At 68.8% G+C, this 111,682-nt stretch carries 100 protein-coding genes and 17 pseudogenes (2 of these 117 running past the window's edge); 60 read left to right on the top strand and 57 right to left on the bottom strand.

The features are described 5' to 3' along the window. Both ACZ7M2_RS41790 and ACZ7M2_RS41785 read left to right on the top strand, forming a co-directional pair. Positions 1 to 421 carry the 3' portion of a TetR/AcrR family transcriptional regulator gene (locus ACZ7M2_RS41790; protein WP_471599776.1) on the top strand. The gene continues 215 nt to the left of window position 1, outside the view, so 421 of the gene's 636 nt are visible here — the last part of the coding sequence; its start codon lies beyond the left edge, outside the window; it ends in the stop codon at positions 419 to 421. Positions 422 to 813: 392 nt separating this feature from the next. Further along, positions 814 to 1,464 (top strand): TetR/AcrR family transcriptional regulator, encoded by a 651-nt coding sequence (locus ACZ7M2_RS41785; RefSeq protein WP_471599775.1) that lies wholly within the window; start codon positions 814 to 816, stop codon positions 1,462 to 1,464. A gap of 66 nt (positions 1,465 to 1,530) precedes the next feature. Here the strand turns inward: ACZ7M2_RS41785 and ACZ7M2_RS41780 are convergent, their stop codons facing one another. From ACZ7M2_RS41780 to ACZ7M2_RS41770, 3 genes are all read right to left on the bottom strand, one after another. Next, complete coding sequence (locus tag ACZ7M2_RS41780; RefSeq protein ID WP_471599774.1) at positions 1,531 to 2,229, bottom strand: TetR/AcrR family transcriptional regulator; 699 nt, start codon at positions 2,227 to 2,229, stop codon at positions 1,531 to 1,533. A gap of 288 nt (positions 2,230 to 2,517) precedes the next feature. Next, the gene (locus tag ACZ7M2_RS41775) at positions 2,518 to 3,564 is read right to left on the bottom strand and encodes a zinc-binding dehydrogenase (RefSeq protein WP_471599773.1); all 1,047 of its coding nucleotides are present in this window, start codon (positions 3,562 to 3,564) and stop codon (positions 2,518 to 2,520) included. Between the two features lie 133 nt (positions 3,565 to 3,697). Continuing rightward, positions 3,698 to 6,913, bottom strand: a complete 3,216-nt coding sequence (locus tag ACZ7M2_RS41770) for a bifunctional cytochrome P450/NADPH--P450 reductase (RefSeq protein ID WP_471599772.1) — start codon at positions 6,911 to 6,913, stop codon at positions 3,698 to 3,700. 244 nt (positions 6,914 to 7,157) lie between these two features. Between ACZ7M2_RS41770 and ACZ7M2_RS41765 the strand changes: the two genes are divergently transcribed. Then, the gene (locus ACZ7M2_RS41765; protein WP_352052819.1) at positions 7,158 to 7,838 is read left to right on the top strand and encodes a TetR/AcrR family transcriptional regulator; all 681 of its coding nucleotides are present in this window, start codon (positions 7,158 to 7,160) and stop codon (positions 7,836 to 7,838) included. 453 nt (positions 7,839 to 8,291) lie between these two features. On the opposite strand, the pseudogene ACZ7M2_RS41760 reads toward ACZ7M2_RS41765, so the two are convergent. Continuing rightward, positions 8,292 to 8,534 (bottom strand): annotated as a pseudogene (locus ACZ7M2_RS41760) (ATP-binding protein); the annotation flags it as partial. A gap of 116 nt (positions 8,535 to 8,650) precedes the next feature. Between ACZ7M2_RS41760 and ACZ7M2_RS41755 the strand changes: the two are divergent. Further along, a complete protein-coding gene (locus ACZ7M2_RS41755; protein WP_471599771.1) occupies positions 8,651 to 9,886 on the top strand; it encodes an IS256 family transposase in 1,236 nt (411 codons plus the stop codon). A gap of 56 nt (positions 9,887 to 9,942) precedes the next feature. Here ACZ7M2_RS41755 and ACZ7M2_RS41750 read toward each other — a convergent pair whose 3' ends face one another. The 3 genes from ACZ7M2_RS41750 to ACZ7M2_RS41740 all read right to left on the bottom strand — a co-directional run bounded on the left by ACZ7M2_RS41750 (position 9,943) and on the right by ACZ7M2_RS41740 (position 11,153). Continuing rightward, positions 9,943 to 10,272, bottom strand: coding sequence for an NIPSNAP family protein (locus ACZ7M2_RS41750; RefSeq protein ID WP_471599770.1), 330 nt, complete (start codon positions 10,270 to 10,272; stop codon positions 9,943 to 9,945). Positions 10,273 to 10,342: 70 nt separating this feature from the next. Next, entirely contained in the window at positions 10,343 to 10,762 is a 420-nt protein-coding gene (locus ACZ7M2_RS41745; protein ID WP_471599769.1) for an SsgA family sporulation/cell division regulator, read from the bottom strand. 136 nt (positions 10,763 to 10,898) lie between these two features. After that, complete coding sequence (locus ACZ7M2_RS41740) at positions 10,899 to 11,153, bottom strand: hypothetical protein (RefSeq protein WP_471599768.1); 255 nt, start codon at positions 11,151 to 11,153, stop codon at positions 10,899 to 10,901. 524 nt (positions 11,154 to 11,677) lie between these two features. Between ACZ7M2_RS41740 and ACZ7M2_RS41735 the strand changes: the two genes are divergently transcribed. Then, complete coding sequence (locus ACZ7M2_RS41735; RefSeq protein WP_471599767.1) at positions 11,678 to 12,097, top strand: ATP-binding protein; 420 nt, start codon at positions 11,678 to 11,680, stop codon at positions 12,095 to 12,097. A gap of 119 nt (positions 12,098 to 12,216) precedes the next feature. Then, the gene (locus tag ACZ7M2_RS41730; RefSeq protein WP_471599766.1) at positions 12,217 to 14,649 is read left to right on the top strand and encodes an ATP-binding SpoIIE family protein phosphatase; all 2,433 of its coding nucleotides are present in this window, start codon (positions 12,217 to 12,219) and stop codon (positions 14,647 to 14,649) included. A 546-nt stretch (positions 14,650 to 15,195) separates the two neighbouring features. On the opposite strand, the gene ACZ7M2_RS41725 is transcribed toward ACZ7M2_RS41730, so the two are convergent. From ACZ7M2_RS41725 to ACZ7M2_RS41715, 3 genes are all read right to left on the bottom strand, one after another. After that, positions 15,196 to 15,555, bottom strand: a complete 360-nt coding sequence (locus tag ACZ7M2_RS41725; protein ID WP_471599765.1) for a DUF6417 family protein — start codon at positions 15,553 to 15,555, stop codon at positions 15,196 to 15,198. After that, complete coding sequence (locus ACZ7M2_RS41720; RefSeq protein ID WP_471599764.1) at positions 15,455 to 15,676, bottom strand: SDR family NAD(P)-dependent oxidoreductase; 222 nt, start codon at positions 15,674 to 15,676, stop codon at positions 15,455 to 15,457. The genes ACZ7M2_RS41725 and ACZ7M2_RS41720 overlap by 101 nt, the downstream gene beginning before the upstream one ends. A gap of 640 nt (positions 15,677 to 16,316) precedes the next feature. After that, a complete protein-coding gene (locus tag ACZ7M2_RS41715) occupies positions 16,317 to 16,655 on the bottom strand; it encodes a hypothetical protein (protein ID WP_471599763.1) in 339 nt (112 codons plus the stop codon). Positions 16,656 to 17,361: 706 nt separating this feature from the next. On the opposite strand from ACZ7M2_RS41715, the gene ACZ7M2_RS41710 reads away from it, so the two are divergent. Then, the gene (locus ACZ7M2_RS41710; protein ID WP_471599762.1) at positions 17,362 to 17,601 is read left to right on the top strand and encodes a hypothetical protein; all 240 of its coding nucleotides are present in this window, start codon (positions 17,362 to 17,364) and stop codon (positions 17,599 to 17,601) included. Here the strand turns inward: ACZ7M2_RS41710 and ACZ7M2_RS41705 are convergent. Further along, a pseudogene (locus tag ACZ7M2_RS41705) lies at positions 17,602 to 18,716 on the bottom strand (IS630 family transposase). An 84-nt stretch (positions 18,717 to 18,800) separates the two neighbouring features. Beyond that, a complete protein-coding gene (locus tag ACZ7M2_RS41700) occupies positions 18,801 to 19,016 on the bottom strand; it encodes a hypothetical protein (protein WP_471599761.1) in 216 nt (71 codons plus the stop codon). Between the two features lie 158 nt (positions 19,017 to 19,174). Between ACZ7M2_RS41700 and ACZ7M2_RS41695 the strand changes: the two genes are divergently transcribed. Together ACZ7M2_RS41695 and ACZ7M2_RS41690 are read left to right on the top strand one after the other, a co-directional pair. After that, complete coding sequence (locus ACZ7M2_RS41695; RefSeq protein WP_471599760.1) at positions 19,175 to 19,498, top strand: hypothetical protein; 324 nt, start codon at positions 19,175 to 19,177, stop codon at positions 19,496 to 19,498. Between the two features lie 363 nt (positions 19,499 to 19,861). Further along, positions 19,862 to 20,761, top strand: coding sequence for an NAD-dependent protein deacetylase (locus ACZ7M2_RS41690; RefSeq protein WP_471599759.1), 900 nt, complete (start codon positions 19,862 to 19,864; stop codon positions 20,759 to 20,761). Positions 20,762 to 20,888: 127 nt separating this feature from the next. On the opposite strand, the gene ACZ7M2_RS41685 is transcribed toward ACZ7M2_RS41690, so the two are convergent. Continuing rightward, the gene (locus ACZ7M2_RS41685; RefSeq protein ID WP_471599758.1) at positions 20,889 to 21,722 is read right to left on the bottom strand and encodes a methyltransferase domain-containing protein; all 834 of its coding nucleotides are present in this window, start codon (positions 21,720 to 21,722) and stop codon (positions 20,889 to 20,891) included. A 219-nt stretch (positions 21,723 to 21,941) separates the two neighbouring features. Between ACZ7M2_RS41685 and ACZ7M2_RS41680 the strand changes: the two genes are divergently transcribed. The 3 genes from ACZ7M2_RS41680 to ACZ7M2_RS41670 all read left to right on the top strand — a co-directional run bounded on the left by ACZ7M2_RS41680 (position 21,942) and on the right by ACZ7M2_RS41670 (position 26,129). Further along, on the top strand, positions 21,942 to 22,094 hold the full coding sequence (locus ACZ7M2_RS41680; protein WP_471599757.1) for a hypothetical protein: 153 nt from the start codon (positions 21,942 to 21,944) through the stop codon (positions 22,092 to 22,094). Between the two features lie 766 nt (positions 22,095 to 22,860). Continuing rightward, positions 22,861 to 25,296: an aminopeptidase N gene (gene pepN / locus ACZ7M2_RS41675; protein WP_471599756.1), complete on the top strand. Its 2,436-nt coding sequence runs from the start codon at positions 22,861 to 22,863 to the stop codon at positions 25,294 to 25,296. A gap of 557 nt (positions 25,297 to 25,853) precedes the next feature. Beyond that, complete coding sequence (locus ACZ7M2_RS41670) at positions 25,854 to 26,129, top strand: DUF5995 family protein (protein WP_471599755.1); 276 nt, start codon at positions 25,854 to 25,856, stop codon at positions 26,127 to 26,129. Positions 26,130 to 26,287: 158 nt separating this feature from the next. Here the strand turns inward: ACZ7M2_RS41670 and ACZ7M2_RS41665 are convergent, their stop codons facing one another. Both ACZ7M2_RS41665 and ACZ7M2_RS41660 read right to left on the bottom strand, forming a co-directional pair. Next, entirely contained in the window at positions 26,288 to 27,499 is a 1,212-nt protein-coding gene (locus ACZ7M2_RS41665) for an acyl-CoA dehydrogenase family protein (RefSeq protein WP_471599754.1), read from the bottom strand. 337 nt (positions 27,500 to 27,836) lie between these two features. After that, positions 27,837 to 28,106 (bottom strand): annotated as a pseudogene (locus ACZ7M2_RS41660) (LysR substrate-binding domain-containing protein); the annotation flags it as partial. Between the two features lie 23 nt (positions 28,107 to 28,129). Between ACZ7M2_RS41660 and ACZ7M2_RS41655 the strand changes: the two are divergent. Further along, a pseudogene (locus ACZ7M2_RS41655) lies at positions 28,130 to 28,246 on the top strand (dihydrofolate reductase family protein); the annotation flags it as partial. A gap of 41 nt (positions 28,247 to 28,287) precedes the next feature. Here the strand turns inward: ACZ7M2_RS41655 and ACZ7M2_RS41650 are convergent. Beyond that, a pseudogene (locus ACZ7M2_RS41650) lies at positions 28,288 to 30,675 on the bottom strand (SpoIIE family protein phosphatase); the annotation flags it as partial. Between the two features lie 112 nt (positions 30,676 to 30,787). Between ACZ7M2_RS41650 and ACZ7M2_RS41645 the strand changes: the two are divergent. Together ACZ7M2_RS41645 and ACZ7M2_RS41640 are read left to right on the top strand one after the other, a co-directional pair. After that, positions 30,788 to 31,282, top strand: coding sequence for an ATP-dependent DNA ligase (locus tag ACZ7M2_RS41645; protein ID WP_471599753.1), 495 nt, complete (start codon positions 30,788 to 30,790; stop codon positions 31,280 to 31,282). Positions 31,283 to 32,027: 745 nt separating this feature from the next. Then, positions 32,028 to 32,402: a protein kinase family protein gene (locus tag ACZ7M2_RS41640; protein WP_471599752.1), complete on the top strand. Its 375-nt coding sequence runs from the start codon at positions 32,028 to 32,030 to the stop codon at positions 32,400 to 32,402. A 24-nt stretch (positions 32,403 to 32,426) separates the two neighbouring features. On the opposite strand, the gene ACZ7M2_RS41635 is transcribed toward ACZ7M2_RS41640, so the two are convergent. The 3 genes and pseudogenes from ACZ7M2_RS41635 to ACZ7M2_RS41625 form a co-directional block, all read right to left on the bottom strand. Beyond that, positions 32,427 to 33,410, bottom strand: a complete 984-nt coding sequence (locus ACZ7M2_RS41635) for a GNAT family N-acetyltransferase (RefSeq protein ID WP_471599751.1) — start codon at positions 33,408 to 33,410, stop codon at positions 32,427 to 32,429. Positions 33,411 to 33,452: 42 nt separating this feature from the next. Then, positions 33,453 to 34,046: pseudogene (locus tag ACZ7M2_RS41630) on the bottom strand (IS256 family transposase); the annotation flags it as partial. A gap of 72 nt (positions 34,047 to 34,118) precedes the next feature. Continuing rightward, positions 34,119 to 34,375, bottom strand: a pseudogene (locus tag ACZ7M2_RS41625) (VOC family protein); the annotation flags it as partial. Between the two features lie 112 nt (positions 34,376 to 34,487). Here ACZ7M2_RS41625 and ACZ7M2_RS41620 point away from each other — a divergent pair. Then, a complete protein-coding gene (locus ACZ7M2_RS41620) occupies positions 34,488 to 34,853 on the top strand; it encodes a hypothetical protein (RefSeq protein WP_471599750.1) in 366 nt (121 codons plus the stop codon). Between the two features lie 29 nt (positions 34,854 to 34,882). Here the strand turns inward: ACZ7M2_RS41620 and ACZ7M2_RS41615 are convergent. Continuing rightward, positions 34,883 to 35,095: pseudogene (locus tag ACZ7M2_RS41615) on the bottom strand (hypothetical protein); the annotation flags it as partial. Between the two features lie 110 nt (positions 35,096 to 35,205). Here ACZ7M2_RS41615 and ACZ7M2_RS41610 point away from each other — a divergent pair. Both ACZ7M2_RS41610 and ACZ7M2_RS41605 read left to right on the top strand, forming a co-directional pair. Beyond that, positions 35,206 to 35,487 (top strand): transposase family protein, encoded by a 282-nt coding sequence (locus ACZ7M2_RS41610; protein ID WP_471599749.1) that lies wholly within the window; start codon positions 35,206 to 35,208, stop codon positions 35,485 to 35,487. After that, positions 35,484 to 35,702 carry a transposase family protein gene (locus ACZ7M2_RS41605; RefSeq protein ID WP_471599748.1) on the top strand — a complete coding sequence of 73 codons (219 nt, stop codon included), beginning with the start codon at positions 35,484 to 35,486 and terminating at the stop codon, positions 35,700 to 35,702. Before ACZ7M2_RS41610 ends, ACZ7M2_RS41605 begins: the two co-directional genes overlap by 4 nt. A 34-nt stretch (positions 35,703 to 35,736) precedes the next feature. Here the strand turns inward: ACZ7M2_RS41605 and ACZ7M2_RS41600 are convergent, their stop codons facing one another. Continuing rightward, positions 35,737 to 36,285: a putative immunity protein gene (locus ACZ7M2_RS41600; RefSeq protein WP_471599747.1), complete on the bottom strand. Its 549-nt coding sequence runs from the start codon at positions 36,283 to 36,285 to the stop codon at positions 35,737 to 35,739. Positions 36,286 to 36,803: 518 nt separating this feature from the next. Between ACZ7M2_RS41600 and ACZ7M2_RS41595 the strand changes: the two genes are divergently transcribed. Beyond that, complete coding sequence (locus tag ACZ7M2_RS41595; RefSeq protein WP_471599746.1) at positions 36,804 to 37,055, top strand: hypothetical protein; 252 nt, start codon at positions 36,804 to 36,806, stop codon at positions 37,053 to 37,055. Between the two features lie 237 nt (positions 37,056 to 37,292). Further along, positions 37,293 to 37,640, top strand: a pseudogene (locus tag ACZ7M2_RS41590) (transposase); the annotation flags it as partial. Between the two features lie 167 nt (positions 37,641 to 37,807). Here the strand turns inward: ACZ7M2_RS41590 and ACZ7M2_RS41585 are convergent. Continuing rightward, the gene (locus ACZ7M2_RS41585; protein ID WP_471599745.1) at positions 37,808 to 38,233 is read right to left on the bottom strand and encodes a hypothetical protein; all 426 of its coding nucleotides are present in this window, start codon (positions 38,231 to 38,233) and stop codon (positions 37,808 to 37,810) included. A 215-nt stretch (positions 38,234 to 38,448) separates the two neighbouring features. Between ACZ7M2_RS41585 and ACZ7M2_RS41580 the strand changes: the two are divergent. Next, positions 38,449 to 38,541, top strand: a pseudogene (locus tag ACZ7M2_RS41580) (transposase); the annotation flags it as partial. A gap of 77 nt (positions 38,542 to 38,618) precedes the next feature. Here ACZ7M2_RS41580 and ACZ7M2_RS41575 read toward each other — a convergent pair. Then, entirely contained in the window at positions 38,619 to 39,554 is a 936-nt protein-coding gene (locus tag ACZ7M2_RS41575) for an alpha/beta hydrolase (RefSeq protein WP_471599744.1), read from the bottom strand. A gap of 322 nt (positions 39,555 to 39,876) precedes the next feature. Here ACZ7M2_RS41575 and ACZ7M2_RS41570 point away from each other — a divergent pair, with 322 nt between their 5' ends. After that, on the top strand, positions 39,877 to 40,938 hold the full coding sequence (locus tag ACZ7M2_RS41570) for an Lrp/AsnC family transcriptional regulator (protein WP_471599743.1): 1,062 nt from the start codon (positions 39,877 to 39,879) through the stop codon (positions 40,936 to 40,938). A gap of 266 nt (positions 40,939 to 41,204) precedes the next feature. Here ACZ7M2_RS41570 and ACZ7M2_RS41565 read toward each other — a convergent pair whose 3' ends face one another. The 8 genes from ACZ7M2_RS41565 to ACZ7M2_RS41530 all read right to left on the bottom strand — a co-directional run bounded on the left by ACZ7M2_RS41565 (position 41,205) and on the right by ACZ7M2_RS41530 (position 46,876). After that, positions 41,205 to 41,930, bottom strand: coding sequence for a DUF2071 domain-containing protein (locus ACZ7M2_RS41565; protein WP_471599742.1), 726 nt, complete (start codon positions 41,928 to 41,930; stop codon positions 41,205 to 41,207). Next, complete coding sequence (locus ACZ7M2_RS41560; RefSeq protein WP_168500502.1) at positions 41,927 to 42,259, bottom strand: metalloregulator ArsR/SmtB family transcription factor; 333 nt, start codon at positions 42,257 to 42,259, stop codon at positions 41,927 to 41,929. The genes ACZ7M2_RS41565 and ACZ7M2_RS41560 overlap by 4 nt, the downstream gene beginning before the upstream one ends. A 175-nt stretch (positions 42,260 to 42,434) precedes the next feature. Continuing rightward, positions 42,435 to 42,749 carry a hypothetical protein gene (locus tag ACZ7M2_RS41555; protein WP_471599741.1) on the bottom strand — a complete coding sequence of 105 codons (315 nt, stop codon included), beginning with the start codon at positions 42,747 to 42,749 and terminating at the stop codon, positions 42,435 to 42,437. 215 nt (positions 42,750 to 42,964) lie between these two features. Continuing rightward, complete coding sequence (locus ACZ7M2_RS41550) at positions 42,965 to 43,222, bottom strand: Z1 domain-containing protein (protein ID WP_471599740.1); 258 nt, start codon at positions 43,220 to 43,222, stop codon at positions 42,965 to 42,967. A 307-nt stretch (positions 43,223 to 43,529) separates the two neighbouring features. Next, a complete protein-coding gene (gene rox, locus ACZ7M2_RS41545; RefSeq protein ID WP_471599739.1) occupies positions 43,530 to 45,074 on the bottom strand; it encodes a rifampin monooxygenase in 1,545 nt (514 codons plus the stop codon). A gap of 431 nt (positions 45,075 to 45,505) precedes the next feature. Continuing rightward, complete coding sequence (locus ACZ7M2_RS41540; protein ID WP_471599738.1) at positions 45,506 to 45,712, bottom strand: alcohol dehydrogenase catalytic domain-containing protein; 207 nt, start codon at positions 45,710 to 45,712, stop codon at positions 45,506 to 45,508. A gap of 120 nt (positions 45,713 to 45,832) precedes the next feature. Then, positions 45,833 to 46,084 (bottom strand): hypothetical protein, encoded by a 252-nt coding sequence (locus tag ACZ7M2_RS41535; protein WP_471599737.1) that lies wholly within the window; start codon positions 46,082 to 46,084, stop codon positions 45,833 to 45,835. Between the two features lie 336 nt (positions 46,085 to 46,420). Beyond that, positions 46,421 to 46,876: a winged helix-turn-helix transcriptional regulator gene (locus tag ACZ7M2_RS41530; RefSeq protein ID WP_471599736.1), complete on the bottom strand. Its 456-nt coding sequence runs from the start codon at positions 46,874 to 46,876 to the stop codon at positions 46,421 to 46,423. Between the two features lie 181 nt (positions 46,877 to 47,057). Here ACZ7M2_RS41530 and ACZ7M2_RS41525 point away from each other — a divergent pair, with 181 nt between their 5' ends. Then, positions 47,058 to 48,560: an MFS transporter gene (locus tag ACZ7M2_RS41525; protein ID WP_471599735.1), complete on the top strand. Its 1,503-nt coding sequence runs from the start codon at positions 47,058 to 47,060 to the stop codon at positions 48,558 to 48,560. Positions 48,561 to 49,457: 897 nt separating this feature from the next. Here the strand turns inward: ACZ7M2_RS41525 and ACZ7M2_RS41520 are convergent. Both ACZ7M2_RS41520 and ACZ7M2_RS41515 read right to left on the bottom strand, forming a co-directional pair. Beyond that, entirely contained in the window at positions 49,458 to 50,108 is a 651-nt protein-coding gene (locus tag ACZ7M2_RS41520; RefSeq protein WP_471599734.1) for a response regulator, read from the bottom strand. Then, entirely contained in the window at positions 50,105 to 51,262 is a 1,158-nt protein-coding gene (locus tag ACZ7M2_RS41515) for a sensor histidine kinase (protein WP_471599733.1), read from the bottom strand. The genes ACZ7M2_RS41520 and ACZ7M2_RS41515 overlap by 4 nt, the downstream gene beginning before the upstream one ends. A 123-nt stretch (positions 51,263 to 51,385) precedes the next feature. Between ACZ7M2_RS41515 and ACZ7M2_RS41510 the strand changes: the two genes are divergently transcribed. After that, positions 51,386 to 52,111, top strand: coding sequence for a class I SAM-dependent methyltransferase (locus tag ACZ7M2_RS41510; protein ID WP_471599732.1), 726 nt, complete (start codon positions 51,386 to 51,388; stop codon positions 52,109 to 52,111). Then, positions 52,108 to 52,749, top strand: a complete 642-nt coding sequence (locus tag ACZ7M2_RS41505) for a DedA family protein (RefSeq protein ID WP_471599731.1) — start codon at positions 52,108 to 52,110, stop codon at positions 52,747 to 52,749. The genes ACZ7M2_RS41510 and ACZ7M2_RS41505 overlap by 4 nt, the downstream gene beginning before the upstream one ends. Positions 52,750 to 52,889: 140 nt before the next feature. On the opposite strand, the gene gap is transcribed toward ACZ7M2_RS41505, so the two are convergent. Both gap and ACZ7M2_RS41495 read right to left on the bottom strand, forming a co-directional pair. Continuing rightward, a complete protein-coding gene (gap, locus tag ACZ7M2_RS41500) occupies positions 52,890 to 53,888 on the bottom strand; it encodes a type I glyceraldehyde-3-phosphate dehydrogenase (RefSeq protein WP_471599730.1) in 999 nt (332 codons plus the stop codon). Between the two features lie 111 nt (positions 53,889 to 53,999). Beyond that, positions 54,000 to 54,956 (bottom strand): GlxA family transcriptional regulator, encoded by a 957-nt coding sequence (locus ACZ7M2_RS41495; RefSeq protein ID WP_471599729.1) that lies wholly within the window; start codon positions 54,954 to 54,956, stop codon positions 54,000 to 54,002. Between the two features lie 241 nt (positions 54,957 to 55,197). Between ACZ7M2_RS41495 and ACZ7M2_RS41490 the strand changes: the two genes are divergently transcribed. Continuing rightward, positions 55,198 to 56,124, top strand: a complete 927-nt coding sequence (locus tag ACZ7M2_RS41490; protein WP_471599728.1) for a hypothetical protein — start codon at positions 55,198 to 55,200, stop codon at positions 56,122 to 56,124. Between the two features lie 81 nt (positions 56,125 to 56,205). On the opposite strand, the gene ACZ7M2_RS41485 is transcribed toward ACZ7M2_RS41490, so the two are convergent. Continuing rightward, positions 56,206 to 56,823 (bottom strand): hypothetical protein, encoded by a 618-nt coding sequence (locus tag ACZ7M2_RS41485; protein ID WP_471599727.1) that lies wholly within the window; start codon positions 56,821 to 56,823, stop codon positions 56,206 to 56,208. 64 nt (positions 56,824 to 56,887) lie between these two features. Here ACZ7M2_RS41485 and ACZ7M2_RS41480 point away from each other — a divergent pair, with 64 nt between their 5' ends. Then, positions 56,888 to 57,034 carry a hypothetical protein gene (locus ACZ7M2_RS41480; protein WP_471599726.1) on the top strand — a complete coding sequence of 49 codons (147 nt, stop codon included), beginning with the start codon at positions 56,888 to 56,890 and terminating at the stop codon, positions 57,032 to 57,034. Positions 57,035 to 57,036: 2 nt separating this feature from the next. Here the strand turns inward: ACZ7M2_RS41480 and ACZ7M2_RS41475 are convergent, their stop codons facing one another. Both ACZ7M2_RS41475 and ACZ7M2_RS41470 read right to left on the bottom strand, forming a co-directional pair. Further along, positions 57,037 to 57,408: a toxin Doc gene (locus ACZ7M2_RS41475; protein ID WP_382037486.1), complete on the bottom strand. Its 372-nt coding sequence runs from the start codon at positions 57,406 to 57,408 to the stop codon at positions 57,037 to 57,039. 2 nt (positions 57,409 to 57,410) lie between these two features. Next, positions 57,411 to 57,662: a YlcI/YnfO family protein gene (locus ACZ7M2_RS41470; protein WP_060894546.1), complete on the bottom strand. Its 252-nt coding sequence runs from the start codon at positions 57,660 to 57,662 to the stop codon at positions 57,411 to 57,413. 772 nt (positions 57,663 to 58,434) lie between these two features. Here ACZ7M2_RS41470 and ACZ7M2_RS41465 point away from each other — a divergent pair. Further along, positions 58,435 to 58,983 carry a DUF1062 domain-containing protein gene (locus ACZ7M2_RS41465; RefSeq protein ID WP_471599725.1) on the top strand — a complete coding sequence of 183 codons (549 nt, stop codon included), beginning with the start codon at positions 58,435 to 58,437 and terminating at the stop codon, positions 58,981 to 58,983. Positions 58,984 to 60,012: 1,029 nt separating this feature from the next. Here the strand turns inward: ACZ7M2_RS41465 and ACZ7M2_RS41460 are convergent. Together ACZ7M2_RS41460 and ACZ7M2_RS41455 are read right to left on the bottom strand one after the other, a co-directional pair. After that, positions 60,013 to 61,614, bottom strand: a complete 1,602-nt coding sequence (locus ACZ7M2_RS41460) for a GMC family oxidoreductase (protein ID WP_471599724.1) — start codon at positions 61,612 to 61,614, stop codon at positions 60,013 to 60,015. Positions 61,615 to 61,723: 109 nt separating this feature from the next. Then, positions 61,724 to 63,160 carry an aldehyde dehydrogenase gene (locus tag ACZ7M2_RS41455; protein ID WP_471599723.1) on the bottom strand — a complete coding sequence of 479 codons (1,437 nt, stop codon included), beginning with the start codon at positions 63,158 to 63,160 and terminating at the stop codon, positions 61,724 to 61,726. A gap of 436 nt (positions 63,161 to 63,596) precedes the next feature. Here ACZ7M2_RS41455 and ACZ7M2_RS41450 point away from each other — a divergent pair, with 436 nt between their 5' ends. The 6 genes from ACZ7M2_RS41450 (at position 63,597) to ACZ7M2_RS41425 (ending at position 68,349) form a co-directional block, all read left to right on the top strand. Further along, positions 63,597 to 64,217, top strand: a complete 621-nt coding sequence (locus ACZ7M2_RS41450; protein ID WP_471599722.1) for a TetR/AcrR family transcriptional regulator — start codon at positions 63,597 to 63,599, stop codon at positions 64,215 to 64,217. Positions 64,218 to 64,789: 572 nt separating this feature from the next. Continuing rightward, positions 64,790 to 65,020, top strand: a complete 231-nt coding sequence (locus ACZ7M2_RS41445) for a hypothetical protein (protein ID WP_471599721.1) — start codon at positions 64,790 to 64,792, stop codon at positions 65,018 to 65,020. A gap of 366 nt (positions 65,021 to 65,386) precedes the next feature. After that, entirely contained in the window at positions 65,387 to 66,169 is a 783-nt protein-coding gene (locus ACZ7M2_RS41440; protein ID WP_471599720.1) for a hypothetical protein, read from the top strand. Between the two features lie 363 nt (positions 66,170 to 66,532). Beyond that, the gene (locus ACZ7M2_RS41435) at positions 66,533 to 66,997 is read left to right on the top strand and encodes a MarR family winged helix-turn-helix transcriptional regulator (protein WP_471599719.1); all 465 of its coding nucleotides are present in this window, start codon (positions 66,533 to 66,535) and stop codon (positions 66,995 to 66,997) included. 457 nt (positions 66,998 to 67,454) lie between these two features. After that, positions 67,455 to 68,174, top strand: coding sequence for a cation:proton antiporter domain-containing protein (locus ACZ7M2_RS41430; RefSeq protein ID WP_471599718.1), 720 nt, complete (start codon positions 67,455 to 67,457; stop codon positions 68,172 to 68,174). Next, entirely contained in the window at positions 68,131 to 68,349 is a 219-nt protein-coding gene (locus ACZ7M2_RS41425) for a hypothetical protein (protein ID WP_471599843.1), read from the top strand. Before ACZ7M2_RS41430 ends, ACZ7M2_RS41425 begins: the two co-directional genes overlap by 44 nt. A gap of 53 nt (positions 68,350 to 68,402) precedes the next feature. Here the strand turns inward: ACZ7M2_RS41425 and ACZ7M2_RS41420 are convergent, their stop codons facing one another. Beyond that, a complete protein-coding gene (locus ACZ7M2_RS41420; RefSeq protein WP_352050611.1) occupies positions 68,403 to 68,552 on the bottom strand; it encodes a twin-arginine translocase TatA/TatE family subunit in 150 nt (49 codons plus the stop codon). A gap of 165 nt (positions 68,553 to 68,717) precedes the next feature. Between ACZ7M2_RS41420 and ACZ7M2_RS41415 the strand changes: the two genes are divergently transcribed. The 3 genes from ACZ7M2_RS41415 (at position 68,718) to ACZ7M2_RS41405 (ending at position 71,554) form a co-directional block, all read left to right on the top strand. Beyond that, on the top strand, positions 68,718 to 69,641 hold the full coding sequence (locus ACZ7M2_RS41415; RefSeq protein ID WP_471599717.1) for an ion transporter: 924 nt from the start codon (positions 68,718 to 68,720) through the stop codon (positions 69,639 to 69,641). 368 nt (positions 69,642 to 70,009) lie between these two features. After that, complete coding sequence (locus ACZ7M2_RS41410) at positions 70,010 to 70,780, top strand: aldolase/citrate lyase family protein (RefSeq protein WP_471599835.1); 771 nt, start codon at positions 70,010 to 70,012, stop codon at positions 70,778 to 70,780. Positions 70,781 to 71,023: 243 nt separating this feature from the next. Next, positions 71,024 to 71,554, top strand: coding sequence for an SDR family NAD(P)-dependent oxidoreductase (locus ACZ7M2_RS41405; RefSeq protein WP_471599716.1), 531 nt, complete (start codon positions 71,024 to 71,026; stop codon positions 71,552 to 71,554). Here the strand turns inward: ACZ7M2_RS41405 and ACZ7M2_RS41400 are convergent. Next, a complete protein-coding gene (locus ACZ7M2_RS41400) occupies positions 71,546 to 72,244 on the bottom strand; it encodes a TetR/AcrR family transcriptional regulator (RefSeq protein ID WP_471599715.1) in 699 nt (232 codons plus the stop codon). The genes ACZ7M2_RS41405 and ACZ7M2_RS41400 overlap by 9 nt on opposite strands. Before the next feature lie 225 nt (positions 72,245 to 72,469). On the opposite strand from ACZ7M2_RS41400, the gene ACZ7M2_RS41395 reads away from it, so the two are divergent. Genes ACZ7M2_RS41395 through ACZ7M2_RS41370 form a run of 6 tightly spaced genes read left to right on the top strand, consistent with a single transcriptional unit; the run spans position 72,470 to position 79,376 of the window. Next, entirely contained in the window at positions 72,470 to 74,116 is a 1,647-nt protein-coding gene (locus tag ACZ7M2_RS41395) for a CocE/NonD family hydrolase (protein WP_471599714.1), read from the top strand. Next, positions 74,113 to 75,735 carry an ABC transporter substrate-binding protein gene (locus tag ACZ7M2_RS41390; RefSeq protein ID WP_471599713.1) on the top strand — a complete coding sequence of 541 codons (1,623 nt, stop codon included), beginning with the start codon at positions 74,113 to 74,115 and terminating at the stop codon, positions 75,733 to 75,735. The genes ACZ7M2_RS41395 and ACZ7M2_RS41390 overlap by 4 nt, the downstream gene beginning before the upstream one ends. A 5-nt stretch (positions 75,736 to 75,740) precedes the next feature. Further along, positions 75,741 to 76,700 (top strand): ABC transporter permease, encoded by a 960-nt coding sequence (locus ACZ7M2_RS41385; RefSeq protein WP_471599712.1) that lies wholly within the window; start codon positions 75,741 to 75,743, stop codon positions 76,698 to 76,700. After that, positions 76,697 to 77,569 carry an ABC transporter permease gene (locus ACZ7M2_RS41380; protein ID WP_471599711.1) on the top strand — a complete coding sequence of 291 codons (873 nt, stop codon included), beginning with the start codon at positions 76,697 to 76,699 and terminating at the stop codon, positions 77,567 to 77,569. The genes ACZ7M2_RS41385 and ACZ7M2_RS41380 overlap by 4 nt, the downstream gene beginning before the upstream one ends. Then, positions 77,566 to 78,573, top strand: coding sequence for an ABC transporter ATP-binding protein (locus tag ACZ7M2_RS41375; protein ID WP_471599710.1), 1,008 nt, complete (start codon positions 77,566 to 77,568; stop codon positions 78,571 to 78,573). Before ACZ7M2_RS41380 ends, ACZ7M2_RS41375 begins: the two co-directional genes overlap by 4 nt. Then, a complete protein-coding gene (locus ACZ7M2_RS41370) occupies positions 78,570 to 79,376 on the top strand; it encodes an ABC transporter ATP-binding protein (protein ID WP_471599709.1) in 807 nt (268 codons plus the stop codon). Before ACZ7M2_RS41375 ends, ACZ7M2_RS41370 begins: the two co-directional genes overlap by 4 nt. Before the next feature lie 548 nt (positions 79,377 to 79,924). On the opposite strand, the pseudogene ACZ7M2_RS41365 reads toward ACZ7M2_RS41370, so the two are convergent. Further along, positions 79,925 to 80,599: pseudogene (locus ACZ7M2_RS41365) on the bottom strand (IS701 family transposase); the annotation flags it as partial. Continuing rightward, positions 80,529 to 81,002, bottom strand: a pseudogene (locus ACZ7M2_RS41360) (dihydrofolate reductase family protein). The pseudogenes ACZ7M2_RS41360 and ACZ7M2_RS41365, both read right to left, overlap by 71 nt. 1,013 nt (positions 81,003 to 82,015) lie before the next feature. Here ACZ7M2_RS41360 and ACZ7M2_RS41355 point away from each other — a divergent pair. From ACZ7M2_RS41355 to ACZ7M2_RS41340, 4 genes are read left to right on the top strand one after another with little or no spacing between them, the layout of a single operon-like run. Further along, entirely contained in the window at positions 82,016 to 82,612 is a 597-nt protein-coding gene (locus tag ACZ7M2_RS41355; protein WP_471599834.1) for a phosphotransferase, read from the top strand. Then, on the top strand, positions 82,609 to 83,076 hold the full coding sequence (locus ACZ7M2_RS41350) for an NUDIX domain-containing protein (protein WP_471599708.1): 468 nt from the start codon (positions 82,609 to 82,611) through the stop codon (positions 83,074 to 83,076). The genes ACZ7M2_RS41355 and ACZ7M2_RS41350 overlap by 4 nt, the downstream gene beginning before the upstream one ends. Continuing rightward, positions 83,073 to 85,064, top strand: a complete 1,992-nt coding sequence (locus tag ACZ7M2_RS41345; RefSeq protein WP_471599707.1) for an ABC transporter ATP-binding protein — start codon at positions 83,073 to 83,075, stop codon at positions 85,062 to 85,064. The genes ACZ7M2_RS41350 and ACZ7M2_RS41345 overlap by 4 nt, the downstream gene beginning before the upstream one ends. Continuing rightward, positions 85,061 to 85,321 carry a hypothetical protein gene (locus tag ACZ7M2_RS41340; RefSeq protein ID WP_471599842.1) on the top strand — a complete coding sequence of 87 codons (261 nt, stop codon included), beginning with the start codon at positions 85,061 to 85,063 and terminating at the stop codon, positions 85,319 to 85,321. Before ACZ7M2_RS41345 ends, ACZ7M2_RS41340 begins: the two co-directional genes overlap by 4 nt. A 17-nt stretch (positions 85,322 to 85,338) precedes the next feature. On the opposite strand, the pseudogene ACZ7M2_RS41335 reads toward ACZ7M2_RS41340, so the two are convergent. Further along, positions 85,339 to 85,638: pseudogene (locus ACZ7M2_RS41335) on the bottom strand (TetR-like C-terminal domain-containing protein); the annotation flags it as partial. A gap of 146 nt (positions 85,639 to 85,784) precedes the next feature. Between ACZ7M2_RS41335 and ACZ7M2_RS41330 the strand changes: the two are divergent. Together ACZ7M2_RS41330 and ACZ7M2_RS41325 are read left to right on the top strand one after the other, a co-directional pair. Then, positions 85,785 to 87,056: an MFS transporter gene (locus ACZ7M2_RS41330; protein ID WP_471599706.1), complete on the top strand. Its 1,272-nt coding sequence runs from the start codon at positions 85,785 to 85,787 to the stop codon at positions 87,054 to 87,056. Between the two features lie 193 nt (positions 87,057 to 87,249). Beyond that, positions 87,250 to 87,915, top strand: coding sequence for a hypothetical protein (locus ACZ7M2_RS41325; RefSeq protein WP_471599705.1), 666 nt, complete (start codon positions 87,250 to 87,252; stop codon positions 87,913 to 87,915). A gap of 790 nt (positions 87,916 to 88,705) precedes the next feature. On the opposite strand, the gene ACZ7M2_RS41320 is transcribed toward ACZ7M2_RS41325, so the two are convergent. After that, the gene (locus ACZ7M2_RS41320; protein ID WP_471599833.1) at positions 88,706 to 89,575 is read right to left on the bottom strand and encodes an SDR family NAD(P)-dependent oxidoreductase; all 870 of its coding nucleotides are present in this window, start codon (positions 89,573 to 89,575) and stop codon (positions 88,706 to 88,708) included. A 221-nt stretch (positions 89,576 to 89,796) separates the two neighbouring features. Here ACZ7M2_RS41320 and ACZ7M2_RS41315 point away from each other — a divergent pair, with 221 nt between their 5' ends. After that, entirely contained in the window at positions 89,797 to 90,657 is an 861-nt protein-coding gene (locus tag ACZ7M2_RS41315) for a helix-turn-helix transcriptional regulator (protein ID WP_471599704.1), read from the top strand. A 275-nt stretch (positions 90,658 to 90,932) separates the two neighbouring features. Next, positions 90,933 to 93,104, top strand: a complete 2,172-nt coding sequence (locus ACZ7M2_RS41310) for a TerD family protein (protein ID WP_471599703.1) — start codon at positions 90,933 to 90,935, stop codon at positions 93,102 to 93,104. Positions 93,105 to 93,642: 538 nt separating this feature from the next. On the opposite strand, the gene ACZ7M2_RS41305 is transcribed toward ACZ7M2_RS41310, so the two are convergent. Further along, positions 93,643 to 94,584, bottom strand: a complete 942-nt coding sequence (locus tag ACZ7M2_RS41305; protein ID WP_471599702.1) for an aldo/keto reductase — start codon at positions 94,582 to 94,584, stop codon at positions 93,643 to 93,645. A gap of 46 nt (positions 94,585 to 94,630) precedes the next feature. On the opposite strand from ACZ7M2_RS41305, the gene pdxR reads away from it, so the two are divergent. The 3 genes from pdxR (at position 94,631) to ACZ7M2_RS41290 (ending at position 99,243) form a co-directional block, all read left to right on the top strand. Beyond that, positions 94,631 to 96,088, top strand: coding sequence for a MocR-like pyridoxine biosynthesis transcription factor PdxR (pdxR, locus tag ACZ7M2_RS41300; protein WP_471599701.1), 1,458 nt, complete (start codon positions 94,631 to 94,633; stop codon positions 96,086 to 96,088). 452 nt (positions 96,089 to 96,540) lie between these two features. Then, a complete protein-coding gene (locus ACZ7M2_RS41295) occupies positions 96,541 to 97,608 on the top strand; it encodes a terpene synthase family protein (protein WP_471599700.1) in 1,068 nt (355 codons plus the stop codon). A 696-nt stretch (positions 97,609 to 98,304) separates the two neighbouring features. Next, positions 98,305 to 99,243 (top strand): L,D-transpeptidase, encoded by a 939-nt coding sequence (locus ACZ7M2_RS41290; protein WP_471599832.1) that lies wholly within the window; start codon positions 98,305 to 98,307, stop codon positions 99,241 to 99,243. Between the two features lie 661 nt (positions 99,244 to 99,904). Here ACZ7M2_RS41290 and ACZ7M2_RS41285 read toward each other — a convergent pair. After that, the gene (locus ACZ7M2_RS41285; RefSeq protein ID WP_471599699.1) at positions 99,905 to 100,528 is read right to left on the bottom strand and encodes a TetR/AcrR family transcriptional regulator; all 624 of its coding nucleotides are present in this window, start codon (positions 100,526 to 100,528) and stop codon (positions 99,905 to 99,907) included. A gap of 89 nt (positions 100,529 to 100,617) precedes the next feature. Between ACZ7M2_RS41285 and ACZ7M2_RS41280 the strand changes: the two genes are divergently transcribed. Further along, positions 100,618 to 101,850 (top strand): NADH:flavin oxidoreductase/NADH oxidase family protein, encoded by a 1,233-nt coding sequence (locus ACZ7M2_RS41280; RefSeq protein ID WP_471599698.1) that lies wholly within the window; start codon positions 100,618 to 100,620, stop codon positions 101,848 to 101,850. A 215-nt stretch (positions 101,851 to 102,065) separates the two neighbouring features. On the opposite strand, the gene ACZ7M2_RS41275 is transcribed toward ACZ7M2_RS41280, so the two are convergent. After that, positions 102,066 to 102,272 carry a hypothetical protein gene (locus ACZ7M2_RS41275; protein ID WP_471599697.1) on the bottom strand — a complete coding sequence of 69 codons (207 nt, stop codon included), beginning with the start codon at positions 102,270 to 102,272 and terminating at the stop codon, positions 102,066 to 102,068. A 14-nt stretch (positions 102,273 to 102,286) separates the two neighbouring features. Then, positions 102,287 to 102,652, bottom strand: a pseudogene (locus ACZ7M2_RS41270) (acetoacetate decarboxylase family protein); the annotation flags it as partial. Positions 102,653 to 103,071: 419 nt separating this feature from the next. On the opposite strand from ACZ7M2_RS41270, the gene ACZ7M2_RS41265 reads away from it, so the two are divergent. Both ACZ7M2_RS41265 and ACZ7M2_RS41260 read left to right on the top strand, forming a co-directional pair. Continuing rightward, positions 103,072 to 103,386: a hypothetical protein gene (locus ACZ7M2_RS41265; RefSeq protein WP_471599696.1), complete on the top strand. Its 315-nt coding sequence runs from the start codon at positions 103,072 to 103,074 to the stop codon at positions 103,384 to 103,386. A 69-nt stretch (positions 103,387 to 103,455) separates the two neighbouring features. Beyond that, positions 103,456 to 103,674: pseudogene (locus ACZ7M2_RS41260) on the top strand (transposase); the annotation flags it as partial. Positions 103,675 to 103,906: 232 nt separating this feature from the next. Here the strand turns inward: ACZ7M2_RS41260 and ACZ7M2_RS41255 are convergent. Together ACZ7M2_RS41255 and ACZ7M2_RS41250 are read right to left on the bottom strand one after the other, a co-directional pair. Continuing rightward, entirely contained in the window at positions 103,907 to 104,116 is a 210-nt protein-coding gene (locus ACZ7M2_RS41255) for a hypothetical protein (protein ID WP_471599695.1), read from the bottom strand. 191 nt (positions 104,117 to 104,307) lie between these two features. Next, positions 104,308 to 104,901 (bottom strand): dihydrofolate reductase family protein, encoded by a 594-nt coding sequence (locus tag ACZ7M2_RS41250; protein WP_471599694.1) that lies wholly within the window; start codon positions 104,899 to 104,901, stop codon positions 104,308 to 104,310. A 147-nt stretch (positions 104,902 to 105,048) separates the two neighbouring features. Here ACZ7M2_RS41250 and ACZ7M2_RS41245 point away from each other — a divergent pair, with 147 nt between their 5' ends. Beyond that, positions 105,049 to 106,077, top strand: coding sequence for a sigma-70 family RNA polymerase sigma factor (locus tag ACZ7M2_RS41245; RefSeq protein ID WP_471599693.1), 1,029 nt, complete (start codon positions 105,049 to 105,051; stop codon positions 106,075 to 106,077). 277 nt (positions 106,078 to 106,354) lie between these two features. Here the strand turns inward: ACZ7M2_RS41245 and ACZ7M2_RS41240 are convergent, their stop codons facing one another. Continuing rightward, positions 106,355 to 107,557, bottom strand: coding sequence for a right-handed parallel beta-helix repeat-containing protein (locus ACZ7M2_RS41240; RefSeq protein ID WP_471599831.1), 1,203 nt, complete (start codon positions 107,555 to 107,557; stop codon positions 106,355 to 106,357). Positions 107,558 to 108,299: 742 nt separating this feature from the next. Here ACZ7M2_RS41240 and ACZ7M2_RS41235 point away from each other — a divergent pair. Together ACZ7M2_RS41235 and ACZ7M2_RS41230 are read left to right on the top strand one after the other, a co-directional pair. Continuing rightward, complete coding sequence (locus ACZ7M2_RS41235; protein WP_471599692.1) at positions 108,300 to 108,515, top strand: hypothetical protein; 216 nt, start codon at positions 108,300 to 108,302, stop codon at positions 108,513 to 108,515. A gap of 22 nt (positions 108,516 to 108,537) precedes the next feature. Then, positions 108,538 to 109,464 (top strand): MBL fold metallo-hydrolase, encoded by a 927-nt coding sequence (locus tag ACZ7M2_RS41230; protein WP_471599691.1) that lies wholly within the window; start codon positions 108,538 to 108,540, stop codon positions 109,462 to 109,464. A gap of 331 nt (positions 109,465 to 109,795) precedes the next feature. Here the strand turns inward: ACZ7M2_RS41230 and ACZ7M2_RS41225 are convergent, their stop codons facing one another. The 4 genes and pseudogenes from ACZ7M2_RS41225 to ACZ7M2_RS41210 all read right to left on the bottom strand — a co-directional run. Further along, on the bottom strand, positions 109,796 to 110,194 hold the full coding sequence (locus tag ACZ7M2_RS41225; RefSeq protein WP_471599690.1) for a hypothetical protein: 399 nt from the start codon (positions 110,192 to 110,194) through the stop codon (positions 109,796 to 109,798). 61 nt (positions 110,195 to 110,255) lie between these two features. Continuing rightward, a complete protein-coding gene (locus ACZ7M2_RS41220; protein WP_471599689.1) occupies positions 110,256 to 110,618 on the bottom strand; it encodes a hypothetical protein in 363 nt (120 codons plus the stop codon). Positions 110,619 to 110,645: 27 nt separating this feature from the next. After that, positions 110,646 to 111,319: pseudogene (locus ACZ7M2_RS41215) on the bottom strand (IS701 family transposase). Between the two features lie 254 nt (positions 111,320 to 111,573). Next, positions 111,574 to 111,682, bottom strand: a pseudogene (locus ACZ7M2_RS41210) (NAD(P)-binding domain-containing protein) (its annotated part continues 165 nt past the right edge of the window); the annotation flags it as partial.

Here is a 111,682-nt window from a genome sequence, read left to right as displayed (position 1 = left end):
CCTGGACGAGTTCGGGCAGGTCATAGACGAGCGCGTACAAGGAATCGACGACCCGGCCGAACTCGTCGCCGCGGGCTTCCGGCTCACCGCCCGGATGGCCGACTCCCATCCTGAACTCTTGCGGATCCTGCGTGACCGCGGTCTGGCCTACATCCACTCCGACCGCGGACTCGCCCCGCGAGCCCTGCGTGACTTGGAGAACGGCATCGCCTCGGGCCGCTTCATCTGCCGCAACGCGACCACCGCCCTGTCCGCGTTGGGCGGCACCCTGATGTCCCTCGTGGCGCTGCGGCTGGCCCGCCCCGACCTCGACGGAGACGAGGCCGCCTCAGACCTGGCCGAGATGGTCCTGCGCATGCTGGGTGTCCCCGCCGACGACGCCCGTGAGGTCACCAGGCGCGCCCTGCCCGACCTCGCCTGATTCCCCCGCCCGAGGTGACCTCTGGACGACTCCTCAGAGCGAGGCTGCGGCGGACCGGGTCACCGATCCCGTATGCCGGCCGGCGCATTGCGCAGGCGGCGTCCGCGAGCGGGATGTGGTCGGTGACGGAGGGGCGAGGCCGGGGCGACCGGCTGCGCACGACCGGGTTGGTGCCGGGATCTGCGGCGTGTGGCCGAGGATCGGAGTGCCGTGCGGGGACCGTGCGAGGCGGAGGTCGATCTTGGGCGGGCTGGGTGGTCATGGGCTTGCGCCTTTGCGCGGCAAGAGAGGGGAGAGCAAGGGCGCCGTTCGATGCGAGGAAGCCTCCGTTGCACCGGCGCCCCAGATTGTCATGCGGCGTATGGAACCATCTCACTGATACCATACAACGTATGGAAAAGAAGGCTCCCCGGGGGACCAGGAAGAGGGACGTCCCGCTCACCAAGGACGGCATCTACGCCATGGCGCTGCAGCTCATCGACGCCGACGGGGTCGAGGCGCTCAGCATGCGCAAACTCGCGACCGCGCTGGATGCGAACCCGATGTCGCTGTATCACCACGTGCCGAACAAGGACGCCGTGCTGCGTGGTCTGGCCGAGCGCGTCGGCTCGCAGTTCCGCGCGGGGGCCCGGGAGGACCTCCCCTGGCAGGACCGCCTGCGCCAACTGGCTCTGGACTTCCGTAAACTGTCGCACAGTCATCCGAAACTGATGGCGTACTCCTTCGCGCGAGCCGACTACGTCCAGCCGGAGGACCCCTTTTGGCAGGGGCTCATCAACATCCTGTCCGCCGCGGAACTGCCGGCCTCGCAGATCCCGCGCGTCGCTGCCTCCTTGTGCGCGGTTTTCACGGGGCTGCTGGTCAGCGAACTGACCGGAGCGCTGCAGCGGTGGACCACCCTGCCCCCCGCACCAGCCGGCCCGGACGGGGAAGACGCCCCCTCACCCGCGAAGGACGTGATCGACGCGATGTTCAACTGTGCGCTGGACGCGACGATCGTCGGCTTGGAGAGCCACATCGCACGAACCCGCAAGCAGCCATGACGGAACGGAATGGCTGACGCGGGCTCGACTGACGCGGGCTCGACTGACGCACACTTCTTCGTTGCCTCAGTGACTGCGCGCTGAGGCGGCGAAGCGGCGGACGTCAGAACGCCGTTCATGCCCCTCCGACTCATGCAGAACGTCCCACACGCGGAGCGCAGCCACCTGTGGCGCTACGCCTGCGGCCACCAGGAGCGCGGTCGCCGCAGCTTCACCCGCAGGATCCGCCCAGGTGGACGCGGCGTTCTCCGCGGCGAGGGCCAGCATCAGTGCTTCCAGCGTCAGGGCGAGAACTGGCACGGGAACATGGTCCGCGAACATGCCTTCGTCCTGACCACGTCGCACGGTCGCGGTGGCCTCTTCGCGCGCCGGTGCCAGGGTGGCTCGGATCGCCTCGTCTCCCAGATCGCGGCGGCCCAAGGAGATGAGCATGCGGTACTGGTCGCCCACCGCCCATGCCGCCAGGGCCATCCGCGCCGTCGCCTCCAGCGGGTCGGCACCTGGAACACGGGCCGTGGCGAACGCCTGTTGAAGCGCTTGGCCTGCTTCCTGCGTCAGGGCGGCTACCAGCGCTTGCCGGCTGGAGAAGTGTCCGTAGAGGGTGCGCCGCGCGACGCCGGCCGCCTGAGCGATGCTGTCGAGACTCGCGTCGGGGTTGTCCCCCAGTTTCTGTCGAGCGGTCGCGAGAATACGTGTGCGGTTTGAGCGAGCATCACTGCGCCGCGGAGTACGGCCCAAGGCGTCGGCCTTCTGCATGATTTCCATCTCCACTTCAGATCATGTGCGCCGCAACGGAGGACGCCGGGTTCGGGCGCCCAGCTACGAGTCGGCGGCAGCGGCGTTCCGCGGCCTTTGGAGGGAGGAGTCAGCTCGGCGCCGTGCCCCTGCAGGGAGGAGTCAGCTCTGCGCCGTGCCCCTGCCAGGCCTCACCTGGCTCGGAGTCGGCGCGTGCCAGGCCGGCAGATACCGGAAAACCGTGGGCGCCGGTGCTCCCTCAAGCACCGGCGCCCACTCACCCCTGCCCGAGGTGGCTTTGATGTCCCGCTGGACGTGTCAGGGGACGAGGATGAGGCGGATCGGGTCGCCGATCTTGTTCTCCAGTCGGTGGATCGCGTCGGCGGCGTCAGCGAGCGGGATGTGGTCCGTGATGGAGGGGGCGAGGTCGAGGCGGCCGGCTGCGGTCAGTTGCACGAGCTCGGTGACGGACTCGGGGTAGCCGCCGTAGTGGCCGCGCACCTGCTTCTGCATGTAGTTGAAGGTCAGGCCCTCGGTGATGGTGAGGGGCCTGGGCGTGATACCGACCAGGATGAGGGAGCCGCCCAGGCCGAGTGCGGAAGCGGCCTGCTCGCGGACGGCGGGCACGCCGGCACAGTCGAAGGCGAAGTCGAGGCCCCGTCCGGCAGTGGCGGCGCGTACCTGGTCGGCGAAGTCGTCGGCGGTCGGGTCGAGTGCGATGTCCGCGCCGAAGGCCAAGGCGCGTTCCCGGGCGCTGGGCAGCGGGTCGACGGCGATGATCGGTGCGGCGCCGACCAGGCGGGCGAGGCGTACGTTGTGTGCGCCGACTCCGCCCACACCCCACACGCCGACGGACTGGGCGGGGCGTACTCCGGCAGTGGCGACGACGGCGGCGTAGGGGGTCGAGACCGCGTCGGGGATGATCGCGGCCTGGTCGAAGGGGAGGCTGTCGGGTATGGGGATGAGGGTGTCCTCGCGGGCGAGGGTGTACTGGGCCCAGCCGCCGTCGTAGTCGATGCCGGCGGTGAGCATCTGGGTGCAGGGGCGGCGGCGCACGCAGCCGGCGCACTGGCCGCAGGTCTTGCCGGCCTCCAGGGTGACGCGGGTTCCGACGGTCAGGCCGCGCTTGAGGTCGGGGCCGAGGGTGTGGATCACGCCCGAAACCTCGTGGCCGACGGTGACCACGTCTGAGGTGGCGAACAGCGGGACGAGGGAGCCGTCGATCAGGTGGACGTCCGAAAGGCAGACGCCTGCGGCCTTCACCTCGATGAGGATCTCGCCCGGACCCGGCACGGGGACGGGGACCTCCTCCACGACGAACTTCTTGCTGTCCAGGTGGAAGCGTCCGGCGAGCATGGTGTCCATGGTGATCTTCCTTCTGTGAGTGGCACTCCCGGCGATTCGGGCCGATCGGTGCCGTGTGACATCGGGCGGGCTTGTGGTGGCCGGGAGGCGTGCGGGGTGGCTGGACGGCCGCACGCCTCCCGGCGTCTGGGGGTCAGGCGAAGACGTCCTGCTGGTAGTGCTCGTCGGCTTCGAGCTGGGCGAGCCACTGCTGGGCGGTTTCGTCGTCGCTGCCGGTCCGCTGGCGGTGAATCGCGGCGAGGGCCTCGCGGACGGCGGGTGCCATGCGGCGGCCGTCACCGCAGACGTATATGTACGCGCCGTCTTCGATGGCCTGCCACACCGTGTCGGCGGCGCCCGCGATGGCGTTCTGCACGAACCGGGCCGGGTGGCCGCTCACCGCGGAGAAGGCGGTGTGGACCTGCGCGATCCCGGACTGCTCCCAGGCCTGCATCTCCTGGCGGTAGAAGTAGTCGTGCTCCGGGTGGCGGCAGCCGACGAAGACCTGCGACAGGCCCACCTCAGTACCGTTCTCCTGCTGCGAGGCGCGCTCCTCCAGGAATCCACGCAGCGGCGCGATGCCGGTGCCGGGCCCGATGAGGATCAGCGGCGTGGCGGGGTCGGCCGGCGGGGCGAAGGTCGGGGAGGGCACGCGCACGTAGCCGTAGAAGACGTCTCCGGGCTCGAGTCCGGCGATGTAGGAGGAGCAGGTGCCGCGGTACTGGCCGTCACCGGACAGGGCCGGGCCTTCCAGCAGGCCCACAGTCAGGCGCACGTGGCGCGGGTTGGCCAGCGGGGCGGAGGAGATGGAGTAGAAGCGGGGACGGATCGGCCCCGTCATCTCCAGGAAAACGGCCAGCGGCAGTTCGACCGCGGGGAAGCGCTCCAGGAGGCCCAGCACGGAGATGCGCTTGCCGAGGATCTCGTTCTGGTAGCGCTCTTCGGCTTCCTCCGTGTCGGCGGTGTAGGCCTGCAGCTGCGGCCGGGTCCACGGGCACTCGGTGTGCTCCGCCAGGATGCGCACCTGGGTGCGGGTGGCCACGTCCTGCAGCTCCAGGAACTCGGTGAGGAGCAGGCCTGCGGTGACGGGGGTGCCCACCGGCAGGTGGGTGCGGCCGCCGGCCGGCTGGTCCAGGCGCAGGACCTGGTCGCGGTCGACGCCGAGGCGGGCGAGGGCACGGTTGACCAGGGCCGGCTCGTTCTTGGCGAAGACGGCCAGGTGGTTGCCGGTGTCGTAGGTGACGCCCTCGGGGAGCTCGATGGTGATGGACTTCGCCGACGGGCGCGGCGGCTCGAGGCTGAAGTCCCACAGGCCGGTCGCGTCGGCCACGAGTTCCTCGTTGGCGACCACCGTGAGGGGGTAGGCCTGCTCGGAGACGATCGCGGGGCGCACGTCCGCCTCGGTGAGCAGCTGGACCTGGTAGCGCGGGCCGCTCGCGTCGGAGGTGTCGGCGGCGTACTCCTCGGCCAGGGTGGTCCACAGGGTGTCCATCCAGCGAGTGGCCATGCCGTCGAAGTCACCGGCGGCGTCGGCGATGCCGCGCTCGATGATGGGGGTGGCGCCGGCGGCCAGCAGGGCTTCGTCGATCCGCTTGGGGAAGGCCTGATAGGTGGCCACCCACTGGGTGTTGCCGGCGCCCAGCAGTGCGAGCCGCACGTTCGACAGCGAGCCCTCGGGCAGTCCGGCGGCGATCAGGTCGTCGAAACGCTGGGCGTTGTCGGGGGCCTTGCCGTTATAGCTGGCGGCGACGACCACGAGCAGGCCCTCGGTGGGCAGGTTGTCGCCCAGTTCGTCCAGGCTGGTCAGGGTGGTGCCGAAGCCGGAGCGCTCGCCGCGGTCGGCGATGGTGCGCGCCAGGTCCTCGCAAGAGCCGAGGCTGGAGCCGTAGGCGACGGTCAGGTTCACCCCGACACCGCTGACCGCGGCCTGCGCCTGCGTGTCGTCGGTCTGCAGGTCCACGGCGCCGAAGACGGTCCGCTGGTGTTCCTGACGGCGCCGGACGACCAGCTGGAAGTCGCTGGGCTTGCGCGTCAGCGCCTCCTTGACGTCCATCTTGTAGTCGCTGGTGTCGGAGAACTTGAGCTTCTGCAGCACCAGCGCGAGGGCCAGACGGGCCTCCGTCAGCGCGAACTGCCGGCCGATGCAGGCACGCAAGCCGTTGCCGAACGGCTTGTAGGCGTGCGGGTGCTGCTGGGCGCGGTTCTCCGGCAGCCACCGGTCGATGTCGAACTCCTCCGGCCGCTCCCACGCCTTGGGGTGGGTGTGCAGCGGGCCCTCGAGGATGTTGACCCGCGTTCCCTTCTTCAGCTGGTAGCAACCACCAATGACGGTGTCCTCCAGCGGGGCCTTGCCGAATGCCGGGATGGGAGCCCACAGGCGCAGGGTCTCGTCCAGGATGCGCGGGATGACGTCCAGCTTCATGATCGTGTCGTAGTCCGGCCCGGTGTCGCCGGGCAGCAGCCGGTCCACCTCCGCGTAGGCCTGGGCCAGGACGTGCGGGTTGCGCATCAGCGAGTAGGTGGCGAACGACAGCAGGCCGCTGGTGGTCTCGTGACCGGCGATCAGGAAGGTCAGCACCTGGTCGCGGACGTTGTCGTCGGCCAGCAGCTCGCCGGTCTCCGGGTCGGTGGCCTCCAGCATCAGCCCCAGAAGGTCCTCCTCACCGCTGCCCTCCCCCTGGCGGCGCTCCTTGATCACGCTCTCGACCAGTTCCTGCATCTGCTGGATGTTCTCGCGGTACTTCTTGTCGTCCGCCTTGCGGAACTTGGTCATCATCGGCAGCTCCTGCGAGCGCCGCAGCGACTCCACCAGCGCGCCCAGCAGAGCGTTGAGGAAGGGGTGCAGCTCCTCCTTGTCGAAGGACTGGAACCGGTAGCCGAACCCCGACAGGGCGATCGTGTCCAGGGTGAGCCGGGTGTAGTCGTCGGTGATGTTGACCGGCTGACCTTCCCTGCGCTCCCATTTGCCCACCAGGTTCTGGGCGATCTCCAGCATCTGCCCGTAGTAGGCCTTCATGGCCCGCTGGCTGAAGGCCGGCATGAGGACACGGTGCGCCATGCCCCATTCCTCTTCGTGCTGGTGGGCCGTGAACAGGCCCGCCCCGGCGAAGTCCCGGACGTGGTGCAGCGGCGTCTTCTCGATCTGCTTGAAGAACCGCGTCTCGTCGCAGACCTCGGCCACCAGGTCCGGGTCGTAGACGAAGACCTGCTCGATGCCGGCGATGTCCATGCCGTAGATGCCCTCGGGGAACTGCTTGGACAGCTCGCCGAAGTACTCCACCGGGTTGGTGCTGGGGATCTGCGGCGTGTGGCCGAGCAGGGGCACCCCGCGCGGGGACCGAATGGGGCGAAGGTCGTTCGACGTGGTCATGACTTGCTCCTTTGTGCGGAGAGGGATGGGCAAGGGTGCCGGTCGAGGCCGCGGTGCACCACAGAAACATACGCCGTATGGAAAAAACCATACGGCGTATGGAACGTCGAGCGCAAGCCGGGTCGCGGAACCATCTGCTCCTCCACTGCGTGATCCAGCTCATTTCCGTACGCCGTACGAAACCGATACCGTACGGTGTATGACAAAGGCGAAGCTTCCCCCACGGGGAACAAGGAAGAGAGACGTGCCTCTGACGGGGACCGGGATCTATGCCGCCGCCCTGCGGCTCATCGACGCGGACGGGGTCGAGGCGCTCACCATGCGCAGACTCGCGACCGCGCTGGATGCGAACCCGATGTCGCTGTACCACCACGTACCGAACAGGGGCGCCCTGCTGCGCGGCGTGGCCAGGACGATCGGCGCCCAGTTCCGCACCGTGACCCTGGAAGACGCTCCCTGGCAGGAGCGCATCCGCCTGCTCGCCACAGATTTCCGGACGCTGGCACACCGCCACCCCAACCTCATGGCCTACTCCTTCAGCCAGCCGGACTTCATCCATCCCGAAGACCCGTTCTGGGCTGCGCTCACCGCGACACTGGACGCCGCAGGGGTGCCGCACTCAGAGATCCGGCCGATCGCCGCTCTCATGTGCGCGGTCGTCATCGGTGTCCTCAGCGCCGAACTCAACGGCGCGCTTCACCAGTGGTCGAACCTCGAGCCCACCGCCCCTGCTGCCGGCGAAGACGGGCCCGCGGACGCGGGCCCTGAGGAGGACCGCATGTTCCGCCTGGTGCTGGACACGATCATCACGGGCCTGGAAAGCCGGCTCATCACCGATGGTGACGGCCAGGGCGCCGGCCGAGGCATTGCGACTGAGACAGGCCCCTGGCCGAGCGAGCCGAGCTTTACCCCAAGGCAGCAATGAGTGTCCGGCTCGCGATGGCCGGGCCCAGTCTGATCCTGCCAGTCGTGGGCCGAGTCGATCTGATGGTGTACACGTCGGCGGATCCACGTGCGCGCTCTACGGGCACAACCTGCCCTACGCTGCCCGCGACCTGGCCTGTGAGTTGCTCGGTACATTCGTGAGCGAGTGGGTCTGGCGACCGCGGCCGCCACCCGCAGCATCGCGGTCCGGGGTGCTGTGACAGCCCTCCTTGGCGCTGCTCACAAGCTCGTGCGCGAGGCCACCCGGATCGGCGCTCAGGGCAACGTCGTCGTCGCGTTCGTCGTCCTCGGCTACGGTCAGTTGCTGCCATTGCTGGTTGGATCTCGAAGCGAGTCGGGTCTAGCGGGCGTTGGGCCGGGGTGTTGTCGCCGACGGTCGGGGCCTGACCCGGAATGGGCGTGTCCCACACGGCCCCGTTCTCGTACAGCTACGGCCAGATGGCGTGTAGCGCTGAGCAACCACTCGGAGCAGGCGGTTGACCGTGGGCCAGCCGAAGCCTCCGGTGCCGCCGTTCAGGTCGGGGATGCGCAGGCGCGGCGCCTGCGCGCTGCGGTCATGCACGGCCACCTCGATGCTGTCCGGGTGCGCGGTCAGGTCCAGGGTCCAAGTGCCGCCGCCGTGGCGCAGGGCGTTGGTGACGAGCTCCCAGACGACCAGGACCACGCTGTCGGCAGCCGAGCACATGCTCAAAACCTATGGATCAGCCTCGGGGGGACGCGGAGGGTATAGCTTTCCGAATGATCCTGATGGTCACCGAGTAGGCCCGTGTTCGCAGCACGGGTCGGGAAGCCATGCTCGTGCTCAGTGTGGTCACCGACGAGGGCTCTACCGAATCCGACTCCCTGATCGACGAGATCGTGCGCGAGGGCGCACGCCGGATGCTCGCCGTCGCCCTGGAAGCCGAATTCGACCAGTGCAGAGCCGAGTTGGCGGCCGAGACGGACCAAGCCGGCCGCTGCCTGGTGGTCAGCAACGGCTGCCACCAGCCGACGTCCGTGGTCACCGCGGCCGGGCCGGTGGCGGTGCGGGCACCGCGGGTGAACGACCGCCGCATCGATGAGGCCACCGGGGAGCGCAAGCGGTTCTTCTCCAGGATCCTGCCGCCCTGGTGCCGCAAGTCGCCGAAGGTCTCCGAGGTGCTGCCGCTGCTGTATCTGCACGGCCTGTCGTGCGGAGACTTCGTTCCGGCGCTGGAGCAGTTCCTCGGCGGCGCGGCGGGCCTGTCCGCGGCGACCGTGACCCGGCTGACAAAGCAGTGGCAGGACGACCATGCCGCCTTCCAGGACCGGGACCTGTCGGACCACGACTACGTGTACGTGTGGGCCGACGGGGTGCACCCCAAGGTCCGGCTCGGGCAGGCACGCTCGTGCGTGCTGGTCCTGCTCGGCGACCGGTTGGACGGCACCAAGGAACTGATCGCTCTGGCCGAGGGCCTGCGCGAGTCCACCGAGTCGGGGGCCGACCTGCTGCGCGACTGCCGCAGGCGCGGCATGCGTGACGCCGAGCTGGTCGTCGGTGACGGCGCGATGGGCTGTGGAAGGTGCTGGCCGAGGTGTTCCCGGCTGCCCAGCATCAGCGCTGCTGGGTCCGCAAAGGCCAGAAATGTCACGAACGCCCTGCCGAAGTCCGCTCAGCCGGGTGCAACGAAGGTGATGCGGGAGATCTACAACGCCGAGGACCGCGCTCACGCCGAGAAGGCGATCGAGGCGTTCGAGAAGATCTACGGTGCGAAGTGGCCGAAGGCCGTCGCGAAGATCACCGACAACCGGGAGGAGCTGTTGGTGTTCTACGACTTCCCTGCCGAGCACTGGATCCACCTGCGGACCACGAACCCGAGCTTCGAGTCGACGTTCTCCACGATCAAGCTCCGCACCAGGGTCACCCGGGGCGCCGGCAGTCCGGCCGCGGCCCTGGCGATCGTGTTCAAGCTCGTCGAGTCCGCCCAGGCCCGCTGTCAACGCCCACCGGCCGCGAACCACTCACCCCTGCCCGGAACCGTCAACAGCCCGCGCCGAAAACCCTCTTGACGACATCCGCCCCTTCAGGAATGACAATTGCTCCACTTCGAGCGGCTCGGTCCCTGTCACCGCAAGGGTGAGTCGGCGGTGGGCGTCAGCACTGACTCGGCGACCTCGACGATTTGGCTGATGTCGAAGCCTTCCATGTCGGCGCGGAACTCAGGGCTGGCCAGGTACGCCTGCAGCCGCTCCTGTACGTCGTCGGCGTCCCGGTAGGAAACGAGGGCGTACAGCTGGGGCGCCTCACTCCCGGGAGCCGCGGGCATCGTCCAGACACCGTGTGTGGTGATCCGGTGTTTGGCCAGACCGGGAATGTGCTTGGACCAGATGTTCTCGTAGGCGATGAGCGCATCACGGCCGCACAGCGTGTAGACACGAAGCTGGTACTCGGACATGAACTCTCTTTCCTTCTCTTCTGCGGCCGGGACAAAGATCCTCATCCGCACGGCGGTTGGGAGGCTTCTCTCAGCTTTTCGCGAACAGGTTCGCCAGTTCGAGGTTCCAGTCGATGTGTCCGGACTCGGCACCCCTTGGCACCAGCGCCTCCGTGTTCTCCAGGAAGGTCCTGACGTCCTGCACGGGAACCTCGATCAAGGCGGTGCCCGCTGGAGACCCGAGGACGAGGTACATCGCCTGGTCACCACGGCCGACGGCCGGCCAGATCCGGATGTCCCCACAGCCTGCGGAACCCCTCAGGCCATCGGCCAGAAGATCACGCCCCAGGACCCATTGGGCCGGCTCGTCAGTGTCGGTGAAAAAGACGGCACGGACGACGTAGGGATCAGCGGGCTCGTAACGCAGGCTCATGCACATGGACAGCGAGTAGGTGCGTGAGATGACAAGCTGCACCGCTACCCCGTGCGTCACGGTCTTCAAAGACTCCATCGACTTTCACTCCAAGGTGTCTCTGCCTCGGCTGCGCCCCGCCGGACCGCCGCTGGACTGGCAGCGAAGAGGCAACGAAGGGAGAGGCGTTACGGCGTGGCTCTGGCGCCGGAGCGCTGCCCGCCTGGGACGGCGGTCAGCGACCGCTGATCTCACCCCGGCCGTCATGGCGCCAGCCATGGATCTCGTCCCAGGAGTAGCCCAGTTCGAGCAGGTAGCCGACACCGTGGTCCCACCGGCAGTCGCCGGCGTTGACACTGACGGCCGGGTGCTGGACGTGCGCGGATGCAGAAGTCGCGGCCGAAGCGGTGCCCCCGGCACCGAGAACGGCGATACCCGCGACCGCCACGGAGGAAGCGGCGACGCCAACGCGCCTCGTGAGCTTGTTCATGATCTTTCCTTCCCGATTGGTGCAATTCGCGCCATCGGCTGCATGCAGGCAATGTGCGGCGCCCGGCTTGGCCCGAGCAAACTCTTCCATACGGCGTACGGAAGCACCCTCCAAGAATTACCATACGATGTATGGAACTGTCGAGGCGGCGAAAATGGCCAGCACGGCCGGTAGCGGCATGAACGGCTCGACACCCTCACCCAGGCCGCGTCGGCCGCCTGGACGAAGCCCGCCCGCCCTCCGAGAAGATGCTCACCCGCACCGCCCATCTCGGTCACTGGACCGAGGAGATCAGCCACACCGGCAAGCAACTGGGCATTACTGGGCACGGCGGCACCCGCCAGCGTCGCCCGGGTTTGCACCTTGCGCCGGTCAGGGCGCCGGGGTGCCCAGGCTGTCGGTCCCGCGTGATTCGAATCTGATGATTTGATCAGTCTTGGTGGTCTTGACGATTAAGCAATCGTCGTTGATGCTTTCATCGGAAATTGGGACAAAGCGGCCCCAGCCTGCGAGGTGCCGCGCTTGTGGCCGCTCAACCGCTCGGCCGTCGCGCTCATACTCCGCGACCCCATGGGAGGAATCGCAAGGATGAACCGGCCCAGGTCGCCTCCTGGGAACTGTCGAACGCGCGGGCCGCTGTCCGCATCGCCCGGCTGGCGGCAGCCCGTCAGCTCAGCGAATGGGGGCTTGCCCATCTGGTGGCCACCGTGGAGCTGATCGTCAGTGAACTGGTCACCAACGCCATCCGCTACGGCGGCGGGTCGATCCGCCTACGGCTCATCCAGCACCAGGTCTTGCCTTGCGAAGTCTCTGACAGCAACACCAGCCACCCACGCCCCCGCCAGCCCCACATCATCCACGAGCAGGGCCGCGGCCTTTTCCTCGTCGCTCAGCTGTCCCACAGGCGGGGCTCCCGCTCCGCGACGGACGGCAAGGTCGTCTGAGCCGAACAAGACCTGCCCTCCAAAGCCGTTGCGGTGTGACGCGACGCCGACCGGGCGGCCGACGGCCGCCACAACATGCCGATCCCTCGAGCCGCAGGCTCTCGTAAAGGAAGCCATAGATGGACATAGAGAATGTCAAGAACGCCTGCTCGGCAGGCGCCTCCCAGGGATCGACGGGCGTCTCCGCTTCCGGTCCGAGCGACAGGTTGTACGTTTTCGACGGTCCGGCAGCCGCCGTGCTCGACAATCGAGGCACGGTGGTGCGGTGGACCGGGGCAGCAGAGGACCTGACGGGGTTCCGCGCCGAGGATGTCTGCGGCCACCCCGTGCAGGAACTGATGGCCGAACTCCCGGACGACCTGCGCGGCGCCACGGAGACGGCGGCGTCAGGCCGGGTACGGCTGTGGCACCAGTGCGGCGGCACGATCGATGTCGCCTTCCGGACCACCAAGGTGATGGGCTCGGCGGAGGTCCTCGTCCTGGCAGCCCCTACACACCACGTCGCCGACCACGAGCAGGGCGCAGCGTTCCTGCGAGCACTGTCCGCACAGAACCGGATCACGATCGCTGTGCACGACACGGATCTCACCACCGTTCAGACGAACGCCACGCCGGGCACTCTCGACGGCCGTCCGGTACAGCCCGGTACTCGGCTGAGCGACGTGCTGTGCGCCAAGGACGCCGAGAACCTCGAGGCAGTACTGCGCCAGGTACTCGAGACAGGTGCCCCAGTGGTCCGCAGCAGCCAGCAAGTGAGCTGGCGGCACGATCCGGCGCGACAGCACGCGCTGTCGCTGTCCGCCTTCCGTCTGGAGGACGCACGAGGACGCCCCACGGGGGTCGCGGCCCTGTACTTCGACAACGCCGACCAGATGCGCGCCCGCCGTCATCTTGATCTCGCCCGCGAGGTGGCCGAGCGAGTAGGAGGATCCCTGGATGTCGTGCGCACTGCGCAGGACCTTGCGGACGTTCTCGCACCTGCGTTCGGGGATCTCGCCGCAGTCGACCTTGCGCACTCCGTTTTCGACGGGGACGAACCGTTGAAGCAACTGGGCGGTGGAGACATGAGCAACGCGGCCCTTGCGCCCACCAGCGCGATGTGGCCGGCCGGCATCAAGCGCGGCGAGTCCATCCCACGCCTTCCTGACCACCCCCTGCTGCACAGCTTCCGACACGGCGAGCCAGTCGTCTTCGGCCTTGACGACTTCATCGCCATGGTCAGAGTCCCGCAGCTCGTCGAATATCTCGTCCCGAAGGACGCCCATTCCGTGATGGTGGCACCGTTGCATGCCCGCGGGCACACGCTCGGCGCCATATCGGCCTGGCGCTGCGGCCGATCCGACCCCTTCACCGAGGACGAGGCGGATCTCATGAAACAGATCGCCTCACGGGGTGCCCTCGCCATCGACAACGCTCGCCGTTACACGCGCGAGCACCGGGCGGCCGTAGCGCTGCAGCAGCGCCTCCTTCCCCCGGCCACGACCGACACTCCGGCAGCCGAGACCGCCGGCGTCTACCTGCCCGCGGGCGGGGGAGCGGACATCGGCGGCGACTGGTACGACGCCATTGCTCTGCCCTCTCTCCGGGTAGCCCTTGTCGCCGGAGACGTGGTCGGCCACGGCATGCCCGCAAGCGCCACCATGGGCCGCCTGCGCGCCGCCATCCAGACGCTCGCGGACCTGGAACTCGAGCCGGACGAGCTGCTCACCCGGCTCGCGGACCTGATTCAGCGCCTCGCGGCCGAAGCCCCGTCCGGCGACCGCGACATCGTCGGCGGCACATGCCTGTACGCGGTCTACGACCCGGTCACCAGGCGTTGCGCCATGGCCAGTGCCGGGCATCCGCCACCCGTCCTGGTCCGGCCCGACGGGACCGCCGAAGCGGTCGAAATCTCCCCGGGGCCACCACTCGCCCTCAGCGGCATGCCGTACGAGACCACCGTGATCGACGTGGAGCCGGGCAGTGTCCTCGCTCTCTACACCGACGGCCTGGTCGAACGGGGCGATCGCGACATCGGCCAAGGCCTGCCGTGCCTGACGGAAGCCCTCGCCGCGCACTGCCGTCCCGATCGTGCCCTGGACGAGACCGGCCGGGCTCTCCTCGCCGACCTGGCAGACCAGGCCCCGCGCGACGACGCGGCCCTGCTGCTGGCCCGCACCCGCGCCGTCCCGGCGGAGGACACCGCTCACTGGGAGATCCCGGCCGATCCGGCCGCCGTCTCCCAAGCTCGAGAGTGGATAACCCGCCAACTCACCATGTGGGGCCTTGACGACCTCCTCTTCACCACCCAACTCATCGTCAGTGAACTGGTCACCAACGCCATCCGCTACGGCCGTCCGCCGATGGACCTCCGTCTGATTCGCCACCGCGTCCTGGTGTGCGAGGTCACCGACTCCAGCAGCACCCAACCCCGCTTGCGGCGTGCCCGCACAACCGACGAGGGAGGACGCGGCCTGTTCCTCGTCTCCCAGCTCGGCGGACGATGGGGCTGCCGCCATGGCCAGTACGGCAAGACGATCTGGTCCGAGCAAATCATCCAGGAATCCTCCTGAAGCTACGGCTCACCAAAATGGGTCGAGGCAGAGTCACTCACAGCTCTGGTGTCTCTCGACCCGGTGTGCCATGCAGCAGCTACCCGAGGCCGGAGTCTGCGAGCGGGAGCAGACCCCCACCTCGTGGCCGCGACGCGGCTCGGTTCGACGGAAGCGCAGCGACCGGGATCAGGTGCTATCACCGAAGCCGGGCTTGGCGTTGATCACGGATGAGACGTCCACGACCACGTCACCCGCACGTTTCTCCGCATCACGGCAGCGATCAGGGTGGTGATGACGAGAGGGACGACATCATCATCCAGTACCCCGTCATTGACGCTCTCCAGCAAGGCGACCGTCAGCGCGCGACGTAGCCGACCGGCGAGGGCGAGTCGCAGCAGGGGAATGTCGAACTTGGCGTCGTGGGTGAGGACGCAGACGGCGGTTCGGGCGCCGACCTCGGTGCCGGACAGATACCAGGAGACCTGGATCAGGCTGGTCGCAGCCCGCCGCGGCTACCGCATCATGCCCAGGGAGAACGCCGACGCCGACGGCTACCAGGGACCATCACCGTCGCCCTCGCCCTCGCCCTCGCCCGCTGACTCCCGCACTATCATGCGTGGCCGCTCGGGCCGCCGACGGCAGTCCGTCGCCGGCCGGAGCACCATTGTCCGAAGCCCTGGCCGGATAGTGGACGACGCCATACTCGCCGGCGAAGCGGTTGGCCTCCGCGGCCGAGCCGGTCATCTGGTGCAGCCACAACCCGTACGCCACGGACGCGATCTGCTCAGGCGTCAGACACAGCCGCCACCGCTTGATCCCGTGATCACACGAGGCCGCCCTGACCTGCTTCGCCAGCCCCTCGACCGGCGGAACTCGCAGTCCGCCGGCAAGGCCGACGAACACACGCAGCGCCGCGGGCTGCATCGCGCCCCGCGACCAGCACGTGCGCGCCGCGCTCGGCGAGCAGCGCCGCGGTCGCGGCACCGATGCCGCTGGTCGCCCCGGTCACCAGGTCCACACGCTCGGCCAGATCGACAGAACCCATGGGAGCCGTCCTTCGAATCGAAAAGTGAGGAACGAACGGAGTGCGGAGGGGGCCGCGTTCCGTCGCCCCGCCACCTCGTGCGTGAGGTGACGGGAGCCCAAAGCGCCTGCGCCTTCCAGGGATTCCGGCTCGGCCATAGGCGGATCCGATACCCGCTATCAGGGCGGAGTCCGTTATGTCTTTCCTACCGTCCATCGGTCGCCTGCGCAGCCGGGGACGCCGGGGACGCCGGGGACGCCGGTCAGAGCCTGCGCCCAGATCACAGGCAGTGCTTATGACCGCCCTTGGTCAGGCGTATGGCCGAGGTGATGATCGCCAACACGCTGCCGTGCTCGTCGAGTGTGCAGCCGACTGCCCGGTCGCCCTCGTTCATGGGGAAGGTGGGACGCCTTACGGCCAATGCCACCAAGGGCCTGTCGACGCTGATTGAGGAAGCGCGTGTCAGGCCAGGACCCGAGGACCCGCCACTCCTCCTCGTCCACGAGGACGATGCGGGCCGCTTCGACGTTGCCGTGTTTACCGATCCACAGCGTGAACATGCCGTCCGCCGTCCGCAGTGTCCCAGCTGCCCCACCAGCCTTGCATCACCGGCCGGGCGCCGGTGTACAGAGTGAGGTGGTAGCGCGCGTCGTCCACGGGGTCACCCAGGCATTCCGTCGTCGGTGAAGATCGTCAGCGGGGCGCCCGCATCCCGGGCCACCTCGCGCAGGTTGGGGACGATACCCTCCACCATCGACGGCATCCGGGCCGGCAGCAGCCGGGTCACGGCGAGGAAGTCGTCCCGGCACGTGTCCAGCCAGCACCGGCCGAGACCGGGCACGTCGACGACCCGGGTTGCCCGCGCCGGCTGACCGCATCGGGCGCAGCGGTGGCCGCCGTCGAGCCGCTCCATAGCCGTGCCGCGGTAGGGCGTCCACGACGGGGCCGCATCCAGGGCAGCCGGGTCGACCCCGAGGGTGCGCAGCAGGTCAGCGTCCACACGGTCCTCTCTGTCCTGTGTCAGGGAACCTTGATCACATGCCAGCGGTTCTTGATCGGATGCTGATGTTTCCTGCGGACGCGCTCGGGTCTCTGCCTCGCCAGAGGCTGAAGGCAGAGACCCACTAGCCGGTTTCTGCCTGTATCAGCCGGCTTGCTTACCGCTCAGCAGCACGCCACCGAGGGCGGCAGCGGAGGCGAGCCATTCAGGGCTCACGCCTAGCCCTCCAAGTACAACCATCGTGATGATCACGATGATGACGCTGTGCCACTTCGCGCCGTGTGCAGGGCTGTCACTCGGGGCATGGACACACTGAGGTACGGTCACGTGCCTCTCCTCTCAGGTTCACCTGGGACTGAGGCCCTTGGCGCGTTTCGGGTTGGGAAGCCAGGAACACGCGCCGAGGGCCTTCGCTGATGGAACACCCAAGCCATCCCCTCAGGCAACGAGCGGTAAGCGTGACCTAACCATCAGTGCCGGTGCACAGGGGGCGCACGGAACCACCGACTCTTTGTGCTGGCTCTCGCGGCGCGCCCACTGATGGCAACCTTCAACACGCTCAGTACGTTGCCGCGGCCTCACTGAGCGCCATACCGTCCGCTCAACTGGCTCTCGTCATCGGATAGCGGACGGCTCGCAGATCCCAGGGCTCGGACCTAATGCTCTGACCGCTATGGTTCGCCGGGTTGAGAGGGAGAGGGCTGGGGTGTTCGTCGAGATCGTCTTCGTGGGGCTGCTGATCGACCGTGATGAGGTCGAGGAGGCTTTGGAAGCGGCGTTCGAGTTCGACGGCGAGGTCACCGGGGCGGGCAGTGGCATGGGTCGTTGCCATCTTGACCTTGAAATCGTGGAGGGCTCGGACACGGCTGCGGCGCTGGAGCGGCTGCGGGCGGTGCTGTCCGATCTGGGAGTAGCGGGCTGTGCGACCTTGAACGTCAGCGAGTGATCAGGCTGCCATTCGCAAGCGTCCGCCCCAGCCGATGCCCTTCTCGCTGCGGATCCGGGCGCGTTCGCGACGCTCGGCCGCCAGGACATCTCGGTGGCGAGCGTTGGCGTTGCGCCAGCGCAGGTAGGCATGCAGTGCCCGGGTTCGGACCATGTGGTTGGGGTGGTGAGAGTTGGCGATGGTGAACTGCCGCATAGGTCCGAAGTGGGCCTCGGTCGGGTTGGCCCAGGACGCGTAGGTCGGGGTGAAGCACAGCTCGACCCGGTGCTTCCTGGCCCAGCGGCGGATCTCTTGGCCCTTGTGGGCAGACAGGTTGTCCAAGATGACGTAGACGGGGGCGCCGTCCGGCCGGGCCGCGCGCATTGCCCTGAAGGCGGCCCGCGTGTTGTCGGCGCCTTTCCTGCGCCGGATGACGCCCCACAGCTTGTCGTCGCCGATCGAGTAGCAGCCGTGGAAGTAGCGGACTCCGTGAGTGCGGTGGTGGGTGGCCGGGTGCCGCTCGGGGTGGCCGGAGGGGGCCCAGCCCGTGCCTGCGGTAGGCCGGATGCCGAGGGGGGCGAACTCGTCGAACGCGAAGACGTGGTCCGGGAACCGGTCCAGGACCTCCTCGATCCGGTCGAGCTTGGCGTCGCGCTTTGAGTCGGGCGACTCCTTCCACGTCGTGGTGCGCTGGAAGGTGACGCCGCGGCGGGCGAGCAGCCACCGTAACGCCTCGCGGCCAATGCGGATGCCCCGGCCGTGGACCCGGTGCAGGTAAGTGACGAGTTTGCGGAGGGACCAGCGGGTGAAGGGCTGGCCGACCTTGGTCGGGCGGTGGCCGTCTGAACGACGAAGTCCTCGTCGTCAGTGCTGAGAAGGCGGGGACGGCCTCCCGCCCACCGAGGGTCCAGGCAGGCCGGCCCGATCTTGTTGAACCTGTGGATCACGTCGCGGACGGTGTCCTCGTCTGCCTGCACCAATTGGGCGATCACCGGGAAGCGGTTCCCGCCGGCCGAGGCCAACAGCATCATCGCTCGCCGGTAACGCACCGAACTGATGCTGCCCCGGCGCACGATCCGCTGCAGCTTCTGCCCTTCCTGATCGGTGAGTCTGCGCACCCGCACAGGCTCGGCCACCACACCTCCACCGGTCGGATCGGACGTCACAGCACATCCAACCGCCCCCGACCACCGACCCGGCGAACCAATGCGGTCAGAGCACTAGCCGATCCCGCGGTCCAGGACGCGGCGGGCCGCCTCGGCCTCTGCCGCGGGCGGCGACAACTCGTCGAGAGTGTCGAGCTCGTCGTCCGCCTCCAATTCCCTTTCCCATGCCGCCGCAAGGCGTTCCTGTTCCTCGCGCGGCCTGGCGCCGACGACCTCCTGCTTCTCCGGGGCCAGGGCTGCCAGGAATCGTCCGACCGCATCCGTCGGCATAGGGTGCTCCTCGTCTCCTGAAGGGGTGCCGCCCTGCACCAGCATGGCTGAAGCTCTCACGGCCGACCACCCGACACCACCGGGGAGCACTCTCTTGCCCTCTTGACCTGCCCCCGTCGGCCGGCCCAGAAGCGAGCAGCAGGCAGACGACGACGGCGATGGACCGGCGGGGGCTGGCGCCCGGGGTGGTGTGCGTCTCGTCGTCGGCCCTCCAGGTCCCGCTTCGTCATACGCAACGCCGGGGGGGGCGGATCACCCAGTGGGTCATCCAGGACCTCGCATACCTGGCCTTCCTGGCCAAGACGCTGTTCGGCGCGACCGGGCCGCTCTTCGAGGTCGCGATCCTGCACCACATCCAGTGCGGGACCGGATTCCTCGCCGACCCGAAGTTCCTGCGCCGGGCCGCACAGGCGACCGGCATCGACGAATCGGCCCTGAGGGCGACCGAGGCCGCGGAACCGGACAGGATCCGTCCGGGATGACGTGGCGCGCCTGCTCGCATCGCCGCTATTACGGCCCGGGATGTGCGCCTCCGGACATGTCTACGCCATCGAAACGGGGCGCGTGACGACGGTCATCGACGCACAGCAGCCGCACCCGGCCACCCCCCGCACCCGGCCACCACAGCCGGCGACCGCACGCCGTGACGAACAGCAGCGGCACCGGACAAGTCGTCCCGAAGTACCGCGCCGACGACCATGACCGCTGTCGTGGGCCGGGCCGATCGTCCCGCACACCAGACGACCCCCAGGGGGCGGATCACGGACAGCCCGGGGAACCGCCGAGCCTCCTGCACCATGCGACGAGGGGCGAACGGGACGCAGCCGGTTCCGTACCCTGGCGGCATGCGTATGCGTCCCACTCTGAGCTGGACCCCCGGCGAAGACCTGCCCGCGGGCACCACGGATCTGCAGCCAGTCGCAGAGGCACTGAGCCGCGGCGGTGTGCTGGTGCTCAGCGGGGCCGGCATCTCCACGGAGTCGGGCATCCCCGACTACCGGGGCGAGGGCGGGAGCCTGAGCCGGCACACCCCAATGACCTACCAGGAATTCACCGCCGACACGCAGGCCCGGCGCCGGTACTGGGCACGCAGCCACCTCGGCTGGCGCACCTTCGGCCGTGCCCGCCCCAATGCCGGACACCGGGCCGTGGCCGCCTTCGGGCGCCACGGCCTGCTCTCGGGTGTGATCACCCAGAACGTCGACAGCCTGCACCAGGCCGCCGGCAGCGAGGGCGTCACCGAACTCCACGGAAGCCTGGACCGGGTCCTGTGCCTTTCCTGCGGCGCCCGCAGCCCGCGCCGCGCACTTGCCCGGCGGCTGGAGGCGGCCAACGCGGACTTCGAGCCGGTGGCCGCGGGAATCAACCCGGACGGTGACGCCGACCTCACCGACGAACAGGTCGGCGACTTCCGCGTACTGCCCTGCACGGTCTGCGGCGGCATCCTCAAACCGGATGTGGTGTTCTTCGGCGAAGCCGTCCCGCCCCAGCGGGTCGAACACTGCCGCACGCTGGTCCAGGAAGCGGCCTCACTGCTGGTCCTGGGCTCGTCGCTGACGGTGATGTCCGGGCTCCGGTTCGTCCGCCAGGCGGCCCAGGCCGGGAAACTCGTACTGATCGTCAACCGGGATGTGACCCGGGGCGACCGGCACGCCCTCACGCGCATCGCGCTTCCCTTGGGCACCGCCCTCACCACCGTCGCCGGCCAACTGGGCATCACCGTCGACCACCAGACGGCGGCCTGACAAGGAGTGACGGCTGGGGGACGTCCTGCTCCGGCAGGAGCTGGGCCGGCAACCGGGCATGCGCCCATTGCGGCCGTGCACCTGCGCCGGCACCCCGCGCGTCAACGCTCCCGCGGCCGACGGCGTCTCATCCCCCGCCGTCCCCGTCCCCGGGCTTCCACCCCCACACGGTGAGCATGCCGGCCGACAGCGCGGCGCACTCGACGGAACTCAGGTAACGCAGCGCCTCGTCGACGGCCGCGTCGTCGACGAGGCCGGTGGCGAGCATCGCCGCTCTGCTGCGCTCCCACGTGTCCGCCCAGAAACGGCTGATGGCACTGCCCGGCAGCAGCGGCGGCACCAGGACCTCGGCAGCAACGGACACCAGCCCCGCCGCACGCAGCAGCCGCGGATACGACGGCACCCAGGACACATCAGTGCCGATGGTGGCCCGCAGCCCTTGCCACATCGCCCGCATCGCCGCGCCATAGGGCGTACTGGGTGTCCGGTCCCCCGTCAGGTCGATCGCGTCACTGAGCACCAGCACACCACCCGGCTCGACCAGATCCGCCAACACTCCGATCACACGCTCGCGCTCGGGCAGATGCATCAGCACGAAACGCGCATGCACGAGCCGGAACCGGCCCCTGACGGCGTCCGGGGCAGTGATGTCGGCCTCCAGCACCTCGAGCCCGGGCATCGGCCGCGCGCTGAGGAAACGCCCGTCGCGGTCCACCGCGAGCACGCCCGCAACCCCCGCCTCCTCCAGCAACCGGCGGGAGACCGTGCCCGTGCCGGCCCCCACGTCCAGACAGCGCCACCCCGGGCCGACCCCCAGCGCCCGCAGCCGCGCCACGGTGAAGCCGTCGTAGGCAAGAGCACCGAAGTCGATGCGCTCGCCCTCGCCCGCCTGTTCCGGACGGAACACGGCCTCCCCGTAGCGGCCACCGCCCGGCGCATCCCCGCGCCCGGCGCCGCTCACGTCGCACTCCGCCCGGAGAGAAACTGCAACAGCGGGGCGTCGAACGCCTTCATGACCAGACCTCTTCACGGGATGGGGCCATACCGGGCGGCCCACACCGGGACCGTCCCACCGATAGTCCACCGGCAGCCGCCCGCACCACCCAGGCGCGCCGCGCCTCAGCCAATCGGACCCACGGCACAGCACACCGAGACACCCGAGCGCCGCAACCGGGTCAAGATGCACGCGTCGCCGACCTTCGCGGCGCTCGGGACACGACAGGCGCCGAGCACCTACCCGGCCCTCACCCCGGAGCGTGTCCATCCGGTCGAGGAGAGCGCCCAGGAGGTGTCGGCGCCGCTGCTCCACCGCGTTGTACTGGCGGCCGTGTAGTCCAAGGTCTCCCGATCCGGACCACCCTGCTCCCCCGCGGCCGTACAGACGCTCCGTGTCATTCGCTCCATCGCCCCAGTGAGGTCACGCAGACTTCGGGCCTCCGGTGACGCCCCTTCGCAGTAGCGCGTCTCGGGCGTGCCGCGCGGATGGACGAACTTGATGCCATCGCGCTCGACGTTGTCTGCGCCTTCTCTCACCTCCCGGTGCGCGGAGCCCATCGCAGCCCTGAACTCCTTGGGGTCAACAGGCTCATCACGCAGCAGCGCCTCATCCGCGTCACCGAGGGGCAGCAGCACCTCGCGCCCCGCCCTGCGCAGGCTCATCCCGGTCGAACTCGGCTCCAACGTCCAACCGTTGCCGCCGGCGTCTGGTATCGCGACTCAGCCGCACAAGGGCCGCAATCGTTGCCCCAGCCCCCAGGACGACTCCCCCCAGGGCACCGGCCAGGCCGTGGACCGCCGCAAGATCTGTCACGCGGACCGGCTCCCCGGCAGCCACCGACTGTCAGGCGTTTCGATGGCGGGGATCGCCTGGCCCCGGACGACGCGTTCGTATGCGTCGGTGTTCTGCTTCGTGGCCCGGGCCGCCACACGCGACAGGTCATGAGCCGAGTCCAGAGCCGCCCAGGCCCGACCCGACCCGCGTCCCACCGTCGCCCCTCCTCCACCTCCTCGGCCCCAGAACACGCCTCCGAGGAAAACCACTGCGCCGACTGCCGCCCTCCGTCATACGCTGGCGCCCGCTGTCTGCCGAGGGAGGACGCATGGGAATACGAAGCCTGACCCGTACCGAAGCCGAGCGCCGGGCCGAGCTGTTGAGCATCGAGCGGTACGACGTGGACATTGACCTCACCGCGCTGCCCGCCGGGCCCGAGGTCCGCTTCGTCTCGACCGTGGCCTTCACCTGTCGCGAGCCGGGCGCGGAGAGCTTCGTGGACTGCGCGGCACAGGTGCTCAGCGCCACGCTCAACGGTACCGCGCTCACCCCGACCGGTGACGGCCGTATCCCGCTGCCCGCGCTGGCCGGACACAACGTGCTGCGCGTGGAGAGCGTCCAGGCCGACACGGCCACGGGTGAGGGCGTACACAAGGCCGTCGACCCCGCGGACGGCGAGGTCTATGTGTGGATGAGCTTCGAGCCGGACGAGGCCCGGTTCGTGTGGGCATGTTTCGACCAGCCCGATCTCAAGGCCCCGCACGCCTTCACGGTCACCGCCCCGTCCGCGTGGACTGTCACCAGCAACTCCGGGGAGGCGCGCATCGAGGAGCTGGAGAAAGCCCGCCGCTGGATCTTCCCTGACACCCCTGCCCTGGCCGTGTACAACACAGTCGTCAATGCGGGCCCCTTCCACGAGATCCGCCGCCAAGCCGACGGCCACGACCTCGGCCTCTACGCCCGCCGCTCGCTCGCCGGCGTCCTCGACCGCGACGCCGACGAGATCTTCACCCTCACCCGCCAGGGCCTGGCCTTCTTCGGCGAGGCCTTCGCGATGCCGTTCCCGCAACGGAAGTACGACCAGGTCTTCATGCCTGAGTTCGGCGGAGCGATGGAGAACTACGGCTGCGTGACCTGGTCAGACGCCTTCCTGCGGCGGGCCGATCCGACGCCCGCCGAGCGGGAGTTGCTGGCCAAGGTGCTGCTGCACGAGATGGCCCACATGTGGTTCGGCAACATCGTGACCATGCGCTGGTGGGACGACCTCTGGCTCAACGAGGCATTCGCGGAGTTCGCCTGCCACTGGGCCAGCGAACGCGCCACCCGCTACACCGACGCCTGGGCCGGCCACCTGGTAGGCGACAAACTCAAGGCCTATCTCGCCGACCAGGGCCCCGTCTCCCACCCCATCCACCAGCCCATCCACGACGTCGCCCAGGCCGCGTCGATCTTCGACAACATCACCTACCCCAAGGGCGCGTCCGTCCTGCAGCAGCTCATGACGTACGTAGGCGAAGAGCACTTCCGGGCCGGCATGGCCGCCTACTTCGCCCGCCACGCGTGGGGGAACACCACCCTCCAGGACCTGATCGACGAGCTCTCGGAAGCCAGCGGGCGCGACCTCGACGCCTGGCGCTCGGCCTGGCTCGCGACGGCCGGCACCGACCGCTTCTCGCTGGAGCTCGACGGCGAACAGGTCACCCTGGTTGCCGCCGCGCCCCCGCGCCCCCAGGTGCTGGCCGTGGGCGCCTACCGCCGCAGCGGCCAGGCATGGGAGCGTACGGCGCTGGTGCGCATCGAGGTGACTGGCCCCCGTACCGCCGTCGCCGGCCTGCCGCCCGCCGCGGACCTCCTGCTCATCAATGACGACGACCTCACCTTCGCCACCACCCGCCCCGACTCCTCCACCAGGGACGTTCTCTTCTCCCAGGCCGCACAGCTGCCCACCTCCATCTCCCGCGGCGTGGCCGCCGCCACCGTCTGGGACATGCTCACGACGGGCGAGGCCACGGCTGCGGAAGCCGGGAAGTGCCTCACCGAGATCCTCGCCGCCGAGACCTCCGACGCGGTGATCGAGCCATGTCTGACACTCGCAGCCGACATCGCCGAACTCTGGGCCCCGCCCGCCGAACGTCCCGCGCTCACCGCGGCGGTCGCGGCCGCCTGCCGGCGCCTCGCCGCCGATACCGGCCGCCGCCAGGTCGCGCTGCGCGGCCTGGCCCGTACCGCCACCACCCGCGACGACCTCGCCTGGCTGCGCGAACAGGCAGGCGACGACGTGGACCTGCACTGGCGCGCTCTCGTTCGCGAGGCGGAACTCGGCCCGGACGTCGCGCCCGAAGCCGCCCGCCTGCTCGCACGCGACCCGGACCCCGACGCCTGGATCCGTGCCCTCACCGTGCGCGCCGCGCTGCCGGACGCAGCCGCCAAGGCCGAGGTCTGGCAGAAGGTCACCGTCGACCGCGCCGTGCCCGTGCACGCGGTCGGCCAGGTGACAACGGCCTTCTGGCGTCCCGGCCAGGACACCCTCCTCGCCCCCTACGCCCAGCACTACCTGGACGCCATCCCCCAGCTCGACCAGGGCGGAATGATCCCCGCGATGATCTACACCAGCCGCCTCTTCCCGCCGCACGCCATCGACGACTCCTACATCGAAACCGCCCAACAAGCCTGCGAGAATGCGGCCCCCGTGGTCCGCAAGACACTCCTCGAACGCTCGGACACGGTCCGACGCATGCTCCGGTCACGAACCCGCACCGCCTGACCAGGCCGCCGGACGAGCCTGCGCCCCGTCGTCAACGATGGCGGGGCGCAGACATTCATGAACTCCCGGTCCAGGCAGCTCAGTTGCCGTAGCAACGACCGCGACGTCACCGGCAACAGATCGCCACCCCCGGCCGCCGGGGACACGCAATCCCCGCGACACCACCGCCTTGGCGCGAGTGCTGCCCTCAACTCCCCCAGGCACCCGCCGGTTGACGCAACGGGTGGCACCACCCGCAACAGCCCGAGCAGGGCAGGACATACGGCCCGGACCCAGCGGATGTCAGCCCTTCCGGGACCAGATCACCTGTGTGTCCATGGCCGGCCTCAACGGCTGACGCCTCCTTCGGAAGGACGGGGCTGCGAATGGCTTTGCAGACAGCAGCCGGGTGCGGGCCGAACGAGGGGACCGTGAGCGGGATTTGGGCATGGCGGCAGAGGACATCGACAATGTCGTGGACGGGCTTGCGGGATCGTGCGGGAAGCCGGCCGCGCCGGTGACCGGGTCAGTTACTTCGCCGCTGCACCAACGGGTGACCGTCGAGGCCCGCACGGCCATTGACTGAGCTGTTCGACGACGCCGACACCATCGTCGTCCAGCACCTGCCGCTCGGCGTGAACGCGCACCTCAGCCTCGACCTGGCCATCGCCGCCGCACGGACCGGCCCGGGCGAGGCCATCCACGCGTTGCGGCGCGACTTTCTACTGATCAACGATATCCCCGCGCGGGTCGTACTGGGTGTGGCCGACGCCTCTGACGTAGTCGGTGCTGCCACCGACGGTGTTGACCATGCCCAGGTCGTTATAGGTGTAAAGGGTGTTGCAGAAGGCTGAGATGATCTTTCGGGGCCGTTCCCGAGCTCCTGCGGTAGCAGGGCAAATCGATGCACAGACGGACAGTTGATCTCGACGGTGGTGGCTGGATCTGAGCCTGATCGTCGTTGTGCAACACCCTTTAGCGGCACACGCTTCCTGGGAGGTTGCCGGACGGCTTACACGAAGGCGCTGTGCCCGGTGATGGACTTGCCGACTATAAGGGTGTTCATTTCGCGGGTGCCCTCGTAGGAGTAGAGGGCTTCGGCGTCGGCGAAGAACCGGGCGACATCGTAGTCGAGGAGAATACCGTTGCCACCGAAGATCTCGCGGCTGAAGGCGACGACCTCCCGCATACGGGAGGTGACGAACGCCTTGGCCAGCGACGAGTGCTCATCGCGGAAGATTCCCTGGTCCTGCAGCCGGGCGAGCTGCACCAGCATGCCCCAGGAGGCGGTGATGTTGCCCAGGCTCTTCACCAACAGGTCTTGGACGATCTGGAACTTGGCGATCGGTCGGCCGAACTGCCGGCGCTCCTTGGCGTAGTCGAGCGCGAGTTCGTAGGCGCCGATCATGACTCCCAGTGCTTGCCAGGCGACTCCGCTTCGGGTGAAGCGCAGGATCTCCGTGACGTCCCGGAAGGAGTTGATCTTCTGGAGGCGGTTCGCCTCCGCCACGCGTACGTCGGTCAGGGTGATCTCGGCGTTCTCCACGATCCGCAGCGCTATCTTGCCCTCGATCTTCACCGGCTCGAAGCCGGGGGCGCCCTTCTCCACGACGAAACCCTTGACCTGGTTGTCGTTGACGTCCCGCGCCCACACCACGACATAGTCGGCGAAGGTGGCGTTGCCGATCCACTTCTTGGCGCCGTTGAGGACCCAGGTGTCGCCCTCGCGCTTGGCGGTGGTGCGCATGCCGCCGGAGACGTCGGAGCCGCCGAGCGGCTCGGTCAGGGCGAACGCGCCGATCTTCTCCATCGAGGCCATGGCGGGCAGCCATCGGTCGCGCTGCTCCTGGTCGCCGCCGTAGTAGATGGAGTAGAAGCCGAGCCCGGTGTGGACGCCGAAGAAGGTGGCGACCGAGGCGTCGACACGGCTCATCTCCAGGGCGAGCATGCCGCCGAGCAGGTGGCTGACGGCCGGCAGGTGCTCGCCGTATCCCTCGTAGGACAGGGCAGCCAGTCCGCTGCCGCGGAACTTCTCGATCAACTCCTTGGGGAACTCCCCCTTGCTCCAGTACTCGTTCACCAGCGGCTTGACCTCTTCGCGCAGGAAGGTGCGGGCCTTGAGCAGTATCTTGCGCTCGTCGTACGGGAGCAGCGCCTCGTAGAGGTAGAAGTCGCCGGCCAGCTGGTCGTCCAGCGGTGCGAGAGGGGTGGCGGTGGCGGTCATGTCAGTTCTCCTTCTGATGCCGGACAGGGCGGAGGTCGTCCCGAGCGGGGATCCCCGGCAACTAGTTGACCGGCAAGTCACCTCTCTTGTGACGGCGGAGGCTGATCCTTTGGCTTCGAGCCGCCTGTTTCGCCCGGGAGGTGAAGTAAGCCCCCGCCGCTGAGACTTCATCTCCGAGAACCGCGCCGCCTTCGGCGTGCAGCGGATCTGTCGGGTCCGGGGCATCTCCCGCTCCGGCTACCACCAGCACCGGACCACTGCGGACGCCCGCGCCGAACGACCCGTCGAGGAAGAGCGAACGGTGTCGGAGATCCGACAGCTCGCCCACTCGAACTGATCAAGCCTTGTCGCTGAGAAGGCTCACACCCTGCGCGACCGTCGCCCTCAGTTCCCTCACCAAGGCGCGCACGGCAGCGGATCCGGACAGTTCGGAAGTGGTGACACAGCCGACCTGGCGGGTCGGGCGCTCAGGGCCGAGATCAGTGATTTCGACCGAGTCCGGTGCTCCGACCAGGGACAGCCCCTGCATGATCGCCATTCCGTGGCCTCCGCTCACCAAGGAGAGCACCGCTGCGTCGTGCTCCGCCTCGGCGCTTGCCTTCGGGATCCCGTTTCCGAGGAGGCCTCCTGATGCGCAGGGTGACCTCTTCGATGAGCGTCTCACCTGACGGCTACATCGTCGGGCCGGACGGCGGCTTCGACTGGACGGCGCCCGACGAGGAGGTCTTTCGCTTCTGGATCGACGAGACCGGATGCGGGGGGAGGTTTTGTTCGGCCCATACGATTTTGCCGCCCGCTACCATGCGGGAGCCCCACCTGCGGCACAGCTTGCCGACGAGGAAGAGGCCGCGACCGCTCTCGTCCGTGGTACGTGCGCAACGCGGACGCGGAACGAAGACGTCGGTGTCGGACACTTCGCAGGTCAGCACTTGGTGCCGGATGAGTCGCAGCCTGACCCGGCCGTGGCGGATGGCGTTGGTGACGAGTTCGCTGACGATCAGTTTCGTGGCGTCCTCAAGACCTTCCAGGCCCCATTGCGTCAGTTGACGTGCTGCAAGGTTGCGGGCGTGGGAGACGGCAGCTTGGCCACCGGGTAGTGTCCAGCAGGCCATCCGGTCCGGGCCGAGGGAGTGGGTCCGGATGAGGAGGAGCGTGATGTCGTCGCTCGGCGCCTGGTCCGGAACGGTCCGCGTTGCGATCTCGCAGAGTTCTTCCAGAGATCGGCCCGGTTGCGTGAGGGCGCCGCCCAGCCGGCGCATTCCCTCTTCGATGTCGCGGTCCCGGGTCTCGACAAGGCCGTCGGTATACAGGGCGAGAATGCTTCCCTCGGCCAGTTCCATTTGTGCGGACTCGAAAGGGTCCCCCAGGCCGATGCCCAGTGGGGTTCCCATGGGCAGGTCGGGGTACGTGACCTGGTTCTCCGGGTCGATGATCGCGGGTGGGGGATGCCCGGCCGACGCCATGGTGCATTGGCGGGTGGCGGGGTCGTAGACGGCGTACAGACAGGTGGCGCCCATCACCGCGGGGGTCTCGTCCGGGAGATCGCCGTCTTCCTCGCTCAGTCGTTGGACCGTGTCGTCGAGGTGGGCCAGGAGTTCGTCGGGGGGCAATTCCATGGCGGCGAGGGTGTGGACGGCGGTGCGGAGCCTGCCCATGGTCGCGGCGGCGTGGAGGCCGTGCCCCACCACGTCGCCGACAACGAAGGCGAGCCGGGCGCCGGACAGCGGGAACACATCGAACCAGTCGCCCCCCACGCCGTGGTCCAAGTCGGCCGGCAGATAGCGCGAGGCCACCTCGACGGCCGTGCCGCCCGACAAATGACGGGGCAGCAGATTGCGTTGCAGTGTGAGGGCAGCAGTGTTTTCGCGGGCGTACCTGCGCGCGTTGTCCAACGACAGCGAGGCACGGTTGGCGAGCGCGACGGCCAGAAGCAGATCGGCCTCCTGGAATGGGCCGGGTTCCTTGCTGCGGACGAACAGCACCACGCCCAGCAGGGCGCGCCGCGTGCGGATCGGTACGATCATCAGCGAGTGGGCGCCGTTCTCTCGGATCGTTTGCGCCAGTGCTGGGTTCTTGTCGATCCACGTTCCCGTGCTTGTGTCCAGGACGGGTTCCAGGTGGGACGTCCCTGTGCGCAGCGCGGTGATGAAGGGTGAGGCGAGCGGTATGTTGATCGACTCGCCCCGCTTCCATGGCAATTCCGGAACTCCGTGGTGGACCGAGGCTTGGCCTGCGCGCAGGAGAACAGGAAGACGCTTGTTTGACGGGCTGATGGCGGCCGGGCGGCCCTCACCGAACGGGACCGACTGCTCCAGGTCAACGGCGACGAAGTCGGCGAGCAGGGGTACGGCGAGGTCGGCCAGTTCCTGGCTGGCCTGCATCACATCCAGGGTGCTGCCCAGACGCGTACTGACCTCGCTGAGGGTCGCGAGACGTTCGCGGGCCAGCTGGCTTTCAGTGAGATCGACACTGATGACGCACACCCCCAGTGCCCTCCCGTCGGCGCCCAAGAGGCAGTGGCAAGAAACGGCGTACGGACGTTCCCGGCCCAGGTTCGTCGGCAGCCACGTCCGGTACTCGTGGACCTTAGTGGTGCCGCTCTGGAGTACCTGCCGCATCATCGCCTCCAGCACCTCGGCCTTGGCGTCGGGCTGCGTGTCGGTGAACCGGCGTCCGAGTCGTCGGTCGCTGGGAATGCCGTCGTGGCTCTCCATCGTGTCGTTTGTCAAGGTGCACCGCATGTGCGGGTCTCGGATGACGACGCCGACCGGTGCGCGGCAGAGAAGCGGCCCGCGCACCGATTCATCGATCGCGTCCCCGGGCATTGTGCCGACGGAAGCGAGGGTGGCGAGCCACTGCACTGTTCCCTCCAGCCCGCGCAACTTCGAAATCCGCAGGCTGACGTCGAGCACCCGGCCGTCGCGGTGGCGCACCTTTGTCGTGCCTGACCAGCCGTTCTGGGCGCGGCACCGCTCGACGAAGACAGATGTAGTCGGCGCCTGGGCGAAAGACGGAAGTACAAGGTCAGCGGTCCGGCCCACCATGTCCCTGGCGGAATGACCGACAAGCTGTTCGGCGGCCTGTGTCCATGCGACCACCGTGCCCCGGTCGTCGAACAGGGCGATGGCCGCGTCGGTTACGTCCGTATTATTCAGCTGAACGCCCAGTGTAATCATCTGGGGACTAGTTGTGGTCAAGGAGTTGCCTTTCTTGGGCGACTGGGGGCGGAAGCCTGACACTCAATGGCAATTTGCACCTTATGGGGGCATGACAAAGTAGGACCCTGTTTTGTTCCGGGCGTTCGATCTGCTGCGGCTGTCCGGGACGGACACGACCGGGTGGCCACACCGGCGGCGCAGGGCCGCGCTGGAGTCCGTGTTCGCCACCCGTCGACTGTCGGCGCTGTGCCCGTCGACCACCGAGGCCGACGTCGTAGGCGAGTGGCTGACATGGGCGTCGGTCGGGAGGGAGGGCATGGTCTCCAGGAGGCTGGACGACGCCTACCGGCCCCCGGTCAGAGGCTGGCAGAAATACAAGGTCCGCGAGACGAGCGAGGCGACCTGCGGCGCGGTCACCGGCTTCCCGGCCGCTCCCCGCACCCTGCTGCTCGGCAGGTACGACGACGGAGGCCGCCTGCGATACACCGGCCGGACCACCGCCCTCGCCCAGACGGCGAGCAGCATCGTCTCCGGGCTAGTCGCCCCAGCGCGGTGCGGTCATCCGTGGACGGGCTGGTCGTTCTCCGCCGGGTGGGGCAGCCGGGCGATGCTGATCATCACGTAGGTGGGACTTGAGCCGGTGATGGAAGTCGGCGTCGACGTTGCCCGCGACGCCTCCGGCCGGTGACGCCACCCCGCACGCCGGCACCGCGCCCGCCCTGGCCTCTCCCCCGTCGACGTCCCCTGCCTGACGTCACCGCCGCAGCTTCGCGGCACGGGCGCGGCGGCCCGGCCGACGCGCAACCCGGCTGGGCGCGCCCACGCTCGTACGCCCGTGGTGACCTGGGCGAACCCCAGGACGCTGTGAAAGCTCGATCGTGATCGCTGTGGGCAGTGCCCAGGATTGCGTCCCGGCCGCGTGACTACGCAGTGACTCCGGCCGCCCGTGCGGGAGGGCGGGTGTACGACGATCCGCGCGCTGCTCACGCCTTCGAGCGTGCCCCGGGCAGGTCCGCCCGGCGAGCCCTCTGCGGCGGTCAGGGAGTGTCCCCGGAGTAGTAGAACCGGCAGCTCACGCCGGGGCCGGGCGTGCGCGGCTCGCCGGGGCGCGGGTCGCACAGGGCTCGGCCGCCTGGCCACCGCGACAGCTCGGTGGACAGGGCGGCGCCGTCGTCGACTTCCTCCGGCCGCCAGCCCGTGATGTCCAGCAGCAGTCACCCTGGGGTCTGCGTCGTCTGTCGGGGTGATCGCGCTGGTCGTGGGTGGCAGTCTGCGGAGCGGAGTAGATCATCTGGCGGAGTTGTCTTGGGGGGATCAAGCGTCGGGACAAGTTATGAGCGTTAGAGGCAGCGATCAGGCAGGGTGGATGGATGCCTGAGTCGTCCTTGCCTGGAGGTTTCGTCAATGCGGTCGTTCGTGTCGGGTACACGGTGCGCCGTCCAGCCTCGGCGAAGTTCGTGGGTGATCTGCTGAGGTTGCTTGAAACTAGTGACTGGGGCGGTGCTCCGCGGTATCTCGGTGTGGACGACGAGGGCCGTGAAGTCCTCAGTTACCTCGACGGCCACGTGGCATGGGAGCCGCGACAACCAGCTGCTGTGTCATCGGACGAGAGTTTGGTGACGGCCGCCCGGCTCGTGCGTGAGTTCCATGACCTGACGGCCGGCACCCCGCTGGCCGGAAATCAAGAGACCGTGTGTCACAACGACCTGTCGGCCCAAGAGGAATTGTCAAATCCTGTGGACTGACCGGACAGCCCAATGACCGGTCGCTCAAGCAAGCGGCTTGCGGTAGCGGACGTACTCGTTCTGCCGCCGGAACCCTACGCTCTCGTAAAGATCGTAGGACCGGTGAGGGTTTGCCGTGCCCGTGAACAGCCGCGCGGTCGTTGCACCCTGCTCACGAAGGCCCCGCAGCCCGTCCAGCAGCAGGGCCCGGCCGATTCCGAGGCGCCGCGCGTCCATCCGGACACTCAGCTCTTCGACCTCGCCCACGGTGTGGTCGTGCCGACGGATGGAGCAGAGGGCGACGCCGACCATCTCCTGCCCGCTCCATGCAGCCCTCCAGCATTCCGGGTCGGCGGTGTCGACGAAGTCCTGGAAAGGCCATTTCTGAGCGAAACCGGTCTCCGCGTACGAATCGACGACCATCTTCCAGGCCGGACGGTAATGGCTTGTCCCGATCGGCCCTGTCCGTATCCCGGCCGGCGGTTCGCTGCCCTTCTCGGGCAACTGCCGCAGATCGCCCAGCTCCAGCTCGACCAGGCTGAAGACACGTCGGTAGCCAGCTGCCTGCAGGAGCGCCGTAGCGTCCTGCTCGGAGGTCATGGCGTTCGCGCCGATCACTGCCGTCCGCGCTGTTCCATGCTGTTTGACGAGCTGGCGGATCCGCTCTTCGGCCCAGCTCAGCATGGCTGACCCGATGCCCTGGCGGCGATGCTCGGGCAAGAGGTAGCCGCGGTGCAGGTAGAGCCACGTATTGTCCCGCTCCTGCCACCACCGGATCGTCGAGTAGCCGACGACGCTCCCGTCGTGCACCACCAGGATCTGGTTCTTAGATGGCTCCTCCAATTTGGCAGAGGCTTCGGCGATCTCGGCCGCTGTCGGGAGCCCTTCCACAACCGAATGGGCATCGACCCGGTCCCGTTCAGCACAACCCAGCCGCACCGTGGCCATGGGGCCGTGGTCCTCGTCGCCGCAGTACGGCCGGAACCCGAAGCCGACCGGAAGGTCCTGTCCTGGTGCGCCATCTGACATGGTCGGATGATCTCGAACTTCGAGGCAGGTCCGCCACCCTATTCATGCCGCGGTCGTGTGCGGCCGTTCGACGAGCTGGCCGCGTTCGAAGCGTGCTCCGGCGCGGACGAGGGCGACGAGGTGGGGTGCGTTCACGGCTCGCCAGCGGGTCTGGGCGGACTCGACGAGCTTGAACACCATCGCGAGAGCTGCCGCGCGGCTGCCGGCGCCCTTGGTGACCTTGGTCCGCAGGCGGACGGTTGCGAAAGTCGACTCAATGGGGTTCGTAGTCCGCAGATGGATCCAGTGCTCAGCGGGGAAGTCGTAGAACGCGAGCAGTTCGTCCTCGTCGTCGGTGATCTTCTTGACGGCCTTGGGGAACTTCGCCCCGTACTGCCCGGCGAACACCTTGATCGCCTTCGCGGCGTGGTCGCGGTCCTCGGCGTTGTAGATGTCCTGGATCGCTTTCTTCGCCGCGGGCTGGGCCGACTTCGGAAGGCTGTCCAGTACGTTCGCGGTTTTGTGAACCCAGCACCTTTGATGGCGGGTAGCGGGAAAGACCTCGCTGAGCGCGTTCCAGAAGCCGAGCGCGCCATCGCCGACGGCCAGGACGGGGGCACGCATGCCGCGTCGTTGGCAGTCCCGCAGCAGGTCCGCCTGCGCGGACAGCAGCACCATCTGGGCCCGCCGCCAGGCCACCACCGACCCCGTGCCCCGACGGACGATCCGCAGCGGCCGCTCGACCTCGACGGCCTGGTCGGCGGCGTCCCCGGCATACAGGCCCAGATGGATCCGCGGATGCTCCTGCAGCGCGGCGTCTCACTGAGGCCGAGCGACAGCTGGACCCCGGTCCCTTCCGCCGGGACCAGTACCACCCGATCGTCTTCCATCTCTTCTCGCGGGACGTATCCCAGAACCTCCGTCCAGAACGCGGCCGTACGCGGCACATCCGAGACACCCAGCACAACAGATCCGACTCTCAGCATGCATCGATTCCGGCGGATAGCGGCGAGTCGACGACACCAACGATCACCCCAACACCCAGGCGAACGTTGCCTGGGTGTTGGGGTGTTGGCGTGTTCTGGGAGGATGAGCCACATGGACGAGGAAGCCCTCCCGATTCTTCACGTCAAGGATGAGCCTGGGGCGGTCGCGTGGTGTGGCTGTCTGGGCTTCACCAAACATGTGAAGGGTTACATAGTTGCACTTCTGGTTTTCCCGCTGCTGCTTGTATCCGGGTGCAAGGGCAGATATGCGGAGCAGTACGAGAAGGGCTACCGCTTCGGCCAAGGGGGACCTGCGAGGCATCTCGGCGATCCCACTTCTTTCGACAACACCGGCGCGGCAGGGGACGAGTGCGTCGAGCACGCAGAGGCACTAGAAGTGGAAACATCCCAGAACTGGATGGCAGGCTGCATCGACGGTGCTCTGGGCCGACCGGCCGCTCCACCAACATCTCGTTAGTGTCGCATCAGGCGACATCCGCCCTGTCGACCACCTTGCGCCAGGAAATCGGGCAGCTTGGTCAGGCTCCAGGTCGAAGACCGGCAGGCTGTGTTCGGCTGGCTTGGACTTGGCGATCTTCTTGATCTCACGGCGCTCGGACAGGGTGAACGTTCTCGGCCGGCTGCCCTTGTATTTCGGGTGAGAACCTGAAAACCGTCCGTGTTGAAGTTGCGGATCATGTCCCGGACCCGGTCCGCTGTCGCCGGGTGCAGCAACCGGGCGACACCTCACCACACGGCGAACGTTGCCTGATGCGGCCCTAGGCGCCACGCCTGGATCGCGCCCTGAAGAAGGTCGCCAAGCAGGGCGAGTGGTCCTGATCGACGGCACCCTCATCCGCACCAGGCGCCGCACGGGCAAGGCCGACCGGCGGAACTATTCCGGCAAGCATCACAGCCATGGCCTGCACTTCCTCGCCCTGACCGACGAGAGAGGCCACCTGATCTGGATATCCGCCGCCCGGCCCGGCCGCACCCACGACAACACCGCCGCCCGCCACGACCACATCCTGGCCCACCTGCGCGACGCCGGACTCGGCGCCTCGCGGACCTCGGCTTCCGCGGCCTGGAGACCGGCGTACTCGAGCCCGTGATCGTCACCGGCTACACCGCCACCCGCGCCCACAAGCTCACCCCAGGCCAGAAGGAAGCGAACCGCGTCCTCGCCGTCGGACGCGCACCGGTCGAACACGGCTTCGCCCACCTCAAGAACTGCCGGACCATCAACAAACTCCGCACCGACCCCGCCCGCGCCACCCACCTCCTGCGCGCCCTGCTCGTACTGACGAACCTCAAAGTCGACCGTTGACGGATGTGGGCCGGCGCCGTCTGGACGCTGACAGTCACTCAGTGAAGGTGAGTGAACGAAGGCCAGTGTCCAGCATGCGGATCAACTCACCGACCCGTCCGCCGCCACTTGGCGCTGCCGGGAAGCGTTTGAGGACGTCAACGACGACCGCTGTTACACGATGCACCGTCTGCTCAAGGTGTTGAACACCAACGCTCCGATCGTCTTCGGCGACGAGTTCTGCTGCTCTGGCCGCGTAAGCGCCCGCTCCGAGAATGTGCTTGACCTGGGTGGCCTTGGCCAGCGGATGCAGGTAGGCGGAGCCTGCGGCAGACATCGCTGCCCACGCCGCCTCGCGCGCAGCCGCGGTGTCCGCCCTCTTGGCCGCCTTGAGGGCCGCCGACGCTGTGTCGCGCAGAGATCGCCCACGTTCGCCGCCCCGAGCGAACTCACACGCGGCACTGATAGCTTCTCGAGGCCGCGAGTCGCCCGGCTGATCGGCCTCAAATATCTCGAGCACCATCTCTGCACACGCTGCGGCGAACGCGGCGACCTCACGAAGGTCCTGCTTGCTCAGGACAATCTCGCTTGCTTCCCCTGCCATGGTTCCATCTTTCACGATGGCGCTGAACAGCTGGGCGGTTGGGTTGGCTCCGGGCCGTCCATGCCGACCGGTTCCCAAGCAGACGGGATCGTAGAAGGCCGCCCGGCCACAGAGAGCAGGAACCGGTCAGCCGACCGCTCTGCCAGATGATCTACTCGTAGACTGCCGCCCACGACTAGCCTGAGTACGCCGACAGACCGGCACACCAGCCCCTTGACCTGCGACTTCAAGTTGGCGGAGGCTCACTGAACGCCATGACCCAGCTGACGTGCGTGCACTTCGCGTTGAAGCCACTGGCCTCGTGCATCGTCGCCCAACTGCGCGAGCTTGCCGGTGCCCTGGGCGGCGCCTCTCAGGAGGGGCGGTGCGGCGCTGAGGGCTGCTGCCCTGCTGGAGGTGGCAGTTCGGATCCACACCATCGCGCACGTGTACGCGTCCTCGCCGCTGGTGGACACCTACGCCCGGGGCACGCGGGCCGGGTGATGCTGCTGCGCTTGGCCTGGATGTCCCTCGGTGGCATGGACATCAGCGAACTGCCGCCGAACCCCATCCAGATCCTCGCGACGCTGCTTCCGCAGCGCAGTCAGAAGGCGGGACGCGCTGCCGACGCGGCGGCCGGTCCGGACGGGCTGGCGCGTTTGCTCGTCGCTGCGCCGTTGGTGGACGCGGTGCGGCTGGCCGAAGCGGCCGAGACATTAATCTTCCTCACTGCGGAGCAGGCCGGCGAGGTGTACCGGCACCTGGTACCAGCCCTGCCCCATCCTCCCTGAAGTGACCCGGGGATCCCGGCTGACCTACAGGCGCAGCTGACCGCCTCGCTCGCGTCGCTGGTCGGTCTGCGGGGAGCGGACGTCGCGGCACTGTTCGGCGATGTCCGCCTGCGAGCCGTCGACGCGGTCGCCAGTGACCCGTATGGCGTGATGCCGAGGTCTCCTTCGTGCCGGCCGGGGAGCTTCGCGCTGCCGCCCACGATTCGCTGGCCGGGCCGTGGACCTACTCTCCCGACCGACCTCGAACTACGCCACCGCAGACGGGCCCGCTGCGAGGACCGCATCCGAAACGCCCGCGAGACCGTCCTGCGCAACCTGCCCCTTCACGACACCGCCCAGAACCGGATCTGACTGAAGATCATTTCCCTCACACTCGACCTCCTCGCCTGGATGCCGACGCTCACCCTGACCGGCGACACCCGCCGCCGGGAACCCAAAAAGCTCCGCCTTCGCCTCTCCTCCGCCGCCGCCCAGTTCGTGAACACCGGCCGCCGCCACTGGCTCCGTCTCACCGCCCGATGGCCCTGGACCGACGTCATCACCCACGCGATCGACGGGCTCCGTACCCTCCCGAACCCCAGCTGACCAGCAGCGCCCCGTCCCTACAAGCATCAAGCCCCCCGGAGCCGTGGAACCGGGGCCCGCCCGGCGCGACAGCCGGGCCATCACCCTGCGCACAAGCACAAATCCTCGACCTGAACGAACAGAAAGGGTCCGCCAGCAAGCTGACGGACCCTCATGCAAGATCGAGGCTAAAGCTTCTTCGCCGTTCCATGCTTGAAGTACAGGCTGAAGCCGTTTCTGTGCGTGTGCGCAGGGCAGGTGATATGCGTCCCGATCCCAAATAGTTCAAGATCGAGATTGGTATCGTTGGCGCATGATTTTATCGTGGCCTCGATCGGAAAATGTGCCCAAGTTCCGGTGGATGCCACAATAATTCCAGTGTAGTTATTGTTGAGGTTCACACACCATTCCCCCGCAAGGCAACTGCCAATTCCGGCAGTCGGGGACGCTTGCACGGCGGTCGGTGCGGCGAGGATCGTGCCGACCGAGAGTGCGCTGGCGATTCCCAGTCCGAGCAGACGCTTTGACGGCTTCCAGTTCATTTGGATCCTCTCGCATGATGCTGATGTGGACATGGTCTGATAATGGTCATCGAACGGCAGGAGTTCGGCCAAGAAGGCCCGCCACACCTCGTCGCGCTCTGGGCCCAGGTTCGTGGTCAGCCGATAGAAGTTGATGACGTAGGACAGCGACGCCCGTCCACAGCACTGGCTGTTGTCCTGCCACTCCTTGAGGACCGCTCGCAGCTGTTCGGGGTCGAGGAACGCCGCGCAGGGCGGGATGGCACTGGCCGCGATGAACTGACCGGTGTCGAAGGAGCCCGCCTGCTGACGAGGCCGGCTTCTCCATGACGCCGCCGCACCTCAGGACCTGGTCGCAACGCGGCCGCACCCCGGTGATCCGGGACAGGGGCCACCGGAAGGCCTCTGGACAGTGCGGTAGAGCAGGAGGCAGACACGCCATCGGATATGGCACTGATTAGTTCGCTGCGCCACTGAACTAATCAGTGCCGTTCGACACCCTTCTTGGGGCGGCATGCGAACGTGTCAGATGTTTTTCCAGGAAGGTGATTTCCGCCTCGACGGCGTCCTCGTGCGCTTCGAGGAACGGGGCGTAATGCCGGCCCGTCAGGTGGACCACCTCGGACTCCGTAGTGTTTCGGGCCGCCTGGACGGCGGGTCCTGGAAGCGCGCTCTGGTCCTGGTCGCACACGACCACCAGCAGCGGGCACCGGATCCGGGAAGCATGGCGGCCGGGCCGGTACCCGCCGAGCCGCAGCACGATCCGGGCGGCAACCGTCTGCTCCCAGTCCGTGTAGCGGTGGTCGGGGTCCAGGGCCCGGTCGCCGTCCATGGCGTCGGGTGTGGTGAGCGAGGCGACCGTGCCGCGAGCTCCGGCGGTCGGGACCAGCAGCGGCGGCCGCCCGACGAGGCTGCCGAGCGCGTCCGCGACGCCCCGGCCGAAGAGCCTCAGGAGCGCGCTGGGAGTCATGCAGCGCACCGCGTGGGGAGCGACGGCGCGACCGTCGACCAGTGGCGTCTGCGCGATCGCGGAGGCCAGTTGCGGATTGTCGGCCGCGACACGGAAGACGTGGCCGCCTGCGAGCGAGAAGCCCCAGATCGAGATCCTGTCCGGGTCGACGTCGGGCAGACCGGCCGCGCACTCGATCGCGGCCTGCCAGTCGGCGATCTGCTCACCGAAGCGGACGACTTGGCGCGGCGCGCCGCCACTCTCGCCGAACCGTCGGTAGTCGAAGGCCAGGACGGCGAAGCCGGCATCGTTGAACCGTGCAGCGAACAGGTCCGAGGCCGGTTCCTTCGTCACCGAGGTGCCTCCGGCCATGATCACGCAGCCGCCGTTGGACCCCGGGTAGTGCCAGGCGGCGCACGAGGTGTCACCGCTGGCGAAGCGTAGTTTTTCGCGTTGTCCGGACACAGGCACATGGACCTCCGTGGTGAATCCGTCGTTCTCCGAGTTCGAGGCTCTGGGGTTTCGGAAAGTCGGGCGGCCCGGTGTGAGGCGTCGTTACGTCGGGCCGCAGGCCCCTTCGCCGGGTCGCGGGTGACAGCCCAGATGGTGCGGGGCGGTCAGCCGATCAGGCCGGGGAAGCCGATGCGTGGATGGAGGATCATCGAGTGCTCCTTCCGTGGCTCGGGTCCGCTGACGCAGGTCGGGGACAGGGGGACGACATCCATTCTTGGGGCGCGGTCCCCGGGGCAGGCTCCACACCACGGCGGAATGGGCGAAACTTGCCTTCATGACGCGCGCATCGGCGGATTCCGTACTGAGCCTCGTAGACCAACGGTTGGTGGCCGCTCTGCAGTGCGACGGCCGCCTCACCGCGGAGCACGCGGCCCAGGTGCTGGGCCTCAACCCCGCCACCGTGCGCCGCCGGCTGCACGCGCTCGGCGCCGACGGCACCGTGCGCGTAGTGGTCTCCCCTGTCGCGCGGCCACGTAACGGGGGCGCGGCCGGGGCCCTGTTCCTGCGCATCCGGGTACTTCGCGGAAAGCTCGACACGATCGTGGCCGCACTCGCCGCGCGCGAGGACATCCCGTTCATCGACGTCACCACCTCGGGTGACGAGATTTTCGCGGTCGCCCGCACCGAGCCAGGCTCGCGCGACCCGCTGGTCTTCCGTCAGCTGCCCTCCACTCAGGCGGTCACGTCACTGGAGAGCGCCACCATCCTGCACGTCTTCCGACTCACCTCCGAGTGGCGGCACCAGGTGCTGACCGCACCGGAAGGCGCGGCCCTGACCCCGGCCAAGCCGGTCCCGGCGGCAGCGGCTTCCGATTCCCAGGGCCCGTACGGCGTCGACACGGATGCCCTGGAACAGTCCCTCATCGACGCCCTCACCCCGGACGCCCGGCTGACCGCCGCGACCCTGGCCGCCCGCACCGGACACCCCGAGAGCACGGTGCGCCGGCGCATCGCCCAGTTGACCGCTCAGGACCGCCTGATCACCCAGGTCCTCGTCGATCCCCGCCGACTTGGGCTGCCCATCGAGGCCAAACTCCTGCTGCACGTGGCCCCGGACTACCTGGCCGCCGCCGGGCAAGCGCTGGCCGATCATCCTGCCGTGCACGGGGCGTTCGCCACGTCGGGACCCTCGAACCTGCACGCGGCCGCGTACTTCCCAGACCTGACCGCCCTCTACGACTTCCTCTCCCGCGACCTGGCGGGCCTGGGAATCAGCCACGTCGAGACAGCCATCGTCAGCCGCGGCATCAAACGCACTCCCTCACCCGACGCTGCCCTGCCCGCCCTCGCAGCCGCCCAGCGTCGCCGGGCACGTGCGGGGCAGAGCGAAAGCTGAGACCGCCCACCCCGTGAACCGTCCCTTGCGATGTCTTCATCCGGCTCCCAGTACAACCATGGAGGAGCCGTCCTTGGCATCCCAGGAGTTGCCGTGGAGAGAAGTCAGGGGCCGGACAGCCCCCAGGGGGCATCGACGACACGCGGCTGGGCCAGCTTCACCGTGGCGCTGCTGTGGTCGGGTAGCCAGGTCACGTCGGCAACGTGACCTGGCTACCCGACCACAGGCCTGTGTGACTGAGCGCTTCAGTTGGCGAGTTGAGCGCCTCAGTTGACGGGTGTGATCGGGAGGGGAGTCCAATTGGCGGGGACGTTCCGCATGACCAGGGCGCAGTCCAGGGTTGCGCTCCCCAGCGGGAACCGGTCTGGGTCGTCGAAGAAGGACGACGCGGCGGAGCGAACCCGGCCGGCTTCCACGTGCCAGGCGTCGGTGTGCAGTTCCATGCCGTCCAGGTGCTGGCCGGACCTGGTGGCCGAGAGGCCCTTTGTCCCACCTTGGAAGAAGCGGGAAGCCTCTGCGAGGTCGGCGAAGAGTTCGCTGCCCCGCAGCTCGTCCGACAGCTCGACGGTGGTATCCACTCGGGTGTCGCCATCCCGTGTCGCGAAGGCGACATGTACTTGGCCGGGTGTCTCGTGCACCTCGAAATCGGCGCGGCCGTGTTCGCCGGGGAAGACGCGGCCTCCGGCCCAGGCATTGAGCCGCGAGGCAGTGTCGCGCCGTGGGATGTAGACGCCGGTCTCCACCCCGTGCGGTCCGTCCCATTCCACGGCGATTCGATGGGCCGCGTTCTCGCTCCGCAGGCCGACCGCCTTGGGTGCCCAGGTGGGCCGCACGCTTCCCAGCCTCAGCAGGCAGATGCCCGCGACCGCGTAACCGTGCACCAGATGCGGGCGCAGCGGCTCGGGGAGCAGGCGTGCCGCGGCGTCCGGGGCGACCCGGTAGTTCACCAGAAGCCGTCGTTCAACGACGCTGGACAAGTGTGGCTGCCTCATGACCCCTCGCTCTGCGCCCCAGGGCGCCATTTGGTGTGACGCAGCACGATTTGCTCTGGGCACACGACGGTGAGGAACCGCCCGATGCAGATCGCCAGGCGGTCCTCGGCCAGCGTGTAGAGGATCCGGTTGCCGTCCCGGCGCTCGGTGACAAGCCCGGCACTCTTGAGCACACCCAGATGCCGTGAGACGGATGGCGCACTGATGGCGAACCTGCTCGCGATCTCACCGGCCGCGAGCTCGCCACCCCTGAGGTCTTCAAGGATCTGGCGTCTCGTTGGGTCAGCGAGCGCGCGGAAGGCCCCCGCCTCGTCCTGGGCTCCTGTCATAGCCAATATTTAGCACCTTAGCTAAATACCTAACAAGTGCTTCGGCAGCCTTCCACTGGCCGAGCGGGCGCCCGGCACCGGCCAACGCGCTCATACGTACCGAGTCTCGCACTCACCCGACAACTGAAGCGCTCAGTCACAACACCGCGACAGCCCCCGGCTGTTCGGAGGCCTTCTATAGGTCGAAGTCGAAGTGCTCGATGTCCGTGAAGCGGACCTCCTCCAGGCTTCCGGCGCGGCGGCCGCCGTCCTGGAAGTACACCGCCTTGAGCGCTTCGACGGCGATCTCCTGCAGACGCTGATCGGACGCGCCCTGCTCCTGGACTTCGAAGAGGCGGGCGGCGTACTGCGGCGAACCTGTCACTCTGAGCGGAGCACGGCTGTACGTGCTCGCGGTGATCGAGCAGGCGAATCGGACGATCCGGATCCTCGGTGCGACCACACACCCGACCGCCTCCTGGGTCACCCAGGCCGCGAAAAATCTTGTCATGGACCTCGATGACGGCGGCTGCCAGGCCCGTTACCTGATCAGAGACAGGGACGGGAAGTTCACGGAGCTGTTCCACGCGATCCTCCAGGACGCCGGCATCGAGGTCGCCCTCAGCGGCGTCCAGTTGCCCCGCATGAACTCAATCATGGAGCGGTGGGTGCCAACCTGCCTCCGAGAACTGCTGGACCGCACGCTGATCTGGGATCAGCGCCATCTCAGCAGCGCTTCAGCTCTTCGCGCAGCGACCGCTCGTCGCGGCGGATCGCCGCGAACACCTCGAAGTGATTGACCCGTTGGGCGCTGCAGCCCACCTCCGGGTACGAGAGATGGAGCCGGGCGAGATCCTGGTACCCCCTGCAGAATCCCGTCCAGCGGCCTATCTGTGCCAAGGTGTCGGCGTGGTCCGCGCGACAGCCGTAGAAGCTGACGGTGAGACCGTTGATGGCCAGGGAACGGGGCGCTCGACCCCGCACACGACGACCTTCCAGACAGCGTCCCGGTCGAAGCCGGCCCACCGGCGACCCGTTCGCCCCGGACGGAGATGAGGGGGTTCAGAGCCTCGGCGGGTCCAGCGATCCGCAGGCACACAGGGCCATGCAGGGGGCGAGCTCCTCGAAGCTCTTTCGCCGTCTTCCGGTCGTCACTTTGGAGGGCAACCCTCCTCGCAGGCCGACCCTGGCGCCAGAGCACCACGGCTGATGCTGCCTCCAGCTTTCCGATGGTCAGTCGCTACTGGCCGTTCGATCCTCCTCGCGGGCCATTTCGATTACTCAGGCGAAATCAGTTGGCGGGCTTGCCGAACCAACGGGAGAGGTGGTCGTCCAGGTCCTGCTGATCGTCGCCGATCCAGGCGACGTGGCCGTCGGGGCGTAGCAGGACACACGGAACATCCAGTCCCGCAGCGGGATCCGCGAGGTAATCGACCCGGTCTGACCAGCCGCTGATGGTCAGGCGTTCGGTGCGGTCCAGCAGCAGTCCGCGACCGCGATGCATCAGACCGTAGAGGTGGCCCTGTTTCACGTCGATGTCGCGCAGGCGGCGCCCGAGCAGGTCGGGGCCTTCGCCGAAGTCGTAGCGGATGCCGATCGCGGTGATCTTCTCGATCAGATAGCGGTTCACCTCATCGAAGTCCATCAGTTCGGTGAGGAGCCTGCGCACGGCCTGCGGGCCCGGTTCGGTGGACAGCAGTTCCATCTGGGCGCGGGTGTTGTCCAGCACGTCCTCGGCGACCGGATGACGTTCGGCTTGGTAGGTGTCCAGCAGTGTTTCCGGCGCCCAGCCGCGGATCTGTCCGGCCAGTTTCCAGCCGAGGTTGAACGCGTCCTGAACGCCCAGGTTGAGGCCCTGTCCCCCGGTGGGTGGATGGATGTGTGCCGCATCGCCTGCCAGCAGCACCCGCCCGACCCGATAACGTTCGGCCAGCCGGGTGGCGTCCCCGAAGCGGGACAACCAGCGCGGGGAGTGCACGCCGAAATCGGTTCCGGCGATGGTGCGCAGCTGTTGTTTGAAATCCTCGAGGGTGAGCGGTTCCGCGCGATCGCTGGCTCCCGCGACGGGAACCACGACGCGATAGATCCCTTCACCGAAGGGCCTGAGACTGAAAATCTTGTTGGTCTCGTTGATTTCGGTCACCTTGGCGGCGATGTCCTCCTGTGGCACGCCCACTTCCATCTCACCCATCAGCGTCTCGGTCCGCGAGGGCTCGCCGGGGAAGCCGACGCCGAGCAGTTTGCGCACGGTACTGCGCCCGCCGTCACAGCCGACGAGGTAGCGCGAACGCAGCTGTTCGCCGTCGGCCAGCTCGACGGTCACACCCGCGTCGTCCTGTTCGAAATCGGCTACCGCACAGCCGCGCCGGACCTGCGCACCCAGTTGGATCGCACGTTCTTCGAGCAGGCGAACGATGGCCGGCTGTGGGATGCCCAGCAGATAGGCGTGCGCGGAATCCAGGCTCTCGGGCGCGGGTTTGGTGATGGCGGCGAAGAATCCGCCGGCCGGACGCTTCCTTCCGTGTTCGAGAATGCGATCCAGCAGTCCGCGCATTGCCATCAGCTCGATACTGCGGATGTGCAGACCGACTATGCGGGCGAACGACACGGGCTCGGTTTCCTTCTCCAGAACGAGTACCCGCACATCGTGCAGCCGCAGTTCGGCGGCCAGCATCGCGCCAGTCGGCCCGCACCCGGCAATGATCACGTCGAACATGAGGGGCGCGCGATCGCCGCCGAAGGCCGACGGCTGGAGTCCGGGGACGTCGCCCACGGTGAAGGCGCGTTCGACCGTATCGTTCGACGACGACTCGGAGGTGAATTGCGGAGAGTGCATAGGTGTTGCCTTTCGGGAGGGCCTTGTTGTCGAGGCGCTCCCGGCGACACCTACGTCAATCGCCGGCCGTGACGGGAAGGGGGAGCACCCACGTCGATACAGCGTTCATGGGTCTCACCTCCTCGGGCGGTGTCGCGGTCCACTGCAAGTTACAAGCCCGAGCATCACCCCGTCCAATCATTTCCCAGCCACGTGATCACGACTCCAAGCGGGCCCGTGCGGTTGCCGGGCGAATCCCGCGTGGCGGCCTGGCTGGTCACGGTCGCTGTCGCTGTCGCTGTCGCTGTCGCTGTCGCTGTCGACGGTCTGCTCCTGGCTGCGCCGAGGCAGACCGGATCTCGGCAAGCACTGCGCGCTGGAACCGGAGGTGCTCGACGAGCGCGAGCGGCTGCGCGAGGCCCACGAACAGGGCGACCGACCGTCCCGCGCGGCTACTTTGCACCGTGGGCCAGAGACAGGAAACCGGGGCCCTCTTCGAAGCCCTCGGAAGGCCGGGCTCTGTCCCCCAACTCCGCGACAACACCGCTCGCTTCATGACCGAGCGTCCAGGGGAACGATGGCACCGGGAAGATACCCGCGAGCGCTCCGGACGACAAGAGCAGGTCCGTGACGCATACGCCGCAGGCCAGCACCCGCACGAGGGCGCCCTCGGCGGAGACTGCGGGGCGGGGCGGGGCGGTCCCAGAGGCCCGGTGTGCTGCCGTAGGAGGTGAGGAGGGCCGCTCTCATGCCGGGCGTGGCGGCTGTGGCGGGGGTGCTCATGGGCGGATCTCCCCCGGTTCGGCGTCGGTTGTAGCTTCGGCGAGGGTGGGAACGCGGGCGGCGAGCGTGCGGTACTCGGCGGGGCCCAGGTGCAGGACGACGGGGTGGGCGGCCCGGATGACCGACAGCTCAGCGAGGAAGTGGTCGGCGCCGTCCGCCGGGTCAAGCACGGACGGGCAAGACCGGGTCTCCGTGCCGCGCTCCAGGCGCGCGCAGTAGTCGATGCTGATGCCGGCGAACGTGGCCAACTCCTCTCGGAGCAACTCCCGCGTGCGACGGAGGTCGTCACCGGCTGGGAGACCGACGTCCCGGTCGCGTCTTCGACCGCACCGTCCCCCAGGAGGAAGTGCCCGAGGGCTACCGGACGATGGACCAGCGCGAGGCGCTGAAGATCCTGGTCACGCCGTAAGGCCCGAGCGGCTCGGATGATGGCGGTGGTCCACCGGCTCGCATCCGGACGCCGCGCAGCACAACGGCAGCCCCCACCGCACCCCGGCATCCACGTCTTCTCCATTCCGGAGCGTCGGCTTCGGCACGCATGGACCACGAGCCTGGCGGCGTGCCGACAGCTTCCGCGATGCGCGTCATCCGCCGTCAGACCCGCCCGCATCGCGCAACAGCAAGGAGAGAGACTCCGGAGTGATCTCTCCAGCACAGTGCCGGCACCCGGAGTCCATCCGCAGCGGATGACCGCACTCGTGCCCGAAGGCGACCGCAGGCGCATCGACTGCCCACTTGTCGCCCCATTGCAGGAGTCCGATCATGACCGGGAAGAGCTCCTGCCCCGCCTGGGTCAGATGGTATTCGTGGCGCGGGGGGTGTTCGCTGTACTGCCGCCGTTCGATCACGCCTGCCGCTTCGAGCTTGCGCAGCCGGTCGGCGAGGATGTCGCGCGGCGCGCCTGTGTAGCCGGCGATCTTCGCGAAACGGTGCACGCCGTAAGCCAATTCCCGCAGCGCGAGCAGCGACCACCGCTCACCGACGATCTGCAGTGCGGCAGCCATCGAGCAGGGGCGCACGCCCACGGGCATGCCCGCCATCGCCGAAGTCAGGGACCTTGCGACGGTCCCAGCCCCGGTCCCGCCCACCGGCTACTCCCTGTCCTGCTGAGGTTGTGCGTTCATGATCCCACGTTACCCCTGGTCAGTTGCGTTTCACGACTCACTCACGCTAGCGTCGCGGCAAGTCAGTAGGAAATCACAACTCACTTGCGAGGAATCCATGGCTGTATCCGACGGGGGCTCCACAGCTGAGCCTGCGGAGTCACCGACGGCGGGCGAGCCGGCCCAGGACGCCGCGGCCCGACGGCACGCGCTGCGGGTACTGGCCCTGAGCAGCCTCGGCGCGTTCGTGGTGTTCCTCGACACCACGATCGTCAACGTCGCGTTCGAGACCATCAGCCGCAGTTTCCATGACACGGCCGGCCATCTGGCGTGGGTGCTCAACGCCTACAGCCTGGTGTTCGCCGCCGTTCTCATCCCGGCCGGGCGACTCGCCGACCGCTACGGGCGCAAGCGAGTCTTCCTCACGGGCATCACCGGCTTCGCGGTGACGAGCGCCCTGTGCGGCCTGGCACCGAACGCCGGGACGCTCATTGCGGGGCGGGCCCTGCAAGCGGTGTTCGCCGCCCTGGTCACTCCCACATCACTGGCCCTGATCCTCCCGGAATTCCCGGCCGCCCGGCGAGCGGTCGCGATCGGCACCTGGGGCTCCATGGGCGCGGCGGCGGCCGCCCTCGGCCCCACCCTGGGCGCGCTGTTGACCCAGTACGCCTCCTGGCGCTGGATCTTCCTGGTCAACCTGCCGATCTGTGCGCTGATCGCCGTCTTCGGCCTGCGTCTGCTGCGCGAGGCCCGCGACCCGCACGCCCACGGCCTGCCCGACCCCCTCGGCGTACTGCTGGTCGCCGCGATGCCCGCGGCGCTGAGTCTGGGCATCATCGAGGGACCGAACTGGGGATGGACCGACCCGCGCGTGATCGGCGCCTTCGTGCTCGCCGCGCTGCTGCTCCCCGTATTCGTACTGCGCAACCGCTCCACCGCACAGCCCGTGATGGACTTCGCCCTCTTCCACGTCCGCCAGTTCCGGCTCGTGAACGCCGCGACGCTGGTGTTCGCCGCCGCGTTCTACGGCATGCTGCTGAGCAACATCATCTTCCTGCAGACGGTGTGGCACTACTCGGTGCTGCGCGCCGCGCTCGCCACCGCACCGACCCCGCTGGTGGTGACCGCCATAGCCGGCTCCGCCAGCCGCCTCTCCCACACCTACGGGGCACGCCGTGTACTCACCCTCGGCGCGGTCTTCTGGACAGTCGGCCTCGCCCTCGACGCGACCGTCGTCGGCGCCACCCCCCACTGGAGCACTCACTGGCTGCCCGCGGCGCTGCTCACCGGACTCGGCATCGGACTCACTCTGCCCGTCCAGTCCGGAGCGGCCGTCCAGACGCTGCCCCCGGGGCGATTCGCACTCGGCTCGGCGATCAACGCGAGCCTCCGTCAACTCGGCGCGGTCCTCGGTATCAGCCTCTTCGTAGCCGTCCTCGGTACGCCTACGGCGGCCACCGCCGTCGACTCCTTCCACCGCGTCTGGTGGCTCTTCGCCGCTCTCGGCCTGACCGCCGGCGCCGTCCTTTGGACACCGAGCCGCCGCCGAGACGCCTCGGACGCCGAGGCAACCGGCCACGAGCCGGCATACGGCACTCCGGACGGGGCTCCCGCCCACTGACCGAACTCCACCCCGACGGGGCGACCAACCACCAGGCGTAACTGGTGTTCGGCCTACTCTGAACAGACACAAACCAACGGCACGCCCCTACGCAGCTCCTACGGCCGGCGTCGCACACACCATCGCTGAACCCATCGCTGTACGGCGGAGCCACGGTCTGCGGGCGGCACAAGGGGTTCCGTGGCGTTTCCTCAGGTGCCGGAAATCGGCGAAGCCGCCGACTCGCCGTGGAGAGGGGCGCACCGACCGTCGCCAAGCCGATTGCGGTGGTCACGGGCTGCCCGCAGAGACCCGCGGCCAGGCCGACAACTGAGCGCCGTCAGCCGGCCGATGAAGCGGATCAGCCCGGCGCTCGCGCCATGTGGAGCGCCTACTCCCACCCTTCGAACGCTCCCCCGGGATATCGCGCGGCAAGCCCCTGTGCGGCTCTCTCCCTAATCTCACACATGGGTAACTCGGAAGACCAGCTCGGTCCGGCTCCGCCCGTCGGCGGCATCTCCGCCAGGCGGAACCGAACCGGGACTGGTCGGCTCCCCACTTCATGTGCGGGCGACGTCACTCCACTCCCGTCTCTGCTCGGCAAGGTCCCTGGCGTGGGCGATGTCGTCGGCCGGCCCGGACGCCGGCCCGACGCGCTCCTTGCGGACCGTGGCTACGACCACGACCACGACCACGACAAGTACCGCCGACTGCTGTGACAGCGTGGGACCCGTCCGCTTATCGCCGAACGAGGCCAGGCGCACGGCTCTGGCTTGGGCGCTTTTGTTCCCGGAACGCAGGAGATTGCGCCAACCTCATCGATGAGGCCACCTGCCGACGAGGCCGCGCGAGCCTGATGCCGTATCAAGTCGCCATGGCCCGCATGGACAGGTGGCGCCGTGGCCGGTCCTGCTCTGGTCAGGTGGTGAGTCCTGCGTCGCGGGCCATGAGGGCCGCTTGCACGCGGTTGGTGACGTCCAGCGCGGTCAGGATGCGGCTGACGTGGGCCTTGACGGTGCTCTCGCGCATGGCGAGGCGGGTGGCGATGTCGGCGTTGGTGTCGCCTCGGGCGAGGAGGGCGAGCACATCGCGCTCGCGGGGGGTGAGCCGGTCCAATCGGGCCTGCGCTGTGGCGGCTTGGGGCTGGTTGGTCGCGTGGTAGCGGTCGATGAGGCGGCGGGCCGCGGTGGGATGGAGCATCGCCGAGCCGGCGGCCACTAGGTGGACGGCGCGCAGGATCTCGGCCGGGTCGGTGTCCTTGAGCAGGAACCCGTCGGCTCCGGCGGCGAGGGCGTTGTAGACGTACTCGTCGAGGTCGAAGGTGGTCAGGGTGATCACCTTCGGGGGGTGGGGAAGGGCCCGCAGCCGGGTGGTGGCGGTGATCCCGTCCATGCGGGGCATGCGTACGTCGACGAGGGCGACGTCGATGTGGTGGGCGGTGGCCTGCTCGATGGCCTGGAGGCCGTCGGCGGCCTGGGCGACCACCTCGATGCCTTCGTCGCCGTCGAGGAGGTCGGCCAGACCGAGGCGGACCAGAGCGTCGTCATCGACGATCATGGTGCGAATCATGTGCGGGTGCCGTTCTTTCCGTCGCCGGTGGGGTGGGGAATGCGGGCGGCCAGCCGCCAGGCGCCCGCCCCGGCGGGTCCGGCAGTGAGATGACCGCCGAGTGCGGTGACGCGTTCACGCAGACCGACGAGCCCGTAGCCTGAGCCGACGGTGTCCGTGCGGGGTGCTCCAGGGGAGTTGGTGACCTCGACCAGTGTGGCCGGCGGCCGGTAGTCGATGCGTACGGTCACTTCGGCCCCGTCTGCATGCTTGCGGGCGTTGGTCAGTGCTTCCTGGACGATCCGGTACACCGCCAGTCGGTGGGTGGTGGGAGCCTGCTCGGCAGGGCCCTCCGCGGTCAGTTCGATGTGCTGCCCGGCAGAACGGGCCTCGTCGACGAGTTCCTGTACGTCCCTCATGACCGGCGTGAGTGCGGAACCCCTCTCCCCGGCGTCGGGGCCGCGCAGGGCACCGAGCACGTCGCGCAGGTCGGCCAGGGCTTCGACGGACGTGGTGCGCAACAGACGGAGGCGTTCGGCGACCGGTGCGGGCAGCGTGTCGCTCCTGGTGGCCAGGACACCGGTGTGCAGGGCGATCAGGCTCAGTCGGTGAGCCAGCACGTCGTGCATCTCCGCTGAGATACGGGAGCGTTCCGCGGCACGGGCCGCCTCTTCACGCAGCGTCGACTCGATGCGCAGGTGCTCGACGTCGGCGGCCAGGACCTCAAGCAGGCGTCGCCGACTGCCCAGCCACAGACCGACAACGACAGCGAGGAGCGGCAGGAGCAGAGTGGAGGCGTAACTCTGCCCCGTCCACAGTGACGTGGCCCGGTAGCTGAGCAGGTTGGCGCCCAGCGCGGCCACGGCACATCCCACCGCCGCCCGCGCCCGGCGATTCACCGCCAGGTCGAACAGGGTGATCACCAGCAGTGGCAGCAGCGGCGATCCCCACCACGCGGTGGCCGCGGTGATCAGCAGCGGCGCGACCGGCCACCGCAGCCGGGGCACGAGCAGGGCCGCTCCGCACAGCAGGGCCACGACGGTCACGGGGATCAAGTAGCGGCCATCGCTGAGCGACGCCGCGTTCAGCGCGGCAGCCAGCACGCACAACGCCACCAAGCCCACCCGCCCGTGGGCAGCCCACCTCCGGCCCTCTCTTGTGCTCACCCCGCCCATCCTAGGAGGACGGTTGTGCCGTTCCCTCCGACGATCTTCTCCGGACACCCCCTACTTTCGTAGGGGGAAGACGTCGCACAACGACGGATCCAATGCAGGACATCGGTTTCTAGCGTCGAAACCATGAACGACTGGACCACCTCACACGACCGTGTCCTGGCGCAGCGCCATGCCGAGGGCTGGATGTTCCTGATCGAAGCAGCCCGCGATCTGCGCACCACCGGTGCCATCGCCCCCAGCGGCAGGGCCCTGGTCCGCGCCCTGACCGAACCGGTGCGGGTCCAGGCGCCCCAACCCCTTTCCGTCCTGGAAGCCGGCGCCGGCACCGGCGCGGTCACCCGCACCCTGATACCCCAACTGCCCAGAGGCAGCCGCCTGGACATCGTCGAGGCCAACCCACGTTTCGCCGCGCAGCTCCGTCACCTCGTCGACACACACCCGAGTCTGCCCGGTCGGCCGACGCAGGTGAACGTGCACCAGGCGTACGTCGAGGACCTCGACACCGACGAACGCTACGACGTGATCGTTTCCGGGCTGCCGCTGACCAACTTCGCCCCCGCACAGGTCGAGCGCATCATGGCCCGCTACCTGGAGCTACTGCACCCCGGCGGCACCCTGACGTACTTCGCCTACGTCGGCACACGCAAAGCCCGTGCCCTGACGGCATCACGAGCCGAAGCAAGCCGCCACGCCGGGGTGGACGAGGTGATGGCCGCCTACCAGCGCAGCTACGCCACCGGCCGCTGGACGGTCTGGGCGAACCTGCCCCCGGCTCACGTCTGGCACCTGCAACGGCCCCATGCGGTCCCCCACGAGTCGCAGTCGACAGCGGACGGAGCAAGGCGGTGAACATCCTGTCCGACATGCTCGACCACCTCCCCGCTGCCTCCGCTTACACGGTGGTGGCCCTGGCCGTCCTGGCCGAGTCGCTCCTCCTGGTCGGCGCGTTCGTCCCCACGCTCACCCTGCTACTGACCGCCGGCGCCCTGGCCCGCACCGGCCACATCAGCCTTCCCCTCATCATCGCTGCCGCGGCCGGCGCCGTGGTGGTGGGCGACTTCCTCGCCCACCGCACGGGCAGGCTCTTCGGTGATCACCTGCGCACCGGCCGCGTGGGCCGTCGGATCCCGGGCGCCGCCTGGCACCGGGCCGAGACACTCATGACCCGCCACGGCGGCCGAGCCGTCTTGCTGGCCCGGTTCCTGCCGGTGGTCCGCACGCTCGCCCCGCACTTCGCGGGCGCCACCCGACTGCCGTACCGCCGCATCGCTCCGTACAGCGTCGCCGCCGCCTGCCTGTGGGCCACAGGCGAGGCCGGCGTCGGGTACGCGGCCGCGACATCTCTCCAGCGGATCCTCACTCTGGGCGGTCCCGCCGTAGCCGTGGTCGCCCTGACGGCCGTTGGAGTGGCGCTTCTGCGTCGTTCTACGCGCCATGCACAACACGCTGCGGCTGACCGGCATGAGTGCCGTCATCGCGCCCCTTGAGTCCAGTCGGCCGGTCTTGCCCTTCGCCGAGGGGAGTCGGCCCCGGGGCGGTCCGGGATGTGCAGGTCCGCGTGCGGAGCGCGTCTTGACCGGTCGGGTACCGACGCGCTCCTGTCCCGCAGTGGCAGAACTCGCTCGGGTCAGCGGCTGGCGAGGAGCTCGAGTGTGTCGATCACGCGGTTCGAGAAGCCCCACTCGTTGTCGTACCAGGCGACCACCTTCACGTGCCGGCCGTCGACCCGGGTGAGGGCCGAGTCGAAGATCGACGAGGCCGGATTGCCCGTGATGTCGGAGGACACGAGCGGGAAGTCCGAGTACTCGAGGATGCCGGCGAGCGGCCCGTCCGCCGCGGCGCGGTACGCGCTCAGCACGTCGTCGCGCGTCACGTCACGAGTGACGGTCGTGTTGAGCTCGACAATCGAGCCCACCGGGACCGGCACACGGATCGAGTCGCCCGACAACTTGCCGGCCAGGTTCGGCAGCACGAGGCCGATCGCCTTGGCGGCGCCCGTCGTGGTCGGCACGATGTTGACGGCGGCAGCGCGGGCGCGACGGGCGTCACGGTGCGGACCATCCAGCAGGTTCTGCTCCTGCGTGTAGGCGTGCACCGTCGTCATGAAGCCGTGCTCGATGCCGGCGAGCTCGTCGAGTACCGCGGCCAGCGGTGCGAGCGCGTTGGTCGTGCACGAGGCGTTCGAGACGATCGTGTGCAGGGTCGGGTCGTACGTGTCGCTGTTGACCCCGAACGCCAGCGTGACGTCAGCGCCGTCCGACGGCGCGCTGACCAGCACCTTCTTCGCGCCCGCATCGACGTGCGCGCGGGCAGCCTCTGCCGACGTGAAGCGGCCGGTCGCTTCGAGCACGATGTCGACACCGAGTTCGGCCCACGGCAGCTGCGACGGTTCACGCTCGGCGAGCACCTTGATGCGACGGCCGTCAACGACGAGGGCGTCCCCGTCGACGGTCACCGGGCGACCGAGCCGGCCGGCCGTCGTGTCGTAGGCGAGCAGTCGCGCGAGGGCCACGGGCTCCGTGAGGTCGTTGACGGCCACGACCTCGAGGATGCTGTCGCGTTCGAGCAGTGCGCGCAGCACGTTGCGTCCGATGCGGCCGAATCCGTTGATGGCGATGCGAGTCATAAGTGCTGTCCCTTCGGTTCGCCACCAAGACTCACTCGCGGCACCCACCCGGTGACAGTGGCGGGATCGCCACGGTTCAAAAGGATCGCGCCACGTGCGCCGGTGACGGGGCTACTCGCCCTGGGCGAAGGTGCGCCGGTACTCGCTCGGCGTGGTGCCGAGGATGCGATGGAAGTGCAGCCGCAGATTCGCACCGGTGCCGAGACCGACGTCGGCGGCGATCTGCTCGACGCTGCGCTGCGAACGCTCGAGCAGCTCGCGGGCCATGTCGATGCGGGCTCGCATGACCCACTGCATCGGCGTGTACCCGGTCTCCGCCACGAAGCGCCGCGAGAACGTGCGCGGCGAGACCGCCGCCTGCCGCGCCAGCACCTCGAGGCTGAGGGGCTCGTCGAGCCGGTGCAGCGCCCACTCACGGGTGACGGCGAACCGCTCACCGAGCGGCTCAGGCACGCTGCGCGGCACATACTGCGCCTGACCGCCGCTGCGGTAGGGGGCTGCGACCAGTCGCCGGGCCGCGTGGTTCGACGCAGCCACCCCGAGGTCGCCGCGCAGGATGTGCAGGCACAGGTCGATGCCCGAGGCGGCGCCGGCCGACGTCAGCACGCTGCCCTCGTCGACGAACAGAACGTTCTCGTCGACCTCGACGAGCGGATGCCTCGCCACCAGCGCCCGTGTGTAGTGCCAGTGCGTCGTGGCACGCCTGCCGTCGAGCAGACCCGTAGCGGCGAGCGCGAAGGCGCCCGTCGAGATGGCGGCGAGCCGCGCGCCCCGGTCGTGGGCAGCGATCAGCGCGTCGACGACGGTCTGCGGCGGATCGTCACGGTCCGGGAACCGATAGCCGGGGATGAAGACGATGTCGGCCCACGCAAGTGCGTCAAGGCCATGGGCGACGTGGTACGAAAGACCGTCGCCACCGGCCACGAGACCAGGTGCCGCGCCGCACAGCCGCACCTCGTACGGCATGCTCGCGCGCGTGCTGAACACCTGCGCGGGGATTCCGACATCGAGCGGCTTCGCACCCTCGAGCACGAGAACGGCGACGCGACGCAGGCAGGAGGCTGACACGGAGACAGGGTACGCAGGGGTGCCTCGGTGCATCCGGATGGGTTGGCCGGGCGCGCAGGGTCCGGGTGGAGCCCAGGCCTGAGGGAATCAGAGCGGGTCCGTCACGCCGGCTGCGGTTCCGTCCTACCCGATAGCGATACCGAACGTACGCGCTGCCTCCAGCGGCACGGCTGACACGCATGGTCATTCGAGCGGACTCGCCTCACGTGCGGGCGGGGCAACCGGTGAACAGACTGGTGCCGTGCCCGCACCCGAGGAGCCGCCGCCCACGTCGGCAACCGAGCCTCCCTCACCGCCGCCGAAATCCGGTTTCTGGGACAAGGCGGCATACATCGCGGCGCCCGGGACTGTGGCCATCGGGCTGCTGTACTACTTTGGCAATGTCTACCAGCGCTCGTACTACACCACGCTCGGGGTGATCCCCGAAGATCTACAATTCTCCGTGCAGGCCATGCTGGCCGAGAGCCCGAGCGCCGTCTTCCTGCCGTTGTGGTTCCTGCTCGTGTGCGGCCTGATCGTGCTGCTGTTGCTTGGCTGGGCAGGACAGTCGCTCAGCGGGCCGCGCCACGCGGCCCGTCGCAACAAGGTGATCCTCTGGCTGCTGGGATCGGGCCTTGTCCTGTTGCTCCTGGGCTTCCCGGTCTTCTTCTCGGAGGGGAATCTCCCCACGCTCCCGGGCGGCTGGGCCGCCCAATTCATCCCTGCGATGCTGGTGGCACTGGGCGCGACCTTGGCCTTCTTCGCCGTACAACTGCGCCTCACCCACGACGGAGGGACACACGGCCGGCCCGACCGCACCGGGGACCGGCTATGGCTGTCGGGGGGAGCCCTGCTCCTCGGGCTACTGACGATGACACTCTTCTTCACCATGGCCCGCTACGCGTCGATGGCGGGCGTAAGCGACGCCATCACGAACGCTCAGGACCACTACCGGAAGAGTCAGCACGTGATGGTCCACTCACGTGTGATCCTCCAGCACCACGCGCAGGGCGTCAGATACAAGGACCTGGGCGACAGAGCCGGTCCGTACCGCTACCAGTACACCGGCTTCCGCCTGATCGCGAAGTCGCCGAGCCGCTACTACCTGGTCTCCAAGACCGCGGACTACCGCAGCACCAAGGTCGTGGTCCTCCCCGACGACGACACCGTGCGGGTCGAGCTGTATTAGGGGTTAGTAGAGCTGCACTAGGGGTGAGAGGTGCGTCCAGGCCATGCGTCACCGGCCTGACCCGGGAACACCCCCGACGGGTCAGGAGACCCCGGTCCCGGTCGGTGTGGGGGTGTCTGTGACGTCGGGAGTCGGCGTCGACTCCGTGCCGGTGACGGTGGGCGAGGCGGTCTGGGTGGTCGGCACCTCGGTCGTGGCCGTCGTCGACTCGGACGCTCCCACCGCTTCCCCGGAGAGGGTCACGGTGAGCGTCGCGCCATGGGAGGTCACGGCTGTCAGAGTCACGCTGAACCGTCCCGGCTCTTCGGCGGTGTGCGAGAGCACGACCTGGCAGTTCTCGCCGGGCCGCAGCTCGACGTTCTCGCAGCCGTTCTCGGTGATCGAGGTCTCACCGGAATCGGTGGCGGCGGCGAAGTTGTGCAACGTCGTCGGCACATGACCGGTGTTGACGAAGTCCACCCTGCCGCCGGCCGGCTCGCCCACGTTCGCGGTCGGGACATGGATCTCCGGCACCGTACGTCCTTCGTCCGAGCCGTCGTCGACATCCACTTTGCCCAGCGCGGGGTCGCCGTCGGACGCAGTGCTCTGTACGGACCCGGTCGCGGTGGTCCCCGTCGGCTGAGGTGTCGGCGGCCCGTCGCCCCCTCCGTCGTCCTTGCACCCCGCTGCCGCGGCCAGCGCGGCGAGCATCGCTGTCACGGCAAGGCCTCGGGCAACCACGGACGGGGGCGGTCACCCCCGAGGGGATGACCGCCCTTTGCTCATGCTGCTCGCCTACTGGTCCGTACGGCCGGTAGTCGTAGTCCTCCGCTGGCGGCACTGCCTGGCCGGAGCCGATCGGGCACTCTCCGACGCCCTGAACCGCACCGTGCAGGACACCTCCCTGCACCAGGGCCTGCGTAAGGAGTGAGTTCAGATCCGCCAGGAGCGAATGCGGTCGGCTGCGTCGTACCCGTCGGCGCGGCCGGCGTCTATGTCGCGGGCGAGGTCAATCAGCGCACCGTACGGCGGGTCCACAGCCTCGCCCGCGGCGCCCATGTACGCCGTGACGATCGCGGCGCCGTACAAGGCATTGCGGGCCGGGAGCGGGCGCAGCCGGATGATCGCGTGCATCAGGGCCGCCGCCCGCCAGGCGTTGTCGACGGCGACGCCGACCTGGGGGGTGTTGACCCGGTGCCGCGCGACGGCGGCCACGAGGTTGGAGAAGTCGTGGACCGAGGGGTTCTTGGGCAGCACTTCCGACTGGCGCTCCAGCAGCCAGCGGATGTCGATATGAAGCTCCATGGTCAGGCAGCAGTCCGTCCAGAGGCGTCCAGCCGGGCGGGAGCATCGTCGGGAAACGCCGCGTCGAACGCGGCCGCGTTGTCCGCGACGAACGCACGGAAGACGTCGGCGGCACTGTCCAGGCGGGGATCGCGGACCGCGTTGTGCGCGGCCTCGGTGATGAGCGCGGTGACCGTGGTGCCCTCGGCCTCGGCCCGCTCCTGCAACTGTGCGTGGAGCTCTTCGGGGACTCGGATTGTCACTGACTTCGACATGTTCCGACCGTACAGCAAGGCGTACAGCACGGGGATGGGTGTGACGAAACCGAACCCGATCGAGGCGCCTTCCCACCTCGGGCCGAGGCGCCGATGACACAACTGATCAGCGGCTCAGGTCGGTGGATCCCGTTGGACCCAGCTCCGTGCGCGGCGCAGTCCGCCTGGGAAGACGCCGGACGTGGCACCCAGGGACCAAGGGTGGGACGGCGAGCTGGGTCCGGCCGGGCGGGCCAGGCCGGGACGCCGAGCGGGACTTGCCCGTCGGTGATCTGGAGGCGTGCGGTGATCGCGTGACCGTTCACACCGAGTACCGGTCGCCGTTGTCGGCCTGGACGGTGTGGGTGGCCCCCTTCCGGGCGCGGCGCGTCCAACCACTCGTACGGCCACGATGTGAGGCAGACGAGGTTCAACTCAACAGCGCCCCGCGCAGCTGGCCACCTGGTATGGGCAGCCGATGGCGCCGTCGGCGCTCTCTGGGAGCGGCCCTGGTCGATGTTCCTCTCATGAGTCCCATCTGACCCTCTGTCAATATCCTCCGCGTTCCGGGGGAACCTCAATCCGCTGGCTGGAACCGGGTGGTGAGGCGCTCGAAAACCAGTGGAGCAGCGCCGCTGTGCGCCATTACCGTGCTGTCGAACCAAGTCGCCTAGGCAAGGACGTCCCGTTGTACACCGTGTGAGACCTCCCGAGTGCTGATTCGTCGCGCGTCGCGCTTGTTGCGCCGCGCTGCTTTTTGCTGCGGACTTCTCACTGAAACCGGTGTACTTCTGTGCTCGAAAACTGGGTGGTCATGCCCACCTGCCTGCCGCTCGTTCTCCGCCGTTGCCACACGTGCACGTCCGAGCGATTCCAGGCAAACGGTAAATTTCGCGTCAACGCACATCACAAGCTCCTCGACGCCTGGCTCCTCGTACTCTGTACCGGTTGCGGGGAAACGGCGAAGCTCACGGTCCTGGAGCGGATGAACGTGCGCTCCGTACGACCTGAGCTGCTGGACCGGCTGCACGACAACGACCCTGGTCTGGCAGCCGAGTTGCTCCAGGATCCGGTCGTGCGGCGCCGTAATCGCATCGCCCTCGACTGGGCGGGCGCCTGGCGCCTCGACACCGGCGGATCGGATCACCTGGACCGCGAGGTGATCGACGTCTCGGTCCGCTTTGCGGCGCGGATCCCTGTCCGGCCGGTGCAACTGATCACTCAAGGGTGCGGTCTTTCGCGGGCCGAGGTCGAGAGACTGATCACGGAGGGGAAGCTCGTTTCGGCAGTCCGGCTGAGCGGCAAGCTCTCCGGCGACTTCACCTTCACGCTCAAGCGCTGAGCCCTCCTCGGGACCACGGGCCTGTCCGGCAAGATCCGCCGGGCAGGCCCTGGCTCACAGCCGCCCGCGGGCGATGGGAACTGTTTCGGGGGCAGGACGCCGTCCCCGTCGGATGACACCGGATGACATCGGATGACAGTCGTATCTCGCACGGGTCCGGTGGTGCTCCGTGACGACCCATCAGTAGTACACCCCGAGGCGGAGCTTCCACCGTGAGCGTCACTCTTCGTCCTCGACGGCATCCGGTCCCGCGAGGGGCGCAGGCCCTGACCGGGGCCGCTTGCCTGGACGTTGAACTGGTGGCGGCCACCCCTGCCGTCGCCGACCAGCGGCGTTGGAAAGCACTTGAACCGCTGCAGCAGAGCCTGCTCCCGGCACCGCTGCTGCACGCCCGCGCCGGCGCGTAGGAAGGCACCTCTGATGACCTCGCCTTCAGGACCGCGACCACCAGGACCTGCGCCTGGTGCTCCTCCTCGCCCTGCCTGTGGAACTGTTGATCACGCATGCGGGCCGTGTAGACGGCCGCCGCAGCTCTGGGCGTAGGAGTCGCCGCCGTGAGCGCACTCGTCGGCGCCGTCGGGATTCGGGGGCGGCTCGGTCAAGGCGGGACCATCCGTGGTGGGTGAAATCGCACGTAGGCCCAGATCGGCCTCTGCATCCGGGGGCACAACCCCACCGAGCAGGCTGCGGCGAGAGAGGGAGCGTTATGCGCATGACGAAGTGGGCGCGCTCGTTCGTGAGAGTGGAGGCTGCGACGGTGAACGTGCCGGAGGCGCCTGCGGGCGGCGAGTACTCGAACGCGTCCATGTTCTCGTCACCGTCACCATCCGGCACAACAACGAACAGCCCTTGGCTCGCGGCGGCGTCGACCGCCATGTAAAGATCAGCGTTCTCTCCCAGGCAGGCACCGGTCAGGACGATGGACGGCGGTCCGGATGCCTTGGCCTGATACACCGTCCGCTGGAGGCCCTTGATCAGATGCTTGGGCTCCGGCACCCGGTGTGGTTCGCCACTTTGACGGCGACGCTGCTACCCGATCCAATCGGCCGCCTTTTCCGCGATCATGATGGTGGGTGCGTTGGTGTTTCCGCTGATGACAGTCGGCATGATTGAGGCGTCGACGACACGGAGTCGCTCGACTCCGTAGACCTCGAGGTCCGAATTGACGACTGAGTCGTCTCCGGTTCCCATGGCGCAGGTGCCCACTGGGTGATAGGCCGTGGCACTCCACCTGCGGGCGTGCTCTTCGAGAGCCGCGTCGTCCATGCCGTCCCGACAGTCCAGGTCGTCACTGGCCGGCAGGTACGCTCGCGCCAGGTGTGCGGCGAACGGTGCGCGGTGGGCGATGCCCATGACCGCTCTGAGTCCGGCGACCATGACCGACATGTCCGCGGGTACGTCGAAGTACCGGGGATCGATCAGCGGTGGGGCCTGCGGATCAGCCGACGCGAGACGGACGGCGCCGCGAGTCCGCGGGTTCAGGGGGCAGCAGTTCATCGTGAACACGGGCCGGTCAGGTACTTCCTCACCGCTGAGAATGAGCGCCGTGGCCCCTCCCACCAGCTGGACGTCAGGACGGCCGGTGCCGTCCGTGACGTTGAGGAACGCGCCGACCTCGCCGTAGTTGGAGGCGAAGGGCCCGTCGCCCCGGGCACGCCACCGGTCGAGGTTGTCCGGGGTGAGCAGGTCCCGGACGATGTCAGTGGAGTTCCGGGTCTCCCACACGACGGGAGCCATCAGATGGTCTTGCAGGTTCCGCCCGACCCCTGGCAGGGGGACGCGGACGTCTATCCCTACATCGTGCAACTCGCCGGGATCGCCTATGCCCGACAGGAGCAGCAACTGGGGCGAGTTGATGGATCCGCCGCAGAGCAGGATCTCTCGGTCGGCGTGGGCCGTCCGCTCCTGTCCGTCGCGGAGATAGGTGATGCCGACCGCGCGTGATCCCTCGAATGTGATCTTTGTTGCCAGGGCGCCGGTGCGTACCGTGAGATTGGGTCGGGCAAGGGCCGGGCGCAGATAGGCGTCGGCCGCGGACCATCGTCGCCCGTGATGGCATGTCACCTGGTACAGGCCGGCGCCGACCGGGGACGCACCCGCGAAGTCGTCGTTGTGGTCGAGTCCCCATTCCACGGCGGCGTCCAGCCAGGACCGTGAGAGTTCGTGGGTGTAGACGCGGTCCTCTACGTGCAGGGGTCCGTCCGCACCGTGATAGGGCTCGCCGAGGCGGCGGTTCGACTCGGACTTCACGAAATACGGCAGGACGTCGTCGTAGCCCCAGCCTTTCGCAGCGTACTCGTCACGCCAGCCGTCGTAGTCGTGCTGGTTGCCCCGGGTGTAGATCATGACGTTGGTGGATGACGACCCGCCCAGTGTCTTGCCCCGGGGCCAGGAGAAGGTGCGGCCCGGCTGGGGCTGTTCAACCGTCCGATAGCTCCAGTCGGTATGCGATCCGAAGAGCATGCCGAGCGCGGCTGGGATGTGGATGAGTTCGTCGGTATCGGGGCCGCCCGCTTCGAGGAGCAGCACTCGGACGCGGTCGTCGCGGCTCAGGCGGTCCCCGAGCACACAACCGGCGCTGCCGGCGCCCACGATGATGTAATCGAATCCTTCGGTTCCGGTGGAAGTCATGCTGGCTCCCTCGCCCGCCGGATGGTCGTCGCCTGGACTCGGCCGAGCCGGGCGACGCATGCCGGCCGTCGCATCAGGGGTGGTAGTTGCATCAGGGGTGGTAGTCGCATCAAGGGTGGTAGATCGACTGGACTTGCTGGTATGCATGAAGCCCTTCGGGCCCCAGTTCGCTGCCGAGTCCGCTGGCCTTCCTGCCTCCGTAGGGGGAGGTGAGGTCGGGCAGATAGCCGTTGAGCCCGACGGTGCCGGTCCGGAAACGGCGGGCCACCTGGGCACCGTGGTCCAAGTCCGTGGTCCAGACGGTGCCGGCGAGGCCGTAGGCCGACTCGTTCGCCAGACGCACTGCCTCGTCCTCGCCGTCGTAGGAGGTGATCGTGAGGACCGGGCCGAAGATCTCTTCCTGCGCGATGGTCGATGAGTTGTCGACGTCGGCGAATACGGTGGGTTCGACGAACCAGCCTCGATCGAGGCCGGGCGGCCGGCCTCCTCCGGTGGTGAGCCGAGCCCCTTCGTTGAGGCCGGTCTTGATGTAACCCAGCACACGTTCGCGCTGGCGCTGGCTGACGAGCGGGCCGATCTGGGTGTCGGGGTCGAGTGAGTCACCCACGACGGCGTCACGGGCCATCGCCGTACAGAACTCGACCACTTCCCGATACCTGCTGCGGGAGGCCAGGATCCTGGTACTCGCGTAGCAGGTCTGACCGTTGTTCAGCAGACTGGCCATGAAGAACTGGTCTGGGTTCGCGGCAAGGTCGGCGTCGTCGAGAACGACGGCGGCGGACTTTCCTCCCAGTTCCAGGGTCACCGGCCGTAGCAACTTGGCGCATGCGGCAGCCACTTGACGCCCCGCTCTGGTGGATCCGGTGAACGACACCTTGTCGATGTCAGGATGGGAGACCAGATACGCGCCGGTGTCGCGGCCGCCCGGAACGATGTTGATCACGCCGTGGGGGATGCCCGCTTCCTGGACCGCCTCCGCCAGCAGCACCGAGTCGAGGACCGTCTCCGGCGCCGGCTTCAGGACGAGCACGCAACCGGCCGCCAGAGCCGGGGCCATCTTGAAGAAGGCGATGGTCTGAGGGAAGTTCCAGGTCATGATGGCGGCTACGACGCCTGCGGGTTCCCGGCGGACCAGGGTGGTGCCACGGGGCAGTCCGGTATGCATTTCCTCGCACGGCATGCTGTCGGCCAGACCCGCGTAATAGCGCAGCAGTGCTGACGGCACCACACCTTCGAAGGACCGGGCGACAGTGATCGGCATGCCGTTCTGTGCGCTGACGGCGGCGGACGTCGCCCCCTTCCTGGCATCGAGCGCATCTGCGAGACGGATCATGGCGGACGCGCGACGTTCAGTGTCCCAGGAGGCCCAGCCGGTCGGTGCGTCGAATGCGGCACGAGCGGCCCCGACCGCCCGGTCGATGTCGTCCCGGGAACCGTCGGGTACGGCACCGAGCTGATCGCCGGTACTCGCGGATACGGCGTTGATGACGCGATCGCCGGACGCGTGTACCCAGCGTCCGCCGATGAACAGATGATTGGGATTCATGGTGAACTCTCCCCTCGGCATGGCCGTGGGACCACGGCACTCCGTGGCGTTCGATACGTGGATGACCAGCGGGCACGAGGGCGCTCAGCGCGGTACGCGGGCCGCTACCGGTCGTGACTTTCTCAGGCCGTGGCCCAGCGCGTCGAACCTGCGGGTGGGCCACATCTGCGACGCCCCTTGCGGCTGGTACCGGCCTCGCGAGGAGCGCTTTCACGGTTCACGACTGAATAAATGCGACGTTACACCTATCTGGGGTAATACGTCACCAGATGGGTAGAAAATGGGGAGAAAAACTTTGGTTGCCGCCCGATGAGGGAAGGCCGAACCGACGGCCCAGGACCTCACGCGATGACAGTGGGCATCCAGGTCGGCAGGCCGGGCCCCGGTGCGCGACAACGCACCGTGAGCAGGACGCCTCAAGGAGAGGTGGCACATCATGAGGACATATGGCGGAGCAACGGCGGAACAGCGCACTTCGCTCCGCCGTCGGCGCCTCATGGAAAGTGGTCTCGAACTTTTCTCCAGCCAGGGGTACGCCCACACGTCGATCAGTGCGGTACTCCGCCACGCCGGAGTGAAGGACAGGTACTTCACGGAGAGCTTCTCATCCCTCGACGACCTCATGGCAGCGCTCATCAGAGACATCTACGAGGAACAGATCACCCGATGCGCCGAGGCGATCGGCACGGACCAGCCGCTGCGCGACCGGGCTCGAAACATGATCGACGTCGTCGTCGGGCTTCCTCTGCAAGACCCGAGAAAGGGGCGCGTCAAACTCGCGGAATCCCTGGGTGCCGGTCCCCTCACAGCACGCGAACGACGTCTGGGCCTGCAGCGCATGAGCGGCCTCGTGGACTCCCTCCTGAGGGAAGGGCTTCACGATCCCCGGATCGACTCCGCCACCATGTCCGTGGCCGTGGTGGGCGCGGTCAGTGAGATGCTGCTGAGCTGGTTCAACGGAGTTCTGGACATCTCGAGGGAGGAGCTGGTGGATCAAGGCCTTCTCCTCTTCGAGGCCATCACCTGCATGCCCGGCGACACCCCGTCAGTCGCGTAGGGCATGTGCCGGTCGAGGAGATCGGAGGAGCGGTAGCGGCAGGTGCCGAGACTACGCAGGGTGTTGTGGCCGACGTACGTCTGTGGGCGCCCATCGCTGGTCGGCGTGCTGCTTGCCGCATCATGCAGCTGCTCCCTGCCGTAAGCGGATGGGTGCTGACGGGTGCTGATAGCCGACCACCCAATTCGAGCAGAATGCCGGGACCGGGCTATCGCGGGTCCCGCCACCTGCCAGAACGCCGGTTGCTGATGGGCAGGAACGGCCGGAGCCGTGCCGACACTTCTGCTCCAGCAGGTCCAAGCCCAGGCCGACGCCGCGGATGACATCGACTGAGACATCTCGGTCGACTCCCCCATCGTCCGCGTCCACCAGCATGCGGCCGGCGCTCGCACTGATCCGCCGCCGACCCCCGCTTCACAGGGGCCCGGACCGGCAGAACACCTCGACGAGTTGCCGTGGCAGAGCCTCGTCGCCCGCCTGGTGGAGCTCGTGCAGGAGGTGAGGGCCTGGACCGCACGCGCGGCGGGTTCACCACCAAGCTCCACCCGAGTGCGAACGGCCGCTGCCGCCCGTTGTCCCTGATCGTCACGCCAGAACAGCGGGCTGACTGCACCCGGTTCAAGCCCGTGCTGGAGAAGATCCGCGTCCCGCGGATCGGGCCGGGCAGGCCCCGTAAGAAGGCCAACAGCCTCGCGGCGGCCGAGGCTTACAGCAACGGGCCGTGCCACGACTACCTGTGGCGCCGGGGCATCCCGCACACGATTCCGGAAGTGACCGACAGCCAGGCTGCCGCCTGCGCATAGGTTCACGCGGCGAACGGCCGCCAGGCTTCGACGAAGAGCGGTATACGGATGTTGGGGTGCGCCTCGGGCGGTGGTCCGTCCCGCGATACGACTGGCCCGCCATGCGACTCGCCCTGGTGCCTTGCGTTGGATCTGCCGACCGCTGTCCGAGGCCGCGCGTGCTGCCGCCGAAACGGTGGGCGCGTCCCGACAGGGGCCTTCGGGGGCTGTTCGTCGCGGCCACCCGCAACCAGAGACAGACCTCACCCTGCGCCCCCATGGCGCTGGAATTGCCGGGATGCGGAAGCGACTCCTCTCTCAGACTGCCGTGCGACCTGGATGTATTCCTGTCCTGGCTGATGGAAGCTGAGGCGGAGGGGGTAGGCGATGACAACGGCACGGGCGAGGGCTCACCGCACGGACGAACTGCCGGGCAAGGACGGTGCCGACCGGCGGGCGCCGGGTCGGGCGCGGTTCATGGGCATGCTGCTGATCCTGCTGTCCCTGATATCGGCGGCAGGCTGCTACTTGGTGTTCTCCTGGTGGTTGCCCTCCGACAGCGAGCGCTATCAGGACTACCGCGCGGCCGAGGCGTGCTCCTCACGCGCGATGGAGCAGGGACAGACGGACTGCCTGAGTACCTGGCACCTCACCGTGGAGAAGACGGTGAACAAGACCTCGGGGAAGAGCTCTTCCTACCAGGCAACCCTGACGGATCGGGACTCCTGGCGGGGAACCGTGTCCTTCGGCGACCCGGGGCCGCTCCTGGAGCGGCTCGCGCCGGGCGATCGGGTCACGGCCACCGCCTGGCGCCGCGACATCGTGGTGCTCAGCAAGAACGGCGTACGGCAGAACACCTCGGAGGCGCCCCGTGACGAGCTCCAGATGAACGCTGCCATCGGCGTGCTCGCCGCGCTCGTTGCGGCCCAGACCTTCGTGTTCGGTGCGGTGCGTCTTGTCCGGCCCCGTGCCTACGAGCCCTTCACCTGGAATCCGTACGGCAAGCGGCTGCTCATCACCATCACCGCGGTCTGTTTCGGGGTGGGTCTGCCGGCGACGTGGATCAGCATCCCGTGGTGGACGGTGCCCGCCGCCGCCGTACCCGTGGTGGTGTGCGTGGCGGGGCTGATGCAGCACCGCCTACGGCCCCGAGCCGCGGGCGGAGTGTGACAGCCCTGGTGAATGTCGGTGTGCTCGTGTGAGGGACGTGACGCGCGGGGGTGCTGGTCCAACTGGCAGTCTCGATCAGGCTCGCGAGGGGGGCGAACCTGTCGGAGGCCGAGCAGCTGCAAAGCGGAACTTGTCCACGGGCGAGGCGGCGCAGGGAACACCTCGAAAAGCCACCACCGCTTGCGTCGCCGAGCCTCGGACCGTGCCCCGCTGTCGACCCCGGCGTCCCGGCCGGGGTCAGTCGCGAGCCGCCGCCGGGCCTCCCGATCGACGCCGGCTCACTCCTCTTCGGCCACGTCAACGACGCCGACTTCCGAGCGAGACAAATAGATGAGTTGTCAACCATTTCGTTACACTCGGTCCATGAAGGAGACACAGCGCTGGCTCGACCCCGAGCAGAAGGCTGCCTGGGACAGTTTCATCCGCATGCAGGAGCAGCTCATCGGCCGACTGTCCCGCCGGGTGCAGACCGACTCCAAAATGTCCGCCGCCGATTACATCGTGCTCGTCAAACTCACCGAAGCCGGCGGCCGACTGCGCTTCCTGGAACTGGCCAATCTGGTGGAGTGGGAGAAGAGCCGGATGTCCCACCAGGTCACACGGATGGCCAAGCGCGGACTGGTGGCCAGGGAGGAATGCCCCGACGACGGACGCGGAGCGTTCATCGTCGCAACCCCGGCCGGATACGTGGCGATCGAAGCCGCCGCTCCCCTTCATGTCGAGCACGTCCGCCAACTCTTCATCGACGCCTTGACACCACAGGAGCTCAGCACGCTCGCCCAGATCTCGAACCGCGTGCTGGAGCACATGGAGAAGCAGCCGGACTGACCGACGGACGGACCAGGGCCGCTCGTCATCAGCGCAATCTGCCGCACAGTGAGTCTTTTCTTACCTTCCTGTCCCGTGCTGGGCGGATGAGGCAGGTGTCCGTATGGTGGCCGCGTGGACGGGGGCGGCGTTTCCCGGCTGCGGCTGGTCGTGATCGCGGATGCGCGTGATGCGGGGCCGTGGGTGTGCCATGAGCGTGGTGGTCCACTGATGCCGATCGAAGCCCGGGCCGCCGCCGGTCGTGCAACTGCACGGTTGGCTCTGTCCGCGACATCTGGTGAACAGAGCCGCCCGCCGCGACCGCGTGCCAGCGCGGTCGCTCAACAACGAACCTTCCCGCGCCCGCCGTTAGGGGCAGTTCAGCGCGGCTTACCCGGTCGTCGGTGCCGTCCTTCGGGATCCCCCGAGGTCAACTCGTTCGACGGGCAGAAGCCGTGGGGACTCCTCCGCGGACGGGGTGCTGCTGCTGGCACTCGGGCTGCCCTGGGGACCGGCGTGGGTGCTGAGCGCGGCCGTGGCTCCCACCGACGCCACGGCGGTCGGCGCCCTGGCTGGCTCCCTGCCGCGCCGTCAGATCACCGTGCTACGAGCCGAGAGCCTCGTCAACGACGGCACCGCGCTGGTCATCTACGGCCTGGCCGCAGGTTTCACGGTCGGCGAGGAGCACCTGACACTCCCGCGCGTCGGCACACTCTCCCTCCTGGCCTACGGCGGCGGGGCAGCCGTAGGCGTTGCGGTGGTCTGGGTCAACATGAACCTGCGTCGCAGCCTGGACGATCCCCTGCTGGGCAAACTCGTCATGATTCTCCCGCCGTTCACCGCGTATGTGCTCGCCGACCTGATCCACGCTTCCGGTGCCCTCGCGGTCATGGTGAGTGGGCTGATCATGGCCCAGGTGGCGCCGAGCCTCATCCGCGCCGAACACCGTCGCCAGGCCATGGCCTTCTGGCCGCTGGCCACCTTCATCATCAACGGCGCCCTGTTCGTCCTGGTCGGCGTGGAACTCCAATACGCCCTGCGCCACTTGAGCCGGTCCGACCTCAGAAATGTCCTGATCGCGATCGGAGTGGTCAGCGCTGTGCTGGTCATCGTGCGGTTCGCGTTTCTGTTCTCTATCCGCCCACCTGATCCGCGTGATCGACCAGCATCCTCAGCAGCGGCTGCACAGAATCACTGACCGGGCACGCGCCGTCAGCGGGTTCGCGGGTTTCCGGGGCGCGGCGGCCGGAAAGATCGATCTGCTGCGCCGCCGGGCCTCGCTCGCTGTCGTCCGCGATGATTGCGGCCGCCTCACCGGCATGGTGAGCCTGGACGACCTGCTGGGCTGCTTCCCGCAGCCGCAGGCAGCCTGACGACGGACACCTCGCCGGCCGCGGCCCCTGACAGGGCTGAGGCCGGCGCACGTTCACCGCTCGTCGTTCTTCAGCGCCTTGGCCTCGCTCTTGAAGATGCGGGCCGCCTTGCCCGCCGAACGTGTCAGTTCGGGCAGCTTCTTGATACCCAGGACCACCACGACGACGAGGAGGATCAGGGCAAGTTCACTCAGGCCGAACATCAGATGTGCTCCCCCAAAGGACGGGCGGCGGCCGAAACGGCGTACCGGCGACGCATCACTCTCTACATTGCTGTAGAAGTCTCTCCTGGAGCATGATCGCTCAGCAAGCCCGCCTTCCAGCCCGGTTGGCCGGGAACAGCGCGCTGCACGGAGGAACAGAGCGGAATGACGGATGTGACCGCCGGGAGGCAGATGGCCCGTGAGACGTTGGCGCGGCGGTGTCGCGCCGTCACGGAGGCCCGTTGGTTCGCCGCCACCGTGTTCGCCCTGATCCTCACCAACGCAGCACTGCTCGGTGTCGAGACGTACAGCGGACTGGTGAACGACTGGAACCGGTGGTTACGCCTCGCCGAGCACGCCTGCGTCGCCGCCTTCACGGTGGAAATAGTGCTCCGCCTGGCCGCCCACGCCGACCGCCCCCGGGACTTCTTCCGGGACCCGTGGAACCTCTTCGACCTCGCCGTCGTCCTCAGCGCCTTCCTGCCCGTCGTCCGCGAGAACACCACCGTGCTGCGGCTGTTGCGCCTCGCCCGGGTATTGCGCACCGCCCGCTTCCTGCCGCAGCTGCGCGTCTTCCTGGTCGCGGTCGGCCGCAGCCTCCCCGGCACTCTCAGCTTCCTGGTTGTCGGCGCCCTGCTGCTGTACGTCTACGCGATGGTCGGCTGGGTCTTCTTCGCCCGCCACGACCCCGAGCACTACGGCTCCATCGGCCGCGCCGTCCTGACCCTCTTCCTCCTGATGACCCTCGACGGCATCGGCGACGCGGTCCACGCGGGCCTGGAGATCTCCCACTGGAGCATCCTCTACTACGCCTCCTACGTGCTGCTCGCCTCCTTCGTTCTCGTCAACGTCCTCATCGGCGTCGTCATCACCTCGCTCGACGAAGCACGCGACATGGAGGAGAACGAACGGCCGGACCGGCGTCCCCCGACAGCCGTAGAGCACCCCGACGATCTACTCGAACGCATCGCCACCGCCCGCCGCGCCCTCGACGACCTGGAGCGCGGCCTGACCCAGACGGCAGCGCCCCAGCCCCGTGCGACGGAACGGACGGAACGGACTGCCTCCACCTCCGGAGGGCACTCGTAGCCACAACGACGGCACGGCGAAGCTCCGCCACTGATGCAGTCGGCCTCCCAACACCTCCCAGAATCCGGGCAGTCGGCGCAGTCCTGCCGCCAGCAGGAAGGCGGCGGGCACCGCGAACCCGACGGCCATGACGCATGCGCGGACGGCTGACCGCTGACCGCGGCACACGATGTACGAGTCTCCAGCCACCTCTGGCGACAGCCGACCAAGCCCGGTCACGACCTCCCGGAAACCCGTGAGCAGCCCGACGCGCAGGGCCACGGCGGAGGTGACCTTCGTATGAACCCGCCGTACACCGCCCGCGGTCTCCTCTTCGTCCCGTCCACCGGCCCGACCGATTCGACAAGTCGGCCGCCTCCGGCGCCGGCCTGGTCATCGTCGACCTCGAAGACGCCGTCGCCGCCTGGCTCGCCGACGGCAACCGTGCGATCGTACGGATCAACGCTCCCCGAACGCCCTGGTCCGAGGCCGACGTCGGCATCGCGGCCGGCCACGGCTGCCCCGTGATGGTGCCCAAGGGCGAGGACGCGGCCCTCCTCACAGAGTTCGCCGCCCGCACGGCAGGTCGGTGCCACCTCATCGCGCTCATCAAGAGCGCGCTCGGCGTGGAGCGCGCCCGCGAGGTCTGGGCCACGCCCGGCGTCCTCCGGGCCGTCCTCGGCAACGTCGATCTGACCGCCGGGCTCGGCGTCGCCCACGACGACCACACGCCGCTGACCTACGCCCGATTCCGGTTGATCATCGCGTTCGCGTTGGCGGGCATCGCCCCGCCGGTCGACGGCGTCACCACCGCTGTACGGGACGTCTACGTACTGCGCACCGACCTCGCCTACGCGCAGCGACTGGGTAGCACCGTCAAGCTGTGCATACATCCGGCTCAACTCAACTCCCGTACGTGGACAAGGCGTTCGCGCCACCAGCGAAGGAGATCCAGTGGGCACGCGCTGTCCTGGACGCGGGAGAGTCGGTCACCACGGTTGACGGACAGATGGGTCGACAAGCCGGTCCTGGAACGCGCGCCGCGTCCTCGCGGCGGCCCAGGAGCCGCACACCGCGCCCTGACGCCGATCACCGGGCATCGCCGACACCGAGGCCCGACGGCACGTGCAGTGTGCGCACCGGAGGCAGGCGGCCATTGAGGGCGCCGTCTACCTCCAGGCACGGCCCCGGCCCCGACCGGCGCCCCTGCCCGCGTACCGATGCGAGGCGGGCACCTGTACTGGCCCGTCCTCGGAGCAAGGGGACACCATGGCGCGCATCACCGACCGGACGGTTCCGATCGTCGGCACCTCCTCGGGCATCGACACCGAGGTGGCACGCCCACTCGCCCCCGATGGCACCCGGCTGGTCCGCACGGCGCGACGCCCCCCGAATCGGCCGCCGTGGCGAAAGAGATACGAGCAGCGGGCAGCGCCTGCCTGGACATCGCCGCCGAGGCCCTCGACCCGCGGGCGGCCGCCGACGTGGTCACGGCCTCCGTCACGGAGTACGGCTCCCTCGATGTGGCCCTGCTCAACGCCGGGCAGCGACCGTACACGTACATGGACCAGGTGAGCGTCGCGGACATCGCACGGATCATGGCGCTGAACCACGACATCGTCGTGAACTACCCCGTTCCCCTGATCGACCAGATGGGCGGCCGGCCGAACTGCGACCTGATCGCCCACACCAACTCCCTCGCAGGGCTGATGGGCATCCCCGCCAGGACCCGTACTCGGCGGCGACGGCCTGCCCAGCCGTTCCGGATCAGCCAGGATCGGGCGGCCCGGCACGTCGTACGGGCCCTGGAGAGGGAACCCGCGCAGGCGTACTTCCCTTGGCCCACGCCGGCGTTGGTCCACACCCTCGCACCCTGCCCACACCGATCTCCTCCCCGGTGCTCCGCACACTGGCGCAGGCATACCTCATGGTGAGGGCGCGGTGTCGGCGTCGCCGTGCGCCGTCGCCCGGACCGCCTGGATGTGGAGGTCGATCTGGGCGGCGAAGAGCGCGTCCTCGTCGAGGGTGATGGCGAGGGCCGGTACGCGGGAGGCCCTGGGCTCGTTGCGGGCGATGTCCGCGTAGAGGGCCGAGAGAGCCGCGTCGTCCTTCCGGCGGACGTCGTCGTCGAGGGATTCGCGCATGGCGTCGAGGGTGAGCAGACCCATCACGGTGTCCGTGAAGAGCTCGTAGTGGAAGAGGGCCTGTTCCTGCGTCAGGCCCGCGTCCAGAAGGAGCCGGAGGGTGGCCAGGGCCACGGCCTGGTCGCCCGGGCCGCCCGTGTTGCGGTAGCCGAGCCACGCCAGGGTGACCGCGTGCCGTCGGCCCACATCCCTTCCCAGAAGGGCGAGTTGACGCAGGTCGTCCGCCCAGTCCCCGGTGGCGGCGAACCGCTCGCCGATCTCCACGAAGATCTGGTCGGCGAGGGCGAGCATCAACTCGTCCTTGTCACGGAAGTGCCGGTACAACGCCGTGGCGACGACGCCGAGGCGAGCGCCCAGGGCTCGGAAGGAGACGCCTGCCGGGCCTTCGGCGGTGCTGATCTCCACGGCCGCCTCGATGATCTGCTCCCGCGTGAGCGTGCTCCCCCGGCGTCGCCCTCCGGTGGTTCCTGCCGCTCCCATGGCCTTCCCTCCCGCTGTCTGACATGCGTGCCATACCTGCGGATGATCCTAGGGAACAACCCTGTGATCAGTCCAGACAACGACATGGACAACAACCTAGACAACAGTGTTCACATTGCTGTTCAATCAGGGCCACGTCGACGCCACGTACCCCCTCCGGCGCCACCCTCCGCACGCACCCGTGTATCCCGCACCGCACCCCCGCTTCCCTCCCGGAGCCGTGAGATGCCTCTCCCCGTGCACCGCGCCGAACCCGCCCCCGTCCCCGGCACCGCGACCCAGGTCATGGTCGCGATGCGGGACGGGGTGCGCCTGGCAACCGACCTCTATCTGCCGCCCGACCACGACGGCCGCCTCCCCGTGGCCCTGGTCCGGCTGCCCTACGACAAGAACAGCCGCTATGTCTTCATGGACCGCATCGCCGCCTACCTGACCGCGCGCGGCTACGCGGTCGTCGTCCAGGACGTTCGGGGCAAGTTCCGCTCCGAGGGCGAGACGATGCCCTTCGTCCACGAGGCCGACGACGGCCACGACACGATCGACTGGATCGTCCGCCAGAAGTGGTCCGACGGCCGGATCGGGATGTTCGGCGACTCGTACTACGGCGCCACCCAGTGGGCGGCCGCCTCCGCCGGGCACCCGGCGCTCAAGGCGATTGCCCCGAGGGTCACCGGCGCGGACGGCATCCGCCCCGACTACTGGCAACGGGACGGCGTCACCCAGCTGTTCGGCGCCCTCTACTTCGCCGCCTACTGGACCGACAGGTGGGTCTACGAGTTCGAGCCCGACCTGACCCGTCGCCCCCTCATCGAGGCATTGGAGGAGATAGCCGACGGCATCGGCGCCCGGCCTGCCATGTGGGACAGCTTCCTTCCCGAGGTGGCGGCGCTGCCCGCGTTCCCGCACGGCCACCCCTTCGACGGCCGTCCGCTGCCAGTGCTGCATCAGGCCGGCTGGTTCGACAACTGCCTCCAGCCGAGCATCAACGACTGGACCGAGCTCGCCTCCCGCCCGGGCTGGGCCCCGCTGCAGTACCTGCACGTCGACTCGATCGACCACGAGAACTACCACCTGAACGACGCCCCGGTACCGCCCGAACTCGACCACGCGGACGTGGCCGCGGCGGTGGAGCGGCTCCTGCCGCGCTACCTGGACCCCCTCGTCGCGTTCTTCGACGTGTTCGTCAAGGGCGAGGGCACCGCGGAGCGACTGCCCCGGGTGCGCTGGCACCACGGCCATCTCGGCGACCGTACGGCGGACACCTGGCCGCCTCCCGGCTCCCGCCCCCTGCGTCTGCACCTGGGCGCGGAGAGCCTGCGGGCACAGGCGCCGGTCCAGGAAGAGGCCGTCACCTGGGTGCACGATCCGTCGGACCTGGTGCCCAGTCTCCTGGAGGACTCCTTCTCCGCGCTCCGGTTCCACGTCGACGAGTCACCCCTGCACCGCCGCAACGACGTGCCGACCTTCAGCACCGATCCGGTCGGTGAACCCCTGGACCTGGCCGGCCCGGTCCGGGCCGTGCTGACGGTCGGCACCGACGGGCCGAGCGCCCATGTCTTCCTCAAGCTGCTGGACGTGTCCCCCGACGGCAGTGCGCATGTACTGGTACGAGGTCAGCGGCTGATCCCGGGCGGCCCGCCCGCGCCGGTCACCTTCGACCTCACCCACGCCGGGTATCGCCTCCGCCCCGGACACGCCCTGCGTCTGCACATCGCCTCCAGCGACTTCCCCACCTATCTGCCGCACCCGGGCACGCAGGAGAACCCCTGGCTCGCGGTCGACGGCAAGACGACCGTGCAGACCCTGCTCACCGGCGGGGAGCACGCCTCCCATCTGTCCCTGACCGTTGTCGACGCGGCGAGCCTGTCGTGAGCCGCCTTCGGTGTCTGTTCCTCGCGCTGGCCGCTCTCGTGCTGGCAGGCTGCACCGGTCTGCCGCGCACCGAGCTCGGCAGCGCCGCCCTGCGCGACACCTCCGATGCGGCGACGGGCCGGCTCAACTCGCTGGTGTGGGACCTGCCCGCCGGGGAGCCGACCACCCTCGACTACCAGCAGGCGGGCGACTCGTCGCCGTATCTGGTGGTCAGCAACCTGTGTGACAGCCTCCTGCGCCTGAACCCCGACTTCAGTCCGTCGCCCGCGCTGGCCCGCTCGTGGGACCGGCCCGATCCGCGCACGCTCGTGCTGCACCTGCGCGACGGCGTACGGTTCTGGGACGGCACGACGCTCACCTCCGCCGACGTGGTCTACAGCCTCAAGCGGCAACTGGACCCGAACGCGATCGCCAACTCCTTCTTCGTCAACGTCCGTTCCATCGAGGCGACCGACCTCCACACCGTCACCGTCCGCTTCACCCGCCCCGACGAACTGTTCCTCAAGGAACTCGCCACCACCGCAGGCACCGTCGTCCAGGCCCGGTACGCCGAGCACGCCGGCAAGAAGTTCGGCACCGCAGCCGGCGGCCTGATGTGCTCGGGTCCTTTCGAACTGGCCGCGTGGAAGTCGGGCGCGAGCATCGAGCTGAAGTCCAACTCGCGCTATTGGGACGCCCGTTACCGAGCGCACGCGCGCAAGGTCACCCTGCTCTTCGTCACGGACACCACCGCGCTCACCCAGGCGCTGGCCAGCGGCGCCATCGACGGCGCCTTCGACGTGCCCAATGCCGCGCTGCCCACCCTGAAGGGGAGCGTCGCCGGACAGCTGTACTTCGGCCCCAGCCTCAAGTCCGTACAGGTGGCCCCGCTCCAGGACACAGGGATCGCCGCGGAACCGGACATCCGCCGCGCGCTTTCCCTGGCCGTCGACCGCACGCAGCTGGCCGACACCGTCTTCCGGGGCGCCGCCACACCGAGCACCACCGTGCTGCCGTCCGCCGGCTGGGATCCCGAGGCCAAAGCGGTCTATGAGAAGGCCGCCGCCGCCCTGCCCCTCGCCCACGCCTCCCCCACCACCGCCGACCTGGCGCAGGCCCGCGCCCTGGTGGCCAAGTACCCCCACCTTCGCTCCGGCACCCTCGCCGTCCAGGCGGGAAACCAGGACCAGGTCAACGCCGCCGCCGTGATCCAGCAGGCGGCCCGGTCCCTCGGCATCAAACTGACGATCCGCCAGCTACCCGCCCTGCAGTTCTCCAGCATGTTCTACGACCCCACCTATCGCCGTGGACTGGACTTCGTACTGGCGGAGACCTTCCTGGACATCCCCGACCCGCTGGACTGGATCCCCAACCTGGTCCTGCCCAAGGCGATGTTCAACTGGGCCGGCTTCGACGATCCCGCCGCCACGTCCGCGCTCACGAAGGCACAAGCCACCCTCGACCCCCGCGAACGCGCCGCGCTGATCACCGGTGCCCAGCGCCGCTGGGAGGCCAAGACCCTCGCCGTCCCGCTGCTCTCCCTCCATGAGGTGACGTACATGAACAAGCGCATCACCGGCGCCACCACCTCCTTCGCCCAGCTCTTCTCCCCGTCCCTCGCCTTGGTCGGCAGCAGGTGAACGCCATGAAGCCCCTCGCCCGTACGGCGTCCACGGTCCTCCTACGGCTGATCGGAACCGTCGGTAGCGTGCTGGCCGCCGCCTTCGCCCTGTTCGCCGCGCTGGATCTGGCCCCCGGCGACCCCGCCAGCCGCCTGGCCGGAGCGCACGCCTCCGAACGCACCCTGCACGCCATCCGCCACCAAATCGGCCTCGACCAGCCTCTGTTCACCCGGTTCTGGAACTGGCTGACCGGCGTCTTCCAGGGCGACCTCGGCACATCGCTGACGTACCGTCAGTCCGTCTCCTCGCTCATCGGCCCCCGCATCGCCGACACCCTGCTGCTCGTCGGATACGCCGCCGTGCTGATCCTCGTGGCCGGCCTGGGGCTCGGCATCTGGGCCGCGCTGTCCCGCCGTATGGGCACGGCCATCACCGCACTCACCGGCGTCGGCCTGGCGGTGCCCTCCTTCGTCGCGGCCTCCGCACTCGTCGCGCTCCTCGCCGTGAAGGTCCACTGGTTCCCGGCCCTCGGCGGCGGCGGACCATCCCTCGGCGACCGCCTCCAGCACCTGACCCTGCCCGCCCTCACCCTCGCGCTCGCCTCGGCCGCCTACCTCGCCCAGATCACCAAGGCGGCCGTACGCGAGGAAGCCGACCGCGAACACGTCGAGACCGCGCGCAGCCGGGCCCTGCCCACGCGTCGCATCCTGCGCCGGCACATCCTGCGCAACGCCATGATCCCCATCAGTACCGCCGCCGGCCTGACCGTCGGCGGGCTGATCGCCGCGGACGTCGTCGTCGAGCAGGCATTCGGCCTGAGCGGCCTCGGCGCGACCCTGGTGGCCGCCGTGGCCCAGAAGGACACCCCCGTCGTCCAGGCCATCGGCCTGCTCATGGTCGTGGTCTTCATCGTCGTCAACGCCGCCACCGACGCCCTGCAAGCGGCCCTGGACCCGAGAATCCGGGCGGTGAGCTCCCGATGAGCGACGCATCCTCCGTGCGACTCGGCACCCGTGTGCTCTCCCTGCGTCTGCCGCTGCGCCGCCTCGCCCCGTCCACGACGCTGCTGGCCACGGTGGCCGCACTCCTCGTGGCGCTCGCCGTGCTCGCCCCGGTCCTCGCCACGCACCGGCCGGACGCCGTGGACATGGCCGCCGCCAGTCAGGACCCGTCCGCCGCACACTGGCTCGGCACCGACGCCCTCGGCCGCGACCTGTACTCCCGCCTGCTGTACGGCGCCCGGATCAGCCTGCTCGGCCCGGCCCTCGTCATCACCGGCGCCACCATGGGCGGCGTCGGCCTCGCGCTGCTGTGCGCCTGGCGGGGCGGCCGCCTCGACCGGATCGTCAGCCGGATCAACGACGTCCTCTTCGCCTTCCCTGGCCTGCTCCTGGCGGTCCTCACCGTCGCCGTCCTCGGCCCCGGACTGACCGCACCCGTGGTGGCCCTGGCGATCGCCTACCTGCCGTACATGACACGCATCGTGCGCGGAGTCGCGGTGCGCGAACGCCGACTCCCTTACGTCGCCGCCCTGGAGGCCGCCGGGATGTCGGCCTGGCGGATCAACCTGCGCCACCTGCTGCCCAACCTCGCGCCCTTCGTCGTCGCCCAGGCCACCGCCGCGTTCGGCTCGGCGCTGATCGACCTCGCCGGGGTGTCCTTCCTCGGGCTCGGCGTCCAACCGCCCACCGCCGACTGGGGGTTGACGGTGTCGGAGGGGCAGTCCTCGCTGCTCGCCGGTGCACCCGGGCAGAGCCTGATGGCCGGTGGCCTGATCGTCCTCACGGTCGTCGTGTTCAACCTCCTCGGGGACACGATGATCGCCCGCAGCCACCAGGAGGCCCTGCGATGACCGCCGTTCCGCCTCTGCTAAGGGTCGAGCACCTCGGCATCGACCTGCACCGCCCCCGTCAGGCATCGCGCACCCTCGTCCGCGACGCCTCCTTCGACCTCGCGCCCGGCGAGGCCCTCGGCCTGGTCGGAGAATCCGGCTCCGGAAAGTCGCTCACCTCGCGTGCGGTCATCAAACTGCTGCCGCAGGGCGCCCGTTCGCGCGGCACGGTCGCCTTCGAAGGCCATGACGTCCGCGCGATGAACCGGGCCCGGCTCACCCGCTACCTCTCCCACGACGCGGCGATGATCTTCCAGAACCCCCGCGCCCACATCAACCCGGTCCGCACTCTCGGCGACTTCCTCACCGAGCCCCTCGTCTGCCACCAGGGCCTGAACCGGGCCCAGGCGGAGGAACGGCTGATACCACTGCTGGCCGAGATCGGCATCCCGGACGGCCCGCACCGCCTCGACCAGTACCCCCACCAGCTCTCCGGCGGCCTGCTCCAGCGCATGATGATCGCCTCCGCCCTCGTCACCGCCCCGCGCCTGCTGCTGGCGGACGAACCCACCACCGCCCTCGACGTCACCACTCAGCAGGACGTCATGGCGATCCTCGACGAACAGCGCCACGAGCGGAACCTCGCCCTGCTCTTCGTCACCCACGACCTGGAACTGGCCACCGCGGTCTGCGACCGCATCGCCGTCATGTACGCGGGCACCATCGTCGAGCAACGCCCCGCCGCCGCCCTGCACTGCGGCCGCCGGCACCCCTACACGGCCGGACTGCTGGCCGCCCGGCCCGGCCTGGGCGCGCCCGGCGCCCGCTTGCCCGTCATCTCCGGGCGGCCGGCAGCGGCCTACGAGTCCCCCCAGGGCTGTCCCTTCGCCCCGCGCTGCGCCTTCTCCGAGGACCGCTGCCGCGTTGAACGCCCACCGCTGCTGCCGGACTTGGACGGCGCCGTCGCCTGTCACCGCGCCGACGAACTCGCCGGCGACCTCGACCGTACGAAGGAGGAAGTGTGACCGCCCTGCTCGAGGTCACCGGCCTCTCCAAGCGCTACCCCAGCCGCCACGGCGAGGTCACCGCCTGCGAGGACATCAGTTTCCAGGTCCGCCGGGGCGAGACCTTGGCCCTGGTCGGCGAATCCGGCGCCGGGAAGTCGACGGTGGTCCGTCTCGTCGCCGGCCTGGAACAGCCGACCGCAGGCCACATCCTCCTGCACGGCGAGCCGGTCCACGAACGGCCCAGGGGGCGCACGGCGCGCCTGGCCCGGGCGGCGACCGTCCAGATCGTGCACCAGGACCCGTACTCCTGCCTCGACCCCCGCCAGACCATCGGAGCCGGGTTGGCCGAACTGCTGCGCCTGCACGGCCGCCGTTTGGGCCACGGCTCGGCCACGGCCGACCGCGTCGCCGAACTCCTGGACACGGTCGGCCTGCCCGACCAGGCCGGCGCCCGTCCCGCCCACCTGTCCGGCGGCCAGCGCCAGCGCGCCGCCATCGCCCGCGCCCTGGCCGTGGAACCCGACATCCTGCTCCTCGACGAAGCGGTCGCCGCCCTCGACGTCTCCGTCCAGGCCCAGATCCTCAACCTCCTGACCGACCTGCGTGAACGCTGCGGCACGACCCTGGTCTTCGTCACCCATGACCTTGCCGTCGTACGGCAACTCTGTCAGACGGCGGTGGTCATGCGGACCGGCCGCGTCGTCGAGGAGGGCCCCGTCTCCCGCGTCCTGACCACACCGCAGCACCCCTACACGCAGGCCCTGCTCGAAGCCGTACCGCGACCGGGCTGGCACCCACAGAGGATCCGCCACATGGCATAGGCCAGGCTCACACGATGTCTCCCCTGGTCAGTGGCTCGAGGCGGCGTGTCCGGTCGTCGGGGGCCAGCAGGAAAGCAAGGACATTGACCTTTCAGGACAAGGGACGGGTCGACTCGCAATACGGTCTGCTGACGAGCATCGGCCAGGAGGCGGGGGTATCCCTCGGGTCGAGGAGCTGCTGGCGCGGCACGGTACACCCGCCCATGGGAACGGGAATCCGAGGCACCGCGGCAGATCATCGCAGTGTTCCGGGATCCGTCCGGTCCCTGCACTCTCGAGGTCGCCCGCGGGATCGTGGACGCGGCCGGCGAACTCGGCATCCACGTGGTGACCGCGACCACCGGCAGACGTTCCACATCCCAGCGGCTTCAGGAGTGCGTGGCGCTGGGCGCTACCGGGCTGATCATCGTGATCTCGATAGTGGCGAAGGAGAACCAGCGGCGCATCGTCGAGCAGTGACTGCCGGTGGTGCGGGTGGATCCGCTGAGCCCACCGTCTTCGGATCGACGCGCCGACACGGGTACCGGTCCGCGCTGGAGGATCCTCAACGGCAGTCCAGCATCGGCCAGTTCATGGCGGAAGCCGTCCTGATCGCCGTAGGCGCGGTCGGCGGCCACCGCCCGCAAGACCACTCCCGCTTCCTTCGTCTGCCGGGCAAAAGCGGCTCCGATCTGCAGCTTCGTGCGGAAGGCGGGGTCGTTCTTCCCGTGGGGGAAGTGGTAGGCGGGGGTGTAGGGCACGGCGTGCAACGGGTAGGAGACGCGCTCGTCCGCCCAGCATGTGGTCACCGTGACCACGCCACGGTCGATCTTCCCGACCGAGCCCAGGTACTGCTTGCCCACGTGCGCGGTCGCACTCCCGTCCTTGCGGTCGCCGGAGTCGTCGATCACCAGCACGCCGCCCGGGTGAGGGGTGGTCGCCGCATCGGCCAGCAGCAGCTCGACCCGCCGGGCGTCGACCTTCTCGTGGTCCCACGTCGACTGGAACAAGGAGAACTGCAGCCGCTGCACCGACCGGTGCTGGGCGCCGACCACCGGCTCCGTGCCTGTCAAGCAGGTCAGCGTCTTGTTCCGGTCCCGCGGCAGGAGCAGACCGGTCGAGTACGCGCGGAACCCCCTCCTGCGGCCATGACCCGCCGTCAACAAACCACCGCTAGCGCGCCACGCGGTAGCGGAGGTGGAGGACTCTCGACCTGAAGGTGCGGGTCTCCAAGAGTTCGAGATCCACCCGGCGCCCGTGCTGGGGAAAGAACGGGATGCCACCGCCAACCAGCACCGGGTAACCCTGGCGCCTGGTACTCGTCGATCAGACCCAACGCGGCAGCCTCGGCGGCGAGAGTCGCGCCGCCGATCGCGATGTCGCCCTCTCCCGGCTCTGCTCGCAACCGCTCGATCTCCTCCGCCAGGCCGCCGGAGGCCAGGCGGGCATGGCCCTGCACCGCCGACAGCGTGGTGGAGAACACCACCTTGGGGATCGGCTTCCAGATCGCGGCCCACTCGAGCATGGAGTCGTCGAGCGACGGATCCTGGTCGGCGGTCTCCCAGTCTCTCGAATCTCGTCGATGACGAAGCGAAAGACCCCCTAGTCCGGCGCCGTCCAGTCGAAGCCGCCGTCCGGCCCGACAATCTAGCCGTCGAGCGAGACGCCCATCGAATACGTCACCCTGCGCATCAGAAGACCTCCTCGGTAACGGGTTCGACCGTACGACCGCCGGACGCCGCAGAACTCATCGCCGCTCGCGGAATCCCCTGGGCCGAGTCACCGCACGAGATCATCTCGTTGAGAAAACCTCAGTCACTTGGGGACCGGGACCGCAGACATGTCCGCCTTCGGTCGCTGTCTCCGGGAGTTGGGATGTGGGCCCTCGGCAAGGAACATCTCCACCCACCAGCGCCGAAGGTCCCACGGACACCACCGGAACGCCGCCGTCCGTGAACGCCGGATCGTCGGAATGGCGACCATGCCGAAGGTAGAACCGGCCAACCTCAGTGACCTCCACGTGGCCGTTCCGCCGCTCCCACTGACCGTCAGCAGGCCACGATCGCACAGGGCATGGCCGAGCGCCGTTCCCCCGGCATCCAGGCTCCAGGTTTCTCACCGGCCGCGAGCCGATCCAGAAGCGCGCTGCCGTTCGTTCAAGGCGGCCTACCGATGCATGAGCGTGAAACAGCCGGAAGGCCATCTGCGCAGGCAGCGACCCGAAGCCACGACAACCGACCACAGCGGCATCCAGTGCGAGTCGATGCGCACCGGCCACGTCTACGGCACCTTCCTCGACCGCCGCTCGCGCAGCGTCCTCGGCCATGACCAGGACGAGGTGCTGCACGAAAGGGAACGCATTAACGACTGGCTGCGCGGCCACCTCTCCTCCCGCGGCTGGGCCACCGAGCACACCTACCACGCGAAGCACAGCTTGCTGCGCCACGCCGTCGATCTCCGCCCGGAACTGGCCCCTGCGATGACCACGCCCGCGCCTGACAATCCCCCACAGGAGGTACCGGAACCCACACGAGTGATCGAACACAGCGTCACAGCACGCCAACCTCGGCCGCACACGGAGAGACCTGGATATTCGAAATCAGGTTCTAGATTTCGCCCTCGCATACCCGTGACGGCGACAGGAAAGCCCCCGTTACCCGATCACCTGTCCGCATCTCACCCCGAGGAGCACCTATGCATCCCGCACACCGCACTGCGCTCGTTCATCCTGCGTTCGAAAATACCGCTGTCTCCTCGGATGCCGCCGCCCGCCCTGCCACCAACTGCGCCGTCTTCCTCTCCGACGCAGCAGGACCGGATACGAGGTACCTGGCATGACGGACTCCACACGCCTCCCGACGCCCCTCGCCTCCATGCTGCGCCGCCTCGTGAGCACGCTGCCAGGCCTCGGCCCCCTTCCCGCCGGGTGGCGCCACGGGGACTTCTGGGAGCGCAACCTGCTGTGGAACGGCCGGCGCTGCGCGCTGATCGACTTCGAGCGCAGTGAACCAGGCTCGCTCGTCTCCGACTTCGTCAAGCTCGCCACCTCCCGCTGGCCGGACCATCCTGGGCTGCGCATCGGCCTGTTCGAGGGGTACGGCCGGTCTCTGTCCGATGCCGAGGAATGCGCGCTTGGGGAGTTCGCCGCAGCCGACGCGGCGGGCCCTCTCACGTACGGCCCCCGGTACGGCGAAGCATTCGTGACCGCGCGCGGCCGGGCAGCCGTCGAGCGACTGATGCAGGAGGGACGGCGTTGAGCAAAGCTCCTCACCTACTGATCGCCGACGTGGCCCAGATCCTGCTCCGGGCGAACGGCGCCGTCCTGTGCGTACGCCGCAGACCCGACTCGGACCTGGCGCCGGGACAGCTCACCGTTGTCGGGGGACATCTGGAGGCAGGCGAACCGCTGGACCGCGCGGCACGGCGCGAAGCGGAGGAAGAGACCGGTGTCCGTATCAGCGCCGACCAGCAGGAGTTCGGCGGCCTCGTCCACCACCACGAGCCCGGGGGCACGGATCGGATCACCGCCGTGTTCGTGGCCCAGTCCTGGACCGGCGAACCGCACAACGCCGAACCGGACAAGCACGAAGGGCTGTTCTGGGTGCCCATGGAAGAGCCCCCGCCGGACTGCCACCCTTACTCCGTCGCCATCTTCCACATGCTCACCCACGGCCCGTCGTACCGGGCACTGAACTGGCCCACCTCAGGAGGCGCCCGGTGAAGAGGTTCTTCGGACCGGTGAAGATGGCCGAACCCCTGGTCTCCGACGCCGAACAGGAGCTGTTCGGCGGTCCGCTGCGCTACGACATGGGCTGGTCCCACCACGAGCACGCGGGCCTGGACCTGACCATGATGTCCGCCCTGCGCTCCATGCCGGCCCTCGTCGGCGCCGCCCTGCGCATGGCGTGGAGCGCCGACCGGCGGGCTCTGCTCGCCGTGGTGGTCAGCGAGATCGGCCAGGGCATCGCCGCGGCCGTCAGCCTGCTCGCCATCAACGCCGTCATGCATGCCCTGCTCGCCGGGAGTGGCGACGCCGCCCAGCGGCTGCACGCGCTGCTGCCCGGACTGCTCGCCGCCGCCGCCATTGGCGTGGTCAACTCCGCCCTCTCCGCGTGGTCGACCTCTCGCGCCGGGCGCCTGGAGCCGATGGTCGAGCGGATCGCCACCACCCAGTACCTGGCCGCCGCCGCAAGTGTCGAGTTGGAAGCCATCGACGACCCCGACTTCCGCCGGCTCGTCGACGTGGCCCAGTACGGTCCGGGCTCCGCCCGTCGCATGATCGGTGCCTGTGTCGCCGCGCTGAACGGCCTCATCTCCCTGATCACCACCGCCGGCGTACTCGCCGTCCTCCACCCCGTTTTGCTGCCCATGCTGATCCTCATCGCCGCCCCGCGCGGCTGGGGCGCCATGCGCGTGGCTCAGGAACGGTACGTGTCGGTGATGAGCTGGATCGAGCACGTGCGGGCCAGCCGCCTCATCGGCAACCTGCTCACCGAGCGCAGCGCCGCCCAGGAGGTCCGCATTCACGCCGTCGGCGCCTTCCTCCTCAGCCGCTACCAGCGCATGGCCGAGAGCGCCGAGGCCGAACAGGAACGCCTCGCCTCCAGCAAAGCCCTCACCGAGTGGGTCGCCTCCGCACTGTCCGGCCTGGCCATGGCCGCGACGTACGGGGCCATGTTCTGGCTGATCCTGACCGGGCACATGAGCCTCGCCATCGCCGGCACCGCTGTGATCGCGGTGCGGACCGGGTCGGCGAGTCTGGGCGGACTGGTGATGAACATCAACCAGTTGCACGAGGAGTCCCTGTACGTGCGCGACCACGGCCGGTTCCTGGCCCAAGCCGCGCAGCGCACCATCCCCGAGGGCGGCAATCCGGTCCCCGAAGAGATCAAGGAGATCGTCCTCGACCGCATCACCTACCGCTACCCAGACCGTGACACAGCTGCCCTGGACCAGGTGTCGCTCACCCTGCCGATGGGCTCGGTCACCGCCGTGGTGGGCGAGAACGGCTCCGGCAAGAGCACACTGATGAAGATCCTGTCGGGCATGCTGCTGCCCCAGGCCGGCACCTTGCGCTGGGGTGAGGCGGACATCAGCGACCTCGACCGCTCCCAGGTCTTCGAGCGGGTCTCCCTGCTCACCCAGGATTTCCAGCGCTGGCCCGTGACCGCCGCGTTGAACATCCGCCTCGGCCGCCCAACCCACGCCGCCACACCGCAAGATCTGCAGCCCTCCGTCGACTACGCCGGAGCGGGCCCGGTCATCGCCAAACTCCCCGACGGCCTGCGGAGCCTGCTGGCCCGCATGTTCCGCGGTGCCATCGAACTGTCCGGTGGGGAGTGGCAGAAAGTGGGTCTCGCCCGCACGCACTGGCGTAGCTCGACATCGCAGGCGGACAACGTCCTCATCGTCGACGAGCCCACCTCCGCCCTGGACCCCGAAGCCGAGATCGAAGCCTTCGACCGTATCCGCCGTCTCGCGGCTCCGAACCGTGCCGTCGTCCTCGTCACTCACCGCATGTCCGGCGTCCGCCACGCCGACCGCATCTACGTCCTCACTCACGGGCGCCTCGCCGAACACGGCACTCACGACGAACTCATCGCCGCACAGGGGCGGTACGCGGCCATGTTCGACGCGCAGGCAGCCCAGTACGCCCCCAGCGCCAGCATCCCGAAACCCACCGCACCCACCGCCGCGGACCCCGCATGACCCGATCCACCGAAAGGGCCACCGTGACGACACCTCCCACCACCGAACTCGACGAGACGAGCACCGTGCGCCACCAGTTGATCGACCAGCTCGCCGACGCCGGCCACATCCGCACCCCCTCGGTCGACAACGCCCTGCACACCGTGGCCCCGCACGCCTTCGCCCCCGAAGTACCGGCCCAGAAGGCGTACGCCAACGACATCGTCGCCACCCGCCACAGCGACGACGGCCGGATGAGCGTGCTGAGGTGGCCGTAGATCTCCAGGGCCATGAGGCCGTGCATGCACCCCCACACGCACAGGGTCAGGGCGAGTCCGGCCGGGGGAAGGTCTGGGTAGTCCTCGCGCGTTTGGCCGACGAGTCCCGCGTCGAAGTCGTCCCAGGCGTATGGGTGATCGTCCGGCTGGAGTGGGCCAGCCGTCGGCCAAACGGCGGCGATGAGGCCGATGAGTCCGGTGCAGGCACGTAGCGCGGCGGACTTGCCCGGCCCATCGTCGGGCGGCTTGTGGCCGGACACGGGGTCGCCGTAGATCAGTCGGAAGCCAGCAGGATCGGCACGTGCCCAGTCGCGCATCGCCTGGGCCCAGTCCAGGATCCGGGCGCCCGGCTGGTCTTCGGGGAGGCCGGCCCAATATGCTGCGCGAAGTATGGACTGGAGGTTCCGGTCGGCGGCGGAGGCCCCACACTAATGATCACCGGAGTCACCAGGGAGCCCGCGGCATGACCGGCACCACGGAGGCCCTTGACGGGTCGGCTGCAGTCGACAATGCAGCACGAAGTGTCACGCGCCCGTTCTACGTATACGCCGTGCTCGCCAACACGCTGTTCCAGCGCGGCGTCTTCGTCCTCTTCCTTCAGCAGCGAGGCTTCTCCGCCGGGCAAGTGGCCCTACTGCAGACACTGCTCTACCTGGTCAGCGGACTTGCGGAGTTGCCGACCGGAGTCATCGCCGACCGAATCGGCAGGCGTGCCAGCATCGCGATCGGCCAGATGCTGATCGCTGGATGTCTGCTCGGTCAGGTGGCGTTCTCCAACTACTGGGTGTTCCTGGCGCTGTTCATCGGGCAGGGCGTGGGCATGGCATGTGTGTCCGGTTCGGACACCGCCCTGCTGTACGACCTGCTCGTGCGTCGTGGTGCAACGGCCGGCTACGTCAAGATCAAGTCCCGGTTCACCATGCTCGGGACGGTCACCTCGGGAGCCGCCATCGTCCTCGGCGGCCAACTGCAGCAGATTTCCTGGGGAATCGTCTACGTCGGTTCGGCGGCGTGCCTCGTCCTGGCCGTGGTGGTGCTGATGTCACGGGTGCCCGAGATCCGCGGCGCGGACGCGGTGGACGAGCAGGACGGAACCGAGGAGGTGCACGGCGACGCCACAGCATGGCGGGCGATGCTTCGGGTCGCCACGCCGGCGCTCGTGACGCTTGTCGTGGTGTCCGGATTGATGCATGCGACTTTGACGCCGTACATCATTTTCACGCAGAAGACCCTCTCCGATCAGGGAGCGGGCACCGCATTGGTCAGCGTGGTCATATCGGCGGGATTCTTCGCCGGCGGGCTCACTCCGCTGCTGTCGGACCGCGCGGACCGGCGCATCGGGTATCGGGTCATAGTCCCGGTGTCTCTCCTGACGCTCGCCGCGGCACTCGGCCTGAGCGGCCTCGGCCTTGTCTGGGTCACCATCGCCGCGTTCCTGGCCCTGGTCGGGATTCCCGAGATCACCGCCGTGATCGTGGACAACGTGTTCAACGAGGCCGTGCCGTCGCGCCACCGGGCGAGCCTGCTGTCGATGATCGCATTCGTGGAGTCAACGCTCATCGGCATCGGCTATCTCGTCCTCGGCGCGCTCATGGACGGGCTGGGCGCCAGTGTGGGCATGGCCACCTACGCCGCGGTCCCCCTGCTGGCATGTCTCCTGTGGCTCCCGGTGCTCTTCCGAGGGGCACGGGTGACCACCGAGCTCGAGAAGCCCGCCGACCAAAAGGCATCCTGAAACAGACCATCTCGAGCAACGCCCTGCCGATGGCGGGGGCGTTGCTCGTTGACATGTCGCTCCCAGTCGGCGACGGAGCTGTCATCGTGACGATCAGCGCCAAACGGGATGGGAAGATTCGCGCCACTGCGGCAGCTGTTCAGCCTGGATCCACCGCGTAACGGTCGGCCTGTGGACGGCGAAACGAGAAGAGGTGCCCGCTGACCTGCGAGAATGGGAGTTCCTACGCTTCCATCCGCCGCTCACAGCAAGGCACCTCGTAAGTGAAAGCCTTCCACAGGCCCGCGGAGCTGTTCGCCGTGTTCGAGGCCCCGACCTGATCGCGCATGCCGGGCTGATCCCCCCGATCCAGCCGGCCGAGCAGTGCGGCCTGCCTGCCCTGGTGGCCGAGAAGGTGAGACTCACCGGCGCGAAGAACGGTGCCGGGACGGCCGCCGACGCGAAGGCCCTGTCGATCGTGGGCCGGATGGTGGGCGGCGCGGACAGCATCGATCTGGACGTGCTGCGCCGCGGCGGGCTCCCCCGCCGGTTCGGCGGCGTGCGTGCCCCGTCCACACTCGGCACCTTCCTGCGCGCGTTCACCTGGGGGCATGTGCGTCAACTGGAGTCCGCCATACGGGCGTTCACCTGTCGGCTGGCCACGCACACCGGCCTGGTCCCCACCGGTGACGAGGTGGTGTTCGTCGACATCGACTCCAAGGTCAAGCCCGTGTACGGACCGCAGACACCAGCTCAGCCTCCCGTCCAGTGCAGGCGTCGCCAGTCTGTCCCCCACCGGTTCATTCGTCACCGCGACGTGGCGACCCGTATTGCAACGATCCCGCCATCTATCAGCGAACCCAAATGCCCCAGGCGATAGCTGCTCGGGTACCCCTCAGGTTCCCGCGCCTGCTCCGGTGAGATCTCACGAACCCGTCGGCTTTTCGGCTCCGGCGGTGACAACGCCGCCCTCATCGCCGAACTCGTCGGCCGCACAGGCAGCATCACCACCGTCGACATCGATCCGGCCGTCACCGACCGCGCCACCCGCCACCTGCCCCGGACCGGACCGGATACGACCGCGTCCGCGTGGTCAGCGCCGACGCCGAACACCTCCCCGACGACGTCATCTCTGCCGGCGGCTGCGACGCCATCATGGTCACCGTCGCCACCTGGGGCCTTCCCTGGATCCACGCCCTCGCCGACGGCGGACGTCTCGTCGCTCCGCTACGCCTGTACGAGTACACGTGGGCCGCCAGCCTCACCAAGCGCGACGGGGCCCTGCACAGCGACGAGCCGCTCATCGTGTGCGCCTTCGTGGTCATGCAGGGCGCCGAGGCCCGGGACGCGAACCGCCGTACCGTCCCGGGCACCGGCGTCCACCTCTCCTGGGAGGTCGGCACCCCGCTGCCCGTCGACCAGCTCGTACCCGCGCTCACCCGCCAGCCGTTCGTGGGACACATCCACGTCACCGTAGGCGGTCAGGAACCCTTCGCCGCCCTCGCCCTCCACCTGGCCGGCGCCCTGCCCGGCTTCTGCCACCTCTCGCTCGACCGCGATGGCGACGGCGACAACGGAGTGCTGAATCCGCCGCCCCGGCACTGGCCCGGCGCCGCGATCGTGCGCGGCCTCGGCGTGATCGGCGGCCTCCAGGTAACCCGTCGGGTGACTCATCGGGCGACCGCCCCGACGAGGTCGGCGGTCGCGTCCCACAGTCGGCCGGCCATGACCGGGTCGAGGCCGGCCTTGCCCTGTCGGCGGACGGCCGGGGAGCCCCGGAAGCCGCCGAGGCCGTCCGGCCCGACGTAGGAGTTGCCAGGGACGTCCTGGGTGGCGGCGTAGAGCAGCGACAGCGCTCCGCGCTCCGGGGCGTTCGTGAGGAACGTGAACCGGTTGATGACGTTCGACCGGGAGTGGGCCGCCAGCGCGGTGCGGGCGATGCCCGGGCTCGCGAGCACTGAGCGCACCGGGCTGCCGGCGGCGGTCAGTCGGCGCTGCAGTTCCAGCGAGAACAGGACGACGGCGAGCTTCGACGCCTGGTAGGCCTGCATCCCGTTGTGCTTGCGCGTCCGCCAGTCGAGGTCGTCCAGGTCGATCTTGCCCTGCTTGTGCAGCTCACTGGTGACGTGCACCACGCGATCGGTGATGTGGTCGAGCAGCAGGGTGGTCAGCAGGAAAGGACCGGTGTAGTTGGTGGCGGTCTGCAGATCGAGACCGTCGGCGGTGCGCGCGGCGGGGATGTCCATCACGCCTGCGTTGTTGATCAGGATGTCGATGCCGCCGGACCAGGCGCCGGCGAAGGCTCGCACCGAGGTCAGGTCCGACACGTCGAGCGGGCGGATGTCGAAGGGACCGGGCAGGTCGGCGACGGCGTGGCGGGCCTTGCCGGGGTCGCGTACCCCCAGCACGACATGGGCACCGGCACGGGCGAGTTCACGCGCCGTGATCAGGCCGAGGCCCCGGCCGGCACCGGTGATCACCACCGTACGGCCGGTCAGGTCCGGGAGGTCGTTCGCTGTCCAACTGGTCATGCTGGTCATGCTGGTCATGCTGGTCATAGGACTTGACTCCATGGTTCGTGGTTCGTGATTCGTGGTTCGCGGTCTGTAGTTCGCGGTCGGCGGTCCGCGGTTGTGGGTTCGCGGCGACCGGTGAACGCATCGCCAGAGAACTCGCCGCACCACGGGCGCTGGAAGGACACGCCCAACCACTGACTGGCAGGTCGTGGCTAAGCCGCTCCGGATGGCCAACGATGGAGACCATGGACCATACGTTCGACCGCTCGTCCCTGGGTGCCTTCCTGCGCACCCGTCGTACGGCGCTGCAGCCGGAGGACGTCGGGTTGCGCCGCGGACAACGCCGACGCGCTCCTGGCCTGCGCCGCGAGGAGGTGGCGGAGCTGTGCACCATGTCCGCCGACTACTTCGCCCGACTGGAACGCGGCGACGGGCCGCAACCGTCGGAGCAGATGATCGCGGCCATCGCCCGCGGCCTGCGGCTGACCCCGGACGAACGCGATCACCTGTTCCTGCTCGCCGGCTACCGCACCGCCCGTCGTGACCTGCGGCTCCAGCATGTGAGCCCCGGACTGATGCGGGTCATGGACGGCTTGGCCGGCACCACCGCGCAGGTCATGGGCCCACTGGGCGAGACATTGCTGCAGACGCCGTCCGCGGTGGCACTGCTCGGCGAGCAGACCCAGTACACCGGCGACGCCCGCAGCGCGACGTACCGGTGGTTCACCGATCCGTCGGCCCGTCAGCGTTACCACCCCGAGCAGCACGACGACAACAGCCGGACCAACGCCGCGCTGCTGCGCGCGGCAGTCACCCGGGACGGGCCCGGCTCCCCCGCAGACGACCTGGCGGACGTCCTGCTGCGCACCAGCGACGAGTTCGCCCGATTGTGGGAGCGCCACGAGGTGGGCCTGCGGTGGAGCGAAACCAAACGCTTCGTCCATCCTCAGGTAGGACGACTGGACCTCTACTGCCAACTCCTGCTGGAGCCGGACCAGGGCCAGTCGCTGCTCATATTCACCGCCACCCCGGGCACGGAAAGCCACGAGAAGCTCGCCCTGCTCACCGTGCTGGGCACCGACCAATTCGCCGCCGACGCCCAGTGACGCCACCCGCGGCGTCGGCGCAACCCGCTCGGAACAGATCCGACCGAAGCAGTTCGTCGCACGCCCAGCGAACCTGAGGGCTCCCGCCGCCTTGGCCGTCGCGAGCACATGAGTGACATCGGCCAAGTCGTCGCCGGACTGCTCTCACACCAGCAGACCCTCACCCTCACCCCTGGCCGTCGAGCGCGAACACCGTCAGCGCCACAGCACGGCGTCGGAGCGCGTACAAGAAAACTCCTGTGCGCCGACTCGCACACCTCTGCGATCATCCCCGAATGGCGCACAGTCTCGAATCGCTGGTCATCCGGCACACCCACCGCGTTACCTCCCCCCAGGGCTCCGCCGGGGAAGGAGCCACCGCCGCACGGCAGTTCGACGCGGCGCTGACATCCGTGGGCTTCAAACTCTCGGCGGAGCTGCTGGAGCGGCTGTCGGGGCTGTCCGAAGCCGCGGTCGTGCACACCGCCAAGCGGACGCTGCGCACCGTGAGCGAGATGGTGGGCGACCACGTCCAGCACAACTCGTACTTCATCGACTTCCCAGCGAACGTGCCGGACACCGAAGAGTTCTGGATGCGGTGTGTGACGAAGGCGCTCGGCGACGACAAGTCGCGCGAGAACGTGCTGACGCAGTTGGCGCACGGGGTGCTGGACCTGCTCAGCCTCCCCACGTACGGCCGCTACCAGCACACCTACGAGGAGATGCTCGCGGCGCAGGACGAGCTGATCGCCTCTGCGGGCGAGCGGGTGACCGTCCTGCACCTCGGGCGGGACCTGGACGACGAACTCACGGACCTGTACCTGGCCTTGGCGGGCAGCACGACGCCACTGGGCGAGGAACACCTGCGCGACCTCAAGACCCTGGCCGAGCGGTGCGCGCTCGGCCCCCAGCCGGAGTCGATCCCGGTCCGGGAGAACCGGGCGGTCGTCAACGAGGCCCGTCTCGCTGTCGGCGCGGACCTCCTTCTGGACACCGTCATCGATGTGCTGCGGCTGGCCTGCGCACTGTCGGGCGGCGACGTGACGCTGCAGGAGCCGACCCGATTTCGGGCACTCTCGCGGCCGACCCGCCGTGCGCTGCTGGCGGGCCTCGACGCCGTGGTCGAGGCGAACCCCGCCAAGCTGGCGGATGTGCACGCGCACCGCGAGCCTTTCAAGCGGCTCGGTGAGCGTCTTCACCCGCACGAGTACCCGTGCTGGCCGCACGCCGCCGACGTGTTCGCCGTAGCGCGGGGCGAGAAGGAGGCGCGGTCCTTCGACAGCCGTGTCGAGAAGCTGCTCGACGAGTTCGACGTCCTCGGTGCGGTGCAGCTGCTGAAGTCCGCTCCCGGCAAGCTGTTCCGCGCATTGGACCTCCTGCTGCGCATCGCCGCCGACCAGGAGGAGCGGGACGCGGTGGTGGCTGCCGCGGTACGGGTCGCCCCCGAGGTCTCCGGCCGGGTCGTGCTCTCGGTCCGCGAGCACTTCCACAACCGGGAGCGGGAGACCGACGAACCCCGCATCTTCGTCAACCGCAGGGGCCGCGCCTGGGTGACCCCCGACTACCGGCCGACCGTCCCGGCCGCCGACCGCGACCGTCTGATCGCCGCCCTCGACGCCGACCTGCGCCGCAGGCTCCCTACTCCGGGCCGACTGCTGCTCGACCCCGACGTCCTCGACGTGGCGCTCCCGCTCAGCGGCAGGGCGACCGCGGCCGGACTCGGCGTACTGCCGCGGGGCTCGGTCTCGGCGGTCGACGGCGAACAGCTGCGCTTCTTCGTGTACTGGAAGGAGACCGAGAAGCGAACCGACTACGACCTCTCGGCGCTGCTTCTCCACACCGACTACAGCACCGACTCCTGGCTCTCCTACACCTCCCTCAAGGCGGTCGGGGGCGAGCACTCGGGCGATGTCACCGAGGCGCCCGACGGGGCCTCGGAATTCATCAACCTGTCCCTGGCCCGGGTGCGCAGCACATTCATCGTTCCGCAGGTCAACATCTATTCCGGCGAGAGCTTCGAGGAGGTCGAAGAGTCGTTCTTCGGTTTCATGCTGCGCGACGGTGAGCAGAAGGGCCGGCCGTTCGAGCCGCGCACGGTGCGGATGAAGTCGGAGCTTCGCGGGGTGGGCCGGGTGGCGCTGCCGCTGGCGTTCCGACGCGAGGACGACGGCCGGTGGCGCGCGAAGTGGCTGCACCTGTATCTGAAGGGCATCTCGTCGGCCAACCGGGTCGAGGAGAACCAGGCGTCAGTGTCCAAGGTGGTGCGCGCCATCGTAGAGCGCGAGCATCTGACGGTGCGGTACCTGATCGGCCTGATGTCCGGCGACAGCACGGCCGTGGACCTGTGGGACGGCGAGCGGGTCCCGGACGAGCCCGTGATGTACATCGGTCTCGAACGTCCGGAGGGGCTGCACCCGGACTCCCGAGTCATCACCCTCGAAAATCTGCGCGACTTGATCCCGGTCTGAGTGATAGCGTTGTCCACGGCGAGGCCATGAAGGGGCTTCCTTCTCAACTTCCTTTACCGAAAACAAGTTCTTTCGCTTTCCTCGCCGTCGGCTTCGACTGGGAGGCGCCCGCGCGGCGCCTCCCAGTTTTCGTGTGTGCGCCTACGGTCATCACCCCTGAAAACACAGACGGCTTGGTCCCGAGCCGACTGATAGCATTGCCTGAGGCGAGGCCATGAAAGGGCTTCCTTCTCCTCCGCCGTGAAAGCGGCTTAGATGTCGCTTTCCTCGCCCTTGACGTCACTCCGGGCGCGACGTTGCCGTTCCGGAGGTCACCGTGCGGCCGGGCGGGCGGCTCGACGGGGCCCGCGAGGTCGCGCAGCCCCCTGCAGACGTCTACTGCCGGACCGCGGAACGGCACCCGTTGAAGCAGGCCGCGACCCGCAACTGCCCCCAGTGGCAGCAGCCCGTCACCATCGTCGCTCTCCTGACAACACCGAATGACAACACGAAAGCTGCCCGGCCCTCGGTGCCTACTCGCATCAACTCGTCTCGCGGGTCACCCCGCGGAGTCCAGGCGTTCGCGCTGATCGGCGGTCAACTCCAGTGACACCCCCGCGACCGCCTCGTCCAGCTGCTCGACCGTGCTGACGCCGACGATCGGCGTGGCAGCCGGGTTCCCTCCGGTCAGCCACGCCAACACCACCCGGTTGCGGTTCGTGCCGGTCTCGGCGGCGATCGTGTCGAGCACCGCGAGACGGCGGGCGGTGCCGGGGTGGTCGTACTCCGCGGGCAGAGGCTTGTCCGCGCGGGTGTAGCCGCCGCTCAGCAGCGGCGTGTACGCCCACAGAGCCATGTCCGGGTGGTGCTCCAGGTAGTGGAGCACCTCGTCGGTGACCGCACCGAACCGGTGCACCACGGTGGACCTGGTCGCGGGGCGCGGTTGCAGGTACGTGTGGTGCTGCTGCACCGCGGTGAAGCCGGCACTGCCGTGGGCCCGCGCGATCTGCCGTGCCCGCTCGATCTGCCAGACGGGGTAGTTGGAGCAGCCGAAACGGCCGACCGTACCCGCGGACACAAGCTCGTCGAAGGCGGCGACGGTCTCGTCCAGCGGTGTGGCCGGATCGGGTTTGTGGGCCCAGTACAGCTCGACGTGGTCCGTACCCAGTCGTCGGAGACTGCCCTCGATCCCGCTCTTGACGGCCCCTGCCGAAAGGCCCTCGGCCGTCTCCGGGAATCGTCCGGCCACGGTCGGCTCGCAGCCCACCTTGGTACTGATCCTGACGCGGTCACGGACGCCCGGGCGGCTTGCCAGCCAGCGCCCGAGCAACGTCTCACTCTGCCCGCCGAAACCGGTCGGATCGTCCCAGAACGCGTAGCAGTTGGCGGTGTCGATCCAAACGCCTCCGGCGTCCACGAAACGGTCCAGGAGCTCGAACGATCGGCGCTCGTCCTGGGCCGTGCCGAACAGCATGGCCCCAAGAGCCAGGTTTTCAGTCATGTCCCTCACGCTAGGCGGATTCGGATCGGCGGTACGCTCCAATCTCGTGGCTGTTTTCCAGACCAATCTCGCGTGGGCGACACTGCTGGATGTCGGTCCTCCGGATGGCGGGCGGCGCCGCCTGCACGATCGCCTGGCTCACGCGCTGCGCACCGCGATCCGGAACGGCCGGCTGGCGGAGGGTGCCGCCGTGCCACCGAGCCGAGCGCTCGCCGAGGAACTCGGCTGCTCCCGCTGGGTCGTGACGGAGGCGTACGGGCAGCTCATCGCGGAGGGTTACCTCTCCGCCCGGGTGGGTTCCGCCACGCGTGTCTCGTGGTCACCGGACACCGCGCCGCCGCGGCCTCGCGCGCAGCGCGCACCGGCACGGCCACCGATCCGGTACGACCTCGCGCCCGGCCTGCCCGACCTGCGGGCGTTTCCCCGCCGCCGCTGGGCCGACGCCGTCCGGGCGGTCATGGGCTCGGCCGTCCACTATGACCTCGGCCTGCCCGATCCCGCTGGACACGCGGTGCTGCGTACCACCGTCGCCCAGTATCTGCGCCGCTCGCGCGGCGCGGACACGCACGCCCTGTCCGTGTCCGTGTGCGCGGGCGTCACCGACGGTCTGGTACGCACGTGCCGGGCGCTGCGCGCCGCGGGGATTGCCGACCTGGCCGTGGAACAGCCGGGTTGGGGGCGGCTGCGGGATGCCGCGACGAGCGCCGGTCTACACGTGCACGCGGTGCCCGTGGACCACGACGGCCTCCACGTCGAGGACCTCGCGCGTACGCCGGCCCGCGCCGTCGTCGTCGGTGCGGCACACCAGTTTCCCACCGGCACGGTGCTGTCCGCGGCACGCCGGGCACGTCTGGTGCGCTGGGCCCGCGAGGTGGACGGTTTCGTCATCGAGGACGACTACGACGCCGAGTTCCGCTACGACCACCACCCGGTCGCCGTCATGCAGGGGATGGATCCGAGCCGGGTCTTCCTCCTCGGTTCGGTCAGCAAGACGCTGTCGCCGGCCCTCGGCCTTGGCTGGCTGGTCGCGCCTGTCGCGATGGCCCCGGTGCTCCGGGCGGCGAACCTCGTCGCCGCCGCACCACCGGTGCTGGACCAACTCGCGCTCGCCACCTTCATCGACCGCGGGTGGTACGACGCCCACCTGCGCGCGGCACGGCGGCGGTTCCGATCCCGCCGCGACCTGCTGGTCCGGACGCTCGGCGCCCAGATGCCGGAGGGCCGGGTCGCCGGCACCGCCGCCGGGCTGCACATCCTGCTCCACCTACCGGACGGCACCGACACCCGCGGGACGGTCCAGGCGGCGGCCGCCGCCGGGCTACGCCTGGCGGACCTCGACGACTATCGCGCGCATCAGCCGGCGGATCCCGCGCTCGTCCTCGGGTACGGCAACATCAGCGACACGGAGATCCCACCGGCCGTCGCGCTCCTGCGCGAAGCACTGCGTTCACCGACGGCCTCGCCACCAACGCGTACAGCACAGCTCAGTCATGACGATCGCTGACGCGGAGTTCTTGCCCGCCGTCGAGCTGTCCCAGGTCCTGTAGGAAGAGGCGGTGCGACCTTGCTTCGGAGAGGTCTTTGCGGCCGGAGGTCGCCTGCGAAGCGGAACAGGGCCCGAGGCGACCAGATACCGGCCGTGCTTCAAGACCACTTTCATCGGTGCTCCATTGCTCGAACAAGGGCCGCGTCGGCATCGAGCGCCCGTACCGGCCCGTGGGTGCGCTTCCTCTGCCGAGGAAGCCGTCTCAGTGCTCGGTTCGGGCCGTCCTCGGCCCTCGGCCTTCGCCTCGGCCATCGCTTCCCGCGCTTCCCGGTCCTCCGTGCCACGCCGGCTTCGCCACGACCACCTGAGTGTTGCGGTATTTCATGGGTAACCAGCGGCGCCGGCCCGCTCTACCGACAGACTGGCCATGACTGGTTCGGAAAGGGCGGGCCGCCATGTGGAGGGATGTCATGCCTCAGGACATCGAGTTCGATCTACCCTTCCCGCTTCGGGTCAGCGCGGACATGGAGGGCGCCCGCCGCCGCAACCTTGACTGGGTCCGCCGACAGGGGCTGGTGGGTGGTGAGCGGTCCGTGGGGTGGTACACCTCGTGGGACATGCCCCGGCTCGCTGCCTATGGCTTTCCCGACGCCACCGGGCGGGGTCTGGATCTGTGTACCGACGCGATGGCGTTCTTCTTCGTCTTCGACGATCAGCTCGACGGCCCTCTGGGCCTTGCGCCCAACCGAGTTGCCCGGGTGTGCCAGGGCCTGATCGACATAGTCCACGGCACGGCCACGGGGACGGGCCACGGCGGTGATCCGTGCTCGACCGCGTTCGCCGACCTCTGGCGCCGCAGCACCGACGGTGCCGCGCCCGGGTGGGTGGCGCGGGTCGCCCACGAGTGGGAGTACTACTTCGCCGCCCATGCCCACGAAGCGGTGAACCGGTGTCGGGGGGTGCCGGTGGACATGGAGCATTACCTCCATGTCCGCAGGGGCGTCGCCGGGACGGCGCTGCCCCTGTCACTGGCCGAACGCGCGGCGGGTCTCAGCCTGCCGGCAGCGGTCTTCCACGGCCCGCAGCTGAGGATCATGCGGGAGATCGCCATCGACATCACGCTGATGTGCAACGACGTGTACTCCCTCGAAAAAGAGGAAGCACGCGGAGACATGGACAATCTCGTCCTCGTCATCGAGTACACCCAGCACCGCACCCGCGACGAGGCCGTCACGGTGGCCCAGCAGGAAGTCCACCGGCGCTGCACCCGGTTCCAGCAACTCGCCCGTGAGATCCCGGCCATGTGTACCCACCTAGCGCTCCCCGCCCCTCAGCGGACCGCCGTAGAGACCTACGTCGACGTCATGACCGCATGGATCAGCGGCTACCACGCCTGGGAGACCGAGACCCTGCGCTACACCGCCGCACTCAAGGCCCTCCCCAGCACCGGCCCCGGCTACTTCGAGAACATCCTGGGAGAACCAGGTCCCGACCCCCTCGCCCCGGCCACCGACCGATCCGAGACGGCTCACGGCTGACCGCTGAACGCCGGTCGCCCGGCTCGGCCGCCAACGCCTGCACTGATCGTCAGACACAGAGCACGCCAACGGCGTCACAACGGGGATCGGCGGTGTTCGCTGTCCCGACCGCGATCGCCCCTTTGTGGGCAACCTCGTCGGCTGACACGATCCACCAGGACGGAATCGTGCCGGGACGTCACCCGCCAGGTAGCTGAGGACACTCGTGGAGCCCTCCCGTCTCAAGTAGCGGGGTGCTCCGTCGAAGCCCTGACGCTCCAGCGGAACGACGAGCTCAGCGACAAAGCCTGAGGCTTGAGTAGCAGGCCGGCGCACCGTCTCACCGACGCGGACGACGCGGACGGTGATGCGCCCGCCTGTCAGCACCACGCCGTCCTCAGCTTCTTGCGCCTTCGGAGGCGTAGCGGAAGGGGCCATCGTGGTGAACTCGTCGCCGTCCTCAACGGCAACTCCGCGGCGTGGCCTTCGACCGGCTGCAGAACCGGGTCGGCCGTCAGGATGTCGCGCCCCTCTTCGTCCCCGATCCGCCGGTGCGCACCGAATCTTGAGACATGCTTTACGCGATGCGCGCAACTGCGGCCCACCTCGTCGTTGTCTGACAGGGAGTCGGGCCCTTCAGGGCCGAGGAGCGAGAGAGCGGGGCAGATCGTGGGACGGCGCAAGGGCGGCATAGGGATCGCATTCGTCACGGGTGTGATGCTGGTGGGCGCGAGTGCCTGCGGCGGGGGCGGCAGTGACAAGGCGACCGGGGACGACGCGAAGGCGTCGGGAAAGCCGAGTGCGAGCGCCTCCCCGTCACCGACCAAGCCCGCAGGCCCGCCGATGCTGCTGGAGACGATCACCCCGCAGACGGGCACCACGGTCGGCGTCGCCATGCCGATCTCGGTGATCTTCACGAACCCGGTGTCCGCGAAAGCACGGGCCACGGTCGAGAAGCACATGAAGGTGAGCGCCTCCCAGCCGGTGGCCGGTGCCTGGCACTGGATGGGCGACAAGCGCGCCGACTGGCGACCCAAGACGTACTGGCCGTCCGGCACAAAGGTAAAGATCGACGCTGACATCAACGGCGTAAGCAACGGCAACGGGCGCTATGGCGTGCACAACTACACGCACACGTTCACGATCGGTGACGACGTGCGCGCGGACGTCTCGGTGACCGGCCACACCATGAAGGTGACCCGGAACGGCAAGGCGGTGCGCACCCTGTCGATCAACGCGGGCAGCGCCCAGTATCCGACGTGGAACGGCACGATGGCCGTCATCGACAAGCAGGAGAAGGTCCACATGACCTCCTGCAGCGTCGGTATCAGCTGCGAAAAGGGCAGCCCCAACTACTACGACCTGACGCTGCCATGGGACGTCCACCTGACCCAGTCCGGCACGTACGTGCACTACTCGACCGGCGACCCCAACCCGGGCAGTGGCAGCGCCCGCGGCTCACACGGCTGCGTCCACCTGTCCATGTCGGACGCCAAGTGGTTCTACGGCCAGGTCAAGCAGGGCGACCCCGTCACCATCACCGGCTCGCCCCGTGCCAAGGCGCCGGCCGACAACGGCTACGCCGACTTCAACCTGGGCTGGGACCAGTGGCTCGCGGGCAGCGCGTCCGGGGAAGGGACGACCGCGACACTGTGACGCGCTGCGGTGGCGGCGCCAGTCAGCAGCCGATGACGTTGACCGCGGGACCCCTTGTCGTACTCGCCCTTCGGGCCGGCCGCAAACGGCCGGCCCTCCGGCACGCCCCACTCGTCCAACCGCTGGTCGAGGTCAGCACACAGGGCACTGAACTCCCCCGTGACCGCCGTCGCCTCGCGCGGCCAAGCCTGCTCCCGGCGGGTGAGTGCACTCACCATCCCGTGATCGATACGGCGTCGGACAATATCCGCGAACAGTTCAACAGCGCATCACCACCCGGCCCCTCCCCTCCCCCCGGCCGGGGACTGACCCGGCGATGACCGCGACGGACCGTTGATCCGGCCTTTCGCGCCCTCCGGACCGCCGTGTCGGCCGGGAGCCGACCCGTCGTGACCTGCGCGAACCGCACCCCGTGGTGGGCACCCACGCGCGCCAACGCGAAACGGCGCAACTCGTCGCACCGCGCCAGGAGCCAGGCACCACCTCAGGAGCCGGGACGCGGTCGTCGTCGCCTCGGATCGGGCGGCGGCACTCTCGCCGCGCGCCGCGGCACCCCGCGCTCCACTTCACCGGCGACCGTCGCCATGTGCTCACCTGTCGCTGAGGCCGACCACCCGCACGGCCCGGCTGTCAGGCCGTTCCCGGTATCACCCGGGGGCCGCTACGCCCTCGCCGGCTTCTGCGGTGCGGTTGCCTCCTGCGACGCCAGCGGGGAGGTGGTGAACAGCGCGTGGACGGCGGTGCGGACCTGGTCGGCGACCACTTCGGGGGTCGAGGCGTCGAGCTTGCCGTCCAGGTGCAGGAAGGCCAAGCCGTGGACCAGGGCCCACACCGTGGTCGACAGCGCGTCCGGATCGGCGCAGGGAAAGGCGCCCCGGACGATGCCGCGGACGTACTCCGACAGGGCGGCGGTCGCCTCCACCCGCTCCTCGTTGCCCGGATCGCAGGGCTCCGCGAACATCACCCGGAACATCGCCGGGTGGTCGAGCGCGAATCGGACGTAGGCAACGGCGACCGCGCTGAGATCGTCAGGCGTCGCGGGCGCGGGATGCGCCGCGGTCAGGTATCCGGCGAGTTCGCGGTAGCCCTCGGCGGCGACCGAGGAGACGAGCGCGTCGCGGTCCGCGTAGTGGCGGTAGGGGGCCGTCGCCGACACGCCCGCCCGCCGTGCGACCGCCCGCAGGGACAGTCCGGCGCTGCCGTCCTCCTCCAGCAGTTCCCGCGCAGCGCGCAGGCAGGCGGCGCGCAGATCGCCGTGGTGGTACGAGTCATTCGCTTGTGGCATGGAACACCCTCCCTCATGTTTACACCGCGCACATTGCCCACCTAATGTGAACGGTGCACACATTCTAATCGATGGAGAGGAGAATCCGGATGGCCAGCGACCTTTTCTCACCGCTGTCCCTGCGCTCCGGGCAGGTATTGGGCAACCGGATCGCGAAGGCGGCCATGGAGGAGAACATGGCCGGCGAGGGCCAGCTGCCCGATGGGCAGTTGCTGTCGCTGTACCGCCGCTGGGCCACCGGCGGCACCGGACTGCTGATCACCGGCAACGTCATGGTCCACGCCGAGGCACTGACCGGTCCCGCCGGCGTCGTACTCGACGATGCCGCGCCGCTGGAGCCCTTCACCGAGTGGGCCCAGGCCGGCAAGTCCGGCGGCGGAGCGATGTGGATGCAGATCAATCACCCCGGCCGCCAGATCCAGGCAGACATGCCCGGCGTCGTGTGGGGCCCGTCCGCGGTGGGGGTCGACCTGGGAAAGCACAGCAGCCGTTTCGGTCGCCCCGTCGCCATGACCCCCGAGCAGATCGAGGCCACTGTCACGCGGTACGCGGTCACGGCCCACCGCGCCGAGAAGGCGGGGTTCGACGGTGTGGAGGTCCACGCCGCGCATGGCTACCTGCTCTCACAGTTCCTGTCCCCGCTGGTCAACCGACGCACCGACGAGTGGGGCGGGCCCCTGGAAAACCGGGCTCGGATGCTGTTGGACGTCGTCCGGGCCGTACGCGCCGCCGTCTCGCCGTCCTTCGCTGTCGCGGTGAAGCTCAACTCGGCGGATTTCCAGCGGGGCGGATTCGACGCCGACGATGCTCGGCAGGTGATCGCGATGCTCGAACCGCTCGGCGTCGACCTGGTGGAACTGTCCGGCGGCAGCTACGAGAGCCCCGCGATGTCCGGCCGCCCCGCCGATGCGCGCACCCAGGCCCGAGAGGCGTACTTCCTGGACCTGGCGAAGGACCTGGTCAAGACCACACCTCTCCCGCTGATGCTCACCGGCGGCATCACCCGGCGCGATACCGCCGAACGGGTCCTCGCCAGTGGCGTGGCACTCGTCGGGATGGGCACCGCCCTCGCCGTCACCCCGGACCTGCCCGACCGCTGGCGCCACGGCCGCGAGGCGGACCGGCAGCTGCGGCCGGTGACCTGGTCCGACAAGGCCCTCGCTTCCGCCGCGAGCATGGCGCAGGTCCGTCACCAGCTGCGCCGCATCGCCCGCGGAGGCCGCCCCAAGCCCAACACCCGCCCCGCGTACGCCCTGCTCGCCGAACAGCGTCAGCAGCGACGGGCACTGCGCCGCTACCGCACGTGGCTGTCGGCGTCCTAGAACAGACCGCTGGCGGAGCGGGCCGACACCGTCCTCTCCAGACCGCGCTCACCGCGTCGCACCGGGCCCGGACGTGCTCCAGCAGCACGGTCCGGGCCTGTCCTGCTTCCCGGCGGCTCGGCGGGTGGGGGGCTCGGGAGCCTCTGACTACGCTCGGGCGGGTCCCGCCGGGGCGCGCGGTCCGCACTTCTCGCAACGCATGTTCGGCCGCCGCGTCACCGCGCGGCCGTCACGACATCGGCGGGCGTCGAGACGGGCAGGTCCGCCGACGGTGTACCGGTGTAGGGAGCGTTGGTGGTGACTCGCACGGCATCCGCCGCGGCTGCGATACGCACTGTCAGTCGCTCGATCCGGGCCGGAGTCAGCGACGCGGGCAGAGTCGAGCGGCGGGTGGTGGCAGGGGTGACACGGTCGGTGGCCATGGCATGGCCGCCCTTTAGTTCTGGCTCTGGACCGAGGTCGGGACCGGCATGTGCAGTGCGAGTTGGCCCTCGGCCATGACGTCGAGCCGCACCGTCCTGATCGGACGGAGCGAGCGCAGGTCGTCGGCCATCCGGCCCCCTCCCACCTGCAGCGTGACGTCGCGCGGGACACGCGCCGTCCCCGACGACAGCACATTGGTCTGACTCAGAGTCGAGTGCCACGCGCCGTCGATCGATGTGTACGAGGTGAGGGTCGAGACACGCTCACCGCGGCGGTACAGGGTCTGGGCCGACGTGACCACCGAGAGCGCGAGATCGGTCCTGCCCGCGTCGTTGGCCAGGTGCGCGGTCGTCCGGGCGGCGTCGATGTCGACATCAAGCCCAGACCATGAGTTTCGCGTCGCGGCGTTCTCGAAGGCCGACAGCAGGGTGAGAGGGCGGCCGAATGCGGAGAACCAGTCGTTGTACACGGTGACGTCGTCGAGCTCGGGGAAATCCTCGGACAGGAACGGCACTTCGGTGCTGGAGACGAGGACGGCGGACTTGTGGCGTCCGCGGACGCGGGAGGCAGTGCGTTCCTCGACCAGTCGCCGCCGGTGCCGGCGTGCCGAGGGCAGGGTCGGGACGTCGCGCAGGGTGGCGCGGGTGCCCGGGCTGATCCTGAGCCGGAGCGGGCCTGAGGCGAACCAGGAACTGCCCGGGCGATCATGAGGGTTCGCGGGAGGGCGTGGACGCGCGGTGCGCGGGGTGTCATGATCACACGGGCGTCCGGCGCGGGTCCGACGCGCAGGGATGGACTATGAAGCTCTACCTCGTCGTACCTCTGGTTCTGGTGGCGTTGCTCATCGCCGCCTCCGGCGTAGCGGCGGTTTCCCGTGGCTGGGTGCTCCCCACGAACCGTCGACGGGTCCACCGTCCGCGCACTTACGGCTGGGGCCAGTTGATGGTTGCCTTCGCCCTGTGCTGGCAGATGGTCTTCTTGCTGGTGCTCAGCGACCCCGGCACACGCCAGTGGGGCACCCTGACTGGCAGCGCGCTGCTGCTGACCGGCCTCATCGTGATGATGGTGGGCCATCACACGGGCGGTAATCGCCGGGGTAGCGGCACGCCCTGAGGGAGATGTCCCGTTGGAGCTCGCCCGTTCGGTCATGCGACTGTCTGATCGCTGAGTCGTTGCTCCGGCATGCGGCGGAGTGACTTGACGGATGCCGAGTGGGAACGGCTGCGGCCGTTACTGCCGGTCAGCAATGGCCGTTGTGGCCGGTGGCGCGATCACCGGCAGGTGATCGACGGGATTCCGCACAGGGTGCGGACCGCGTGCAGTGGTGTGACCTGTACGAACGGTTCGGCCCGTGGAAGACCGTCCACGAACGCCAGAGGCTTGCTGTGGTCGGCGGACGGGACCTGGGAACGGTCACTCCAGCAGGTCCAGGCTGCGGCCGACGCCGCGGGTGAGATCGACTGGGACGTCTCCGTGGACTCCACCATCGTCCGCGCGCATCAGCACGCGGCCGGCGCCCGCTCCGATCTGCCCCCGACACCCTCTATGCCGGTTGGACTCCTCTCCGCAAGCGTCGTTGTGGGAGCGGGCGCCCCTCAGCACGCGGCTGCGGGCGCCCGCCAAGGCACCTGTGTCAGGCTATTGGGCTGTTGCTGTACGTGCCGCCCGAGCAGTACTCGCCGGCATACGGTCTACTGCTCACCGTTCCGCCCGCTTGCCGGCACTGTTCGGGGGTGGCGCCGGTGTGGGGTGTGCTGACCTGCGCGGAAGCGGCTCCGGTGAGGCTGAGTCCGGTGAGGGTTGCTGTGGCGATCACGAGTCCGAGACTTCGGCGGATACGCATGGCGTCTCCCTTCGAGATCTTCCCTCATTCGGACTACGACAGTTGCCGGTCACGGCGCCGCCCGCGCGCACTACGACTCCGACTGGGTGAATGAGCATGAACGACTTCGATCGGAGGCCCGAGACATGCGGTCGTCCCCTCCCGGGCCAGGCGAGCGTCCCTGAGCCCGGTGAAGCTTCCCGGTCACCGCGCTAGGCGTCTCGGACGGGCTGATAGGTGAGGAAGGCGAGGCCGTCGCCGACGGTCCGGGCGTGGACGAGGCGCATGGGCTTCTTGTCGCTGGTCTCGCCGAAGAGGCGCTCGCCGGCCCCGAGCACGACCGGGAACACGGTGAGCCGCAGCTCGTCGACGAGGTCGTGCTCCATCAGCGTGTGCACGAGCTGGGAGCTGGCGTATACGACGATGTCGCCCTCCAGCTCCTGCTTCAGCTTCGAGACCTCGTCCACCACGTCCCCCTTGAGCACCCTGCCCTTGAAGCCCGTCGAGTCGCTCCACTTGGGTTCTTGGAGGGTGGAGGACACCACGTACTTGGGCATACTGTTCAACCTGTCCGCCCACTCGCCGGTACGGGACAGCCACCGCGTGGCGAACCACTCGTCGCTCCGCCGGCCGAGCAACAGGGCCTCGGCGCCCAGGGCCTCGGCGAGCAAGAGCTTCGCCCACGGTTCGCGGTCGTTGTCTCCCATCTGGAGGTACCAGCCACCCAGCCTGATGCCCTCCTCGCCGGTCGGATCCTGGACGACACCGTCGAGCGAGACGTTCTCGCTGATGATGATCTTTCCCATGGTGCTTCTCCCTGTGCTGTGTGGTCACTTACCACTGAGGTAGACACCGCGAAGTCGGGAAAGGGGCGCCCGCCAACCGCCCCCTTCGTCCCTCGGCCGGTGTCCATACAAGGAATGCGACGAGATGCGGGAAGAGGTGACCCGAGAATGGGCGAAGCGGCAGCCGACTTGATCTCCAGGGCGCGGGCCGGGGACGGCGAGGCGTTCCGACAGCTGACCGAGCCGTACCACCGGGAGCTGCAGGTGCACTGCTACCGGATGCTCGGATCGTTCCAGGACGCCGAGGACGTCCTGCAAGACACGCTGCTGGCCGCCTGGCAGGGTTTCGCGGGGTTCGAGGGACGCGCCTCGCTGCGTACCTGGCTGTATCGGATCGCCACCAACCGGTGCCTCAACGCGCGCCGGTCGGCCGGCCGACGCCAGGCCAAGGAGTGGGACGTGCCCCATGTGGAACCACCGGAGCCCACTCGGCTCGGTGAAGTCGTCTGGCTCGAGCCCATTCCCGACGCCCTCCTGCAGGGTGTCATCGACGCACCGCTCGGCCCGGAGGCCCGCTACGAGCAGACCGAATCCATCTCCCTGGCCTTCATGACCGCCCTCCAGCTCCTGCCGCCTCGCCAGCTCGCCGTGCTCATCCTGCGCGACGTCCTCGGATTCCACGCCGCCGAGGTGGCCGACATGCTGGACTCGAGCATCGAGTCGGTCAAAAGCGCCCTCAAACGGGCGCGCGCCGGCCTGCAACACCGACGTCCCACGACGGATGACCGGGAACCGCCTCCCGCCTCCGACTCACCCTCCGAGGATGCGATCGTGGCGAAATTCGTCCGCGCGTGGGAGTCCACCGACTTGGACGCACTGGTGGCCCTTCTCACCGACGACGTCTTCATGTCGATGCCACCGATGCCCTTCGAATACGAGGGCCGAGACATCGTGGCCCGCTTCTGCGCCGCCATTTTCCGCGCGGATCGCAGGTTCGACCTCATCCCGACACGAGCCAACGGTCAGCCGGCGTTCGGCGCCTACCTCCGCGCCCCCAACGGCATCAGCCACGGGACCGGCCTCTACGTCCTCACCCTCACCGGCGACCGGATCTGCGCCATGACCCGCTTCGAAAACAGCGTGCTGCCATCGTTCGGGCTACCCCGATCGCTCCCTCATCTCCCGAAGCTGGGATAAATCTTGCCGACGGGGCGGGTGATGCACCGCATGCTGTGCATCACCCCGCAACTCGCCGGAAAACTTGGCGCGTTGTGATCACCGAGCAAGCCCGAATCGACGGCAAACCGCGGGACGACGTCCGGAAATGACCATGGGCGAAGCCGCAGGCCACACGCCACAACGCTCGTGTCGGGATGGGTTTGAGTCGACAACGGCAGGGGCGCTGAAGCGGGGGCTGGACACGTCGTTCGCGCATCTGCGGAACGTGAGCGCCCGGCCCCCGCCTCGGTCGTGGTTACGGCGTCACGACCTTGCCGCTGAAGGTCACGGCAAGGTGCCCGTCCGAAGCGAAGGACCAGCCCAGGGCTCCGCTGTAGGAGGAGCAGCGGGAGCCGTTCGTACCGGTCCAGAACTGGTTCGAACTGTCGGCGTCCCCGACGGTCTTGTCGTTCGAGCCGCTGACGCTGAAGCGGCACGAGGAGTTGGTCCGGAAGACCGAAGTGCCCGCGTCGAAGGAGAAATTGCGCTGCGCGTTGTCGATGCTCGCGTTGTTCGAGATCGTCATCTTGCCCGGGTTGCTGTTGTACGTGAATCCGTGGTGACCGTTGCCGTAGGCGATGTCGTGCTGGACAACGTGGTTGACCGCGATGTCGTCGCCGCCGAGTTTGTAGCCGTTGCGGTCGCCGTTGGAGTTCACGGTGCCGTCGCTCAGAGTCCCGTTCTTGTAGGACAGGGAGTACTCGATGGTCACCGGGCCGATCGCGCCGGTGTCGGTCTTCGTGTACAGGTCCCAGCCGTCGTCGATGTTGTTGTGGGAGACGTCGTAACGGAAGACGTTCCCGGTGCCGGTGGTGAGCTTCGCGGCGAAGCCGTCGGCGTCCTCGCCGTCGGAGTCGGCGTTGTCGTGCGACTCCGAGCTCACGATCAGGTTGTTCGACGGCCACTGGCTGCTGGGAGTGCTGGAGGAGATCCGGCCCAACTGCAGCCCCGTGTCGCGGTTGTACGCGGTCACCGTCCGCTCGATGACGTTGTTGCTGCCACCGATGTAGATGCCGTTGTCGCCGGCGCGTTGGACGGTGATGCCGTACAGACGCCAGTAGTTGGCGTTCAGCTGGAGCCCGCGGTTCGACGAACTCTCGCTCTGCGCCGAGAAGTTCAGCACCGGGGTCTCGCCCGGGTAGGCGGACAGGGTGGTGCGAGCACTCGAGGTGCCGTTGTTGCCCGCCGGGATGGTGATCGTCGAGGAGTAGTTGTACGTTCCGCCGCGCAGGTAGATGGTGCCGCCGGATGCGATGCGGCTGATCGCCGTGGCGAGCGTCGTCGGGGCGGACTGCGTGCCGGCCGCGCTGTCGGTGCCGCTCGGCGAGACGTACTGGGTGGTGCTCGCGGCCTGGGCCGGGGTGCCGGACAGCGCGACGAGCGCGCCGGCCAGCAGGCTTACACATGCGATGACGGGTCTCACTTGCATCGTTCTGCCTCCAGGTTCGTCCGTGACCAGGGGTGCCGTGCAAGGGTGCCGTGCAGGAGAAAGCGCTTTCCGATATCCTCGAAGGGGAACGTAAGCGCTTGCTATGAACGCGTCAATAGATAAGTACGTGATTCTTGTTCATGCTTGCGAACACCCGTCGGTGTGTCCCGATGGGTTGGCCGGGCGCGCGGGGTCCGGGTGGAGCCCAGGCCTGAAGGAAAGCCCAGGCGTGAAGGAATCAGAGCGGCGGCTCCACAACCACGCCCGCCGGTGCGCGGCGGCAGATCAACAGCACGCGCCATCAACGTGCGCCTGGGATCACCACGAAGCGGCGATGAAGGCCCCGCAAGGGGCGCAGCCCGGGAAGCCGCGGGGTCAGCGTCCGGGGAGGGCGCCCAGGCTGATGCCGGTTCAGCAAGCGGTATGGGCGATCGGGACCGGCGTGCCCGGCTTCCTCCGCGGCCCCGCATCCGGTCGGCGGCATGGTCTTCTTCGCCGTCAGTGCCACGGCCGCGCTCACCGTGTGGACACTGCGGTAGACGGCGCCGATCTCCGCCGCCACCAGCAGGGCCCTGATCGTCATCCCTTCCGCGGCCCTGAACCTGCTCGGTCCGCACGGCGCCGGCCTGCCCGCCGCCCACGGCGGCGCGGCCCTGGCCGACATTGCCTTCGGCGCCGTCTCCCATGGCGCGCTGCGCATGTTGCTCGCCGCGCTCGACGGACCCGAACCCGAACCCGAACGCGCCGCGCCGCGCCCCTAGCCGCTTACTACGTGCTCAGCTACCTGTCCATGAGCCTGCCCGCCATCGCCACGGGCGCCGCCACCCAGCACTCCGGACCGCGCACCGCCGGCCACGCCTACGCCATGGCCGCCGCCCTCCTCGCCGTCGCGGCGATGGCAACACTCACGCGGTCACGGCACAAGGCACTTCACACGACGGACGACCGCCTCCGCCAGACACTATTGACCACTGCTGACCACTGCTGACGAACAAAGGAAACGACGGACCATGAACGCTTCACCGGCCAACGAGACCGCCGCCATCCCGTCCTGGACCGTGGGCGACGTCACCGTCCACCGCATCGACGAGGTCCTCCTGCCGCCCGCGACCGGACCCTGGCTGCTGCCGGACGCCACCCCGGACGTGGTCAGGCAACAGGACTGGCTGCGCCCCGACTTCGCCGACCACGAGGGCATCCTGCACATCGACAGCCACAGCTTCGCCTTCATCGTGGGCGGGCTGCGCATCCTGGTCGACACCGGCATCGGCAACGGCAAGGAGCGGGCCAACCCCGCCTGGCACCACCTGCAGACCGACTTCCTCGAGTGCCTCACCGCCGCCGGATTCTCCCCCGACTCCGTCGACCTGGTGGTCCTCACCCACCTGCACGCCGACCACGTCGGCTGGAACACCCGGGAAGTGAGAGGCGAGTGGGTCCCCACCTTTCCCCACGCCCGCTACCTCACCTCCCGCATCGAGCGCGAGTTCTGGGCTACGTACGACATGGAGGAGGCGCGCAAGCAGATGTTCCGCGACTCCGTGATCCCGGTCGAGGAGACGGGGCTGCTCGACCTTGTCGACGTCCCGGCCGAGGGGGTCGAGATCGCCCCGGGCCTACGTCTGATGCCCACGCCCGGCCACACCCCCGGCCACATCGCCGTCGAGCTGACCAGCCGGGGTGAGACGGCGCTCATCACCGGCGACTGCATCCACCACCCGGTCCAGCTCGCCCACCCCGCCATCGGCTCGTGCGTCGACATCGACCCCGAGCAGTCCGAGGCCTCACGACGCAAGCTGCTCGGGTCCCTCGCCGACACGGACACCCTGGTCCTCGGCACCCACTTCGCGCCGCCCACCGCCGGCCGCGTGATCACCCATGAGGGCGCCTACCGGTTCGTACCTGTCCCCGCCGCCCCGCAGACCGTCTCGCGCTGACGCCGTGGCCGGTCCGGCCGGGGTCGGCCGCACGGAGCACAGGCCGACCACCGGCGCGCAGACTCCGTAGTCCGGTCAACACGGCCGCCGACCGCCGCGTCGGCCGATTGATCGCCGAGCGCGGCCTCGCCGCCGCCCGTGAGGACACGGATCACATGCGGCTGGCCCGGTACCCGCTCCCTGTCGGTCAGCAGCGCGGAGGTGCGGGTTGGGGACACAGTCCTGACGCCCGGCGTGGACGACGAGGTCGTGTTGACAGGCGCGGCCAACCGGCGACCGCCCGTAGGCGCTGGCGGCCACACACCGCCCAGGACGGAACCGGAGAGGCGCGTCACTTCACCTGGACCTGCCACCACCGATCTGCCAGTGCTCGGGTCACTTCGCCGTCGTACTGATCGACATCAAAGTGAAACGTCGGGGGGCGAACCTGATCAACAGGCACCTGCCAATCGGACCACTCGACGATGCCACCGTGACGCTGCACGAACACCGACAGGTAGCCGCAGCATCCGCCCGTGCACTCAGGCTCCCCCAGCACTACCCGTCGTCCCTCGTCGGTCGCCCAGAGGGGACTGTGACCGTCGGCAGGCAACGCCTCCTCCGCAAACGGACCGCGGCCTCCCTCACCGACCGCCTCCGCCACCATTTCCTCGCCGTCGACCCAGAACCGCAGCTGAGCAGCCCATCGGCGTCCCGGCGGCAACGCGCTGATGTCAAGCCGATTGAACACCCGACCAGCCTACGTGGGGATGAGCGCCGCAGATCCGCTCCTGCGCCCGGATGCGGGCGGCTCACTCGAAGTGGTCCAGGCCGAGACCGTGCCTGAGCTCCCGGTAGTCGTGCTCGATGCGCCAGCGGATCTCGGCCAGACGGACCAGTTCAGCCACCGGGGTGCCGGCGGGCAGGCTGAACAGCCAGTAGTCGCTGGGTGCTTCGGCGCCTTCGAGCCATTCGACCAGCAGTGTCACTTCGGGCAGGACGCCGTCCCAGCGGCCGTGTTCGGCGGTGGCGGCCTGGGCCAGACGGCGGGCCCTGACCCCGGCCGGCCGCACCCGCAGTGCCACAAAGTGCGAGCGCATCGGCCCGCGGGGGCCTTCACGCCAGGTGACCTCGGTGAACGTCTGCCGTCCCTGGCCGACCGCCGACGCGGCCACCGGGGACGGCTTGTCCCAGTAGCGGGGCTACGGCTTGCGGCCGTTGCCCGACCACGGCGGCGTGAGGGGCTCGGCGTCGTGCGGGTGGACGGTCACGTCCGAACGGACCGCCACGACATGGCCGATACCCCGCTCGCTCAGGCCGTCGCGGAAGTCGGCGTTCTGCCCGTAACCGGCGTCGGCCACCACCACCGGCGGCACCAGACCCCACCCGGCCAGCTCGTCGAAGGTGTCCAGTGCCAGGCGCCACTTCTCCCAGTGCCCGACCCCCTCCGGCATCCCGGTCTTCTCCCGCCGTCCGGCATCGTGCGCCCACTCCTCGGGCACGAACAACCGCCACTGCAGCGGACCGGACGCTGTGTCGGAGACCGCGTGCACGCTCACCGCGACTGGCAGTTGGCCTGCTTGCCCAAAGCGCCGCAATACTGGAGCACGACGGCCACCGACATTCGGCCGTCCTTGGGGAACGACACATCATCGACCGCCCAGGCATCCGGGCCGATCTGCGGCACCATCCGCTCCGCAATCCGCCGCCATACAGGCACCGGATCCCAGGTCGACTGGTTCACGCACTGCTGCAGGTTCTGTTCGTTGCCATCCGGCAGCCGCTCCGCCATGACCTGGATCGACTTGCGACGCCCGTCCAGCATCAGTCCGCGCAGACAGCAGTCACTCTTCGCCCGCTGATCCCTGCGCGGCACCGACACGAACACATCGGCGACGAATAAGGCCAACTTCGCCCGGGCACGGTTCACTTCATGTGCGTGCACATACCCACCATGCCCCCAGACAGGACCGCGAGACAGACCTAACGGAGTCCTACCAGTGTCCTGTGCCGGAGATCCGTCGGCAGAAGCGGGCGAGGGAGTCGAGGATTTCTTCGGCTGTTCTGGTCCAGATGAACGGCTTGGGGTCGTCGTTCCAGTCCTTGCCCCATGCCCGGATATCGACGTCCGACGAAGAGGGTGCCGGGCCGGGCGGCCCCGACGATGTCCTGGTACGGCTCCAGCACGTGCCGTCCGGCGGGCAGCATGGTGATCACCCCCTCCGCGCCCGCCATCGCC

Source organism: Streptomyces sp. NPDC111507 (assembly GCF_055638955.1).
The sequence above is the reverse complement of the archived record's forward strand: the minus strand, read 5'-3'. Positions and strand labels throughout refer to the sequence as shown.

Bases quoted from the DNA above. Each gene is read 5' to 3' on its own strand.
- ACZ7M2_RS41455 (WP_471599723.1), bottom strand. From the start codon at position 63,160: ATGAATCCCAATCATCTGTTCATCGGCGGACGCTGGGTACACGCGTCC.
- ACZ7M2_RS41565 (WP_471599742.1), bottom strand. From the start codon at position 41,930: ATGAGGCAGCCACACTTGTCCAGCGTCGTTGAACGACGGCTTCTGGTG.
- ACZ7M2_RS41255 (WP_471599695.1), bottom strand. From the start codon at position 104,116: ATGCGTATCCGCCGAAGTCTCGGACTCGTGATCGCCACAGCAACCCTC.
- ACZ7M2_RS41230 (WP_471599691.1), top strand. From the start codon at position 108,538: ATGAACGCTTCACCGGCCAACGAGACCGCCGCCATCCCGTCCTGGACC.
- ACZ7M2_RS41520 (WP_471599734.1), bottom strand. From the start codon at position 50,108: ATGATTCGCACCATGATCGTCGATGACGACGCTCTGGTCCGCCTCGGT.
- ACZ7M2_RS41665 (WP_471599754.1), bottom strand. From the start codon at position 27,499: ATGACCGCCACCGCCACCCCTCTCGCACCGCTGGACGACCAGCTGGCC.
- ACZ7M2_RS41290 (WP_471599832.1), top strand. From the start codon at position 98,305: ATGCTGGTGGGCGCGAGTGCCTGCGGCGGGGGCGGCAGTGACAAGGCG.
- ACZ7M2_RS41635 (WP_471599751.1), bottom strand. From the start codon at position 33,410: ATGTCAGATGGCGCACCAGGACAGGACCTTCCGGTCGGCTTCGGGTTC.
- ACZ7M2_RS41285 (WP_471599699.1), bottom strand. From the start codon at position 100,528: ATGCCACAAGCGAATGACTCGTACCACCACGGCGATCTGCGCGCCGCC.
- ACZ7M2_RS41475 (WP_382037486.1), bottom strand. From the start codon at position 57,408: ATGGAGCTTCATATCGACATCCGCTGGCTGCTGGAGCGCCAGTCGGAA.
- ACZ7M2_RS41595 (WP_471599746.1), top strand. From the start codon at position 36,804: ATGGACATCAGCGAACTGCCGCCGAACCCCATCCAGATCCTCGCGACG.
- ACZ7M2_RS41745 (WP_471599769.1), bottom strand. From the start codon at position 10,762: ATGGAGTCTTTGAAGACCGTGACGCACGGGGTAGCGGTGCAGCTTGTC.
- ACZ7M2_RS41775 (WP_471599773.1), bottom strand. From the start codon at position 3,564: ATGGACACCATGCTCGCCGGACGCTTCCACCTGGACAGCAAGAAGTTC.
- ACZ7M2_RS41640 (WP_471599752.1), top strand. From the start codon at position 32,028: ATGCCTGAGTCGTCCTTGCCTGGAGGTTTCGTCAATGCGGTCGTTCGT.
- ACZ7M2_RS41385 (WP_471599712.1), top strand. From the start codon at position 75,741: ATGAAGCCCCTCGCCCGTACGGCGTCCACGGTCCTCCTACGGCTGATC.
- ACZ7M2_RS41265 (WP_471599696.1), top strand. From the start codon at position 103,072: ATGAAGCTCTACCTCGTCGTACCTCTGGTTCTGGTGGCGTTGCTCATC.
- ACZ7M2_RS41470 (WP_060894546.1), bottom strand. From the start codon at position 57,662: ATGTCGAAGTCAGTGACAATCCGAGTCCCCGAAGAGCTCCACGCACAG.
- gap (WP_471599730.1), bottom strand. From the start codon at position 53,888: ATGACTCGCATCGCCATCAACGGATTCGGCCGCATCGGACGCAACGTG.
- ACZ7M2_RS41450 (WP_471599722.1), top strand. From the start codon at position 63,597: ATGAGGACATATGGCGGAGCAACGGCGGAACAGCGCACTTCGCTCCGC.
- ACZ7M2_RS41275 (WP_471599697.1), bottom strand. From the start codon at position 102,272: ATGGCCACCGACCGTGTCACCCCTGCCACCACCCGCCGCTCGACTCTG.
- ACZ7M2_RS41420 (WP_352050611.1), bottom strand. From the start codon at position 68,552: ATGTTCGGCCTGAGTGAACTTGCCCTGATCCTCCTCGTCGTCGTGGTG.
- ACZ7M2_RS41555 (WP_471599741.1), bottom strand. From the start codon at position 42,749: ATGACAAGATTTTTCGCGGCCTGGGTGACCCAGGAGGCGGTCGGGTGT.
- ACZ7M2_RS41570 (WP_471599743.1), top strand. From the start codon at position 39,877: ATGACGCGCGCATCGGCGGATTCCGTACTGAGCCTCGTAGACCAACGG.
- ACZ7M2_RS41510 (WP_471599732.1), top strand. From the start codon at position 51,386: ATGAACGACTGGACCACCTCACACGACCGTGTCCTGGCGCAGCGCCAT.
- ACZ7M2_RS41695 (WP_471599760.1), top strand. From the start codon at position 19,175: ATGGACCGGCGGGGGCTGGCGCCCGGGGTGGTGTGCGTCTCGTCGTCG.
- ACZ7M2_RS41245 (WP_471599693.1), top strand. From the start codon at position 105,049: ATGGGCGAAGCGGCAGCCGACTTGATCTCCAGGGCGCGGGCCGGGGAC.
- ACZ7M2_RS41770 (WP_471599772.1), bottom strand. From the start codon at position 6,913: ATGACCACGTCGAACGACCTTCGCCCCATTCGGTCCCCGCGCGGGGTG.
- ACZ7M2_RS41315 (WP_471599704.1), top strand. From the start codon at position 89,797: ATGGACCATACGTTCGACCGCTCGTCCCTGGGTGCCTTCCTGCGCACC.
- ACZ7M2_RS41305 (WP_471599702.1), bottom strand. From the start codon at position 94,584: ATGACTGAAAACCTGGCTCTTGGGGCCATGCTGTTCGGCACGGCCCAG.
- ACZ7M2_RS41785 (WP_471599775.1), top strand. From the start codon at position 814: ATGGAAAAGAAGGCTCCCCGGGGGACCAGGAAGAGGGACGTCCCGCTC.
- pepN (WP_471599756.1), top strand. From the start codon at position 22,861: ATGGGAATACGAAGCCTGACCCGTACCGAAGCCGAGCGCCGGGCCGAG.
- ACZ7M2_RS41560 (WP_168500502.1), bottom strand. From the start codon at position 42,259: ATGACAGGAGCCCAGGACGAGGCGGGGGCCTTCCGCGCGCTCGCTGAC.
- ACZ7M2_RS41380 (WP_471599711.1), top strand. From the start codon at position 76,697: ATGAGCGACGCATCCTCCGTGCGACTCGGCACCCGTGTGCTCTCCCTG.
- ACZ7M2_RS41725 (WP_471599765.1), bottom strand. From the start codon at position 15,555: ATGCAGCCCGCGGCGCTGCGTGTGTTCGTCGGCCTTGCCGGCGGACTG.
- ACZ7M2_RS41395 (WP_471599714.1), top strand. From the start codon at position 72,470: ATGCCTCTCCCCGTGCACCGCGCCGAACCCGCCCCCGTCCCCGGCACC.
- ACZ7M2_RS41600 (WP_471599747.1), bottom strand. From the start codon at position 36,285: ATGGCAGGGGAAGCAAGCGAGATTGTCCTGAGCAAGCAGGACCTTCGT.
- ACZ7M2_RS41750 (WP_471599770.1), bottom strand. From the start codon at position 10,272: ATGTCCGAGTACCAGCTTCGTGTCTACACGCTGTGCGGCCGTGATGCG.
- ACZ7M2_RS41435 (WP_471599719.1), top strand. From the start codon at position 66,533: ATGAAGGAGACACAGCGCTGGCTCGACCCCGAGCAGAAGGCTGCCTGG.
- ACZ7M2_RS41440 (WP_471599720.1), top strand. From the start codon at position 65,387: ATGACAACGGCACGGGCGAGGGCTCACCGCACGGACGAACTGCCGGGC.
- ACZ7M2_RS41310 (WP_471599703.1), top strand. From the start codon at position 90,933: ATGGCGCACAGTCTCGAATCGCTGGTCATCCGGCACACCCACCGCGTT.
- ACZ7M2_RS41530 (WP_471599736.1), bottom strand. From the start codon at position 46,876: ATGGCGGGCATGCCCGTGGGCGTGCGCCCCTGCTCGATGGCTGCCGCA.
- ACZ7M2_RS41400 (WP_471599715.1), bottom strand. From the start codon at position 72,244: ATGGGAGCGGCAGGAACCACCGGAGGGCGACGCCGGGGGAGCACGCTC.
- ACZ7M2_RS41280 (WP_471599698.1), top strand. From the start codon at position 100,618: ATGGCCAGCGACCTTTTCTCACCGCTGTCCCTGCGCTCCGGGCAGGTA.
- ACZ7M2_RS41415 (WP_471599717.1), top strand. From the start codon at position 68,718: ATGACGGATGTGACCGCCGGGAGGCAGATGGCCCGTGAGACGTTGGCG.
- ACZ7M2_RS41755 (WP_471599771.1), top strand. From the start codon at position 8,651: ATGCTCGTGCTCAGTGTGGTCACCGACGAGGGCTCTACCGAATCCGAC.
- ACZ7M2_RS41680 (WP_471599757.1), top strand. From the start codon at position 21,942: ATGCACGCGTCGCCGACCTTCGCGGCGCTCGGGACACGACAGGCGCCG.
- rox (WP_471599739.1), bottom strand. From the start codon at position 45,074: ATGCACTCTCCGCAATTCACCTCCGAGTCGTCGTCGAACGATACGGTC.
- ACZ7M2_RS41700 (WP_471599761.1), bottom strand. From the start codon at position 19,016: ATGCCGACGGATGCGGTCGGACGATTCCTGGCAGCCCTGGCCCCGGAG.
- ACZ7M2_RS41720 (WP_471599764.1), bottom strand. From the start codon at position 15,676: ATGGGTTCTGTCGATCTGGCCGAGCGTGTGGACCTGGTGACCGGGGCG.
- ACZ7M2_RS41330 (WP_471599706.1), top strand. From the start codon at position 85,785: ATGACCGGCACCACGGAGGCCCTTGACGGGTCGGCTGCAGTCGACAAT.
- ACZ7M2_RS41690 (WP_471599759.1), top strand. From the start codon at position 19,862: ATGCGTATGCGTCCCACTCTGAGCTGGACCCCCGGCGAAGACCTGCCC.
- ACZ7M2_RS41515 (WP_471599733.1), bottom strand. From the start codon at position 51,262: ATGGGCGGGGTGAGCACAAGAGAGGGCCGGAGGTGGGCTGCCCACGGG.
- ACZ7M2_RS41730 (WP_471599766.1), top strand. From the start codon at position 12,217: ATGGACATAGAGAATGTCAAGAACGCCTGCTCGGCAGGCGCCTCCCAG.
- ACZ7M2_RS41460 (WP_471599724.1), bottom strand. From the start codon at position 61,614: ATGACTTCCACCGGAACCGAAGGATTCGATTACATCATCGTGGGCGCC.
- ACZ7M2_RS41250 (WP_471599694.1), bottom strand. From the start codon at position 104,901: ATGGGAAAGATCATCATCAGCGAGAACGTCTCGCTCGACGGTGTCGTC.
- ACZ7M2_RS41780 (WP_471599774.1), bottom strand. From the start codon at position 2,229: ATGGAAATCATGCAGAAGGCCGACGCCTTGGGCCGTACTCCGCGGCGC.
- ACZ7M2_RS41620 (WP_471599750.1), top strand. From the start codon at position 34,488: ATGGACGAGGAAGCCCTCCCGATTCTTCACGTCAAGGATGAGCCTGGG.
- ACZ7M2_RS41525 (WP_471599735.1), top strand. From the start codon at position 47,058: ATGGCTGTATCCGACGGGGGCTCCACAGCTGAGCCTGCGGAGTCACCG.
- ACZ7M2_RS41340 (WP_471599842.1), top strand. From the start codon at position 85,061: ATGACCCGATCCACCGAAAGGGCCACCGTGACGACACCTCCCACCACC.
- ACZ7M2_RS41320 (WP_471599833.1), bottom strand. From the start codon at position 89,575: ATGACCAGCATGACCAGTTGGACAGCGAACGACCTCCCGGACCTGACC.
- ACZ7M2_RS41295 (WP_471599700.1), top strand. From the start codon at position 96,541: ATGCCTCAGGACATCGAGTTCGATCTACCCTTCCCGCTTCGGGTCAGC.
- ACZ7M2_RS41480 (WP_471599726.1), top strand. From the start codon at position 56,888: ATGCTGCTCGCCTACTGGTCCGTACGGCCGGTAGTCGTAGTCCTCCGC.
- ACZ7M2_RS41375 (WP_471599710.1), top strand. From the start codon at position 77,566: ATGACCGCCGTTCCGCCTCTGCTAAGGGTCGAGCACCTCGGCATCGAC.
- ACZ7M2_RS41740 (WP_471599768.1), bottom strand. From the start codon at position 11,153: ATGAACAAGCTCACGAGGCGCGTTGGCGTCGCCGCTTCCTCCGTGGCG.